Source organism: Pedobacter cryoconitis, assembly GCF_014207135.1.
Taxonomy (GTDB): domain Bacteria; phylum Bacteroidota; class Bacteroidia; order Sphingobacteriales; family Sphingobacteriaceae; genus Pedobacter; species Pedobacter cryoconitis_D.
The window spans coordinates 288,358-372,917 of sequence record NZ_JACHCC010000008.1; the positions used below are offsets into that span (position 1 = coordinate 288,358).

The 84,560-nt window shown below is 38.9% G+C and carries 66 protein-coding genes and 1 tRNA gene (1 of these 67 running past the window's edge); 22 read left to right on the forward strand and 45 right to left on the reverse strand.

Annotated features, from left to right (window positions below; translation table 11 throughout):
* Nucleotides 1-312 carry the 3' portion of a DEAD/DEAH box helicase gene (locus tag HDF25_RS16470; protein ID WP_184626691.1) on the forward strand. It extends 837 nt beyond the left edge of the window, so 312 of the gene's 1,149 nt are visible here — the last part of the coding sequence; its start codon lies beyond the left edge, outside the window; it ends in the stop codon at nt 310-312.
* A gap of 4 nt (nt 313-316) precedes the next feature.
* On the opposite strand, the gene HDF25_RS16475 is transcribed toward HDF25_RS16470, so the two are convergent.
* On the reverse strand, nt 317-1,528 hold the full coding sequence (locus HDF25_RS16475; RefSeq protein WP_184626693.1) for an FN3 domain-containing metallophosphoesterase family protein: 1,212 nt from the start codon (nt 1,526-1,528) through the stop codon (nt 317-319).
* A gap of 292 nt (nt 1,529-1,820) precedes the next feature.
* On the reverse strand, nt 1,821-2,297 hold the full coding sequence (locus HDF25_RS16480) for an SRPBCC domain-containing protein (RefSeq protein ID WP_184626695.1): 477 nt from the start codon (nt 2,295-2,297) through the stop codon (nt 1,821-1,823).
* A gap of 139 nt (nt 2,298-2,436) precedes the next feature.
* Here HDF25_RS16480 and HDF25_RS16485 point away from each other — a divergent pair, with 139 nt between their 5' ends.
* Complete coding sequence (locus tag HDF25_RS16485) at nt 2,437-3,423, forward strand: GlxA family transcriptional regulator (RefSeq protein ID WP_184626697.1); 987 nt, start codon at nt 2,437-2,439, stop codon at nt 3,421-3,423.
* Here the strand turns inward: HDF25_RS16485 and HDF25_RS16490 are convergent.
* Nucleotides 3,412-3,993 (reverse strand): uracil-DNA glycosylase family protein, encoded by a 582-nt coding sequence (locus HDF25_RS16490; RefSeq protein WP_184626699.1) that lies wholly within the window; start codon nt 3,991-3,993, stop codon nt 3,412-3,414. The genes HDF25_RS16485 and HDF25_RS16490 overlap by 12 nt on opposite strands.
* Nucleotides 3,994-4,052: 59 nt before the next feature.
* Between HDF25_RS16490 and HDF25_RS16495 the strand changes: the two genes are divergently transcribed.
* Nucleotides 4,053-5,966 (forward strand): ATP-dependent RecD-like DNA helicase, encoded by a 1,914-nt coding sequence (locus HDF25_RS16495; RefSeq protein WP_184626701.1) that lies wholly within the window; start codon nt 4,053-4,055, stop codon nt 5,964-5,966.
* Between the two features lie 58 nt (nt 5,967-6,024).
* On the forward strand, nt 6,025-8,094 hold the full coding sequence (locus tag HDF25_RS16500; protein ID WP_260409389.1) for a M13 family metallopeptidase: 2,070 nt from the start codon (nt 6,025-6,027) through the stop codon (nt 8,092-8,094).
* Nucleotides 8,095-8,156: 62 nt separating this feature from the next.
* Here HDF25_RS16500 and HDF25_RS16505 read toward each other — a convergent pair whose 3' ends face one another.
* Nucleotides 8,157-11,180, reverse strand: a complete 3,024-nt coding sequence (locus tag HDF25_RS16505) for a DUF2723 domain-containing protein (RefSeq protein ID WP_184626703.1) — start codon at nt 11,178-11,180, stop codon at nt 8,157-8,159.
* A gap of 289 nt (nt 11,181-11,469) precedes the next feature.
* On the opposite strand from HDF25_RS16505, the gene HDF25_RS16510 reads away from it, so the two are divergent.
* The 4 genes from HDF25_RS16510 to HDF25_RS16525 all read left to right on the forward strand — a co-directional run bounded on the left by HDF25_RS16510 (nt 11,470) and on the right by HDF25_RS16525 (nt 15,282).
* Nucleotides 11,470-12,267 (forward strand): hypothetical protein, encoded by a 798-nt coding sequence (locus tag HDF25_RS16510; RefSeq protein WP_184626705.1) that lies wholly within the window; start codon nt 11,470-11,472, stop codon nt 12,265-12,267.
* Between the two features lie 43 nt (nt 12,268-12,310).
* A complete protein-coding gene (locus HDF25_RS16515; protein WP_184626707.1) occupies nt 12,311-13,051 on the forward strand; it encodes a PspA/IM30 family protein in 741 nt (246 codons plus the stop codon).
* Nucleotides 13,041-13,796, forward strand: coding sequence for a hypothetical protein (locus tag HDF25_RS16520; RefSeq protein WP_184626709.1), 756 nt, complete (start codon nt 13,041-13,043; stop codon nt 13,794-13,796). Before HDF25_RS16515 ends, HDF25_RS16520 begins: the two co-directional genes overlap by 11 nt.
* Nucleotides 13,797-13,908: 112 nt before the next feature.
* The gene (locus HDF25_RS16525) at nt 13,909-15,282 is read left to right on the forward strand and encodes a serine hydrolase (protein WP_184626711.1); all 1,374 of its coding nucleotides are present in this window, start codon (nt 13,909-13,911) and stop codon (nt 15,280-15,282) included.
* Nucleotides 15,283-15,302: 20 nt separating this feature from the next.
* On the opposite strand, the gene HDF25_RS16530 is transcribed toward HDF25_RS16525, so the two are convergent.
* Nucleotides 15,303-15,662, reverse strand: a complete 360-nt coding sequence (locus HDF25_RS16530; RefSeq protein WP_184626713.1) for an iron chaperone — start codon at nt 15,660-15,662, stop codon at nt 15,303-15,305.
* 60 nt (nt 15,663-15,722) lie between these two features.
* Here HDF25_RS16530 and HDF25_RS16535 point away from each other — a divergent pair, with 60 nt between their 5' ends.
* Complete coding sequence (locus tag HDF25_RS16535) at nt 15,723-16,190, forward strand: rhodanese-like domain-containing protein (RefSeq protein WP_221450929.1); 468 nt, start codon at nt 15,723-15,725, stop codon at nt 16,188-16,190.
* A 24-nt stretch (nt 16,191-16,214) separates the two neighbouring features.
* Here HDF25_RS16535 and HDF25_RS16540 read toward each other — a convergent pair whose 3' ends face one another.
* A complete protein-coding gene (locus tag HDF25_RS16540) occupies nt 16,215-17,549 on the reverse strand; it encodes a sulfatase (RefSeq protein WP_184626714.1) in 1,335 nt (444 codons plus the stop codon).
* 204 nt (nt 17,550-17,753) lie between these two features.
* Here HDF25_RS16540 and HDF25_RS16545 point away from each other — a divergent pair, with 204 nt between their 5' ends.
* The 5 genes from HDF25_RS16545 (at nt 17,754) to HDF25_RS16565 (ending at nt 23,445) form a co-directional block, all read left to right on the forward strand.
* On the forward strand, nt 17,754-20,144 hold the full coding sequence (locus HDF25_RS16545; protein ID WP_184626716.1) for an ABC transporter permease: 2,391 nt from the start codon (nt 17,754-17,756) through the stop codon (nt 20,142-20,144).
* Between the two features lie 110 nt (nt 20,145-20,254).
* The gene (locus tag HDF25_RS16550; RefSeq protein ID WP_221450930.1) at nt 20,255-20,737 is read left to right on the forward strand and encodes a PaaI family thioesterase; all 483 of its coding nucleotides are present in this window, start codon (nt 20,255-20,257) and stop codon (nt 20,735-20,737) included.
* A 2-nt stretch (nt 20,738-20,739) separates the two neighbouring features.
* The gene (locus tag HDF25_RS16555; protein ID WP_184626718.1) at nt 20,740-21,480 is read left to right on the forward strand and encodes an SDR family oxidoreductase; all 741 of its coding nucleotides are present in this window, start codon (nt 20,740-20,742) and stop codon (nt 21,478-21,480) included.
* 334 nt (nt 21,481-21,814) lie between these two features.
* A tRNA-Lys gene (locus HDF25_RS16560) sits at nt 21,815-21,887 on the forward strand.
* Between the two features lie 247 nt (nt 21,888-22,134).
* The gene (locus tag HDF25_RS16565) at nt 22,135-23,445 is read left to right on the forward strand and encodes a site-specific integrase (protein ID WP_184626720.1); all 1,311 of its coding nucleotides are present in this window, start codon (nt 22,135-22,137) and stop codon (nt 23,443-23,445) included.
* 238 nt (nt 23,446-23,683) lie between these two features.
* Here the strand turns inward: HDF25_RS16565 and HDF25_RS16570 are convergent, their stop codons facing one another.
* Both HDF25_RS16570 and HDF25_RS16575 read right to left on the reverse strand, forming a co-directional pair.
* Nucleotides 23,684-24,919 (reverse strand): glycosyltransferase family A protein, encoded by a 1,236-nt coding sequence (locus HDF25_RS16570; RefSeq protein WP_184626722.1) that lies wholly within the window; start codon nt 24,917-24,919, stop codon nt 23,684-23,686.
* 28 nt (nt 24,920-24,947) lie between these two features.
* Entirely contained in the window at nt 24,948-26,198 is a 1,251-nt protein-coding gene (locus HDF25_RS16575; RefSeq protein WP_184626724.1) for a hypothetical protein, read from the reverse strand.
* Nucleotides 26,199-26,574: 376 nt separating this feature from the next.
* On the opposite strand from HDF25_RS16575, the gene HDF25_RS16580 reads away from it, so the two are divergent.
* Entirely contained in the window at nt 26,575-27,174 is a 600-nt protein-coding gene (locus HDF25_RS16580; RefSeq protein WP_221450931.1) for a hypothetical protein, read from the forward strand.
* Between the two features lie 84 nt (nt 27,175-27,258).
* Here HDF25_RS16580 and HDF25_RS16585 read toward each other — a convergent pair whose 3' ends face one another.
* The 5 genes from HDF25_RS16585 to HDF25_RS16605 form a co-directional block, all read right to left on the reverse strand.
* Nucleotides 27,259-27,858 carry a helix-turn-helix domain-containing protein gene (locus tag HDF25_RS16585; protein ID WP_184626728.1) on the reverse strand — a complete coding sequence of 200 codons (600 nt, stop codon included), beginning with the start codon at nt 27,856-27,858 and terminating at the stop codon, nt 27,259-27,261.
* A 567-nt stretch (nt 27,859-28,425) separates the two neighbouring features.
* Nucleotides 28,426-28,734, reverse strand: coding sequence for a helix-turn-helix domain-containing protein (locus HDF25_RS16590; protein WP_184626730.1), 309 nt, complete (start codon nt 28,732-28,734; stop codon nt 28,426-28,428).
* Nucleotides 28,735-28,798: 64 nt separating this feature from the next.
* A complete protein-coding gene (locus tag HDF25_RS16595; RefSeq protein ID WP_184626732.1) occupies nt 28,799-29,923 on the reverse strand; it encodes a hypothetical protein in 1,125 nt (374 codons plus the stop codon).
* Between the two features lie 107 nt (nt 29,924-30,030).
* Nucleotides 30,031-30,657 (reverse strand): hypothetical protein, encoded by a 627-nt coding sequence (locus HDF25_RS16600; RefSeq protein WP_184626734.1) that lies wholly within the window; start codon nt 30,655-30,657, stop codon nt 30,031-30,033.
* A gap of 1 nt (nt 30,658) precedes the next feature.
* Complete coding sequence (locus HDF25_RS16605; RefSeq protein WP_184626736.1) at nt 30,659-31,717, reverse strand: DUF262 domain-containing protein; 1,059 nt, start codon at nt 31,715-31,717, stop codon at nt 30,659-30,661.
* A gap of 833 nt (nt 31,718-32,550) precedes the next feature.
* Here HDF25_RS16605 and HDF25_RS16610 point away from each other — a divergent pair.
* The 5 genes from HDF25_RS16610 to HDF25_RS16630 all read left to right on the forward strand — a co-directional run bounded on the left by HDF25_RS16610 (nt 32,551) and on the right by HDF25_RS16630 (nt 36,607).
* The gene (locus tag HDF25_RS16610) at nt 32,551-32,994 is read left to right on the forward strand and encodes a hypothetical protein (RefSeq protein WP_184626738.1); all 444 of its coding nucleotides are present in this window, start codon (nt 32,551-32,553) and stop codon (nt 32,992-32,994) included.
* 348 nt (nt 32,995-33,342) lie between these two features.
* Entirely contained in the window at nt 33,343-34,293 is a 951-nt protein-coding gene (locus tag HDF25_RS16615; RefSeq protein WP_184626740.1) for a hypothetical protein, read from the forward strand.
* Between the two features lie 541 nt (nt 34,294-34,834).
* Complete coding sequence (locus tag HDF25_RS16620; RefSeq protein ID WP_184626742.1) at nt 34,835-35,281, forward strand: hypothetical protein; 447 nt, start codon at nt 34,835-34,837, stop codon at nt 35,279-35,281.
* A gap of 39 nt (nt 35,282-35,320) precedes the next feature.
* Nucleotides 35,321-36,067, forward strand: a complete 747-nt coding sequence (locus HDF25_RS16625; protein WP_184626744.1) for a Cthe_2314 family HEPN domain-containing protein — start codon at nt 35,321-35,323, stop codon at nt 36,065-36,067.
* A 327-nt stretch (nt 36,068-36,394) separates the two neighbouring features.
* Nucleotides 36,395-36,607 (forward strand): hypothetical protein, encoded by a 213-nt coding sequence (locus tag HDF25_RS16630; RefSeq protein ID WP_184626746.1) that lies wholly within the window; start codon nt 36,395-36,397, stop codon nt 36,605-36,607.
* On the opposite strand, the gene HDF25_RS16635 is transcribed toward HDF25_RS16630, so the two are convergent.
* The 13 genes from HDF25_RS16635 to HDF25_RS16695 all read right to left on the reverse strand — a co-directional run bounded on the left by HDF25_RS16635 (nt 36,604) and on the right by HDF25_RS16695 (nt 60,381).
* Nucleotides 36,604-38,028 (reverse strand): GDSL-type esterase/lipase family protein, encoded by a 1,425-nt coding sequence (locus tag HDF25_RS16635; RefSeq protein ID WP_184626748.1) that lies wholly within the window; start codon nt 38,026-38,028, stop codon nt 36,604-36,606. The genes HDF25_RS16630 and HDF25_RS16635 overlap by 4 nt on opposite strands.
* An 11-nt stretch (nt 38,029-38,039) precedes the next feature.
* The gene (locus HDF25_RS16640; RefSeq protein WP_184626750.1) at nt 38,040-39,572 is read right to left on the reverse strand and encodes a DUF4955 domain-containing protein; all 1,533 of its coding nucleotides are present in this window, start codon (nt 39,570-39,572) and stop codon (nt 38,040-38,042) included.
* A gap of 20 nt (nt 39,573-39,592) precedes the next feature.
* Nucleotides 39,593-40,921, reverse strand: a complete 1,329-nt coding sequence (locus tag HDF25_RS16645; RefSeq protein ID WP_260409390.1) for a polysaccharide lyase 6 family protein — start codon at nt 40,919-40,921, stop codon at nt 39,593-39,595.
* Between the two features lie 5 nt (nt 40,922-40,926).
* Nucleotides 40,927-42,366 (reverse strand): alpha-L-fucosidase, encoded by a 1,440-nt coding sequence (locus HDF25_RS16650; RefSeq protein ID WP_184626754.1) that lies wholly within the window; start codon nt 42,364-42,366, stop codon nt 40,927-40,929.
* Between the two features lie 98 nt (nt 42,367-42,464).
* Nucleotides 42,465-43,250: a heparin lyase I family protein gene (locus tag HDF25_RS16655; RefSeq protein WP_184626756.1), complete on the reverse strand. Its 786-nt coding sequence runs from the start codon at nt 43,248-43,250 to the stop codon at nt 42,465-42,467.
* A 63-nt stretch (nt 43,251-43,313) separates the two neighbouring features.
* Entirely contained in the window at nt 43,314-44,498 is a 1,185-nt protein-coding gene (locus HDF25_RS16660) for a glycoside hydrolase family 88 protein (protein ID WP_184626758.1), read from the reverse strand.
* 91 nt (nt 44,499-44,589) lie between these two features.
* Nucleotides 44,590-45,774, reverse strand: a complete 1,185-nt coding sequence (locus tag HDF25_RS16665) for an alginate lyase family protein (RefSeq protein ID WP_184626760.1) — start codon at nt 45,772-45,774, stop codon at nt 44,590-44,592.
* A complete protein-coding gene (locus HDF25_RS16670) occupies nt 45,774-47,918 on the reverse strand; it encodes a TIM-barrel domain-containing protein (RefSeq protein WP_184626762.1) in 2,145 nt (714 codons plus the stop codon). Before HDF25_RS16670 ends, HDF25_RS16665 begins: the two co-directional genes overlap by 1 nt.
* A gap of 75 nt (nt 47,919-47,993) precedes the next feature.
* Nucleotides 47,994-50,453, reverse strand: coding sequence for a glycoside hydrolase family 2 protein (locus tag HDF25_RS16675; RefSeq protein WP_184626764.1), 2,460 nt, complete (start codon nt 50,451-50,453; stop codon nt 47,994-47,996).
* A 5-nt stretch (nt 50,454-50,458) separates the two neighbouring features.
* A complete protein-coding gene (locus tag HDF25_RS16680) occupies nt 50,459-51,208 on the reverse strand; it encodes a hypothetical protein (RefSeq protein ID WP_184626766.1) in 750 nt (249 codons plus the stop codon).
* Between the two features lie 11 nt (nt 51,209-51,219).
* A complete protein-coding gene (locus HDF25_RS16685; RefSeq protein WP_260409391.1) occupies nt 51,220-52,770 on the reverse strand; it encodes a RagB/SusD family nutrient uptake outer membrane protein in 1,551 nt (516 codons plus the stop codon).
* Nucleotides 52,771-52,774: 4 nt separating this feature from the next.
* Nucleotides 52,775-55,924 carry a SusC/RagA family TonB-linked outer membrane protein gene (locus tag HDF25_RS16690; protein WP_184626768.1) on the reverse strand — a complete coding sequence of 1,050 codons (3,150 nt, stop codon included), beginning with the start codon at nt 55,922-55,924 and terminating at the stop codon, nt 52,775-52,777.
* 386 nt (nt 55,925-56,310) lie between these two features.
* Nucleotides 56,311-60,381 (reverse strand): hybrid sensor histidine kinase/response regulator transcription factor, encoded by a 4,071-nt coding sequence (locus HDF25_RS16695; RefSeq protein WP_184626770.1) that lies wholly within the window; start codon nt 60,379-60,381, stop codon nt 56,311-56,313.
* Nucleotides 60,382-60,494: 113 nt separating this feature from the next.
* Between HDF25_RS16695 and HDF25_RS16700 the strand changes: the two genes are divergently transcribed.
* Nucleotides 60,495-60,674, forward strand: coding sequence for a hypothetical protein (locus HDF25_RS16700; protein WP_184626772.1), 180 nt, complete (start codon nt 60,495-60,497; stop codon nt 60,672-60,674).
* A 552-nt stretch (nt 60,675-61,226) separates the two neighbouring features.
* Here the strand turns inward: HDF25_RS16700 and HDF25_RS16705 are convergent.
* The 3 genes from HDF25_RS16705 to HDF25_RS16715 all read right to left on the reverse strand — a co-directional run bounded on the left by HDF25_RS16705 (nt 61,227) and on the right by HDF25_RS16715 (nt 64,317).
* Nucleotides 61,227-61,964 (reverse strand): hypothetical protein, encoded by a 738-nt coding sequence (locus HDF25_RS16705; protein WP_184626774.1) that lies wholly within the window; start codon nt 61,962-61,964, stop codon nt 61,227-61,229.
* Between the two features lie 25 nt (nt 61,965-61,989).
* Nucleotides 61,990-63,492 (reverse strand): hypothetical protein, encoded by a 1,503-nt coding sequence (locus HDF25_RS16710; RefSeq protein WP_184626776.1) that lies wholly within the window; start codon nt 63,490-63,492, stop codon nt 61,990-61,992.
* 177 nt (nt 63,493-63,669) lie between these two features.
* Complete coding sequence (locus HDF25_RS16715) at nt 63,670-64,317, reverse strand: DUF6266 family protein (RefSeq protein ID WP_184626778.1); 648 nt, start codon at nt 64,315-64,317, stop codon at nt 63,670-63,672.
* 811 nt (nt 64,318-65,128) lie between these two features.
* Here HDF25_RS16715 and HDF25_RS16720 point away from each other — a divergent pair.
* A complete protein-coding gene (locus tag HDF25_RS16720; protein WP_184626780.1) occupies nt 65,129-67,708 on the forward strand; it encodes a TonB-dependent receptor in 2,580 nt (859 codons plus the stop codon).
* 87 nt (nt 67,709-67,795) lie between these two features.
* Here the strand turns inward: HDF25_RS16720 and HDF25_RS16725 are convergent, their stop codons facing one another.
* The 16 genes from HDF25_RS16725 to HDF25_RS16800 form a co-directional block, all read right to left on the reverse strand.
* The gene (locus HDF25_RS16725; RefSeq protein WP_184626782.1) at nt 67,796-68,203 is read right to left on the reverse strand and encodes a VOC family protein; all 408 of its coding nucleotides are present in this window, start codon (nt 68,201-68,203) and stop codon (nt 67,796-67,798) included.
* Nucleotides 68,204-68,242: 39 nt separating this feature from the next.
* Nucleotides 68,243-68,977, reverse strand: a complete 735-nt coding sequence (locus HDF25_RS16730) for a helix-turn-helix transcriptional regulator (RefSeq protein ID WP_184626784.1) — start codon at nt 68,975-68,977, stop codon at nt 68,243-68,245.
* Between the two features lie 84 nt (nt 68,978-69,061).
* A complete protein-coding gene (locus HDF25_RS16735) occupies nt 69,062-69,466 on the reverse strand; it encodes a hypothetical protein (RefSeq protein WP_184626786.1) in 405 nt (134 codons plus the stop codon).
* A gap of 88 nt (nt 69,467-69,554) precedes the next feature.
* Nucleotides 69,555-70,358, reverse strand: a complete 804-nt coding sequence (locus HDF25_RS16740) for a helix-turn-helix domain-containing protein (RefSeq protein WP_184626788.1) — start codon at nt 70,356-70,358, stop codon at nt 69,555-69,557.
* A 19-nt stretch (nt 70,359-70,377) separates the two neighbouring features.
* A complete protein-coding gene (locus tag HDF25_RS16745; RefSeq protein ID WP_221450932.1) occupies nt 70,378-70,782 on the reverse strand; it encodes a GlcG/HbpS family heme-binding protein in 405 nt (134 codons plus the stop codon).
* Between the two features lie 5 nt (nt 70,783-70,787).
* Nucleotides 70,788-71,579: an SDR family oxidoreductase gene (locus HDF25_RS16750; RefSeq protein ID WP_184626790.1), complete on the reverse strand. Its 792-nt coding sequence runs from the start codon at nt 71,577-71,579 to the stop codon at nt 70,788-70,790.
* Nucleotides 71,580-71,745: 166 nt separating this feature from the next.
* A complete protein-coding gene (locus HDF25_RS16755; RefSeq protein ID WP_184626792.1) occupies nt 71,746-72,771 on the reverse strand; it encodes a terpene synthase family protein in 1,026 nt (341 codons plus the stop codon).
* 7 nt (nt 72,772-72,778) lie between these two features.
* Entirely contained in the window at nt 72,779-73,807 is a 1,029-nt protein-coding gene (locus HDF25_RS16760) for a terpene synthase family protein (protein WP_184626794.1), read from the reverse strand.
* Nucleotides 73,808-73,849: 42 nt separating this feature from the next.
* The gene (locus HDF25_RS16765; protein WP_184626796.1) at nt 73,850-74,836 is read right to left on the reverse strand and encodes a terpene synthase family protein; all 987 of its coding nucleotides are present in this window, start codon (nt 74,834-74,836) and stop codon (nt 73,850-73,852) included.
* 17 nt (nt 74,837-74,853) lie between these two features.
* The gene (locus tag HDF25_RS16770; protein WP_184626798.1) at nt 74,854-76,032 is read right to left on the reverse strand and encodes a 1-deoxy-D-xylulose-5-phosphate reductoisomerase; all 1,179 of its coding nucleotides are present in this window, start codon (nt 76,030-76,032) and stop codon (nt 74,854-74,856) included.
* A 30-nt stretch (nt 76,033-76,062) separates the two neighbouring features.
* Nucleotides 76,063-77,295 carry a 4-hydroxy-3-methylbut-2-enyl diphosphate reductase gene (locus HDF25_RS16775; RefSeq protein WP_184626800.1) on the reverse strand — a complete coding sequence of 411 codons (1,233 nt, stop codon included), beginning with the start codon at nt 77,293-77,295 and terminating at the stop codon, nt 76,063-76,065.
* Nucleotides 77,282-79,228, reverse strand: a complete 1,947-nt coding sequence (gene dxs / locus HDF25_RS16780; RefSeq protein ID WP_184626802.1) for a 1-deoxy-D-xylulose-5-phosphate synthase — start codon at nt 79,226-79,228, stop codon at nt 77,282-77,284. The genes HDF25_RS16775 and dxs overlap by 14 nt, the downstream gene beginning before the upstream one ends.
* 48 nt (nt 79,229-79,276) lie before the next feature.
* Nucleotides 79,277-81,217 carry a (E)-4-hydroxy-3-methylbut-2-enyl-diphosphate synthase gene (gene ispG, locus HDF25_RS16785; RefSeq protein WP_260409392.1) on the reverse strand — a complete coding sequence of 647 codons (1,941 nt, stop codon included), beginning with the start codon at nt 81,215-81,217 and terminating at the stop codon, nt 79,277-79,279.
* A 17-nt stretch (nt 81,218-81,234) separates the two neighbouring features.
* Nucleotides 81,235-82,206: a polyprenyl synthetase family protein gene (locus HDF25_RS16790; protein ID WP_184626804.1), complete on the reverse strand. Its 972-nt coding sequence runs from the start codon at nt 82,204-82,206 to the stop codon at nt 81,235-81,237.
* Between the two features lie 474 nt (nt 82,207-82,680).
* Nucleotides 82,681-83,028, reverse strand: a complete 348-nt coding sequence (locus tag HDF25_RS16795; RefSeq protein WP_184626806.1) for a hypothetical protein — start codon at nt 83,026-83,028, stop codon at nt 82,681-82,683.
* A 67-nt stretch (nt 83,029-83,095) separates the two neighbouring features.
* Entirely contained in the window at nt 83,096-84,445 is a 1,350-nt protein-coding gene (locus tag HDF25_RS16800) for a hypothetical protein (protein WP_184626808.1), read from the reverse strand.
* Between the last annotated feature and the right edge of the window lie 115 nt (nt 84,446-84,560).

Sequence of the window (84,560 nt, forward strand, 5' to 3'; positions counted from 1 at the left end):
CAGGGAGCCAGAACTGAAATGCTCAGTCATTTTAAATCGGGTAAACTCAGGATATTAGTTGCCACAGACCTGATGGCAAGAGGAATAGATATCAATGATCTTCCTTTTGTTATTAACTACGAATTGCCCCGCTCTCCTAAAGATTATATCCACCGCATTGGCAGAACGGGTCGTGCCGGAACTATGGGAGATGCTATTTCTTTAGTCAGCCAGAACGAGCTGCATCATTTTGAAGTAATTCAAAAGAAAATGGGTAAAAAAGTTGACCTGATTGACAGCGAAAATATTAATATATCCATCAAGTCAACCTGATAATTTATTTTGCGGAGACTCTATACTGGCCTACTTCCTTACCGGAATCATCCAGCATACTCACCAGCATCTGCCTTTTATTTGCCGTTACTCTGGTCAGGGTTCTGGTCCCCTCTAAAGGTCCTCCGCCAATAATAATCGGATAATTATTTAGTTTTTTATCAGGAGCATGAACTTTATACTGATGGGTATGACCACTTAAGACCAGGTCTACCCTTCCTCTGTTCATAATCGGTTCAAATAATTCTGTACAATGTACCGCTCCATGGGCATCCCCCGAATATCGGGGCGGTATATGCATCAGTACAACCCGGAACGGGGCATTTTTAAACTCTTTGTGGGTGATTTCCTGTTCAAGCCACATTGCCTGTTCCTCAAGGTAACGGTCAAAATCTACTATTCCGGCATATACCGGGTGCGAATCCTCTTTATCTTCTCCCGTATCCAGGATTACAAAACGAACAGGCCCCAATGTAAATGCGGCATAACCGACATGGTCAAAATAAGCAGCAAAATCGCGGGCGAATTTCCCTCTGGTTTCATGATTGCCACGGACATATACGAAAGGTGTAGTTCTTGCAAAGTAGTCAACACATGGCTGTATCATATGATCTACGATCTGTTTTTCATCCGTTTGATAATCAAAAACATCACCATTAAAGAATATAAAATCGCGCTTATTACCTTTATCCAGATCCAAAAGATGAGCAATAGATTTTGGGCGGTCATGAATGTCATTCAGCATCACAAAAGAGATCTCATTTTTAGCCGTATCGGTATTCAGGAAACTTTCTGTAGATCCGGTAACCGTTTCCCCGTAAGTAAGTTTATAAGGCTGAAAACTCCTGATCTCCTTAGATACTATTCTGTAGTGATAAATAACTCCAGGCTTCAGACCTGTAAGCTTAACACAATTCAGACGGGAAGCTGGCTTCAGCCCCAAATCACTTTTCCCATAGGCTTTTTTTTCGAGGCTGTCTGGTGACTCCCCATATTCCACCCAGCTGGCACTGTCTTTACTCGTAATCCATAAAATGGAGATCCCATTGCCAAAATTTGTTTGTAGATAAGGCCCGGTGATAATCTTAAATTCCTCGTCCGATTTATTGACAGGATTGGAAATAGCATTTTGGGGGTTCAGTAATGCAAGTCCTCCAAGAACAAGTCCGCCTTTTAGAAAAGTTCTTCTGTTTTCCTTTAATAAATCTTCCTTCATTTAGTTTAAATCATTTACCTAACGATTTTAAGGATAAATACTAATGATTACAAACTATTTCTTACGCAAACGTTTGCCCAAAATATTTTCAGGGAGCCTGATAATCTCTTGCTGATCGGGTACTGTTCGGGTTGTGGTGCAGTTGTAGTCGTGACTGAACCAGCGTCAAAATACTCCTAGTCCATCGCAAGTCCATATTTTTCGATTAATTACATGGACCTGCTATAGACCAGGAATATGCAGAAGACGGATATATCCAGAAGCTGAGTCGATTCTGACCTGAACAATATCCCTAGACAATCTGATCACCAGCTTTTATTTCATGTTCTTTGGGATTAGGCTGCCCTTTACCTGTGGTAATCAAACTATACAAACTGTTATTGATGTAACCACCCCATGCATTTGAACAGACATCGTAACATTCAAATCCGGGCAGCAAACCCAGGTGGGTAAATCGCATTTGCGTTTTGTCACCCTGTTTAGAGATTTCAAAACTAATTTTTGTACCCGTCCATTCGTTATTGTCCTGAGTAAAATTAAAATAGTTATTCAGGACAAGCCAAACGACCTTTTTAGCAGGAATAACTTCTATTAATTTCATTCTGCAATTGTGTACATCTTTATAATGATAAGTAAACTCATCATTCAATTTTTCTGTGCCGCCTTCAATTTCTTCCGACCACCATCCGCGGACATTATTGACAGCGCTAAATACTTCAACGGGAGATTGGTCTACCAGAAGAACAATGTTGAAATTTTGATTATTCATGGCTTTATTGTTTTATTGATTTACTATCCAAACATAGCCGGATTTACGGAGATATCAGCCTGACAGAAATGACAATTAAATTGGGTGATATTGCCAGGTGAATAATATCTTTATAATCAGTTTTAATCAAAATATGCTTATGCGTTTAGCAGTACTTAATTTTGAACACGCAGTACCAACCTGTGTAACCGGACCAGCTGAAATATGGAGTGCATTAGATTATGTACAGCCGCTACTGACAGGCACCTCCTTAAAAGACAGTATTGAAATAGATTATATCAGAGAATATAAGAAAAAAATATGGCGTAAAGCACTGAATACTGGTAAAGAAGAACAACTTGCCACTGAAAACACTTATGATCTGATCATCATTCCGGCTATGCGTTCAGCAAAAATTGACCATGTGATCAGTCATGAACGGATGCTGGTTAAATGGCTGAAGCAACAGCATCAAACAAATGCCAATTTAGCCAGTATCTGTATCGGAGCCTTTTTACTTGCCGAGACAGGATTACTTGAAGGTAAAAAAGTGACTACGAACATCAGGTTTGCAGATCAGTTCAGACAAAAATATCCAAAAGTAGAAGTCCAGGACGACAAAATCATTGTCGATCAGGGGAACATTTATACTTGCGGAGGCGCTTTCATCTTCACAACATTTATGATTTATCTGATTGAGAAGTTCTTTGGACATGAAAAAGCTATCACAGTTGCAAAAGTACTGATGATCAATACCCACCAGCAGCCTCAGCATACCTTCTCTGTATTTCAGCTTCAGCGGAATCATACTGATGAAAAAATTATGGAAGCGCAGATTTTCATCGAAAACAATTATCAACAAGCTCTTTCGACCGAGAAATTAGCTGAAAAACACTATATGAGTGCCCGGAATTTTATCCGTCGTTTCGAGAAGGCGACCAGTAATACTCCGCTCGAATATCTGCAGCGTGTGCGGATAGAGGCGGCAAAAAAATCGCTTGAAAACAGTCATGACAGTATTGAGCAGATAGCCCTCAAATGTGGTTATGAAGATATTGGGTTTTTCAGGAAAATTTTCAAAAGACATGTGGCTCTCAATCCGAAGGAATACCAGAAAAAATATGGGAATATAGGATTAATGAACTGATCTCATTATATCTTCTGTTATTTCTCTCAAAAAAGGAACCAGCTCTGATTCAAACCACGGATTCTTCATCTGCCAGATCCTGTTTCGCGGAGACGGATGGACCAGAGGTAAAAATGAAGGAAGATATTCATCAAAATGATGGACTCTTTCTGTCAGCGACCTGTTCACCTTATCTTTCAGATAATAGTTTTGGGCATACTGCCCGATTAATAAAGTCAGTCTGATCCCTGGCATAGCATTCCATAAAGCCTGATGCCATAATGGAGCACATTCAGGGCGCGGCGGAAGATCTCCTGAATTACCTTTCCCCGGATAACAAAATCCCATAGGAACCAGTGCAAATAACTGATCATCATAGAACTGCTCTTTACTGACCCCAAGCCATCTTCTTAACTCATTTCCGCTTTGATCGTTCCAGGGAATTCCACTATCCTGTACCTTTTGTCCCGGAGCCTGTCCAATGACCAGAATTTTCGAGTTAACACTCGCCTGTACAATTGGTTTAGGGGCATTAGGTAAATAATCCCTGCATACTGTACAAGCTCTGATATCCTTTAAAAGTTCGTCCATAAATAGCCTTAGATTACAATATAGGCACAATTAAAGAAAAATTCAGTTAAATTTGGTGAATGATTAACAGTGTGCCTTCTAATTCAATTTCCGACAAAATTCTATCATTTATTGAGTATTCCAATCAGAATATTTTTCTTACCGGAAAGGCAGGAACAGGAAAAACTACCCTGCTTAAAAGGATAAAAGAAGAAAGCACAAAAAAGATGGTTGTAGTAGCTCCTACTGGTGTTGCTGCGATGAATGCAAAAGGCACAACCATCAACTCATTTTTTCAACTGCCTTCAGGTTCCTTTTTCCCTGGGGAAATTAGTCTTGAAGATCTGCAATCAGGCATTATGTCCATTCAGTCTATGGTAGATGACCTGAGTTACAGCAGAGAAAAAACAACATTGTTCAACGAATTGGAATTACTGATCATTGACGAAATATCTATGGTCCGCTGTGATTTAATGGATATGATCGACGCCATCCTGCGTTCGGTAAGAAAGAACAATATGCCTTTTGGAGGTGTGCAATTACTGCTTATTGGTGATCTTTATCAATTACCACCAGTAACCAAAAGAGAAGAATGGGCATTCTTAAGCAGAGCTTATGCCTCTCCTTATTTTTTTGAAGGGCATGTTATCCGCAGAGATCCGGTTTTACAGATAGAACTCACCACGATATACCGTCAGACAGAACCAGAATTTGTCAATATCCTGAACAGCATCCGGAATAACCAGATCAACGAGAAAGATCTTGCTTTATTAAACCAAAGATTTGATCCTGATTTTATGGCTTCGGACGAATTGAATCCTATTATTATCACTTCGCATAATGCAGAAGCCAATGCAATCAATAAGGCAAAACTGGATGAAATTCCGGGTGAAGAATATACGTTTACCGCTGAGACCAGCGGAGAATTCAGAGATGCAGGCTTACAGGCTGAGCAAACTCTGAAATTAAAAGCAGGTGCCCAGATCATGTTTATTAAGAATGATAGTGGTGATAACAGAAAATTCTACAATGGAAAAATTGGAAAAATAAAATCTATCAAAGAAGATGAAATCTATATCTCTTTTCCGGATGAAGATGACCTGTTGTTAGAGAAATCATCGTGGCAGTCCTTTGAATACAAAACAGACACAGAAAAGGTTATTGTGCAGCAGCAGGTAGGTGAATTTTCTCAATATCCAATCAAACTTGCCTGGGCAGTAACTATCCACAAAAGCCAGGGGTTAACATTTGATAAAGCCATTATAGATGCCGGCAAATCATTTATAGCAGGCCAGGTATATGTAGCCTTAAGCCGGGTAAGGACTTTAAATGGATTAGTCCTGAAATCAAAAATTAATACGGAAAGTCTGAGATCCAATACAGAGGTTATCAATTATATGAAACCGGCTAAAGAAGAAGAATTGGATAATGTGCTGGTGAAGGGTCAGGAGAAATTCATTCTCCAGCTGGTTCTTAACCATTTTTCATTTAATCATCTGTTGACTGAACTGGAGAATGTCAGTTCAAGACCAGAGATCGTCAGATCAAATATTCCTGAATATACAGTGCTGTTTACACAGCTCAGAAAATCAATTAAAGAACTAATCACTTTAGCGGACCGCTTCCAGCTTCAGGTCATCAACCTGCAAAAGCAAACTGATTTTAATGATCAGCCGGCCTTACAGACAAGAATAGAATCGGCAGTAGCCTATTTTACCAAAGAAATCAATATGCTGGTTTTAAACCCGGTCAATAAAAATATCAGGATTAAACCGAAAAATAAGATCCAGCAGGAATTACAGCATCTTTTCCAGAAATACAGGCCAATGGTTGAGCATAGGATTTCGCTGTTGCAAAAGGCTGCAACCTTATTGGCTGAACCCATCAAAGCTGAAAATTACACCTCATGGATCCGCGAACATAATACACAGGTTAATGCTAAACCGAAAACTTCCTCAGGAAATCAGAATTCGACTACCTTACAGCTGTTCTGATCCTAAAATTTACTAAAAAAATTATCATCTTTAAATCTAAAAAAAAACATCTTGTACAATGAAGAAATGCACAAAGATTGAATTGCTAACCTATTGTAGCCTGGGATTAATGCTCGGTACTACTCTGACTTCCTGTAATCATCAGAACTCAGAGGCCTCTTATGCAGCGAATGATCCGATTATCAAAAATATCGATAGCACTGTAAGTCCAGGTCAGGACTTCTTTAAATATGCCAATGGTGCATGGATTAAGAAAAACCCGATTCCCGCAGCCTATTCAAGCTGGGGCATAGGGAATCTTGTACAGGAAGAAATACGTGAAAAACTTAAAAAGATAAATGAGGATGCATTGAAAGAAAATGCAGCCAAAGGGACTAATAGTCAAAAAATTGCCGATTTCTATTTCAGTGGAATGGACACGGTGGGTATAGAAAAAAGAGGGATAAATGATCTGAAAACAGAACTTAACTTAATCCAGCAGATTAAAGATGTGAACGGTGTTCTGGATGTTTCAGCCCATCTGACTACCATTGGTATTGAAAATTTCATTGGATTATCTATCGGACAGGATGAGAAAAACAGTGAAATGATGATGCTTCATCTTTCACAGAGTGGTCTGAGTTTACCTAATCGCGATTATTATTTTAATACTGATACCCGTACCAAAACCATCAGAAATGATTATGCTCAGAAACACCTGCCAGCTGTCCTGAAACTTTCTGGACTGACAGAACAGGAAGCATCGGGGGCTGCAAAAAAGGTATTTGCAATTGAAACAGCCCTGGCGACCAGTTCCCGTAAACTGGAAGACCTCCGTGATCCTTATCATAACTATAATAAAATGTCAATAGGTCAGCTTAACCAGTTAACACCTGGTATAAACTGGACTGATATTTTTCAGAAGCTTAAAATTAAAAAAGCTGACAGCGTAATCGTAGGTCAGCCCGAATATTATCAGGCGCTGAATAAAGCGCTTAAAACTTTCTCTATCGATGATTGGAAAGCTTACTTACGCTGGAACCTGGTATCTTCCACTTCTCCTTATCTGAACAAAGACCTGGATAAAGAAAGATTCAGATTCTACGGAACAGTTATAGCTGGTAAAACAGCGCAGCTACCAAGATGGAAAAGAGTGCTGGATACAGAAAATGCATTAATGGGTGAAGTCCTGGGGCAGTTATTTGTAAAAGCTTATTTCCCTGAAAAGTCAAAGAAACGTTATTCGGATATGGTTACAGCAATAAGAACCAGTTATAAAGAGCATATCGAAAAACTGGACTGGATGAGTTCGGCAACTAAGCAAAAAGCAATAGACAAATTAGATAAGATCAACCCTAAAGTAGGTTTCCCGGATAAATGGAAAGATTTTTCCACTTTAAATATCGACAGAAGCTCTTATGTCATGAATGTAATCCGGGCCCAGGCATGGTGGTATCAGCGTGAGGTTAATAAATTAGGCAAACCTGTTGACCGTTCGGAATGGGATATGACACCTCAGACGTATAATGCTTATTATAATCCTTCCAATAATGAGATTGTATTACCCGCAGCTATATTCAGCATACCAGGTGTAAAAGATGAAGAGGTTGACGACGCTGTAGTTTATGGTTACGGTGCGGCATCAACTATTGGCCACGAAATCACCCACGGTTTTGATGATCAGGGTCGCCAGTTTGATGCTAAAGGAAATCTGAAAGCATGGTGGACACCTCTGGATTCAGCTAAATTTACTGCCAAAGCTCAAATGCTGGTTAATCAGTTCAATAGCTATAAAGTACTGGATAGCATGCATGTCAATGGAAAAGCAACTTTAGGAGAAAACATCGCAGATTTGGGTGGCATTGTCCTGGGGTTGGATGCTTTCAAAAAAACAGCTCAGTACAAGGAAAATAAGAAGATAAATGGTTTAACGCCTTTACAAAGGTACTTCTTAGGCTATTCTTTAGGCTGGTTAGGACATCAGAGAGATCAGCAACTGGCCAGCCAGATATTGACTGATGTTCATGCACCAGCATTTTTAAGGGTAAATGGCCCATTTGCCGATGTTCCTGAATTCTATGAAGCCTTTAAAGTAAAAAAGGGAGATGCGATGTGGATCGACCCTTCAAAAAGAGTAAAAATCTGGTAAAACAGGCCTTTATTTAACAAAAAAACTCCCTGCTTCAAATCAGCAGGGAGTTTTTTTATATCCTATTTTCCTGCACTCATCACAGGCTTAAATTTCCTCATATAATCATCCAGCTGTGCTTTTACTTTATTGGAAATCGCAGTTTGCTGACTATCCTTAGTAAACTGAGCTATATCATTTAAAACCTCCATACTGATCTGAACATTACGTAAATCTAAATCAGTGTTATTTTCAGTAAGCAAACGGTAATTATAGTCCAGCTGATCCACAACATAATTATCTATAGTAGTGACCAACCTGTTTCCTAAAGCATAGTCATGCAGTCTGAATGCCAGCTGAGCAAGGAACAACTTATGTCCTGCGACATCAATATAGGGCATTATATCAGGCATTTCCTGATCGTATTTATGAAGTACTTTCAATGCCAGGTCACTACGCCCCTGCTGAATAAGACCTTGTGCCAGATCAATAAAAGTCGAAGTCATCAACGGATAAAACATTGATGTAGATTCATGATCCAGATAACGTGCATGCTTAAAATTGCCGAATTTGAATTTATTCATGATGTTATTATACATCACCATTGTATTAGTTTTACTCAGCTGATTGCGGATTGTTGTATCCTTCTCTAAAGGGATCAGATGGTAGGTGAAACCTTCCTTATATAAATAAGACTGTAAACCCATCAGGTTATCCTCCCCTGCAGTAGTTGTAAAGCAAATAGGTCGTTTCCAGTGATTGTGTGCCAGTATATCAATCATTGCCAGTTTCTCTTTGGTAATGTAATTTGCCGGAAATACCCATTCCATACTTTTGACGAGTTTACCTTTCTGATCTGCCGGAACCACACCATTTTTCACTACTTCATCTGGATTGATAGTGAGTTTAAAATTCTTGGTCGGCAGATAGTTCCCATATTCTCCATTCTGATATTGTACCTGGAACTGTTTATCATCAGATGTGATAAAATCAAATATATCTTTTACCTCTACCGCTCCTGCAACCTGCTGGTCATTGTAATAAATCACATCTCTTACTCCTTCTTTATACTTATCATAAGGCATGGTGATCGGCAATGGTTCTGACTGGTTCATTTTCTTCTGCATCTGACGTATATACCAGTCCCCTGAAAAAAGGCTCAGGTTAACAATACGTACATCAGGTCTTATCCCTTCTACTTCCTGGTCATACCACAACGAATAAGTATCATTATCTCCGTAGGTAAATAAAATAGCATTAGGCGGGCAGGAAATCAAATAATTATAAGCCATATCATGTGCAGTCCACTTGGTTGAACGGTCATGATCTTTCCATTCTTTTGAAGCCATCAAAACCGGAGCAAGAAAAAGACAAATCACAGTCGAACCAATAGCAGCAGTTTTAGCATTAATAAATCTCCGGAAAAACTCTGCAATCGCAATTACACTCAGTCCTATCCAAATGGCAAAAGCATAAAAGGACCCCACATAAGAGTAATCCCGCTCCCTTGGCTGTACCGAAGGCTGGTTCACATACAGCACAATGGCCAGTCCGGTGAAAAAGAAAAGCAGCAGAACAACCAATGCATCTTTCCTTTTACGGTTAAAATGATAAACCAAGCCGATTAAACCCAGGATTAAAGGCAATGCATATAAAGGTGTATAGGTTGTACTATCAATTACCGATTTCGGCAGATGTCTGCTTCCATCAAAAACACCACTTGTCCAGTTACCGTCAACACTGTTGGTCTTTGTCTGTCCGTCTACATCATTATAACGACCTGCAAAATTCCAGAAAAAATAACGCCAGTACATCTGGTACATTTGCCAGCTAAACATCCACTTCATATTATCCGTGAAATTTGGGGCCTGTCCATCAGGAATCCGTAACCAGTCTTTATAAAACTGGACATCCTGAGGACTGGTACTATACATGCGGGGTAAAATGGTATTGTGATCATAGATCGCTTCTACATTGTGTCCAGCGTTTTCATATGATGTTTTTCCCTTACGATAAATAATACTTGTTTCTTTCTGGTCCGTAACTTTCGCATCATAATAAGGCCCGGTCAACAATGGATTTTCTCCATATTGTATCCGGTTCAGATAACCATAAAGCGTAAAAGCGTTGTCAGGATGCGAGTTATTCAGATGAGGATCGGCAGTAGCCCTGATAGGGATATAAGCAAAAGATCCATAACCAAAATAGATGAAAGCAGTACACAAAAGAGCTAAATTAAGCACACGTTTCTGATGACGGATACTGTAGATGATCCCCCAAACCAATGCACCAACAATTAGCAGGATAAAGAAAATCGCACCTGTACCAAAACCCAGTCCCAGTGAGTTTACAAAAAACAGGTCGAAATAAGCAGCAAATTTCACGGTATAACCTCTGATACCATATTGGACAATACCTAATATCGCCACTCCTGCCAGGAAAGCCCAGATACCATTTTTCACCGTGATATTTTTACTTCTGCGGAAGAAATAAACCATGGCTATAGCCGGGATGGTCAATAGATTAAGTAAATGGATACCAATGGATAAGCCCATTACATAAGCGATAAACACCAGCCATTTATCAGATCTGGGTTCGTCTGCATGTGCATCCCATTTTAATATAGCCCAGAATACAATAGCTGTACACATGGATGATAAAGCAAATACAATCGTTTCAACAGCCGAGAACCAAAACGTATCTGTAAAGGTAAAGGCCAGCGCACCGACCAAACCAGCACCCATAATCAGGAAAAGGTTTGACTGGGTCACCACTTCATCCCGTTTATTGAGTAACAGTTTTTTAGCCAGGGCAGTTATCGTCCAGAACATAAACATAATTGTTGCTCCACTGGCGATGGCAGATCCCATGTTCATAAAGTAGGCAACTTTCGTATCATCACCTAACGAGAGTAAAGAGAACATTTTCCCCAGCATAGCAAATACCGGATATCCGGGCTGATGGGCGATCTGTAAACGATAGGCGCAGGAGATAAACTCACCGCAATCCCAGAAACTCACGGATGGTTCCAGGGTTAAAATGTAGGTTACAGATGCTACGACAAAACATAGCCAGCCTAGAAGATTATTGATTTTTTTGTACTGCATTTAAAATATGTGCTTAATACTATAACGAATATCAACTTTTTTAGAGTCTCCTGAAAAACAGAGGTTTCAAAAAATGTCGATTTAACATTAATTAACTTATTTATCAGGTATAAATATATAGACTATAATCAATCAAGCATCTTTATTTCCAGCTTTATGAGGTAAAATTAAGACTACAAATTTCTTTTCGTCAAATTGTAACAATAGCTTTTATGAAATATCTAATTCCCAAAATTCTGCTATAGGTAATATACAAATCAATATCTTTACATAAGCATACAAAACACAAATGAAAAATATAGCCATCGCAATAGGCTTTGCCATTGTTCTCGCAGGTTGCAGCCAGAATCCGCAACAAAATAATGTAAGTATCTCAAGTAACGCCCCGGCTGGTTTTGATGTTAACAAACTGGGAGAGATTGTCAAAACCAGTACAAATCCTCAGGTTCTTGAAAAAGCAATTAACGACCCTAAAAACCAGATTAACAATCTCGACCTGGATAAGGATGGTAAAATTGATTTTTTGAAGGTTAACGAAACCGGTAAAAATGAGTTACAGATCATTGACGATTTCAGCAGTAATCAATCGATGACGGTAGCCACGATCAAGGTTAATCCAACCAATAACAATTCTTCGGCTGATCTTAACATTCAGAGTAATCCAGATTATGCGGGCAGTAACTACATGTACCACTCGCATTTCTCATTCACTGATTTCCTGTTAATGAGTTACCTGATGCGTCCGCATAGCTACTATATGCCTATGTACCGCTATGGTAGTTACCCGTCTTATTATTCGCGTACCAGTGTAGCTACAAATTACAGACCTACAACCAGTTCGGCAGTAAGCTCTACCCGTAGCAGCAGAAGCAGCCTGAGTTCAGGTTCGAGCTCTCAGCGTTCATTCAAAACACGTGACAACGCTCAGCCTGTACGCAGCGGAGGTTTTGGAAACAGCAGTTCTTCTTCACGCAGTTCGAACTCCAGTTCATCGGGAAGCTCAAGTTTTGGTTCATCATCAAGAAGTTCAGGTTCATCCCACAGAAGTTTCGGCGGCGGTCGTTCAAGTTTCGGAAGACGCAGATAACAAAAGATTTAAAAACACATTAAAAATTCAATTATTAACAGCTATGAGCATATTTGACAGATTATTCAGAATAGGAAAAGCGGAAGCAAATGCCGCAGTAGATAAATTAGAAGATCCAGCTAAAATGGCGGATCAGATATTACGTGAACTCCGCGAAAACTATCAGCAGGCTATCCAGGGTGAAGCTGAAATTAAAGCATTAGCTCTTTCTCATCGTGCAAGTGAATTACAGGCGCGTAATAAAGCTGATGAATGGGAGAATAAAACCAATGGTTTACTGGATCGTATTGAAAGTAAACAACTGGATGAAGTTCAGGGAAATGACCTTGCTGCCAAGGCTGCACAGGCACATGCTGACGCTTTAAAAGAGGCTGAGCAATATAGTGCAATGGCTGAGAAAGAAGAAAGTGCTGTGAATGTCATGGATTTGAAAATCAAACAGATTAAAGATCAGATAGCCCAGACTGAAGAGCGCTCTAAAATGATACAGTCACGTGCAAAAACTGCCGAAGTATCAGAAAAAATCAATAAGACCTTATCAAATGTTGATACTGATGGTTTATTACAGACACTGAACCGTATGGACGAAAAAGCTTCGGCTCAGGAATTCCGTGCTGCTGCCTATGCGCAGATTCAGGATTCGACTTTGTCAACTGAGCAGGAAATTGATAAAGCTTTAAACGCTGGTGGTTCAACTTCAGCTTTAGATGCTATCAAAGCCAAGAGACAGTTACAGCAGGGATCAGCACCTAAATTATTAAATAAAGAGAACGATGCTAACTGAGGACGATAAAAAGACCTATAAAGCCATTATCTTACTGAATGAACTGATCAATGGTGATCACAAATTTCAGACAGTTGCCAATGGCGATGATAAAATATTAGAGCCGTTATTTATCGAGTTGATGTCGAAAGGCTATGTTCAGACTGCAGGTCTGAACTACGATGTTGCCCCTAAGGGTAAAGAAGTATTCGACAATTTCATGCTTCGTTACACTGAATATCTAAAGGTATACGATGTATATTCATTTGTCGATCTGGAAAAAGGTGAATTTGCTTTCTCCCGGTATTTTGATTTTGACAGTGATGCTGCCTGGGATAATTTTAAGAACGACCAGCGTTTTGACGATATGCGCATTGCCGTAGCACAGTTCAAAAAACTGAATCCGGCTGATATCGTGTTTATGAGCTTTATCAACGAGAACAGATTTGACACAAGCTCTACAGGATGGCAGATGGATCTGGTATCCAGCAATACCTGGACTGAAATCGAGTCTATCGTAAGTACTGCTATTCAAACAACAGAAGTACAGGAAGATGCCATGGTTGACATGATCAAACAAGGTACCGAACTGATGATCAGCCTGATGGAGGAAGAAGCCAGACAAAGAAAAGAAGACGAGCAAAACAACAACGGCAATGATAATGGTCAGCAGACGACTGTTTACGAAACTGTTGAACATTACGAACCTTACTATGATCCGTGGTATGTATCCCCGATCTGGATGGTACCTCTGTTTTTGTGGTAAAATATCAATCATTAATCAAAGCCCTGGCCTTCAAAGCCGGGGCTTTTTGTTATTTCATTGCAACAATTCGCTTTTGCCAGAGTCTATTAGGAATATAAAATAACTCAGGTATATGAAAACCATATTATTATTTATCCTTGCTGCCAGTCTAAATTTCAATTACGTTAACGCTCAAACCAATCATCAGGCAGAGATTGACACACTGATGCGCAGGGCCAGTCAAAATGGATTGTTTAATGGCAATATTCTGGTTGCTGAAAACAACAAGGTAATTTACAAAGCGGCAATAGGTTTTGCCGATGCTTCGGGTAAGATTCCTTTAACCGATCGTTATCGTTTCCAGATTGGCTCTATTGCTAAAGAGTTTAATGCCGTTGGCATCATGATGTTAAAAGAACAGGGAAAGCTGAAACTGGAAGATCCGGTCTCCAAATACCTTCCCGAGCTTCCCTCCTGGGCAAATAAAGTCAAAATCATCAATATACTACAATACACCAGTGGATTACCGGATATAAAATGGGATAGCGTCAACAATGATGCGGATAACTTCGCTATCCTTAAAAAACTGCAAAAGCTTAATTTTGAACCAGGTACCGGTTATTTTTACAACAACAATAATGTATTCCTGCAAAGAAGGATCATCGAAAAGATTACCGGCTCATCTTTTAAAGAATTTGTCGAACAAAAATTATTGAAACCTTGCGGGATGAAAACCGCTATTATCGATCCTACAGAAGATGATAAGCTGGTTGCCAGAGGTTATAATGATGATCATCAGCAGGATAAGATGTTGATTCCGATAACAGGCTGGACAGCTGTTACGCTGGATGATTTCTACAAATGGGCCAAAGCTATTACAGAATTTAAATTCATCAACCCTACTTCTACTAAAGAACTGCTGGAAGCATATGCTAATGGGCAATCCGGCTTAGGTGGTGGCACTATGGAAGGTAATCAGGTCACTTACCATAAACACGATGGATCTAACTGGAATTATCAGGCGCTTCTGGTCAGCACAGTAACAAAAGGCCGTACGGTCATTTTAATGACCAATAATAAACAGAATAACGTATATGCTATAAACACATCGATACAGGCTATTCTGGATGGGAAACCTTATTCGCAAATTAAAAAATCTCTGATCAATGCGCTTCCTTCTCCCCCGACTTCAATGGATGGAACCCAGATCCTGGCATTTTATGAGAAAATGAAAAGAGAACATGAAGAGCTCTATAGTTTTGACGAATCTACATTGAACGAAATTGGCTATCTGTTGATGGGCAAGAAAAAGATAGCAGATGCAATTCTTGTGTTCGAATACAACACGGAGCTTTTTCCAGCTTCAGGAAATGTATTTGATAGTCTTGGCGAAGCTTATTACACTCAGGGAAACAAAGAAAAAGCCTTATTAAATTATAAGAAATCTATTTCGCTTAACCCTGATAATGGGGCTGCAAAGAGAATCATTGCTGAACTGGAAAAGTAACAACAGATTTTGTAAGCATATTACTTTTTCTCCTTTTGCAGGTTCTCAATAACCCTGAATTCTACCATTCTCTTAATTAGTGTTAAAGGCAATGGTTTATTAATTGGAAACTGAACTGAGCCTTTAGCACTTTTATAAATTGATAATTCATCTTTAAACTTTGCGATCGCTGAGGGTAATGGATAGAAACCGATATGATGTTCATATGCGCTAAAATAAACAAGCATCCCCTTGAATTTAAACGCCGGCATACCGTAACTGATTATCTCAGTTGCCTGTGGAGCTGCTTCGAGGATAACCTGTCTCATTTGCTTTAGCAATTTCTGTGCTTCTTCCGGAAAACTGAAAATATACGCATCAATGTCAATAGGATTTTTCATAGTACTATATTTCTATCTTTACCTCTATTAAAGTTAAATTAAATCAATCAATACCTCAACATGAAAAATATTCTTTATAAACTTACCTGTATATTGATCTTCCTGATAGCAGGGATCAGCAGCTCTCATGCCCAGATCGTAACTTCTTATGGATTACAGAGTAATCCCTGGGAAAACAATCAGCTGATCAGACCTGCTGTCCTGGCCAAAATGATCAGTACTAACCAGAAAATGCACATCTATAATATTGGTGTTGTTCAGGATATTAAAGGAGCTGTACATCTGGGTGCTGCAAGTGAGAAAGAAAATCTGGAAAAGTTGAGAAAATTGCTGAAAGGGCTTCCAAAAAATGAAACCATTATAGTGTATTGCGGATGTTGTCCAATGGGTAAATGTCCCAATATCAGACCTGCTTTTCAACTTCTGAAAGATCAGAAGTTTACCAACGCATTCTTATTGGAATTGCCGGTTAATTTAAAAACTGACTGGATTAGCAAAGGATATCCGTTAAACACAGAAACATTGTAAAAACCTAATATCCAGGTAAATCGATTAGTTTTCTGTTTTACCTGGATATTTATCAAATAATAATTTCAGTTCACGTGCTATTACAGGGTTATCAGCGATTACGTTTGTTCTTTCACCCGGATCATAAGACAAATTGAACAACTCAGTTTCTTTTCCTTTGACCTCTCTGTATTTCCAGTTGTCTTTACGGACAGCTTCACAGATTCCATCATTGACAATATAAATTTCACGGTGCGCCTGATGTTTTAATCCTTTTTGCGTTAAAATATCCGCAATCGACTGACCGTCCAGTGTACGCCCTTCAGGTAAAGGAGCATTGGCCCATTTTGCCAGTGTAGGTAATACATCCAGGTTACTGATCATATTAGTAACTGTAGCGCCCGCAGGTGTATGATTTTTCCAGTAGACAATAAAAGGCTCGCGAACCCCTCCTTCATAACTCTCTGCCTTACTTCCTCTGAAGACACCAGCAGTACCGGCATGCCAACGTTTGGTGGCACCGTCCCCGGCCATACGGTCTGGATAATTGATCCAGGGCCCGTTATCACTCGAAAAAATAAAGATGGTATTATCAGCCAACCCCTGTTTTTCTACAGCTTTCCAGACTTCAGCCAGGCTGGCATCCAGTTGCTCTACAACATCTCCGAGTGGTCCGCCTTCGGATCGTCCTTTATTTTCTGCTGATGAAGCAAAAGCTATCGGCAAATGCGGCATATTATGTGCCAGGTAGAGGAAAAAAGGTTTGTCTTTTTTTTGGGCATTAATATATCTTACCGCTTCGTTCTTATATAGTTCGGTCAATGATGAATCCGCAGGCCTGATCACCTCTGGTTTGCCATTTCTGAATATTTTCAAAGTAGTATCAGTTTTTACATAAGGCGCCCGGTAATCGTGACTATATAACATTCCGTAATAGGAATCAAATCCTTGTGCCATAGGATTATTGTATGCCATATGATCACCAAGATGCCATTTGCCTATCATTGCAGTTTTATAGCCTACCTTTTTAAGCATTTCAGCAATGGTGACTTCCTGATCGGGTAAACCTAATGTTGACCCCGGCCCTATTACCCCACCCAAATTCATTCTGGTTGCATACCTTCCGGTTAATAAGGAAGCACGCGACGGAGTACAGGCTGGACTTGAAACCACATAATTTGTAGCACGAACGCCCTTCTGGGCCATCTGATCCAAAAAAGGTGTCATAATCACCGGATTACCATAGCAACTCAGATCAGAATACCCCATGTCATCCGCCAGAACTATGATAATATTTGGCCGCTGCTGCGCATGAGTCTGTGCCGCTAAAAATAAGGATGTGAGAATGAAAATTCGCTGAAAACAGTGTTTGATGATCATGTATTGAATAATATATTCCAATATATAAAAATTAACAGGAAGCATGTGGTATCACTATGATTTTATTCCTGTTATTCCGTACATTTCCGATCAGTAGATGTTCATCAATGAACACTTTATAAAAATTATCATTGATAAATTGACTCCTGCTATATATTTCACTTTGGCATATCATTGGTGGACGGTACATCTAAAAAACAATACATGTTCAAACTAAACCTAAAAATCGCCTGGCGCAACCTCTGCAAAAACAAAGGTTATACATTGATTAATATCATGGGACTTTCGATTGCAATGGCAAGTTGTATTCTACTTTTTATCTTCATCAATTATCAGCTTAGCTTTGACAAAGGTTATAAGAACGAAGACCGGATCTATAGGTTTGTTACGAACTGGAAATACAATAGTTATGTTGATTTTAATCAGGGCGTCCCGATACCGTTAGTCGCTGCCGCAAGAGCTGAGTTTTCCGGGTTAGAAAAAGTTTCGGCTATTGCCTCTGATCAGGGAATTATCCAGATCAAAGATCAGAACGGAAAAGACAGGATAAAAACTTCAGAGCAGGTATTTTACATTGAACCTGATTTTTTCGGGATTTTCAATATCGGCTGGCTTCGGGGCGACCCTCGAAAGGCTTTAACAGATCCAAATACGGTAGCTTTATCTGAGGCTACAGCAAAAAAATTCTTTGGTACCGTTGAGAATGCCATGGGAAAAACTATTCTTTATGGTCACCAGATTCCACTGAAAGTTACTGGTGTATTTAAAGATACTCCTGAGAACAGCAGCTTCCCTTTAAAAATTGTGATTAGTTATCAAAGCTACTGGGGGAAAAACATTAAGTCCTGGGATTCTGTCGGTTCACAATTTGAATGTTATGCCTTGTTTAAAGAAGGCACCGACCTTTCCTCATTACACGAGCCTTTAAAAAGGTTCAACAAAAAATACTATGAGGATAAAAAAATTGAGGGCAATCAAACCAATTCCTTTCAATCTTTAAAAGACATCCATTTCAGTGAACATTATGGCAATTTCGCTAACAAGTTTATAGCCAAAAGTGAACTTTATGGGCTAGCAGTCATTGGCTTATTTTTAATAATTACAGCTTGCATAAACTTTATAAATCTGACTACAGCACAATCCATTAATCGTTCTAAAGAAGTAGGCTTACGTAAAGTAATGGGAAGTAAACGTAAACAACTTGCTATACAATTCTTAACTGAGACATTCGCCATAACTTTTGCAGCACTGTTAATTGCTTGTATCCTCGCTGAATTAGCTATTCCTCAGTTGCAAAACCTGTTTAAAGAACAAATTTCATTTAGTCTATTTGCACAACCCATAATCTTTGTATTTCTCGCCGGACTTGTAATCGTAGTAAGTCTGCTCGCTGGTTTATATCCGGCCTTAATTATATCGGGATTTAACCCGGCACTGGCTATAAAAAATAAAATAACAGTCAATACAGGAAATCTGGGTTTGCGTAAAATGCTGGTTATATTGCAATTTACCATAACCAGCATACTCCTTATTGGAACTGTGGTTATTCTCCAACAGATGAATTACGTAAAGCAAAAACCATTGGGTTTTACAACCAAAGCCATTGTTATGGTGAATGTCCCCACAGACAGTATCAGCAAAACCAAATTCAATATTTTTAAACAAAGAGCTTTACAAATAAGTGGTGTAGAAATGTTAAGTTACTGCCAGCGGCCTCCCCTGTCCAATGATATTAGTTCAAGCCATTTTTCATATAATGGTCAAAAGAATAAAGATTTTGAGATCAGACTTTCAGTAGCCGACTCAACGTATTTTAAATTATTTGGTTTGAAGCTAATCGCCGGAAAATCATACCTGGAAAGCGATAATATCAATGGCTATGTAGTTAATGAAACCTTTCTGAAGAAAATGAATATAACTAATCCTCAGGAGGTAATTGGCAAAATACTAGCTGAAAACAACCACAGGATTCCAATCATTGGAGTTGTTAAAGACTTTAACGATCGCTCACTGAAAGAAAAGATATCACCCATGGCCCTTTATGCCCAAAAATTTGCATATAACACCACAGCCATCAAGCTTGATAAGAACCAAATTATGCCCACTATGCAAAAAATAGAAGCACTTTGGAACACTACTTTTCGTGATAATATCTATGAAGCCAAATTTGTAAATGATGATATTAACAGATATTATGAAAGTGAGCAGGTAATGGGGGGTTTGTTCCGGATTTTTGCCGGAGTAATTATTTTCATCTCTTTTATAGGCTTATTTGGATTGATATCTTTTGTAGCCACGCAACGCACCAAAGAAGTAGCGATCAGGAAAGTATTAGGTGCGTCAACACTTGAACTGGTCAAAATGCTTAATGGAACTTTCTTACTTATGGTTTTCACAGCCAATATAATTGCATGGCCACTGGCTTATATCTTTGTTTCTAAATGGCTGGCCGGCTTTGCTTACCGAGTCGATTTAAGTATATGGCCTTTTGTATCAGCTTTTCTGATCTCTATGACAATTACCCTGATTACTGTAAGTATCCGGTCTTACAAAGCATCTGTTGCGAATACAATTGATGCATTAAAGTATGAATAACTCAGACGTACCATTCCTGGATTAACCGAATATTGTAAAATTCGGATATAGGCAACCCACATATAATACTGATTGGTATATTTACTTATTAATATACCAATCAGTATTATATGAAAACAGTAACAGATAAAATCCGGCAGGGCCTGATCAGTCAGCTCGGACAAACAGTAACCTCCTCGCCTTCCGCTTTTATGCTATGGCTGGCACCAGTAGTGCGTGAGATAGATCATGGCGCTATGACTTTTGAATACGTGGTCAGAAAAGAGATGACTAACCCTATAGGGACATTACATGGCGGGGTAACTGCTGCAATTATGGATGATATGATTGGTGCTACCATTATCAGTCTTGGCAGGGAGCATTTTTATACGACTGTAAATAATGTCATAGACTATTTTTCAACAGCAAAATGCGGAGATCTCATTACTGGTAAAACCAAAGTTATCAAAGCCGGACAACAAATTATCAATGTACAATTTGAATTATGGAACCTTGGGAAAGAAAGACTTCTTGCCAGGGGTTATTCCAATGCGCTAAAAACTGACCATAAAATAATTGATCCAGAAACAGCAAATCACAACCCAAATAAATAATCATGAAAACAACAAATAGAACAGTCCTGATAACTGGCGGAGGCTCGGGCATAGGTTTTGAAATTGCCAAATTACTCCTGGAAGCAGGTAACGAGGTGATTATTACCGGGAGAACCGAATCAAGACTAAAAGAAGCTGCTGAAAAGCTCAAAGGGGTTCATCTGTTCACCAGTGATATTACTAATGAAAATGATGTCAATGAATTGGTGAATTATCTAAGTAAAAACCACCCAAAACTTGATTTACTGATTAATAATGCAGGCAAAGCCTATGCCTATGAACTCTCAGCAACAGCAGATATTTTCGAAAAAGCAAAAGCAGAGACTCAAACCAATTATCTGTCGGTCATCAATCTAACGGAAAAACTATTGCCACTACTTAATGAACAACCTGAGGCAGCTATCGTCAACGTCACTTCGATCGTAGCATTTGCAGCGTCAAGTAAAATGAGTACATATGCAGCAAGTAAAGCCGCGCTTCATTCATTTACGCAATCATTACGTTATACATTGGCAAAAAATACCGGGATCAAGGTTTTTGAGTTGATGCCTCCATTGGTGGATACTGAATTTTCAAAAGAGATAGGTGGTCATAATGGAATCCCTCCAGGGCAGGTCGCAGAAGAATTGATAGCTGGATTGAATGATGATAATTATGAGATCCATGTCGGCGGAACAGCAGACTTTTATAAGTTATCCCTCTCCTCTCCTCAAGAAGCATTTAAGCTGTTTAACCAGGATTAGTATTTTTAGAAATAAAAGCTGTTTCTGTTCATCGCAGAAACGGCTTTTTTGCATCTACATTTTTGAAATTATCTTCTCTCATTAGACTCTATATTAACTTTTATATAGGATTTTTACCTGCAACATTATGATAGTACATGTGAAAACATTAGGAAATATGACCATATTCCTGTTACAACACCATTCTGGATATAAAAAACGAAAATTTATTATCCCTAGAATTCAATACGTTAGCAGAATAATACAAAATATTCTTACTTAAGATCGCATTTAACGCATAAAATCAATTAATAATGATACTTTTGCACCTCTTCGAAACGAAAGAAAAGAAGAAGATTCCGTAGCTCAGCTGGTAGAGCATTACACTTTTAATGTAGTGGTCCTGGGTTCGAATCCCAGCGGGATCACAAACAACAGTATCAAAAAGAACTAGAACCCTGCAAATCAAACGATTGCAGGTTTTTTTGTTTACCGGAAAACCCCAAAATATACATTAAATCACATAAATAAAGTGAGTGATTCGGTGAGTAATTTTAGGGAGTATAAAACTCACCGAATTAAATATAACTTTCTTATTTACAGATAGTTAAATCATTGTACGACTTGATACGTTTAGACTGCAAGGCTAACTTTGTTAACCTTAAATCAGTTATTATGAAAACGAGTTTCAGTTTGCTTTTCTACCTGAAAAAGCCAAAGAATTACATTAAAGGTGCTGTTCCTGTCTATTTAAGAATCACCGTTGACGGAAAACGCGCAGAACTTGCTACCAGCAGGGACTGCGAACCTGAACTATGGAACACCAAGGCGGGACACATGACAGGTACTAAGGGAGATACCAAAACCTTTAATACTTATCTGGACAAGATGAAAGCCGGGGTTACCACCTCCCACACCTTACTTTGCGGGGAAGATGTAGAAATTACCTCCGAGGCAATTAAAAGCAAATACCTTGGTAAAGCAGAAAAAACCCATACCATCTGCGAGGCGATCAAAATCCATAACAAAAACATGAAGGAATTGGTGGAAAAAGATGATTATGCCGAAGGAACACTAAAAAGATTTGAGATATTAGAAAGACATGTCAAAGATTACCTGTTATATAAATACCAGAAAAGTGACCTTAACATCAGGCATATAGACCATGAGTTTATAGATGGCTTTGATTTCTATCTCCATACCTCCAAGGACAACGGGGCGAATACAGCAAGTAAGCACCTTAAAAATCTTGGAAAAATTGTGCGTATCTGCATGAAAAATAAATGGATCAGTAGCGATCCTTTCTTTGGCTACAAGCTGAAATCAAAACTTGTCCAACGGGAATACCTGACTAAAGATGAACTGCAAAGGATTGCCGATAAAAATTTCACTACAGTAAGATTGTCACAAGTAAGGGACTTTTTCCTGTTCAGTTGTTATACGGGGCTATCATATTCGGACGTGCAAAAGCTAAAATTATCAGATATTCGTATAGGGAATGACGGTGAAAGATGGTTATTCAGCTATAGAAAAAAGACTGGCACAAGAGTGGCCGTTCCTCTGTTACCACTTGCTGGAGATATTCTGGACAGATATAAAGATCATCCATTCTGTATTAATCAAAACAAGGCTTTACCAATTTCCACCAACCAGAAAATGAACGAATACCTGACAGAAATTGCTGTCCTTTCAGACGTTGTCAAAACATTAGGCAACCGGATTGCAAAACGCACCTTTGCTACAACTGTAACTCTGTTAAACGGGGTACCGATTGAAAGCGTTTCCAAGATGATGGGACATACCAATATTCGTACAACACAACTCTACGCCAAAATGCTAGATGAAAAAGTAGGTAAAGATATGGCACCCTTAAGGGCAATGTTTGCTACAAGCATTGAAGTGGATATAAAAGCAATGGAAGCAAAAATAACAGCGACATTGCCAGATTTGAACTTATCGTTGGCGCAATACAATCAAGCAATCTAACCAACCGATAGCGAACACGCCCAAAGAACAATCTTTGGGCGTGTTTTCGTCCTGCAAGGGTTAACGTTCGGGTTCGCACCGCCCAAACTCAGAGGCGAAAAAATCGACGGCTACTACTCCGTAAATGCTAAAAGCGGGAATAGCTACGGCCTTTGAGCGTAGGGATTCCGCAGGCCGCACCGTGCGGGGGAGTTTTTACAATGGTTCTGCTTGAATAACCAAAAACTATAATCCACTATTAAAGTTTCTTTACCTCAAATACCAGTTTCGAGCCTTCGTACTTTAAACTTGAATTTTCAAGTTTTAAAGCTCCGTTCTTTATTAGCTCAAAATCATAACTCCATGTATATCCTAATTTTTTCCTTATAGTTGATCCAATCATGGTCTCAGGAGAAGTCGTAAGAGAACCGGGATGCCTTTTTCGGATATATAAGAACTCATTTATATTCTTTATACTTTTCAAAGTAAAAAAACTGTTCAGCAAAAACTTGGTGTCATTTCCAAAAATTCTTTCTTCTGATAGTCTCCCGCACTCATAGAATGCCTTTCTTGTAATTGCAGAAGTTGGATGAAGTAGTGAATGCCAAGGGCCTGAGTTTAATGCAGATGTTACATCTAAAGGAAACCGAACTGATTGAACAGTTCTATTATAATAATCAAGTCTGAGTTCGTGAGAGCCACATAACTGGCAATCATGGTTTCTCATATAATCCGATATTCTTTCAAATCGATCTGAACAAGGCATATCATCTGAGTCTTGAAAAAAGATAAGTTTATTGTCACTCAAATCAATCAACCTATTTCTGATTACGTATGGCCCAACCGGATTAGGCTTGAAATTATAAAAAGAAACGTCAGTATAGTCATTTTTGAGTTGAAATAGGTCTTTTGTTAATCCTTGATCAATACCGACAAATATTTCTGCCTCACCTGTACGCGGTAAAAAGGAGAGTGCATTTCTCAAATATTGATTATCTCCCCTATGCGGAATAATTACGTCATAATCACTTATGGATATAACACTATTAACCTCAAAAGGGATTTGCCTGATTAAAATCCCCTTATAATCTGAATTGTCTTTAGATATTTTATCTAATAGCTGGAAGAGCAAATCCGTAGATAAATGGTTAGTTTTATTCAAAGAACCCACCAACTTTTTGAAATACTGGAATTTACAACTGAAAGAATATACAAGTTCATCTTCACTAGCCGTATAAAGCGGAGGGTCTTTCCTTGATGTAAGTACAACAAAGCTTGTTTGATTCTGGTCGTAAATCAATTCAATTGAGGCAATCAAATTTTCAATATTTGGGATTAAATACGATTGATCGCTATCAAATTTCAAAAACAACAGATAATCATAATCCTCAGCGTCCAATTCAAGACTTAGAATATTCTTTGGACAATATCTACTCCGATTATTCTTTTTCCAAAGAATAACATTGTAATAGCCATAGTTAGCAATTGATCCCATGATAATTGTCGCATTTGTTTATAGGTAATTAAATGATCACATAAGCTGTACTTTTCAACCTTCTGACTGCATGATAACAGCTAATTTGTTTTCTCCTGTCACTGTTCAATTGTTCGACTAATTGATGTTGATCTTGAGTAAAAAGCTCATGCTCAGACCATACCCTGAGTTGATGATTTTGGAAGAACAGTTCACTAACCTTTAGAAAGTATTCATCCTTGATGATAACATAATACTTATCAGCAAAATCGACTAGCAAAAAGTGTTTTATTAAGCTAATAATAAGCTTATTGGTATCTTCACCCAAGTATATAATAATAGAAACAGGATTGTCTTTTGTTTTATTCTTAATAAGGTCAATGTGTTCATTTTTCAATATCGACCTGTAAAATAAAAAGGCCTCATAAAATGGATAATTTGCTAATAGACTGCTATCAATCGCATCTATATAAACCCCGAATTTTTGATTAAAATAATTATTTAACCAGGCGCAGATTATTGATCCATAATGATGGTCATCAACATAACCCGTTGTTTGGAATCCGGCGCGGTACTCTGGATGAAATCCTGTAAAATTGGCCTCAATAACAAAATATCTATCCTCGCTGGTTAGTGCAATATCCCATGCGATCATCGTTCCTTGTAAAATCACATCAGGCAATTTTCGCAAAACCTCGTTTACAAATTTCTCTACCCCAGTACGTTTGTCTGATGGTATTTGCCCTTGCATGACATAAACAAGACCGGGAATAATATCTTTAGAAAATGTATGTACCCTAAATTCACATTGAAGGTCTAGTTTCTTTTGAAGCATATAGCTTTCATATTCAACATTAGGTTCATTGTGGAGTTTTGAAATAGAATCAAATTCTGCTGTTTTATCCCAGTTTTTATTAGAGAAGGAGGCGTCACCTAAAGTTGCTTTAAGAAAGAACCCGTTAGCAAATAACTCTTTGATTTGCCAAACCCCATGAGGTTGATTTAGTAGCTTGGAGAAACTAAGTGTTTTGGGCATACAGTCAGGAAAATAATAATTTAGGATTTGGTACTGCCTAAATTTGTTTTCCAATCTCCATTTAAACACATGATGTTCATTGATATTTAATTTATGCAGTATAGATCTGACGATAAATGCCCCGTAATTTCCTGATAAATTTGACAATAAACTTGAATTAGCCTTTAGTTCAAAAGTTCCGGTTTCAGAGTTTCTTTTCACCTCTGGTAAGTCACACCTTTCAATTTCATAAATCATATTTCGTAAGTCATCTGGTGCTATCATCGTACTTGATCTGGTAGATAAATTTACGGACAATAGAATATAGAATTGGAGACATTAGTCCCAATGTTCTGATCACCAAATTTCATATATATGATTGATTTTGTCGTTTTAATGCCTTATTTAATTCTAGTAGTTTAGATCAATACATTGTGTCATTTTAAAGCAATGTTGGTGCGTCTCATTATATCCTAGAATCCGTTATTTTCATTATAAATCAATTTAATATAAATCACATTTAGGATTGGGACTAATGGCTTCGTTTAGAAAAAAATAACAATATAACTTTGATATACAATCACTTAATAATTTAAAAAATGACATAAGATAAAGATTCTCCTGAGTCAAATCAGGATAAGGAATTGCTTAACCTGAATAAATGATGCATAACCTAATCAAAATTGTTATGAAAAAGAAACTGATGAATACAGAAAAAGCTAAGACACATCTAATTTTATTTGGGTCAATTACTGATCCCGGAGGCGGTGGAGGTGGTGGTGATCCAGGTGGTGGTGGTGGTAGTGGCGGAGGAGGCGGTAGTGGCGGTGGCAATTGTGCCCAAGAAGCTCAGTCCCTTATAAACGGAACTTCTATCACTAATACTTTATTGTCAAGTGATATATATAATATAGATGCAACAAATAGGACTATACTTTATACGTGGATTGTTATAAATGGGCCATTAGGTGTGTGGCGATATGAAAGTCGTGATTTAGGAACACAGCAAAAAGTTGGTGGTGCATGGCAATGGGTTTCTATAGTTCACCAATCTGTTACTCTTGCGGGTTATACAACAGGATTTACTTTGACTTATACAGACGTTCTGCCTCCAAATGGCGTCGTAGTTGGTCCTACAACGGCTTATATGGAATTAAACTTTAGTTTGAGATTGACTTTTAATTGTATAGGAAATCCATATGATGTACCTATCTATTCTCCGGGAGAAGGAATTGCAAGGAAAACATTTATTGCAAGTTAATTAAATATAAAAATGACTAAAATGAGAACAGATCTGTTCTCATTTTAGTCATTGCATTTAGTAAATAAAATCCCAGCATAAATTTCATCTTAGAAACCCAAAAGCAGGTTGGTAGAATACTTTTTTTCTATAGTAACATCTAATACAATTGATTAGAATCATCACTCCATTTATCACATAAAATACAGGTATAATCATAATTATTTCCACTCTCCCATTACTATGTTCACTAAGATTTGGAAGTGGGATTGACATGTTTAACATCACACTAATTAAAACAAGTGCATATAACAAGAATACAACTAAACACCACGTAATTTGAAAATTCACAAGACGTTTTCCAGTTTCGTTAATATTTCTAATCTTGTCTTTCTTTAACATCCAGATAGCAAGCGGAACGATAATTCCTAACAAAGGAAATACAATAAAACACAATGCTGATATATTTAGAAACACTAAAAATTCCTTGTCATCCTGTTCAGCCCAGTCTATCAATTCATCTGGGACAACGTTTAGCGCATTTGCTATTCTTTTCAATGTATCACCCCTTGGTTCAGTTTCACCAGCTTCGATTCTCTGGACGGTTCTTAGGTTAATATTAGCAGTCTCAGCCAATTGCTCCTGACTAAAACCTTTACGGCTACGCAACTCCTTAATTTTTTGAGCCATCTCTGTATTTTTCATAACTGTAACTATTTGGTAATATAAAGATATGCTAAGACTCCATTTTTCTTTACGACTTGTTTACGGCATAATTACGGCATATCTGTCTGATCCTATTTAAAAGGATAAAATCAACTAAATTACTTGCTTAAAATATAATTTTAACTTTAATCTTTTGGCTTCGTTATTAGGTTTGGTTTATTTATTGATAAAGGCATACTGTGAAGTATCCTGTTTATTGCGTTGAATAGGCTTTCAGTACTCCAAAGTATCCCCGGAGGATACTTGAACCCCCTGTATCGATAGCACAGGGTAAGCAAGTAGGGCAACTGCCCAACTTCCGCTTGCTCAGCCCCGAAAAGGGGACTGACTGCATAAACCGCCTTTCTACCGTCTTTAAACTGTCTATTTGATATACCCACAAGCCTATTAACTGGTAATGTTAATTGCTGTGTTCGTAGTTTTTGTCACACATAAACTCCCTGTAATCCGTTCATAGATATATTGTTTACCAGCTATATCGTTATGCAGATATATGGCCTACCATCTATCTAGTTATACAGCTATATGGTTATGTAGCTATGCAGCCTATTCTTGCGGGGGGCTTTTTCCAATGGGGCTATGTTTACCATTAGCGACCCATTCGAGTAATTTGTTCCGGGAAAACAGCAATTTGCCTGCTGTTTTGGAAAAAGGAATTTTGTTCTGTCTGACCAGACCATAAAGCGTTGGTCTTCTGTAGTTGATTAGCTTGGCTGCTTGTCTGGCATTCAGTAATTGATCTGTACCGGATGCTTTAATGTCACATTCACCGATAACATTTCTAACCGATGTTTCCATGATGGCGGAAAGTTCTTCCTTAGACAGGGCGGTAAATAAGATTTTTTCTTTGTCCATAATATTCGTTTTATGGGTACAAAGAAATAGCACAAAAACAGATAAAACCGTAATGACATTAATGTCATATTTTATGTTTTTTAAGGATGCTTAGCATTTCTTCGATATACGGGTTAACACTTAAGCTCTTTGTGAGAACCTCCATGCCTTTGCGGGCTTCTTTTGAAATGACACCTTTGATACTTTCGGGTGTTGAGCCAGAAAATACCGGAAAATGGTGTATTAAACTTGTAGCGTATTCTACCAGCTTTACATTTCGGTTATGTTCGTCGTTGAGGCGGAAAGTAGCGTACATAAGGGCATTCAATACCGTACGCATATCTCCTTTAGGGGTGCGTTCTTTAAAAGGTTTCTTTCCGGACTTAAATACTTCTGGGAATGCACCGGAACTAAAAGCTGAACCTAAGAACCCTTTTACCTGCTCCGCACTGAAAACGGCATCTTTTGTACCGTCCTTAGTTTTGATTGGAGCGGTAAGCACCCTCCATATTGCGCCGATTTCATCAAGATTGCACATCAGCTCAATCCGGGGTTGCATTATTAAAGATTGAGTATTGACGGTTTGTAATTGTTCCTCTTTGTTTTCCGATTTTGAAATATCCAGTATTTTATAATAACTTTCAAAATGTAGACGTAATCCCGGACTTCCACCGGGTAGACTGCTTTTTAAATTATTGATTTCGACAAAGCCCCGGTATAAGTTCGCCTGTAAATAGCCCAGATTATACAACAGACCTTTATCCAGGTCGCCATCAAAAAATAGAAAATTAAGGCAGAACAAACAAAATGTTTCCAAATATTGCGTTTTCTGGTCTAGTGTCAGGGTTTGATAAGATAAACCTACATTCCTTTCAAACTCAATAATCCCGTCATTAAAACCACTTAAAAAGCTTTTTAGTAGGATTTCCTTTTTCTCACCATCCCATCCCGGATAATCAATGATGTAATTTTCAGTGGTACTTTTTTCATCACTGGTTAAAAAATCATAAAGATCTACTTCACTAATAAAATAGGCTCTACCGTCTTTTTTAAACTCTTTAAATGGGAAATAACCAAGTCTATCAATAAGATCGAAACGGCTGGCATTTCTGCCTAAATACCCGTCTTTCTTTTTTATAAACGGAACCTTCATTTCATCATATATATGACCGGAATAAGGGCTGAAGTTTTTGAGGTGATGAAAAAACATAGGTGTAAGATTTATTGATCATTAACTAAAATAACAAATCATTTCATTATACACGTTAATTACAATAGGATTTGGAAACTTTCCCGAATAAAAGATACTTTGTTGTCTTATCCATTTGCTATTTCTTGGGCTGCAATATCCAATAGGTCTAAGTACCTAGTTAATACATTTTGAGCTACAGGTACACTCCTAGGATCGGTTGAAAACAATAATTGATAAGCAGTATAACCCAAACTAGGAGGTCCAATAATCCTAGTTGCAAGCCCATCAAGTTTTGATGTTGTAGTAGACGAAACATGAGCTGCTGAATTTCTTATTGTTTTCATATCCATCAAATCCACATTGATTGAACCTAATGCAGAATCAAAAACATACCCTTGGTGAAAATAAATCTTACTGATTTTTCTAATAGTTTCAGGATTTGACCAATCCATATGTTTTTGGTTCCCAATAATAATTTGATGTGCATGGCTAATGTCAATAGGACTTACCCATTTCGCTGGTCTCCTTAGTAAAATTGATTCTTCATTTACTAAATAATCAACAAAACTTTTTTCAACAAAAGTTTCCCACGCTATAAACATTTTTAAGAATGCAGATTCACTAATAAACACCCTTAAATTTGGCGCAATTTTATAACTACCGCTTGCGTATTTCTGATGTGCAAATGAAATGTGATTATTTAATTCATTTATAGTGGCTCTAAAATCTATCAAGTTTTGATTTAATGCCATACTAAATTGAATTTATTAAGTTTACAATAAATTCGGTTCTTCTAATTCTCACTGTTGTATCAGTAGTAGCTCGCCTGCTGTCATTTAAAAACTGAATTTCTTCTGGTGGCAGTTGGGTAATAGTTTTTAATTCAAAAATTTTATTTAAGTCTATGAGTTTTAATTTGATGCGTTCGTATTTTCCTTCTTTCATTTCAGGACTTACAACTTGAAAATCTTTTAGTTTGAACAGGGTATGATAAAAGCTGGTAAATAATGTGTAGAACAAATGGATTCGTTTAAATTCCGTATTCTTTAAGCCTTCACTAAAAATTTTCTTAATTAAGCTTATTGTATTATCAAATTCTTCCTCAATTTTATTCACATCATAATCAAAATTTTTCTCGTATTTACTATAGAACGATTTTATCTGCTTTTTTGATTGAATACCCTCAATAATTGCAATTACTAAGTCAGCCACAAGAGTGGTATCTTCCATTCTTAGTATTTTTTGATTGGTTAATAATTTATTCTCAGTCCAGAACTCATTAAATTTATGCGCGATTTTGTCAACAATCATTTTAAATTCACTAAAATGATTTGCATGAATTTTTTCTTGTTCATTTAAAACGACAGCATAAGAATTAAGTCTACTGAATATATCTAAAATTTCCTTATCTGGTAGGTTAACTAATAAATCAACTGCTAAATCATAGTTTAAGATTTGAGATTGTATTTCTGGATCAATGTTATTAAGTTGGCTAAAGTAATAGCCACCATACTTTTCATTATGCTTTTTATTAATAAAAAAACCATCATTTAAAAATGAAATTATAGTTCTAAGTCTCTGTTGTCCATCAACTACCTCTCTAACTGATTGTCTTGTTTCGACATTTAAGGTCTGCCTAATAAAAAACTTCGGTATTGGTTTACCACGTATAATTGTATCCATCAAATAGGATTTCGCATCATCTGTCCAAACTGATTTGCGCTGAAATTTTGGAGATAATTGAAGTTGTTTTTTATCGTTCCATTCCAGAAAGTCATTTATACTATAAGTTCTACTATCGAAGTTCTTCATTTTTATTAAGATTTTTACCCTTATTTTTTACGCAAAAAACATTGCGTAAACGTTTATCAATTCAAAAGTTCATATTTGGCAGTTAGATTTTTCTGCTCTAATACTAGAATATGCTATGCCTCTAACTAAGTATTAAGATAAAGAGCATACTTATTGATTGCCTGTGAAAGATAACTTAAAAGGGCTATAAGTCTATTATTTATTTGAAATTATTTTGAGTTAAACTTCAAAAGCATTAAAAAAAACAAGTAGAATAAGTCTATCATTTCTCCTTAAATATGATTATATTTGAGTATAGCAATTGCAGTTAAAAACGTACAAAATAAATTGTGAGCGATTCGGTGAGTCGAATTTAAAAACCGTTCTAAACACTATTTAAACGCCGATATTTGAACTAGGTTCGAATCCCCCCAGCGGGATCACAGAGAAATAGTATCAAAACTACGTAAAAGCTTGCAAATCAAATGATCGCAAGCTTTTTTGTTTACCGGAAAACCCCAAACCATCTAATTAATCACAATAAAAAGGTGAGCAATTAGGTGAGTAAAATTTGGGTGGGTAGTGGTAAATCACGATTATGTAGAGGATTTATTAGATACACAGATATTAGTCAATGAAATTGGCAAATCTTTATTATTTTTTTATGAAAAAACTGAAAAAAAAGGCAGTAATGAACTTTTTAAGATTGAAGCTTATTTAAGGAAAAAGTTGATTCTAACGAATTTTCCGAATATATAACGGAAGTTCTTCCTAAAGATTTTAGTCCAAGATTATTTCTACATAAAAAAAAAGTTATTTTAATCGCAAAGAATTCCAATGATAAAATTAGGCTATTGGAAAAAATCTCTAAAGTAGGCTCGAATCAAAATCACCAGCTTATCATTGGAGATTCAAATGCCATGAGTAATATGATTATACATTATTACTGGTCTTTAAAGCGGTATAACGTTTTATGTGCAAAAATAGGATTTGAGTTTCTTTGTGAGTTAAAGGGGCAAGATTTCGGACAGCATAAAAGATTTGATACATTCAAAAAAGACATATTAACTGGAAAAAATTTTGATAAAATTATTACTCCTTATGTGGATGGCAAAGGTTATCAAGTCAAGCGATTGACTGCTCCAGGTTGGATAAGCTATGTAAATTACGGAAAAGATATATCCGGATTTCCTGTATTATCAAGCCAAAGACCTAATTGCCACAAAATATTTATTTACTCAGTAAATGGATATTTATTATTTAACGTATGCCTTTTTGAAGAGAGCCTTGTCAGCTAATTATAGCTAAAAATTGTGACTTACAAGAGATTTTCTATATTGAGTATGATTTTGAAGAGAATGAACTTAGATTCTATCAATTGATAAAAAATCGAGTGAAATTTTCTAAACCTGAGGAATATAAGAACGTGATCTCAGAGATAAATCAAGACCAAGATTTGCGAATGATAACATTTTATGATCTTAATTTCCCATCGTTATTCAAAAATTAATGATAAATAAACATATCTAAATGGGTGCCCTGACTCAACGAGTTTGATTATCAGATAGTTTAAATAGATGTAAGCATATTTATTTAATAATAATCTTTTAACTTTACGTAAACCTCTTAAAACCAAATATCTAAAAATGGCTCAAAAAATCTATTTGTCTACATATAAATTGAGTGTCTTCGAAGAAAGAACTGAAGTATTGCTGAGTAAATTTAATGCAAATGAAGATTTTTTTGATTTCTTCAATTTATTCATGGAAGATATTTACACAAATGTAAAAAAAACACATTCATATCAAGATCAGACTGTACTTCATCTCACTCTTGACGAACCTGTAACTGCCGACAAAGATAAAAGGATATTTTATGGATATCTTTCGAGCGGTGTGGGTGGGGATAAATATAAAGTGAGAACAGAAGGTGAAAGAGCCACTACCTTTGAATCTAATCCGGAGAAACATATTACTTTTAGGAACCTATTCTTCTATCTTCAGTTACCAAGGGATAAGAATTACGGTTATCTTATTATCCAAAAAAAGCGTGATTTAGGAGCAAAGGGACTGATTCAAAAAGCTTTAAATCAATTTTTAAAAGATAAGGCCTATCTTAAATTCTCAGCTACAATAAATAATCTTTTGAATGGTAGAGTATTTGACCGAATGATGAGTGAAGGAAGTTTGAAAAATATTGATTTTATCAAAAAAACTATACCAAGTACTATCGATGAATTGTATTCTAAGGGATTAAAAAAAGAAAGAGGCACTTTAACGACTTCAGTAAGTGCCCCTTCTTTAGGGAAATATTGGAAAGACCTTGTCAAGGAACTGTATCGTAGAGATTATAAAAAAGAAAGTCTTATTGAATTAGAAGGAATAGACAGCTTGGATGAAGTTGAGTTTGAACTGGAATTAAATGGAAAGAAGAAAACCTTTCATGTTTTTGCTAAAAGTCGTACTCAACCTGACGTAGAAATTTCTAACGATTTGGAACTTGTTGACGGGGAACCAACGATAGCATCGTTAGTGAATGTGTCAGAAAGTTTAATAACAGATATGCTAACCTTAAAGCCAAATGTTTCATCGAATTAATTTTTACAATATCATTAATGATCATCTTATCACATTAAGAAGAATCGATACTCCGGCAAAAAAAATCTCTACCGGAGATTTTCTATTATTTTTTCTGTTCCCATTACTGATCAGCATCACCCTCTCATATTTTAAAATCAAAGTCGATAATCATATTGCGGAATTAATAACAGCCGTCTCAATCATAGGAGGATTTTTATTTAATCTGCTTGCAATTATTTATGGACTGATGGATAAATTAATAAAAGATACCCAAAACCAATTGCCGAAATCAGAATCAGGTACATTAAAAAAGATTTTCATCAAGGAAGTTCATATTAATATCTCTTTTAATATTTTGATATCGTTGTTTCTTCTAATATGTTTATTGGCCTATTCATACCTTCCTAAAAATTACTGCGCTCAATGGATGATGATTTTTAATTACGTATTAACTGCTTTAATCTATTTTTTACTAATTATTTTTTTTCTAACTATGTTAATGATTCTTAATCGGATTTATATCCTTCTCAAAAAAACAGATATTCCAACTTAATCTAATATGAAAGCTAAAAATCCATTATGGCAAAAAATGATTGATACATGGTGCACTACAGAAGGCATGTATGGATTAACCTTTCCCTATATTATTGGAGCAGAACGTAGATTTGCAAATAGAATTAATTTTGATATCAAGCAATTACTCGATGAGGCAAGCAATGCTGATCAAATATACATTATTAGTTACTGTGTAGATTTAGAAGAGTATATACTTGGTCTACACAAACCAGAATATTCTCCTGTTAAGATGCTTAAAAACTTCGGTTCCTTAGTCATAAATAACGAAAAATTGGAAAAATCACAAGAGATCCAAAGCCTTCTAAGTTTCCTGAACGACATGTATGAGAATAATATAAATAAAAAGTTAGTTTCTAAAAATTACAATACCAAAGAATGGTCTGATTTCGATATTAATGACATTAAAGAAATAGAAAAAGCAAATATTTAATGCCATGTATTTAATGACTCACAAAATCATATTATGTAAATGGATATTCAATCATACCTAGATCATACAGATCAGTTATTTGAAGTTTATAAAAAACTCAAGTTAGTCTCGATTGACGATTATTACGAAGAAACAAGTTCTCGATGGAACGACAAAAATTTCATATCATATTTTACAGATGTTACTAGATCAAAGAATACATTAAATTCATTTGATACCTCAGATTTTAAGATGTATGATGATTTTGTAATGCTATCAGGCGATATAAAATTCTGTGCTGGAATGCTACATTATTTATTTCCATATACAACTAAAGAACCGAAGGATTTTACTTCATCCATAATAGACCGTAGATATATAATGCATGTAAGCTTTGGATATCAAAGCATATATCAGTTTTGGGATAGAATAGGTGATTTTCTGTGGATTTACTTCTTCACTGGTATCGAAGCTAAAAAAGTCTACACGGGAGGTGTTTTAAAGAATTTACCAGAAATCTATAAAAATTGTGAGCCATATCTTCAATTAAAGAAGAGTTATGAATCTTTTAATTATACCTTTAGAATGAGGCATGATATTGTACATAATTGTAGCATGGGAACGGAACTCTTCTGGGAAAGAAATAAATACTACACTAATGAAAAGAAATTAAATAAATTACTTTCTAAAGTCCAGGGGTACAGGGATAAGATTACAAAGAGTCTACCTCAATGTATCGAAGCTCTTTTTTGTGCATTAGAACTTATTCAACAGCTACCTAATAAGACAATTGAAATCAATACGTAACAACAAAACGGTTGATGTATTTTATTCAATATTACCAATGTGATTAGGATTTAATACTTTTTTCTCATATTTTTAATTGTAGCAATTGCAGCTAAAACGTATCAAAATAAATGGTGAGCGATTCGGTGAGTCGAATTTAAAAACCTCCATAAATACTATTTAAACGCTGATATTTGAACTAGGTTCGAATCCCAGCGGGATCACAAGATTTTAGATCAAAACGTATAAACCCCTACAAACTATCGTTTGTAGGGGTTTTGCTTTTCAAAGGATGTCAAAATCCTCTATCCTGCAGCCGTAGATGCCATTGTGACCTCTGTAGTCGTGATGGCTATCGATCAAAAATTTGCCGGCTACGTGACCATTGCAAATGAAATAAAAGCAGATGCTAAACAAGCCATTACCGACCTGCATGCTCTGAACATTAAAACCATGATGTTGAGTGGCGATAAACAAAGTGTAGTCAACAAAGATGGCAGCATTACCTACCATCCTGATGAACAAGGAAATACCATTCCTGATTTTAGTCACCGGAATTAGTATCCTGTAGCTTTCAAAATAAAGTCAACAATAGATTGCGGATTGGGAAGACTATGTGGATGATGTTTGCCTTCTGGCTTATGGATCAACTGAATATTTCCACCCGCAGCCTTTATTTTCTCTACAAAAGGAAGGCTGTTTTCTGCCATCGGAACCACTTCATCAAGATCTCCACAAACGTGCAACATCGGATACTTACCCTTCACTATGGCCGCAATCTGATCTATCGGGCTGCCTTTAAAGCCCACAGCTTCTGACTCCTCCTGAAAACCATAATCTTTTAAAAATAATGCCCAGTTCTCTTTGCTTCCAGGCCCCTTACCTTTTCCACCGGGCCAGCTTTTAAGGTCTAATACCGGATTATCGGCGTACACACAGGCCACCTTTTCAGGATTAGCTGCCGCCCAATTGTACACATACACCCCACCTCTGCTCATTCCTTCCATAACCGCCTTTTGCGCGAAACCCATCTTCCTTAAATAAGCGTAAAAATCATTCCAGATTGCAATGGATTCCTGATTTCCAAACAACTCCGCAACATCGCAATAAACGACATGAAAACCGCGTTCCAGCAAAGCAATATCCGTTTGTGGCTCATGGCCATAAAATCTTGCCCTCCAAATCCAGGGCATTCCCTTTGCCACCAGCTTTGGCCTTACAATTTTAGCCTTACGACCCTTAAAAAGAAAACTCAGTTCCTCATAGCCAAAAAATGAATTCTTTTTGACCTCCATTTTGAGCTGCCCCGAAAAGTCTTTTCCCGCTTTTGTTGGCTGAAGGATAAAGGCTTTTAAACGCTCCGCAATAAAGCAGTCTCCAAGGGCATTGGGATGAATCTTATCCGCCAGTAAAGCCTCCTTATCCGAAAACAAGGAATAAAGATCAATCAGCTCCAAATCTTCTTCATAAGCAATTTTTTGTACCGAAGGCATCAGGCTATCCCTGAGATAAGTCCCGGAAATCCCAAATTGCGTATCAGAAAATGCTTTAACAGGAAGCAGTAAAACCACCCTTGGCCTTGACGTTAATCCCCGAAAAATATGGATCATCTCTTTATAGTCCTTTACAAAATTGACCATTTGCGCCCTATTGATCTGCTTGCTGTCATTCGTCCCCAGCTTGATAAAAACCAGATTCGGACTGGAGTTCAACACTTGTTGGTACTCCGGCGTTTTCCAATAAGGCTTATTCCCATTTTTAAGCATGGTCGCACCGCTTACACCAAAATTCAAGACCTCATAAGCGGGACCAAGTAAGGCCTGCAATTGCGCAGGATAAGATTCCTTTGCAGGGTCTTTCAAACCAGAACCAAAAGTAATGCTGTTTCCTACACATACAACACGGGTTTTCGACTGTGCATCCCCCTCATTCCCAAGCCCTAGAAACAAACATATAAAGAGCAGCTTAAAGAAAATATTCATGTAAATCAGTTTTATTTGGTCTGTGCGATGTTGGTTCCTTTCTGCCTCAACTCCAGCTGTGCCTCAAATAAAGATAATGGCAACACGCGTTTTCCCTGCGACTCATTGACACCTGCCTTTTCAAAAGTCACCGCCCTATCCGAAGTAAAGCCAACTAAAATAGGCGCAGCAATCGTATAATTCCTTCTCCTGCTCATATCCCAGAAATTGTAATGCTGATCTTTCACCGATTCATGCTGAAAATTCCACAGCACCAATTCCTTACCGTGATGCGGATGCCCCCCTTCAGGGCCACCAAGATTATAGAAAACTCCACCTTTAATGTCATCGTAAAGCGTTGCATAAGGCTGTCCCGAATGAATGTCAAAGTTCTGATCCTGCCCTAAACTACATTTCGTGATGACCGTTCCCACCGCACTATAGCCTGTTCCTGCACCATGATGATGCGCCCCATTGAAAGAACAATTTCTGATCAACACCCCATATCCGGTACGTGCATGTATGGACGCATGCCCCTTTTTGCCTCTAAAATGCGTGTTTTCGATGGTGATGCGATACCCGGAACGGATAAAAACCCCCTCATTGAGATCATGAAACTCACAATTCCTGATCCAGCTATCCTTGAGGTATTCCATTCCAACCGCCTCATAGGCATAATCATGAATCTGATTCTTATGATGGATGAATTCCTCAGGGTAATTTTTCCAGTTGCTGGAGAACAAAATATCCTCCACACCACATTCAGAGATAGAATTATAATTTTCTATATCCCAGCTGCCACTCTTCACCATTTGAATATCCAAGTGAATCGGATTCTTAAAAGTCACCTGATTTCCTTCAATCTTTTCGATGGTATGAATCTCATAAATCTGCATTCCTCCAGGATTGCCAAACAACCTTGTCCATTGTGGTTTTAAGTCGAGGGGCGCAAAATACAACTTCGTAAATTCTTCCGTCCGGTGTCGGATCACCACATCCTGACCCACCTTTAACTTTTTCACATCCTGAACCATCAGGGCATAGGTTTCCCTTCCTGCACCGGCCACAATAGTGGTTAATTTTTTCTGTCCTCCGGCTGCCGGTTGAAACAAGAACTGGCGACCATGAATCCGCATATTCGCCTGATAAATTTCAGTTCCTCCCGCAGTACTACCAGCACCTTTCAATACGATACCGCTTTTACTAATCCTAATCTGTTTCGTCGAATCATTATCCGCGGCAATCAGGTACTTGCCCCGGGAGAACTGTACAATTCCACCTCCAGGGTTGGCTTCCGCTGCATCCACCGCTTTCTGAATAGCATCATCATCATAACCCTCATCATTGGGAATCGCCCCGTAATCATCCACCTTAAATACTTTCTTGCCCGACAAATCAGGCAGGTTCTTTTCAGACCAGTGGTATCCGGCATAAGAGAAATCCGGAAGGACAGGCGTTTTTCCCTGCTTTTTTGCCTGCACAAAGTCCGTCCACAAGGGCGCGACATTCTGTGCTTTACTGGCGATAGCCATACATAGTAAAGGAATAAGGATAGTTCTTTTCATAAGGATACAAGATATAACAATTAAAAAAGAGGAAAATAAGTGTTCATTTTAGACCAGGAAGGGCCAATCTTTTCCTGCTCCCAGAATGGTTTAAATGCCGCCTGCCCAGGTTTTAGGTACAAACCATTCCCCATTTTATTCAGCAGCTGACTTTCCAACGCAAAGCCTTTCATTTGCGCAGCATGGTAGGATTTACTGAAAATCTCATTCCCTTCAAAGTTTATAGACACCTTTTCATCATACCATTTCAAGGGAGACACATCGCTCACCATGATGTTCTTCGCAAAAACAGTATTTAATGCAGGAAGGTATCTCTGAGGATTATAACCCGCAGCAATCGCGAAAGGTTCTGTACAATTGACGATCAGGTTGTCTGTAATCACCGCATTTTTCACCTGCCAATGACTCGTTAAAATAGGATTAGGTAATCCAGCCATGACAGAAATAGCCGCGCTAACACTCTTTCCGGTTAAATCCTGAAAGTAATTGTCATGCACACGATGACCTTCTCCAATGATCCTTACCCCACCTGTTCCAGGCTTTCCGTTGCCCAGAAAGAAGTTCCCATAGACTTCGGAATGATTGCCATGTCTCAGCGTAAGCGTCGCCTTACACTCATAAAAAAGGTTGTTACGGATGGTATTCTTCCCTGATTTATTGGAAAGCGCTTCCAGTTCGCCATTACAATGTTCAAAAATATTCTGCTCCACAGTGGTAAAAGAATCATACATCGACCAGGTACTGGTACCGATCCTGATGGTCTCTCCCCCATTCCTGCCCAGCTCCGGGCGTGGGCCAAAATAATTATGGTCAATCTGATGGTAATTCGGTTTTTCCGAAAGCCACACAACCATCGTTACCCCCTGATGGCGCTTACCTTTGAAAAAGCAATGGTCTACACGGTGATGGCTTCCCCTTAAGGAAACCCATCGGTAATCCACCTTTTCATCCGCGTTGTTGTAATCCACAACAGCGGTATTCGTTAGCCTGCACCAGGAAGATTGTTCCGAGAAGCCGATAACATCACCGGCAGTCAAAAAGCCATTGGCAAAGGACAATCCGTCAACCACCAACCAGGAACCATCGATCTGCAGACTGGAACTTCCATTCAACACTACTTTTCCTGGATGTAGGGTAGTTAAAACAATGGGACGCGCTTTGGTCCCATTGCCTTTAAAAACAATTTGCTGATCCTTCCATTCGCCTTCCTCAAGAAGGATCCTGTCGCCGGGAGCTAAGGTTAAAGCGTCCAGTTCTTTTGCAGAACGGATGTGATAATCTTTTGCCTCGGCGCCGGAGGCTATGATAAAAAATAGCGCAACACTGAAAAATATAACTTTATAACTCATCAACATTAATCTAATGCACCGGTTTTCATTTCTTTCTTAGGGAGATCAGCACGCTGATGGTCGATCCTTCCTTCAAATTCCACACGAATCACAGCCGCCACCGCATCAGGTGCTATTTCAGGAACACGGATCAACAGATCTCCACCTTTTGTCTCAGTACTGATTTTGCCCTTGCCCTTCGCTAAAAGTGATGCCGATAACACCTTATTCTTTACCCCAGGGATCAACAACTGCCCATCTTTAGGCCAGTTGAACACTGAAAAATAAAGCACAGTGCCTTTTTCACCTTCTTTCTTCGTGCAACGGCCCCAATCCAATGGTGCCAATGGGCTGGATTTCGTTCCATAAATCGCTTCACTATTCACTTTCATCCACTTTCCAATATCACTTAACCGTTGAACACTTTCCTCAGGAAAAGTACCATCAGGCTTAGGACCTACATTCAACAGGTAATTTCCACCTTTTGAAGCAATGTCCGACAAATTGCGGATCAGTGTTTCACTGGATTTCCATTTATGGTCGGAAGTACGGAATCCCCAGGTACCATTCATTGTCATACAAGTTTCCCAATCCATGCCATCCAGTTCTGCCTGATTTGGAATCTTTTGCTCCGGAGTTTTAGTGTCTCCAGGGAAATTAGGTCTTTTCAAACGGTCGTTGGTAATGATATGTGGTTGTATTTTTAGCACATCCTGAAGTTTTAAAGCCGCTTCATCGGTCATATTTGTTGGGGTATCCCACCAAAGTACAGCGATGTCACCATAGTTCGTCAACAGTTCTTTTACCTGTGGAACAGCTACCTCATCAATATACTGATCAAAAGTTTTGGTCTGCTGTGCAGGATCCCAATGTCCTTTATTTGCAAGGGTATAAGCGTCAATCTTTGTAGAATCAGGATTTGCCCATCCCTCTCTCATTTCTTTTCTCGCTGCCGAACCTCCTGGATTGTTCCAATCCTGCGCCTGAGAATAATAGAAACCCAGCTTAATGCCGTATTTCTTACAAGCCTCGGCCAGTGGCTTCAATAGGTCTTTACCATAAGGTGTAGCATCAGTGATGTCCCATTTACTGGCTTTAGAATTGAACAAGGCGAAACCATCATGATGTTTAGCGGTGATAATCAGGTACTTCATACCTGCATCTTTCGCCATTCTCACCCAGGCATCCGGATCATACTTCACCGGATTAAAGCTTTTTGCCATTTCCTGATACTCCGAAACCGGAATCTTAGATCTGTTCATGATCCATTCTGCGCCACCACGGCGTTGCTCCTGTCCCTTATATACTCCGGCAAACTGCGCGTAAACTCCCCAGTGGATAAACATGCCAAATTTGGCTTCTCTCCACCAGGCCATCCGCTCATCTTTAGAGAGGGTACGCTGACCATGAGCCAGCTGGATAAAAAAAGAAAATGCTATAAGTAGCAATAAAGATATTTTACGCATAACGGTTTTGAATATTTGGTTTGGTCTCCTAATGTAGGGCATATTTGTCATCTCTTCAATTAGCTTCTGTTTCAGCAACATTATCCTGAAAACGCAACTTATTGCGCAGCATCAGCATAAGTTGTACCGATCCTGATCTTTTTCACGTAATGCGTAACCGCAGCGGTATCACCGCCATAAACACCCCATTTAGGATCACAGTCAGCTACATCCAGCGTTCTGCAAGTCAGCCTTTGTGTACCATTGGCGAGCGTTTGTTTCACGCCATTGTACCAGAATTCAATAAAGCCGACACTCGCATCACGCGAAACTTTCATGCGGATCACAAAGCTCATCCAGGTATTCACCGGTAAGTTGATCGACCATGGCACCGTGGCTACATGATTATCGTCAAAATGTTGAAGCTCCAGTTTGCCGCTTTTCGTCCTCAGCATTAAAGGGTGGTTTTGAAGAGCGCCATCCGTAGGATAAGATTTCCATTGAAAAATCGCTTCTGTTTTTAAATCTGAGGGAATCAGCAATTTACTCGTCCAGCCGATATAGATCTCATCTCCTTCTACGGCCTGGTAGTTCTGCGCCCCATGTCCCTCCGTTCTATGGCTGTTTAAAGGCTTTAGAAACTTCCAGGTCAACACGCCCGTTTCATCCGTCAACGTGCTTACCGCTCCCGTGCCTTCGATATTGATGTTTTTCCAGACTTTGGCCGAGCCATTGCTGGCATCTCCGTTAAACAGCACAGAACTAGTCTGAACATCTCCGGACGTACTTTCCAGGGTCTTTGCATGAAGGGGGTTCTCCTCCACCTTTTCTGCTCCTTTTTTACAGTTAGACAATAACACAGTCCCACTCATCAGCACCACAAGCATCATTTGATTCTTTTTCATAAAGTTTATTTATAGGGTTAAGTATTTGGTTAATTCTTGTTAGTGCCTACCGCGAAAAGAAGCTTATTTCAGCTGATTCACTCTGTGTAGGGCTTCCATATAGTAATAATCCGCATAAGAAAGTGGTACATCCACTTCAGAATTGGAAGGTTTAGAACCCGTGCTGCCGATCAGGATAAATCCACCATTTGTACCTACAGGAGCCGTGTATTTGTTGGCCATGCTATTCATCATCAGGTTTGCTTTTTCCAGGTATACTTTCTTTTGATCACTATACTCACTCAATTCATACAGAGCAGAAGCAATCACAGCTGCCGCAGAAACATCACGGGGTTCATTAGGAATATTTGGCGCATTGAAGTCCCAGTAAGGAACCAGATCCTTTGGCATATTTGGATGATTCAGGATAAAAGCAGCAATGTTTTCCGCCTGCCTTAAATAAACCGGATCTTTAGTGAAACGGTAACACATTGTATAACCATACAAAGCCCATCCCTGTCCTCTCGACCAGGCCGACTCATGGCTATATCCCTGATGTGTATTCTTTTTCAAAACTACTCCGGTTTGAGGATCGTAGTCAATCACATGGTAAGAACTGTAATCCGGGCGAAAATGGTTCTTCATAGTCGTATTGGCATGGCTCACCGCAATCCTATAATAGGTAGAATCCCCGCCTAATTTTGTCGCTTCGAACAGTAATTCCAGGTTCATCATATTGTCGATAATCACTGGGTTTACCCATTTATCCCGACTGTGATCCCAGGATAAAATCACCCCTGTTTTAGGGTTAAAGCGTGTCGCCAGCTTCTTTGCTGATTCCAAAATGACCTCTTTATAATGGGCATCTTTTAGTATCCGGTATCCTGTACCAATGCTACAATACACCTTGAATCCCATATCATGAGTCGTGCCATTCAGTTTTTCCTTTTCAATAGGTGCAGAGAACTTTTTAGCCTCCTTCATCCATTCCTGCTGATGGTTGTATTCATATAAAAACCAAAGCACTCCCGGAAAGAAACCACTCGTCCAATCCTTTGAAGCCACCAGCCTCAGTTTTCCATTTTCTGTAGTTCTGGGCGAAACCAATGCCGGATTTCCGGAATGGTGCTTCGCTTCATCAACCTGCTTCAACATGTATTCCGTTTGTTCGGCAGCAAGCTTAAATACCTTTTTAACATTCGGCTTTTGGGCAGAAGTGCTGGTATGCAGCAGTGAAAGAGCTAATACAGTAAAAAAGTATCTTTTCATAATTCTAATATTTTATAGACAATAATTTTTTTGCCACCTGACTAAAACTATAACCAGTGGTCAGGGCCAACGAGAGCAATATAAAAGCCGGCTAATTGAGCCAGATCAATGGATTGCGAACCGGCAAGTTCCTAATCACCTCTTCTACTGTTGGCTCATGATCCAGTTTCTGCCAGGTTTGCAACCATTCTTTCTGCTGAAAAGCATCAGCAGCAAAAATTAAGAAAGGTTGTGCGACCGGCCAATTCTCCCAATGCATCACATCAGGCTTTAAAGGCCATTTACTTTTATCTTTTACAAAGGGGTAGAAATACGTCACTCCTTTTTTAATGGATTTTCCATCGGTAGTTTCGTAAGTCCAAAGGTTATCAGAAGGAGTAGAAAGAATCTGACAAAGGGTAGTCATTGCATCCAGGTTAAATACAGAATAACCATAAGGTTTGGTACGTGACAACTCCCTTGGGAAACTACCATCAGCGGCCATCTGGTTCGGTAAGAGTACTTTTTTATAGCGATCCTTAGCGAAATCCAGCAGTTGCTGATTTCTGGTAAGTTTGGCAAATGAAGCCAGCTGCATGGTGAAGCAGGTACCATGGTTGTTTTCCGCTTTCATCTCATCTTTACCATAAGAATGTGTCATGAGCCAGTTCAGGTATTCCGAAAACCAATCCTTCACGCCATTAACCAATTCTTTATTCAGTACTTTCTGCATCACAAGGACACCCTGAGCAACTTCCATCAGCTGAATCGTGTCGATGATTCCAATACCACGGCCGGTGAATCTGCCCTTGATGGCTTGCGCAAATTGCAGGCTAGGATTCATCTTAGTTCCCTGACTGATAAACCAGGCTTTCAAATGAACAGAGGCTTGTTTTGCATATTGCTCTTCACCGGTCAGGCGATAAGCGGAGGCCAATGCACCAATAATTTTACTAAACCGGATCATCGCCAAACGATGTGCAACAAAGTTTTCAGGATTCGTCATCCCATCACGCTGAATATAAGGCCCATCCGGATTTTTAGGATCTGGCCACCAATAGTCCCCTTCAGAGAAAAAATCATGAAGACCACCGGCAGATCTCGATGAACTTTCTGCAGTAACCGTTACCGGCTTTTGTTGCATGGCCCATTTTGCTGCTACCAGCACTGTCTTTCTTAAAGTCAGTTCCGCTTGTTTTTTGATCTCATCTTTTACCGGATTTTCCTTAGCATGGCCAACAAAGCCAACCAATAGCAATATCCCTGTAAAAACCTTCAGAATTATTTTCTTCATCATTATAGATTTGTCATTGCTTTAAAACTGATCTTATTGAGGGTATTCGGTTTCCCTTTTTGGGCTGCTGATATGGAGGTTTTCAATTTCCCGTCTTTTGTACGCTCCACTTTAATATCACGGAAGCTAAAGGCGCCCTTTTCATAATTAAAAGTCTCGCCATCATCATCATAAAGCTGGTAAGTACCCGGTTTATGACCGTAATACCTGATCTCCAGGTCAATTTTATCTCCAGATTTAGGTGCGTGCATCAATGCAGGACCCATTGGGACAATCCCCCCATCTTTCACATATACCGGAATACGGTCTAATCCGGGAGTCACGGTGATGACCGTTCCATCTCCGGCAAACTCGCCAGTATAGAAGTCAAACCATTTTCCCTTTGGAAGAATCACCGTACGTGTCGGTTTCCCCGCAAACATTGGGGCAACCAGTAAATACTCACCCGCCATATATTGATCTTTCACTTCCTTGCCCAGCGCCTCCACATAAGGATTTTCTTCCAGATTAGTGGTTTTCAATTCTTTCTCTACGCCAGAAGCAAAACCGGCTTCCAGGTTCATCGCCCGAAACGGCGGAATGCCCTGAAAATGATATTTAGCGAACTCACTATACCAGTATGGCATCATCTGCATACGCAATAGCGCCATGTCTTTCACTTGTTTTTCTACTTCCGGATAAGACCAAGGTTTTGTTCCGGTAGACCAGGCATTGATCATCGCCATTGGTGAAAACACGACCGACTGCATTCTGCGCAACCACTCTTCAGCAGTTTTAGAAGCCCTGGCTTCTGGCGTCCACAGCACTCCAGTGAAACCACTGTTGATTAAGGCAGTGATAAAATCTTCATGGTTGTAATAATCGTTATAGATCACATAAGGGAAAGAAGTCCCGCCACCATTAGAGCCACGCACCAAACCGTAAGTACGCTGGTTCTTTTCATGGAACATATCCATACTGTATCGTTGCATCAACAGACCGTAAGTCTGCCTCAATTGCTCTGCACTGTGTCCCGAAGGGAAAGTAGTGACATCAGGCCATAAATAATGGTCATAACCATCCACTTCATCAAACTTATAGCCACTGATGCCAATATCAACCTGACTTTTTTTCAATTGACCAAAGAGGATCTTTTGGGCTTCCGGCATGGTCAGGTCTGGCACTGCGCCTAACCATACGGTATGGTCGCCGGTAAAAGGCTTAATCGCTTTAAAGATTGGTGACTCCGGAGAAACATAAGGATTGGTCCACAGGTTCAGGCGGATTCCTTTTTTAAGCATATCGGCCACGAATCCGGAAGGATCCGGATACCTGCTTTTATCCCATTCAAAAGAACAAGGATAAGCTTTGCTTTGCCATCCCGGTTCCAGACCAATATAATCCAGTGGGAATCCTTTATCTTCAAACGCTTTCGTTTCTTTCTCTACATCTGCAGCGGTATAAAGGGTTTTTACCCTTTGCGTAAAGCCCAGGCCCCAGCGGGGAGGCAAAGGGCCGCCACCATTGAATAAGTTGTAACGGCTTACCGCATTTAAGGAAGTTGGGCCTGCAAAAACGTAAAACTCTACCCCTTCTGCTGGAACAAGCACTTCTACCGCATCCGAGTAAGGACGGGAAGACCAGGTTTTATCGGTATTCCGGTCTTTAGCTACCGGTGCATTTTCACTATCTCTTCTTACTGCGGACCCTGCAAATATTTTCAGGTAACGGGCAGAATTGATGAATACCCCATAGCCTTCAGAAGACACATAAAAAGGAGTTGGCGCATGGGTACGGCCATTGTCTTTACCACCAAAATGATCGGCATGCAGTTCCAAAATCTTTCCGCGTTGGTGTACTGTTTGAAAGTTCAAACCAAAGCCATACAACTGCTCCTTCTGCTTCAGCGGAAAGCGAAGGTAAGTTTTACCATCCCTCAGCTGCGCAACTACTTCCCGTTGCGGCATCGGGAAAACTGCATCCCCCAATTTGTTCAGCCCTTCCAGATAAGGCTTCGCAGCCGAAGCCGTTAATAAATTATAATTTTCAGGTCTGCCAACGGTTCCCTTCCAAATTCCAGGAGCCACCGGCTCCCATTTAATTTCCTGCGCATTCAAATACATGTAGGTCAATAAGAATGCAGTGTAAATAACCAGTTTTTTAAACATCACGATTTAATTTTTAACGGCTACTAACCGATATGGACAAGGCTCCTAACAACAAATACAGGTTAACTTTCATTTTCAATTTTTTATTTCGACAAATACAGATTCCAATCCATCAGCTTTCACACTCGCAACACTCTTTCCTTTATTGATATTGATACTGATCTCAGCGCAACCATTTCCGAGCTGTACTTTTCGGGATCCACGGGCAGTGCCCATGTCATCGATCAAAGTGCCATCACCTGTCAAACCAAAGCTGACGTAGTTTGTGGCATCCAAACACAAGATATTATTCTTGTCCAGTACTTTCACACGAATCAAAGCGACCCCGTCTTTTTCAGACACTTTTTCTAAAACCATTCTAGCCGGTTTATCCCATTTCGCCGTCTGATAGCCCTGGGTAATCTCATCTGTATACACCTGACCGTCTTTCTTACCTACAGCTTTGATGGTATTCTGACCCTCATTAAAAGTCGACATCCACCTTAATCCGGCAGCAGGAAAGTCCTGACTGTTTCTCTTTTTCTTACCCAGACTTTTTCCATTCAGGAAGAGTTCAACCTCATCGAGATTGGCATATACCTTAATCATTTTTCGTTCTGTGGCCCCTCCCCATCTTGTCGGCCATGAATGCCCATAGATGTGAATCATCGGTGCTTTCGTCCAGTACGACTGGAACACATAATAAGCTTCCTTTTTGGTAAAATCACGTTCGATTACTCCCTTCTGATTCATATAAGGAACCGGATTGTCCGGACGGACAGGCGTAGAAAAATCTTTAAATGGCCAGTAAGCAGCACCTGTTAACCAGGGCATATTCTCCTGTTCTTTCAAATGCCAGTCGATCAGGTTAACCATATAACTTTCACTCCAATCACCGTCTTTAGAAACTCTGGCACTACCGCCAAATAAGGAAGCATCACCGGCACGCTCGTCTGCACCAATACCAGTTTTTACCAGGCTCAATGCATTGTCCGGATTTTCAGAATGACGACCGGCATGACTATCTCCACCCCATTCTACATGAAGGAAATGGTCTACCTTATCAAATTCCTGCTTCGATACTTCCGCATATTCCGTGTAAATTCCACGGTACCATCCTGCCCAGATCGAAGGAGAATAGACATCTACAATATCCTTACAAAAATCACATCTTCGGATTGCTGTTTTTCTGGAAGGATCCAGGCAGTGAGAAAGGTCGTTCAGCTCTTTCATAAATTCTCTGATCTTATGCTGATCAAATTCTGAAAAATCTCCAGGCCAATCATTTTCATTGCCTATTCCCCAGATGATAATTGAAGGGTGGTTGTAATGCTGTTCAACCATATTCGTCAGCATACGACGTGCCTGATTTTTATAAAGATCACCTCCTAAACCACCTCTGCACCACGGAATTTCTTCCCATACCAGAATCCCAAGGCTGTCACAAAGCTCCAGGACAATTCTGGATTGCTGATAATGACCAAGTCTGATAAAGTTAACTCCCATATTTTTCATCAGGATCATCTCCTCACGAATCTGATCCTCTGTCATTGCTGCAGCTACCCCCGCATGGTCTTCATGGCGGTGTGTTCCGCGTAGCAAAAGCCTTTTACCATCGAGCATAAAAGGACCTTTCTTCACAAATTCAAAGTTTCTGAATCCTATTTTCTCCTGATGAACAGCGGTATTTCCTTTAGAAATGATACTGGTTTCAACGGTATATAGGTTTGGATTTTCTACAGACCATAGCTTAGGGTTTTTCAAAGAAGTTTCCCAAAGCTCTTTTTGACCATGAAAAGCCTTCAATTCTTTCTGCCAGCTACTGACCACCTTTCCCTGAGGATCTTTCAGCTGTATTTTTACCAATACGGTATCTACGCCATCAGGGTTTAATAAACGGCTGCTGATTTTTAATTGTCCCAATACCCCTTTTACATCTACACTGGCGCTTGCAAAAACTTTCTCTGCCGACACCTGTGGCACATAACTCAGATTAAGGTAACGGTATAAACCGCCATACACATTAAAATCTGAAAGGTCCGAAGGGATCATTTCAAGATCCCGGGAGTTGTCGCAACGGATTTCTACCGGGATCTTTCCTTTAAACTGTTTTTCAAATAAAGGATTTTTACGGAAAGCTGCTACCGCATCGGTAATGTCAGCCGTCCATTCATCATAGCCGCCAACATGCTCGGCTACTTTAACATCATAGATATAAACTTTAGTTTTCTGACCGGCTCCTTCAAAATGCAGCAGCGTCCGTCCATCTTTATACGGATTACTAATCGTCAGCTGCGTACGGTACCACCCTGGTCCCTGATAATAGTTCAGGTCGGGATCTACGGCATCCTTAGCATTGAAACAATGCGGAAGAACAACCTTATCCCATACCGGTACACTTTCCGGGTTTCCGGCTTTCACCGGTCTGATAGCTTCATAAATACCACCAAGATCCCCCTTCAGGAATTCCCAGTTTTGGGTTAAACGCTGATGCCGCTGTGCGAATACATTATTAAAAAGGATCGTGCAAAAAATGGCTAGAATCAGTCTTCTCATAAATTTTATTGTTGTCGGTAAGGATAAATCGTGGCGCCATATACATGTACAATGGCATTTGTTGCCACATAACCGCCGGATCTGTTTTTAGTTTTGTTATTAATCTCAATCGGAGCAAGGTCATCATTGTTCAAAATTCTCAAACTCATTTTTCCCTCCTGATCGAATCCTTTGCCATCATTATAAGTACCAAGCATAGATTTTTTAGAAGCCAGGCTTAACGGAGGCAACAAGGTTTGGGCATCCACAGCCGTGAGGCGGATGTTATTGAAATTATAGCTTCCCAGTAACATCAGGTATAGGAAATAATTCTTCACGTCTTCTTTAGGGTAGTCCTCCCATTTAAGGGCAGGGCGAGTACTCAAAATCTCTTCAGTACCTGGCTTAAACGTAACAATAGGAAAATCGAACCACATGCCTGCAGTCACTTTTTTAGCTTTGGAATCCCAAACCCTTACCGCGTCATTGTGCAGAAAGATGAAGGTCATCCCCTGCTTTTCATAAGCAGCAAGGTCGATCTCTGCATATTCCAATCCTTTTCTCATCCATTTAAAAACCGTGTCGTTGAGGTTTATTGGACTTTCATAGGAACGATTCTCTAAAAACTGTCTTGCCGTTATGTTAATATTAGGATCCAGCGTTTTATGTTCATAATCGTATTTCTTTTGTATGTCCATATCGAACAATGTGCATCCCGATAATGGCAGGAGCAATACGAAGGCGTACCTTTTCAGTATTAATATGATCTTATTCATTCTCTATTCTTTTAATCTGTGTAACCAGGGTTTTGGATTAATTTCTTATTTGAGTTCAATACATTTCTATGTATAGGCCAGTAAACTTTCGTTTCAGGATTCAAAAATCCTGGTGCTTCAAGATTTCCTGCAGCAGCTTGTCTTCTTTTCAGAATAGGATCCATGACCTGTTTCACATGATTGGTACGAACCAGATCAAACCATCTTTTTCCTTCTCCAAAAAGTTCGAGTTGTCTTTCATTGAGAATGGTATTTTCCATCGCTATTTGGTTAGACACCAAAACATCATTAGGCAGGTATTCAGGCACTACAGCACGTTTACGTACATAATTCAGGTATTTAAGGGCATTCGTCAAATCACCGGTCGCATTCAGGGCCTCTGCGTACAGCAGATAAATGTCACCCAGACGGTACATAGTCAGAAATACCGGTAAAGTTTGGTTGGCAGCTGGCCATGGCTCAGCAGCTACGGCATTGGATGCAGTTGGATACCATTTAATGAAACGATCCCTATTCGGTTTTGGTTGTGCTAAAAACACATCCGCCGTTTGCCTTGGTCTAATGTCTGCAGACCTTGTTACCAGCGTTTGTGGCTGGAACCAGGTTGCCCAAATGCCTTCATCTATAACAATTTGTTTATTATTAGCAGTCCAGGAGGTTTGCATACAGGCACAACCATTTTTCAGGTAATCCCAATGGATGCTCCATATCGATTCCATGCTACTTGCCGGTGCGGTAAACAAAGTTTTCCAGGAAGCAGAAGGCTGTAAATTGGCCTCACTCGCTCCGGCATATACTGCGCCGGAAGGTGATTTTGCTGCAAATAGCAATTTGATCCATTTGATTGCATTTACATAATCTTTCTTCCACATGTATACATCAGCCATGGTCGCACAAATGGCTGCTTCCCCAAGATTATAGACAATGGGTCTATCGCCTTTTTTTACCAGCGCATAGGCTTTCTCCAAATCCGGAATGATCACTTCATTGATGACTTTATCTTTTGCTGCCCTTGGTTCTTCTGAAGGTTGGTCCAGAGTAACAAAAGGCTCCAGTCTGATGGGGGCATCTCCCCAAACCCTAACCAGGTAAAAATAACTCACTGCACGCATGGCATAAGCCTGAGAAAGATAGCTGTCTACCGTTTCCTGGGTCAGCAAATTATCCAGACTTGCCGCCCGGGGAATATATTTGATGTTGTTATTGGCCCTGCCAATTACCGCATATAAGCCGCTCCAATCCGAAAATTGATTGGTAGGCGTCAAACCATTCAACACTACCTCATCGATAAAATCTTTGGTATAGGTGATAAATCTATCGAAGCTATCAGAACGGTATTCTCCCCAATAAAGGTATTTTTCCGTGTACTGATCCTTACCTACCATTTCCTGCTGAAATCCGGAATACATTCCGGCCATTGCCGACTCGGCATCAAATCTGTTTTTATAAAATTCCGTTAATGGAACCTGGTTGAAAGGTCGTTCATCTAAAAACTTTTTGCAACCGCCCAGTAATAACGCTCCGCCTAATGCAGACATAGCGATTAATTTTTTCATCATCATCTTATTAGAAATTAATGTTCACACCAAAACCAATCTCTCTTCTTCTTGGATATTTACCCACGTCATCACCCGGCGTTAAAGGATTGTCTGAGCTAAATTCCGGATCATAACCGCGGTAATTGGTCCAGGTAAACAGATTGGTACCATACACATAAGTGGTTACTCCTCTCAGGTAAATGCGTTTTGTCCAGTTTTCATTTAGTCGGTACGACAAACGGGCGCTGGATAACCTAAAGAAAGAAGCGTCTTCTACATAAAGACTGTTTTGATTGGTTTTAAGGTTTCCACGGTTATTTTTCTCGATATAATAAGGGTATTTTGCAATGTCACCAGGCTTTCTCCAGGAGTTATAAACGATCTCAGGAGATCCAGCACCTGTATTGGAAGGGTTATTCTGACTTTGCAAAAGGGTATTGTACACTTCTCCACCAAAAGAGCCATTGAATAAAAACGAGAAGGCGAAGTTTTTATAGCGCACACTGTTCATCACGCCCAGATAATAATCCGGAGTAGCATTACCTAATATCTGACGATCTGCGTCATCAATTACCCCATCAGCTCTTACCTCTTCCCATTCTGTATCTCCACCTTTCAGTTTACCGTCTGGTGCTCGTTTGCTCAACACATTACCCGTGTACAACTGCCCATTCAAGGTATATACGGCTTTTCCATCCACAATTTTCGGTGCACCATTCTCCAATACTACCGTCAGCTTTTGCCATTTTTCATTATAAGCATTAGATTCATTCCACTGGTAAACGCCCAGGTTTTTCCATCCATAGAAATTACCAATTTTGCCACCTTCTTCGACATACCATTTATTGCCCGCAAATACAGGAATACCACCGGCCAGTTTCTTCACTTTTCCTCGTTCAAAGGTGATATTACCGGTTACATTCCATTCAAAATCCTTCAATACCAATGGTGTCGCATTCACAACAAACTCCAAACCTCTGGATTGTATGGTTCCTAAATTCACCTGCACCTTACTGTAACCAGTCTCTTTGGCCAGTTCTCTTGGGTAAAGCAGGTTAGAAGTTTCTTTTACATAGTAATCTGCGGTCAGCCCTAATCTTCCTTTAAAGAAGCTCAGGTCCAAACCAATGTTGTTCTGCGTAGTCGTTTCCCATTTAATAAAAGGGTTACCGAAAGTAGAGATTGGGCTTGCCCCACCAATACCATTATAGTTACCCGAAAAACCGTATTTGGTGTAAGACTCGAAATCACCAATTTTATCATTTCCTAACTGACCGAAACTGTACCGTAGTTTCGCATCTTCCAGATAGGGTTTCGCAAATGCCATAAATTTCTCATCAGAGAAACGCCATGCGGCAGATGCAGAGAAGAAGTCACCCCAACGATTTTCAGGCCCGAATCTGGAAGATCCATCCCTACGGTAGGTACCTTGTAAAATGTATCGCCCTTTATAATTGTAGCCAATACGACTAAATATAGAAAGCGTAGAATTTGCAGTACCATCGGTATAACTTTTTGCTGCAGTCAGGTAATCCGGAAGCGTCACAAAGATCTCCTCATTTGCACTGTTTAAATATTCCGTATGGAAACGGTCAAACTTCCTTCTATCGGCACTAAAACCTAACAAACCAGAAAAAGTATGGTCGGTCTTCACGATTTTGTTATAGTTTAGGTAAGCCTGATATTCCCAGCTAAAAGTTTTGGTCATCTCATTTCTTCCCGCATTCTGATCTTTTTTATCTGAAATGAACCGCGGCGAAAAATACGTGTTCTGGTAATTGTCCAGCTTAGCATTAAACAAAGTGGTGAACTTAAAATCCTTAGTAAAAGAATAATCGATCTGATTGTTAAACTGTGCGGAATAAGTTTCATCCTCATCACGCTCAAATAAAGCCTGCGCAATCGGATTCCTTTTTGAGGCGATATAACTTGTTAAACTGCCGTCAGGGTAGTAAAGCAACGAATATGCGGGTCGGTCAATCACTACCTTTATCGTATTGCCCACCGGAATTGCATTTCCTTTTGACCAGGTAAAAGACATGTTGTTCGAATATTTGAACTTCGGAGAAATCTGGTAGCCAATGTTAATCCTGGACTGCAAGCGTTTTGCCCAGCTGTTGATGATAATTGATTTATCATCCAGGTAGTTTAAGCTGGTATAATAATTCAATCCTTTTTGCGCACCGCTGATCCCAAGTTTAATTTCTTTCTTTTGTGCCAGGTTACCCAATAATAAATCCTGTAAGTCATTATCCGCATTGAAGCTCGGGTTCAGGGAATCGGTAGCATTAGTCCTACCTTGAATCTCTCTGAATATACGTACTTCAGCAGAGTTACTCACTGGAATACTATGAGCCAAACGTCCAAATACATGGTTATAAGTCAGGTCGACGGAAGGTTTTCCTTCCTGACCTCTTTTAGTGGTAATTAAAATTACCCCATTTGCTGCACGGGAACCATAAATGGAAGCCGATGCGGCATCTTTCAGCACCTCTACATTGGCTATATCGCCAGGATTGATGTTTGCACCATCAGGGCTGATCACCCCATCCACTATATATAAAGGACCGTTTCCACCATTTAACGTAGAAGTACCACGAATTTGAATGGAGCCCGTTGCACCTGGTGCCCCGCCACCGTCATTCACGATTAAAACCCCTGCTGCCTGACCTTGCAAAGCATCAAAAAGGTTAATTGGCTGACGCTCTTTAATGACTTTCTCATTGATAGAAGAACTGGCACCAGTGAGGTCTTTCTTTTTAGCTACCCCACCATATCCGGTCACTACGATCTCATCCAGGTCACTAAAATTCTCTTTCAGACTAATATTAATGATGGTCTTTTTCCCAACGATGGTTTCTTCCGAAACATAACCGATATAACTGAATACTAATACGCTTAACTCTCCCGTTACACTGATAGTATATGCCCCGTCACCATTCGTTGAGGTACCTTTTACGGTACCTTTTACGGTACCTTTTACTTTGATGCCCACACCCGGAAGTGGAACTCCTTTATCATCCTTCACCACGCCTTTTATTTTGATATCTTTCTGTGCAAATGCTGCGGGGGAAATTAACATCCCGAGCGCCAACAGAACGATTACACCTACCTGCCTGATTGTACATACATTCCATTTGCTGGACAAATAGAGGCTCATAGTATAAAATTGCTTCATACTTTAGTTTTAAAAATGAATAAATGTTTTGAATTGATCTTTAGCTGATTAAACCTGGATTCCGGTCATCTTCAGGTCAGGTAGTAGTAGCCATTAATCCCTTGTGGCCAGGTGTGGTGTTCATTTTCATGTTTTGGTTCGTTTAAGTTTAAATTTGGTTTGGTAGGGTAAGGGAAGATTTTTTTACAACTAAATTGGCTGAGCAGGAGCCATGGATACTTTTAGTAATTGGGCTTTCATAATCGAAAAATCATAGCATACTCGTTCATAAGGTGAATTGGTCTAACAGTTGAATTATATTTGGTTAGGCCAATGTAGCGTTGAAACGCTGCCTGGAGGGGGGTAAATCTTAAAAATAAAGGGAGAAATTCTTAAATGGCCAACAATTATTCTTGCAAAGCGTAATCCGACGGTGTTCTTCCAAACTGTTTTACGAACTCTTTGCTGAAATATTTGGGATCACTAAAACCTACGTTATAAGCAATCTCATAAACGGTATATACATTTTGACAAAGCAGCTGAGCGGCTCTCTTCAAACGCACAGACTTGATGAAATTATTTACGGTAAGGCCGGTCAGCACTTTAATCTTTTTATAAAGAATGGGAGTACTCATTCCTAAATCCGAGGCCAGGGTATTTACATTAAAATCAAGACTGGTAAAATTACTTTCAATGAGGTCCATCACCTTATTCAAGAATTCTTCGTCAGAAGATTCTATTACAATATTGGAAGGCTGCAAGGTAATCTGCTGACTAAACTTCCTTCTCATATTTGCTTGAAGCATGAGCAGGTTAGAAATTGTCAGTTGCAGACTGCTGATGCTGAAAGGTTTGGTCAGGTAGGCCTCTGCTCCTGTTTTCAAACCATTCACTTCATGAATATTTCCGGTACGGGCGGTGAGGAGAATCACAGGAATATGACTGGTTCGAATATCTGTCTTTAACGTACGACAGAGTTCCAGTCCATCCATTACCGGCATCATAACATCGCTGACAATCAGGTCCGGTATTTTTTCGAAGGCCAGCGCCAATCCTAATACCCCATTGTCTGCCTCCAGAATTTGATAAAATGGCTTTAAAGATTGTACAATAAACTCCCGGACTTCAGGATTGTCTTCGACAATCAATAAGGTCACCTGTTCATCAGTAACTTTTTGTTCTGATGCTGGCACCAACATCACCAGCTCTTCCATATCGGTAGCCGGTTCATAATGTGCCGGATTTTCACTGTTCAAAAATTCAACCATCAATTCTTCTTTTGAAAAATGGGAACGTCCCAGCATCAATCTCAAACAAAAACAGGTATTCATGTCTGCCAGATGCATGTCTTTTTTCTCCGATAAGAACAATCCTCCGTGATGGAGCTGCGCAATCTTTCTGGAAAGGGCAAGACCAATTCCAGTTCCACTATTTCTGGAAAGGGGGTCTTTTACCTGGTAGAAATTGGTAAAAAGCTTATCCCTGCTTTCTTCAGGAATACTTTTTCCATTGTCGCAGACACGCAATTCAACAAAGCCATCGCTGGTTTTAAATACTGACAGGCGAATGACCCCCTGATCCGGCGTACACTTAAAGGCATTCGATAGCAGGTTGTACAACACTTTTTCCAGCTGTTCATTGTCGAAGTAAACCTCAATATGTTCTTCCTCCGACAAAAATTCATATTTGAGCTGCTGCCTGATGGCCAGGTCCTGAAAAGAAAGAAAGATCTCTTTAGCAAAGCTGACAATATTTCCAGGTGCAATGTTGAGCCCCAATTTACCAGACTCCGCTTTTCTAAAATCCAGTAATTCATTCACCAGTCTGGTCAGTCGTCCTGCATTTCTACGTACCAGGAGGAGTTTCCTGTTCAGTACCGGAGATTCCCTGGTCTCCTCAATCAGACTTTCCAAAGGCCCTTCGATTAAAGTTAGGGGGGTTCTGATTTCATGGGAGACATTGGTAAAAAAGTCCAGTTTCATTTGATACACTTCATGTTCTCTTTTCAGGAGTGCCCGAATCCAGAGGAATCTGGAGAACAGGAACAGCAGGCCAAGGAAGCAGGACAGGTAAATCAAATAGGCCCACCAGGTTTTCCAGAAAGGCGGGTTCACATGGATGATCAGCCTGGTCGGCTCTGGATTCCATACCCCATCATTGTTGGATCCACGGATCAATAAAGTATAAGTTCCAGAAGGAAGGTTGGTAAAGGTTGCCGAAGGACTGTTCACATAATTCCAATCTTTCTCAAATCCTTCCAGCTTATAGGCATACCTGTTCTTTTCCGGTTTAATATAGTTGAGTATGGCAAAATCTACCGTAAAAATATTCTGATGGTAAGAAAAGGTCAGTGCTTTGGTGAGGCCGATATTTTCAGTTAACAATTCCGTCTCATCGCCAATGGCAACCGGCTTATTAAAGAGTTTCAATCGTGTAAACACCACTTTAGGCACCCGGTTATTGTCCTTAATCTGATCCGGAAAGAAACTCAGCAGCCCATTGAATCCACCAAAGAAAAACTCTCCCCTGCTGTCTTTAAAGAAAGAGTTATAATTGAACACATTGCCGGGAAGGCCATCTCTAACAGTATAGGTCTTGAATTTTTCACGATCAAACTTGGACAAGCCATTATCAGTACTGATCCAAAGGTTGCCTTTATCATCTTCCAACATGCCCAATACCACATTGCTAGGCAAGCCATCATCCTTCGTAAATGCACGAATAGTTTTTCGCACGGGCATATACCGGATCAGACCAGACTCATAACCACCCAGCCAGATATAACCTCTGGAATCTTCCTGAATAAAATTGATGTCATCGAGCAGCATCCGTTCATCATTGGTCTTAAAGCGCTTTACCTGAGTAGTGTTCGGCTCCAGGATATAGGTTCCAGAGCCACAAGCCATCCAGACATTGCCTTTTGAATCCTGGAACAAGGTACGCACCACCTTTAAATCATGTTCTGGATGACGACCGTAAAAATGAGAGAAATTATCTGATCCTTCATTATATAGGTGAATACCACTGGCACGAGTACCAATCCAGAACCGCCCTTGCCGGTCATGAAGTAAAGCCACAATGCGGTTAGAGTTTAAGGCAGCTGGATCTGCCGGATTGGGCTTATAATGACGAAAGGTTTTGGTCTCCGGTAGATACAAATCCAGCCCACCTTCGTAAGTACCCACCCATACTTTTCCATTGCGGTCAATGGAAACTGCTTTGACCAGTGTTGAACTTAAGGAAGCAGGGTTCTCAGGGTCATGCCTGAAGCTGCTGAACTTACCCGAAGTACGGTCATAATAATTCAGCCCTTCCGCTTCCGTTCCAATCCATAAGTTGTGTTTGGTATCCTCCACAATAGAGCTCACCACATTACTGCTTAGCCCATTTTTCCCGATTTTAGATTTGTATCCCCGGAATGGTGTGGAGTTGACATGGTATACATTTACCCCACCATAATAGGTACCCACCCAGATCGAGCCGGCTGCATCCTGCATCAGATCGTAAATAGAATTCTGATTCAGGCTGGAAGGATCATCAGGAAGATGGTTTAACACTTTTATCGCGAAAGTCTCCAAATCGATGATATTGATCCCGTTTATAGTGGACACCCATAATTTACCTGCTTTAGTCTGCAGCATCTTTCGGATCACATTACTGCTGATGGTATTCGGCTGTCCCTTTTTATATCGAAAATGCCTGAAGGATCCGGTTGACCTATCCAACAGCTCCAGTCCGCCACTATGTGTACCGATCCATAAATTGTGTTTATGATCTTCCAAAATGGAGCTAATATCATTATCGCTTAAGCTCTCCGGACGATTGCGTTCATGAACGTAAGACTTATATATATATTGTCCATTTTTCAGCTCCATACTGGTCAGCCCCTGAAGGGTACCCACCCATAGCACATTATTATGGTCCTGAAAAATGGTTTTGATCAGGTGGTATGTCTGACCTTTATCCGGAACAGGCCTGGTCATGAAGCGCTCAAACTTATCGGCTGCAACCAATTTATTCAAACCACTATCTGTGCCTACCCAAATGAAACCCTGATGGTCTTCATAAATACTCCTGATGATGTTATTGCTGAGGCTGTACTTTTTATCCGGATGGTATTGGAAGCGCTTAAAAGAATTGGTTTTCGGCAGGTATAAGTTTAGCCCTTTCTGTGTCCCTACCCATACATTGCCCTTGCTATCGGTAAGCAGGGCATTGATGTTCATACTGCTGGTTAAAGAAGACTTATCATTTTTATGGTATTTATAAATTTCGAAATTCTGGGTGTTGAATTTGTTGAGGCCATCTTTGGTTCCAAACCACATGAAGCCCAGACTATCCTGCGTAATGGACAATACACTGCTTTGCGACAATCCGTCTTCTACGGTCAGGTGATTGAAACTAATCTCTTTGTGTTGCGCAAACGCTCCTATAAAGGAAAACATCAGCCCCAGAAAGAATAGTTTAAAGTGGTTCATTTTGGTATAGGCATACAATATACTGAAAATTACTACAGGCTATTGTGTTATCTGGTCAGGGGTAAATGTATATAATTTACCAGAATTTCTCCTATTTTCAGCGGTATTAATACATGAGGTACCCTGATCAGGCTTTATTGGTTCAACCAGTTTTTGAAGGCATCAGCCCGTTCTTCACTGACCACTACTTCCAGTCCTTCCAGTGGAGCAGGTTCCAATACAATTCTAACCCTGTTCTCGACAGCTTATACATGGTTGTATTTGCAAACAACATAGATTGTGTAAACCTTTAAAAGAATCTTTTGTAATCTACCTTGATATTATTAATAACTAATTGTTTAGAAATAGCTTATATTTTACTTTATTTCCTCTATAAAAACTTTGTCTTTCATATTGAACGCGATTATAAATCACCATTTTTATGTAAGTTTATATCATAGCATTTGCAGCTAAAATATACTAAAAAAAAGGTGCGTTATTCGGGAAGTCGAATTCCAAAACCATCCTTATACCATTTAAACGTTGATTTTTGCACTGGGTTCGAATCCAAGCGGGATCACAGCTAAGATTATCAAAATGTATAAAACCCTGTAAACTTAATGTTAGCAGGGTTTTTGTTTTTTTAGTGCCTTTGTTGAACAAACAGAGACTTTTTCCGTAAATGCAAAGTGAAAATCTCATAGGATTTTCGATAATGCGCGTGGGGGAAATAACTGATTCGTGTAAAATGAGCGATTTGGTGTGTTATGCAAATATTTTCTGTCGCTCCAACTTCAATAGGACTAAAAATGGGGATAGTAATAAAAATGCCTCGGCCGAAAGGATAAATGGACTTCAAACAATCTCTAATTATTAATATAATTCCTAATCCTTCTTGACATCACTTTTCCAGTTATGCCACTAATTACTATATCTTCAATTTTATCCGGAGCCTTTAACCAGCTAACTTGCCAAACTGGAGATTGATTATCAGAAACTGCCCTCTTAATTGAAGTCAAATATCCAGGATTTTGTGGTATAGGCCCTTTTTTTAATGGAATTTTTTCTTGTTCTAAAAACTGAACAAGTTGTTCAAAGGTAAATTTGAAAGGTGTATCATAATCGATGGTTGAAGTTAATTTCCCTTCTGGATTAAAGCTGTACCAGATTCCCTTTTTAAAAGTTCCATATAATACATTAAACTCCAACCCTTTACTTTTTACATTTCCATTCTGATGATAAATCTTTATTAAATTAAAGTACGCATTGCTGATTCGCTGCTCCAACCTATACTCTCCATAATTGTCACCAGAGAACCTGATATTGTCGCCATTTTCTGCCTGAAACTGGTAATCGTAAACCTCTATCTCAATCGCCTTTCTATCAGGCAGTATTTTAGTACCATGGCTTTTATTGGCTTTTGCCTTCAACTCGTTTAAATCAAGTTTTTCGAAATCACCGGAGACCTTTGGTAGCTGCATATTTTTAGAATTTATAGTAGTATTTGGTTGATGTTTTTGACCACTGCAAGATAATGTCGTTCCAGCTAAAAGAATAGCAACAAATAAAGTTTTAATCTGGAACTGTCTGCTTATTTTCTTCATGACGGTTAATTATAATAATCTCCTGTTATTCATTTTCTGCCGCGGCATGTGCAACTTTCCATTGCCAATGCCATAAATTAGTTCGTTGTATATTAACCTGATGACTATAATCCATTACATTATCTGTTTTCTGAATCTTGAACGTGAATTTTGCTTTTGGCGCAGCCTCTACATTGACAAACGTATGAGGTAGATCGAGGGAATGTAGAAACTCATGAGCTGCCGTTTCATCATTTTTTGTAGGGAAAAGAACAACGTTATCTCCTGATGAATATCCATTCAACCCCTGCACAGTATTAGTAGTATCAACATATCCACCACCATCATTGAGATAAAATGCTTTAAAATACCCATTATATCTAGAAGGAAGAAGACTGCTCAGAAATACTTCCATCGACTGAAAATTACTGGGTCGATGTGAATTTCTTGTAACCGGAGCAGTCGAATAATCATCTGCATAATAGGATGCAATTTGTCCGCTATTTATATATTTACTATCAAAATCAGGAAGCGAACTCACATCCAGCATATCAGTTGCAACCTCTGGATTAACTAATGCCTGATTCAAAAATTTTCTAAAAAGATCTTCCTGGCCTGTAGTAGCGATATAAGCATTAGAAATGCTCGTTTTAACAGCAACAAGTACAATTTTTTTCTTTTTTCTTTGAACGTTCGCCCAAACTTTTAATCTTCCAGCAACAGCACTCGTTTTTGTTCCATTAGCAGCAGTTTTAATACTACGTATCGTTATCACCTGATCAACTGCGAATTCTTTCTTACACTCAATAGTTACTGCATCATTTAACCTCTTAATTCCTCTCCCTCTTGCAATCACTTGTTTTGGTGTAATTACAAAATTTGGATTATCATCAAACTCCAATGAATCCGCATCTTCTTCAATATCCACAATCAAACTTAAAACTGCCTGTGTATTAGAATAAGTAGTTGGACGTTCAGGAGTACCAATCATTTTAGGAAATAAGCTCAACCATGAAACAAAGTATTCTTCTTTAATAGGATTGTTATTGGCATCTTTAACTTCCACACCAGAACTATCCTTCTTATTTCGCCATGGAACTGTGTGCTTATCATACTCAGATTTTAAGGTCAAAAATGGACCGGAATTTAATACACTTTCACCATTATTTACACTAAAATCCGGACCAGCAGAATTAATATCCCTGTAGATATTTGCCGGAGTATGAGGTGTTCTGCTATAATATTTCCCTATAATTGTTTCATACTTTACATCACCAACCATACTTGGACTTATATCTGCCAGCCTTAACCAATCAAAACCATAACCATCACCTTTCCAACCAACTTTGGGCCTAAAATGAACAATTATTTTAGCATCTATTTGCTTTGAAGGTATAACTGGCTCTCCAAAAACGACTCCATCATTTGAATTCTCAACAATTTTCCCTGCGGCATTTGTGTTAATTATCTCCGCAAAAATAGTATAATCGTTCTTTGACACCTCATTAAAAACACCATTCGATATTTTTATAATATTTCCTTTACTCATAGCTGAGCGGCTAATGCTGTAATATTGCTTCTTTTAAAAACCATGTATATTAGTTATGAGTACGTTTATAAATAGACCTATCAGCAAAAAGTTTGCCACATTTAACTGAAAAAAAATAATTTATAGTAAATAAATTAAGTTATTTCCATAAAAGAAGAGCAAAAAAATTGTGCTGCACTAATCTGTTTGCCAGGTAATCTGGCCCGTATAAATACTGTTTGAAATACTTTTGTGATTTTCCGAAATGAAAGAAATATAGGTCTCGGCAATTAAAGGGGCTCTGGTTTTGGGCATCTGTAAGTAACCAAACCCCTCAGCCCTTTTAGCCGCATTAAGTTGATGTATAGCGACTCGTTTTTCAGGTAGATAGACCAATAGCATCGCCTGGTCACTAGCCTTTATTCCATGAGCCGTAAATTTGGAGTCCCAGCTGAATAAAAGGCTATCATCTGTTGCTTTTACCCTGGTCATCGGGGTTAACGGCATTTTACCCTTGCTCAATAAAACTTTGGTAAAATCAATATGTTGTAAAGGATATGTGCCGGTAATTGCATTTAACCTTGTATATGAAGCAGCTACATCATAATAACTTTTAGAAACCTGCTTTGCCGCCAACTCAAATCCAATTTTAATAAACTCTCTGACAGATTTCAGAAAAGCTGAAGTTACTGCTGTTGCCTGCCAACTGGATAATACTGGTACAGTGGGCTTATCTGTACGTATACCGATTGTTCTTTTTACAGTTTTCCCATACAATCTGTAAGTTACAGTATTGCCGATTTTACCTGTAAATCCTTCATCTGAACCTTTTCTTAATATTGCCATAATCGTAATTTTTAGATAAACTACCTTTATTTTCTATTCAAGATAGTAAATTATTCTTAATATACAATTACAACCAAGTTTGGTTTCTAAACTCTATTCTAGCAGGTTTGAACTGGGTTTGAAGCAGGTTTGAAGTAGGTTTAGGTGGTTCAAACCTGCTTCAAACCTAGTTTAACCCTTCATCAACATAGAAGAGAAACCGACTAGAACTACAACTTGTTGTCACGTCGTATAATAGCTATACAAGTTTGAAATTAATTGTACCAGGGTTATACGTTCTAAATTGATCATTGTAAATGAGCTATAAAAGAGCTGATTCAGGTAATTTTAATTCTCTTTTCTTCCCTCTTTTTTTTTAATGTTCCATCAAAAAATCTTAACGCTTCCCTCTATCAAGATACATTGGGAACTCTCCCCCTCTATTTTGCACCTTTTTAAATAAAAACTACAAAATCTATAGATTTTATATTTTTAGTAAAAAAGAATACTATATTTGCCTGACCAAAAGGACAATTTAGAATCTAATGAGAACAGACTTACATTTTATAAAAATGAAAAAACACAAATCTAAAGAAGGGACTAGCTTTCTATTAGACAGTCACTGTTGTTGTTGATTCTGTTCAGTAGTAATACCTGAGCAGGACTAAAATATCTGCAAACCCATAGTACACGTTGAATCTCACCAGATGACGAAATTATTCATATGGCTTTGCTTTGCAACCTAACCCTCTTCCAATAATCTTCAAAAACCAACGCCTAATGCCAGTTATCTGGCCAGCGTATAACCATCAAACCATTTAAACCCAATACGATGAAGAAACATTTACTCATTATCCTTTCATTTATATTCACGGCAAATTACGTTTTTGCCCAAAGTGCAATAACAGGCGTTATAAAAAGTAGTAATGGTACTACAATACCGCATGCGACAGTAACGATCAGAGGTACTAAAATTTCTGCAATTGCAGATGTTGATGGCAAATTCAGTATCGATTCAAAACAAGATCTTCCATTTTACCTGCGGGTCAGCTCAGTTGGCTACAAATCTCAGGATTTTCAGATTTTGAAACTTCAAAATACACCTTTCGAATTGGTTCTGATCGAGAGTGAACTCTTAGATGAGATCGTTGTAACTTCAAGAAGACGTTCGGAAGTGTTGCAGGATGTCCCTATTGCAATCACTGTAATTGGTGGCCAGGCCGCTGAAAATGCAGGAGCTTTTAATGTTAACCGCTTAAAAGAGCTGGTTCCTTCTGTACAACTGTATGCTTCGAATGCCAGAAATACCACACTTAATATCAGAGGTCTGGGTTCAACATTTGGTTTAACCAATGATGGTATTGATCCTGGAGTAGGTTTTTATGTAGACGGGGTATATCAGGCCCGCCCTGCCGCCACTTCTACAGATTTTCTTGACATTGAACAAATAGAAATCCTTCGCGGCCCGCAAGGAACATTATTCGGCAAGAATACTACTGCCGGTGCTTTTAATATCACTACAGCAAAACCAACTCAAACTCCAAGTGGAAAAGTTGAACTGAGTTTTGGAAACTATAACTTTATGCAAGCAAAAACATCGGTTTCGGGTGCTGTTGCAAAAAATCTTTCAGCAAGATTATCTATCTCCGGAACTCAACGCGATGGTACAATCCTAAATACTAAAGAAGAACGCAAATATAGTGGCCAAAACAACCTTGGTTTTAAAGGTCAGTTATATTACACGCCATCAGATAGATTACAGATATTATTAAGTGGCGATGTAAGTATCCAGCATCCTGCGGGTTATCCGCTTGTTATTGCAGGCGTTACAAAAACAGAAAGAAGTGCTTTCCGTCAGTACGCAAAAATTATTTCTGATCTAGGATATCAGCAACCTGTAATAGATCCTGCATCCAGAACAATTAATACCAATACGCCCTGGAAGCATGACCAGTCAATTGGTGGTATATCCGTAAATGTTGATTATAAGATAGGTAAGGGAACGCTTACTTCGACTACGGCCTGGAGATTCTGGAACTGGGACCCAACAAACGACAGAGATTTCTCTGAAGTGGCAGCACTGACCAAATCCCAGGGAAACTCCCGCCACGATCAGTATTCACAAGAACTCAGATACGCTGGTAACCTATCTGAAAAAGTAAGTGGCGTAGTTGGGTTATTTGCACTTGGCCAGAATTTGAAAGGATTAGACCAAACCGAAGAGGTTGGTAAAGATCAGTGGAGATTTGTGCAAACTAGTAATACCGGTACTCAGGCATTATATTCCACTCCGGGCTTGTTAGATGGTTACGGTATCAAAACCAATTCGACCATTAAATCATTAAGTGCTGCCGTATTTGCACAGGTTGACTGGGAGTTTCTGAATCACTTTCACATTCTACCTGGTTTAAGATATACTTATGATAAAAAAGATGTCAATTATGACAGGACAACTTATGGAGGTCTGCAAACTACTAATGCAGATTTACTTGCTCTTAAATCTGCAGTTTATAATAACCAGAGTTTCAGTACCAATGTAGACAACAATAATTTGTCTGGTAATATCACACTGTCATACCGCCCTGGTGCAAGCTTAAACGCTTATGGAACATTCTCAACTGCTTATAAACCAGTAGGTGTCAATGTGGGTGGTTTGCCAACGACTGCTAATGGACAAGCCGACTTGTCCCTGGCCGTAGTGAAACCAGAATATGTTCAACATTATGAATTAGGTGTTAAAACCAAACCAATTAAAGGTGCAATAGTAAATGTCAGTGCATTTACTACAGATATTAAAGATTACCAAACGAATGTACAATCACCACAACTAGGTGTAAACAGAGGTTATCTTGCAAATGCAGAAAAAGTTAACGTGAAAGGTCTGGAAATTGATGGAAATTATCAATTGGGAAGGTTCTTAACTTTAAATGCTGCCCTGGCCTATCTTGACGGAAAATATGTAAAATTCACAAATGCACCGTTACCATTAGAAGAAACCGGACATACAGAACTTGTAAATGGTGTAGCTACACAGGTGGCATTTAAAGATGCTTCAGGAGGCAGGTTACCAGGTATATCTAAATGGAATGTTTCAGGTGGTGCAGAGTTCAGTAATCCTGGAAAGCTAACTACTTTAATAGGTAGATATTTTATAGCTGCAGATGCCAGCTACCGTTCAGAATATTCTTCAAACCCAACGCCTTCAAATGTGTTAAATGTTGAAGGTTACGCGTTGCTGAATGCCAGATTAGGATTTAAGTCGGATAAGTTCTCTGTATTTTTCTGGGCCAGAAATATCGCCAATAAAAATTATTACGAACAATTACAAGCTGCAGCGGGTAACTCTGGTTTATACGCAGGTGTACTTGGTGATCCAAGAACTTATGGAATTACACTCCGCTATAACTTTTAGTATCATTTGATTAATATAAAAAGAGCCATCTCATAAAATTAGATGGCTCTTTTTATATTTTAAAAAAACAGTTCTGTTATTGTATGCTTAGCTATTCTTAAACTTTAAGATTGCCTCTGGAGTAACGGGTGTAAAGAGGTTCACCAGATTACCATCTGGATCTCTTAATAATAAAGATTTATTTCCCCAGGGCATTGTTGTTGGTTCCTGCACAATACAGTCCTTCAAGAAAGCTGATAACTTTTCGAAACGCTGCTGCACATCATCAACCATAAATTCAATAATGACACTACGGTTGTGTGCAGGCTGCGCTACACTATTACCGCCAAAAAACTGCAAGGTTTGCGTACTTCCAATAGCCAGGGTTGCTGTTTTGGTCTTTATCTCTGCAAAATCGGGAGTGTATCTGATCGCGGTTAACCCTGTTACCTGTTCATAAAAATTGATGAGTTCCTCTACCTTGGAGGTAATAATCCGGATGGACATTAAATTCATAGCCTATTAATTTGATTGTGCTACGAAGGTATCGGGTGGTTATGACAACTGTTTGTCAGGGCTTATAAAGTTTTTTTCTTTTTCTTGCAGATATTCCTGAAGGCTGAGCTGATGTGGCGGGAACTTAAGATCAGTTGGATAAACGGTTATGATCCTATCTAACCGAAACATCCTGAAATCATTTCTCAATCTGCAAAAGGCAATCAGCGTCCAATGTTGTTGCAGACTGTAATAGAAGGCAAAGGGCTCAATGAATCTTTCTATACTTTCATTTTTACCTTCTGCCTGATAAGTAATCCGCAGCACAGTAAAGCTGGTCAGTGCATTTTGAATTGAGGATAATGAGTTGCTGGTAGACTGCTTAAGGCTGGCTGGACTAACCGCGACACGCTTAGAAAGTAGTTCAACTTTATCCTTTGCTGTGTAGCTCAGCACAGCTTTCACTTTATCCACGGCATCTTTATAGCAAGTGATCAATGAACTATCTTTGTTCAGGTTGATCAATTGTCCGGCTGTGATCAATGCATTAGCCTCCTGTTCGGTAAACATAACCGGCGGAATTTTATATCCTTCTGCCAGTGAGTAGCCTTTTCCTTCAAGACTGGCTATGGGAACGCCAATCTGTTCTAAGACCTTTATATCACGGTAGATAGTCCGCACGCTCACAGCAAATTTCTCTGCCAGACCTGTCGAATTCACGATCTTTTTGGTCTGCAACTGTAATAAGATTGCACTTAGGCGGGTAAGCCTTTTTATGTCGGTATTGTTGCTCATTGCTTAATTATCCATCATCAAATATACGAAAGCAATAGGTTTTACAGGATTCAGTCAGTTAGGATAATCAAACTGATCGTTGTACTATTTTACTGGATTTCCTGCTGCATCAAATAAAAGATCCTTACCATTTACTTCTGCTTCATAACGAATGGTATCATCGGATTTAGTGATTTTTGCCGATTCAGCTATCTTTACTCCTCTTAGTTTTGAAAGTACAGCTACAGGTAATTCGGTAGATTTGATTGCCACTTCAGTTTCTATAAGAACACCATTAGCCGTATAAACCTCCGAAGTCTTTTTTCCATTCAGCTTAAAACCTGCTTCGTAGTTATTTTTCTCCATTTCCCAGCTGGCTTTGGTTGCAGGATGCAGTTTGGTGAAGGCAGTTTTCACCGCAACAGGTACTTTTCCAGCAGTTAATTTCTGAGCTTGTGAGCCACTAACAATACCTACAGTCAACATTAAAATTCCAATTATCTTTTTCATAGTCTTAAATTTTACTTAAAACTAAAATCCAATCATGTGAAAATTCTGAAGCTAATTGGGCGTCTGTTCAATTGTTTTCTGTTGAAGATTACACTTCCGATGTGGTTAAGCCAAATTTTTGCTTAAATGAAAAATAAAAATGCGACAAATTTTCAAATCCCAAATCCAAATAAAAATCGGCAGGTTTCTGCTGCTTATGTTTAATTAAATAATGAGCTTCATCAAGACGCTTTTCCCGCAACCATTGCTTGGGCGTAGTGCCAAATACTTTGGTAAAATCCCGTTTAAATCCTGAGAGGCTACGTCCCGTGAGCCTGGCAAATGATTCGACCGAAACATTGAACATATAGTTTTGGTTCATAAATTCTTCCAGATCCATTTTATAAGGTTCAGAAAAATCGAAGAGTATATTTTTAAAATCAGGGTTGCTTTGTAAAATCAATTCAATCGCTTCCCTGATTTTTAAATCTGCCAATCGGGGTGTCGCCTCTTTTTTCTTATTGATATACGGAGCCAATGAAATGAAATAATTCTGCAGAAAATCATTAGGCTCAAAAAATAATTTTTGTTTGCCTTCGTAGCGTTTTTCCACTATAATTTTATTTTCAAGTGCATATTGCCGCAAGGCCTCCTTATCGAGCGTAATGGAAAGAAATTGGTATTTCCCCAATTTGGAAGGATACTTAATCGTCCGGACCAATTGATTTTTTCTAACCAATACAATCGCATTTTCAGGAATGATGGTATTGCCAGCTGCATGAAATGCGTGCGTTTCACCTGATAGTTGAAATCCTAAAATATGTTCGGGAATAAACTCTTCATATCCCCTGTGCATTTCAAAAGCACAGGAATACACCAACCTGTCAAAAATTATTTCACGATGTCCTTCCATACTATAAATATCTTAAATTTTAAGAGAGTATAACGGCTCCTGCACTTGCTATTTCTTTATCCTGCCCTGGTGCTCCACCCGATGAAGCGATGGCTCCAATGATATCACCCTCTTTATTTTTAACAACAACACCGCCTGCAATCGTTAGTAATCCGTCGTTTGAATTCAGCATTCCATATCCGTGTAAATCAGCACCGGAAACTATAGTCCCCATCACTTCACTATCTATGCCGAACATTACAGCTGTTTTTGCTTTTTTCACAGCAAAGTCAATGACACCATAAACACTGTCTAATCTTGCAAAAGTGACTAAATGCCCGCCTGTATCTACAACTGCAATACTTACAGGAATGTTTAATTCTTTTGCCTTTTCTATTGCTGCGTCCAATGCTTTGGCTGCTTCCTTATAAGTTATGTTCATCATCTATTTTAGCTTTTTGCCGTCCAGGCTGCTGCCTGTAATTGCTTTACAAAATCTTCCGTTTCTTTTGGATGTACATTCCTAAAGTTGGAATTATCATCTAATACCACATTTACGATAGTATCTGCCATTGATTGTGGATCTAACTGGTTTGCCAATGCTTCGGCCGTACCATCAAAAACAGAGGAAGGCGTAAAATTGGTTTCAGGATTGTACCAACGAGAGATTGTATCAACGCCACGATCGTTAAATCCGGTGCCAAATACCCCAGGATTACAAGTTGCAATCTTGATGTTAAATGGAGCCAGTTCCGTTTTCAGACCTTCTGCAATTGACCCCATTGCATGTTTCGACGCACAATAAGCAGCAACATAGGGAACCGTCCACAATTCACCCATAGAAGTAGTAAATACAATTTTACCCGCTTTTTTCTGAGCTATAAATTTTTTGATGAAACCTTGTGCAAGTTCAAGCGCACCGAACACATTCACTTCAAACATTGAACGGATCAAATCTAACGGCTGCTCAGCAATTGGGCCGCCTTCCATAATACCTGCATTACTGATTAAAATATCGATGTCGTATTTTTGATGGATATAAGCAATATCACGAGAGTTCGTAACATCCAGTTTGTCAACAATAAGTTCTATTCCCTGCTCCTTTGCTTCTCGTATTAAGTCGCTCATTTGCGGATAGATTTGTGCGGTAGCAATTACCTTATGTCCTTTTTTTGCCAATTCAAATGCAACGATTTTCCCAAAACCACTTGCAGCTCCTGTAATTAAAATTGTCTTGCTCATTTTTTATCGTTTAAAATTTTATACACCAAAGTTGATCTAAATAACTATATATATCATTGCTGTGAAGTTCAATTTTGTATTGTCGTAAGGTTCAGAATACATAAAGCCCTGCAAATATTAATTCGCAGGGCTTTTGCTTTTTAGAAAGACTGACCAAACAGATGTATTACTCTGTAAAAATGCTATGTTCAATAACAATTCCGTCTCCTTCCCTCCCATATTTCGGCACAATAAACCCTTGGGTTTCATAACGGTTAGTCCCTGAATTGTAATACCAGTTTGCACATCCGCTAATCTGTAATTTAATGTGATATACATGATCATAAGCTTCCTTTTGATAAGGACTAAAATCTGGTAGTGAGGCATGAAGATCGTCCAGTTCTTTCGCATATTCATCATGAATTCTCATACCTTCAGCACAGGCTTCCTGGTAAGAAAGCTTATACTGGTTCCTTAGAATGAACACAATATTCAAGCATTCAGCTTCTATTTCCAATTCTTTTTTCAGTGAAGCAAAATCATTTTGGATGACAATTAACAATCCCAATAGCTCTCTGCAGCGCTGAATAACCGGGTGGTTATATATATGTACGGGTAATGCGAAGTTAGTAGCCGCATCTATCAAATCCCCAAACGGCCACATTCCTATAGAATACTGTCTGAAAGTAAAATAATGAGCAAGTAATGGATAAGTTCTCACTTTACCCTGTTTAAATGGTATTTCTTCCATCATTCCATATATCATAAACTCATAAAAATTGAGAGAAACACGTTCTATATAGAATTGAGGCATTCCGTTTACGATCCATTCTTTTCTTGCCTCTGCCATCTGCCGGAGTATGCCAATTTCATCCGGACGCGGATCATCACCAAGCATCACCTCGTAAACCCTGTCTGCTATAGTCTTTAATTCCTTTGCAGGCGTAACCCCAAAGTAATCATCAAAAAGCGTAATATAGAGCATCAGCCGTGCGCAGGGACGCATAAGATCTATGTTATCACAAGTTGGGTTCATAAAAGTTGCTACTTGTGAAAGTTTCTGCTTTTTACACCTTTTTATTCCTTCCTGAGAAATAAAAGTATAGTCATTATCATACCAGCCAATTTCTTCTATATCAAAACTGGTGGCTATCGGGCTCTGAACGGTAGGCCATGGATAATAACATTTTGGAACTATTAATTCTTGTTTCATATGTTTCTTAGTTTTCTTGACGAATGTGTTTTATTTCAAAATCCAGTTTTTTTTCACCTTGTATGCCATATTTTGGGGTAGCAAAACCTTCAGGCGTATAACGCTTTGTCCCTGATTTGTAATACCATTCATTAAGGCAGGTAACCATTAGTTTGGTATGGTATACATAATTTTCTGCTTCTTTTTGATAATCGCCGAAGTTGGGCAGGCATTGGGAAATCTCCTCCAGTTCAACAACGAAGTCATCGTGAATCTTCATTGCCCTAGCAAGTGCTTCTTCAAAAGAAAGATGATGTGTATGGTGAAGTAAAAGTATAATGTTAAAATTTTCATTTTCAGTTGCCATTTCTTTCCTGATAGATGCAAAATCGTTTTGTATACCTATAAGAATGGACTGGAGGAACAATACCCGTTGAATTGCCGGATGTTTGTGAATATGTTCTGGGAGTGCATATCCGATTGCCGGATCAATCATATCAACATAGGCTAGTTGACCTATTGAACGACTCCTTATTAATAGGTAGCGGGATAGTGTAGGATAGGTTTGCGTAAGTTTAAAATGGGTTTCTTCCATAATTCCATAAGTGACAAATTCCCAAAAGCTATTTGCCATTCTTTCAATCCAAAATTGAGGCATACCATTAGTAACCCATTCCTTCCTGGCCTGTTCCATTTGTCTGAACATTCCTATTTCGTTTGGACCGACACTATCACCTGTCATTACCTCAAAAGCACGGTCCCTTAGCACCCTAACTTCTTCGAGCGGCATAATTTCCACATAATCATCAAAGTAGGTTTCGTACAATAAAAACCTGCATACCGGCCTGAGCAGATCTGCATTGGTTGTTGTAGGTCCCATGTAAGGCGAAACTTTTACTATATTCTGATTGATATATCTTTTCACGCTCTCAGGTCCCATAAAGGCGTAATCTTCTTTTATCCATTGCTTTTCTTCTTCATCGAATGTAAACATCAATGGGCTTGGAATATATGTCCAGGGATACTTAGGAATTGGGACATCGATCGTTTGTTTCATAATTAAAACATGTTAGAGTTTGTGAGTTTGATATTCCAATAGTTAACTAATTTGTCTTACGCATTCAGCCGATGGAAATCCATTCAGGGAATTATACCGCTCCATTTTAGCTGATACATTCTTCCAGCCGCTTAAGGTCATACTGATATAATGAACCCGGTTAACAACGGTATCCTGCCAGCTGCCAAAATCTGGCAAGGATTTTTGAAGCTGAATAAATTCTTCCAATGCTTCATTATGGATGCGCAGATCTTCCAGGCAGGCATCTTCCAATGAAATATTCTGATTATGCTGGATCACTTTTACTACGTTGTAATAGATACTGTCAGTCGCTTCATCCTTAATAACAGACTGTACTTCATTATAATAGACCATCATCCTGCTCGCCAGTGCTCTGAGGCGCTGCATCACAGGATGATTATGTATTTCATCCGGTAAAGACAATTTAGTTTCCACATCTGCCAGTTCTAAAAATGGAAAGAGACATAATGAATCCTCACGGATAGCAATACACTCTTCAATACTGGGGAATGATTTTTTACTTTTATAGATTAACTCTTGCTCTAAACCGTTAAAATACTTTACCAAAGCACCAATAAAGCGTTGTAGAGATTCGACAGAGATAAATTGCAGAAGTTCTGCTCTTAAAGAAGCCAGTAAACCACCTAATGGAATCCTGGATTCTTCGGCAGTCAAATCTCCTCTGAGTACTGCTATCGAACGTTCATGTACGACACGAACTTCCTCTGGCGTTCCTTCTTCATATTTATCATCATTATAGAGCGTCCATAACATGAACCGGCAAATGGGTTTCAGTTGTTCAGGGCTAGCCGTAGGAAACCACTGAGAAGCAATATGAGCAGTTTTTGTCTTTTTGTATTTCTGCCTGGTGCCGGGGTCATCCACATACAGCCAAAGATACTCCCCGTCTATCCATTGATTGTCCGTAATCTCCTGTAAGACATCAGCCGAAGGATTCTTCAACATCGGGAATGGATAATGAAATTGCGATAGAATGTTAGTGTTCATTATATAATTCTTTTAGTTTACAAACTCAAAGCAGGACTCTTTTTAATCAATGATGAGGCTACCTGTCTGGCCTCAACGTCACATGCGATATAATCATCCAGAGATAAGACTTCTATGAATGGCAGTCTTGAAATAGTACTTTCAATGATGTCACTCATTTGAAGAAATCCAACTTCCTGGTTCAAGAAGGCATTTACTGCTATTTCATTGGCTGCATTTAAAATGCAGGGGATATTTCCGCCTCTATACAAAGCCACTTTAGCGAGTGAAAAATTCCTGAATGTTTCACCGTCAATCTTTTCAAAACTTAAATCACAGGAGTTTTCAAAATCGAAACGGGGAGAATATCCGGTTATCCTTTGCGGATAAGACAAAGCATATTGAATAGGTAACCTCATATCCGGTATTCCCATTTGTGCTTTGATACAGCCATCTTCAAACTGTACCATACTGTGGATAATGCTTTGTGGATGTATCACCGCTTCAATCTGATCAGGCAGTACATCAAAAAGCCATTTTGCTTCTATCATTTCCAGCCCTTTGTTCATTAATGAAGCTGAATCAATAGTCACTTTTGCCCCCATCGACCAGTTTGGATGTCGCAATGCGTCACTTACGCTGATCTTTTCCAGATCACCTGTTTTCTTACCCCTGAATGGTCCACCAGAAGCTGTAAGAATTAACTTTTCAACTTTATTTAACTGTTCACCTTCCAGACATTGAAAAATGGCCGAATGTTCGGAATCTACAGGTAGTATAACAGCACCACTGATACGTGCTGTTCTGGTGATCAATTCTCCGGCAACGACTAAGGTCTCTTTATTAGCTAATCCAATTTTTTTACCCAGTTCAACAGCTTTTAAAGTCGGTTTTAAACCGGCATATCCAACAATAGCTGCAATCATGATGTCGTATATATCCATTTCAGCGGCCTCTTCAAAGGCCAGTAAACCAGCGATGACAGCTGTTTCAGTAACAAATAATGCCTCTTTTACCTGATTGTATTTTTCTTCCTTACCAATCACAACAAAATCTGGCTTAAACTCTTCTGCCTGCCGGATCAGTAAGCCAGCATTGTCATAAGCAGTAAGGATAGTAACCTTAAACTTATCAGGGTGCTGCCTGATCACATCCAGTGTCTGGACTCCAATAGACCCTGTTGATCCAAAAATCGCAACTCTTATTAAATCTGGCATAACGTATTTAATTAGGGTGAATAACTCCTGTTAATTATCATGAATAGCACGCGCTGCCTGTAAAGCATCAAGCGGTAAATTATAGAATGAAAGCAGTTTCAGAATTATATTTTCAATCAAAATATCCGGGCAGGAAGCACCGCTGGTCAAATGAATCACCACTGGGTCTTTAGCCGGCAGATAAGAAAAAGTAGTCTTTAACTGCCGGGCATGAATATCCCAGTGCTGAATCTCCGTACCAGAGATCATACTTTGAGCTGATGAGATGAAGTAAGTGGGTAATTTTACGTCACATAATTCAACCAGATGTGAGGTATTAGAACTATTGTAACCACCTACTACAATAGCCAGGTCCGCTTCGGTAGATAACATGGTAATGACAGCACTTTGATTATCATTGGTTGCATAGCAGAGTGTATCTTTCATATTTGCAAAATGGTCAGATACATTACCTTCATTAAGACTGTATTTTTCCCGTATTGTTTGCAGTAGAAAATCTGCAATCTCCTGCGTATCACTGGCTAGTAGCGTAGTTTGATTAACCACGCCAATCCTGGTTAAATCCTGCCCCACATCAAAGCCCTCAGAATGCCTGCCTTTAAATACCTCTGTAAAATCAGCGGCCTGCCTTCTGTTCATGATAAAATCAGCGAGCAATATAGCTTCTTCCATATCCTTGATAACTACAGAAGGAGCTACATTTTTGCTATGTGAAAAGGTTGCCCTGGTTTCTTCATGATCAGGTTTACCATGGACAATTACAGTGTAATCATTACTGGCAATCTGAGAGACTCTGGTCCACACTTTTTCTACAAAAGGGCATTTACTTTTATAATAAATCTGTTTGATGCCCTTATTTTTTAAAATAGCCTCCATTTCAATGGTGGTTCCAAAAGCAGGAATAATAATCACATCTTCCTCTATAATCTCATCCCACGGAATAAGCTGATTACCAGAAGTATCCATAATAAACCTAACTCCATTTTCATGTAAAGCAGCATTAACGTGCGAATTATGAATGATTTCACTTAACAAAAAGATCCTTTTACCAGGGTTCTCTTCAATAGCTGTATAAGCAATTTCGATTGCATTCTCTACGCCATAGCAGAAACCAAAATGACGCGCCAGGTTAATCCTGACCTTGCCAAAATCAAGTACCGATGGCATGAAATCTCTTTTCAAACGATCTTTCTCCTGCCTTTCCTTTTTGATAGAAGTGATAAACCCACTTTTGTAAATTCCCGGTATCTTAAAAACTTTCATGATTCCAGAGTTTTGTGGTTAAAACCTTTTCTCCAAGGGCCTCTCTTACAGCGGCTATTATTCCCTGTTTATCATAGGCGCATTCCATATATAACTCATCAACTTTGCCATGTTCAACAATGCAGTCGGGTACGCCAAGGATTTGTATAGATGCCTGATATTTATGTTCGGCCATAAACTCTGCGATAGCGCTCCCCAGACCTCCGATCCTGCAACCATCTTCTACTGTAATGACATGAGCATATTTATTAAAAATATGATGGAGTAATTTTTTATCTAATGGCTTCACGAACCTCATATCAAAGAGTCCTGGATTAATCCCTTCTTTTTCCAACTGACTGCAAGCATCACTGGCAAAATTTCCCGGATGTCCGAATGTAAGGATGGCAATATCAGTCCCTTCCCTGATAGTCCTGCCAGTTCCAATTTCAATCTCTTTAACTGGTGTTCTCCAATTCGGCATCACCCCCTGTCCTCTGGGATACCGGATAATAAAAGGCTGTTCTATCCGGTCAAGCTGAGCGGTATACATTAAATTTCTTAATTCAGATTCGTTCATCGGAGAGCTAATAATCACATCAGGCAGACAACGTGAATAAGCGATATCATAAATACCATGATGTGTCGCCCCATCTTCTCCAACTAAACCTCCCCTGTCTAAGCAAAAGATAACCGGTAATTTTTGCAGAACTACATCATGAATTAACTGATCATATCCTCTCTGCATAAAAGAAGAATAGATATTGCAAAAGACTTTTAAACCTTGTGTCGCCAATCCGGCTGATAAAGTAACGGCATGCTGTTCACAAATACCCACATCAAAAGTGCGCTCAGGCATCTTCTCCATCATCAATTTTAATGAGGAACCAGATAACATTGCCGGTGTTATTCCTACTATTTTATCATTTAATTCAGCCAGTTCAATAATGCTATGGCCAAAAACATCCTGATATTTAGGTGGCTGAGGCTCTGCAGATGGTTTTTTATGGATTTTACCTGTTACTTTATCAAAAAGCCCCGGGAAATGCCATAGTGTTTTTTCTTCTTCAGCAGGCAGGAACCCTTTTCCTTTTGTCGTCACAACGTGTAGCAGTTTCGGTCCGGGAATATGTTTTAGATCTTTCAGCATATCCGCCAGTTTCAACACATCGTGACCGTCAACCGGCCCGAAATACCTCATATTTAATGCCTCAAAGAAATTAGCATGCTCAGCCAATGCACTTTTCAGACCTGCTTTTGCATGATTTAAAATATCTTTAGAAATTTCACCAACTACGGGTATTTTATCCAAGGTATGTCCAACCTTTTGCCTTATTTTATTATACGTTTTAGAAAGTGTCAGATGTGTCAGATATTCCTTTAATGCGCCTACATTAGGGTCAATAGACATACAATTATCATTTAGGATCACTATCAAATTAGTATTTGAAATGCCTGCATGATTCAACGCCTCAAAGGCCAGTCCGGCAGTCATAGCGCCATCTCCTATTACCGCAATATGTTGTTTATCATGCTGACCTTTATGTTTAGCAGCTAGTGCCATCCCTAATGCGGCCGAAATAGACGTAGAAGAGTGTCCGGTTCCAAAAGTGTCATATTCACTTTCGGTCCGGCGTGGAAAGCCACTCAGCCCTTTATATTTTCTGTTCGTATGAAAACTGGATTTCCTGCCTGTTAGTATTTTATGTCCATAAGCCTGATGGCCAACATCCCATACGAGCTGATCATATGGAGTATTCATTACATAATGTAACGCTGCTGTTAATTCAACTACTCCCAGGCTGGCTCCAAAATGGCCCCCATTCAGACTTACTGTATCTACAATAAATGCTCTCAGTTCTTCACATAACTGTGGAAGCTGGGTTAAATTTATTTTCCGCAAATCGGCAGGGAAATTTATCTGGTCTAACAGTGGGAATTCAATATTTTTCATAGTAAAAGCGGTTAGTGAGAGAATGTAGACGGTATAGCAGGATACAGCTCAGGGAGGATCTGCCCACATACCGAACTCTTTAATAAGGCCAACAAGCGTATCAACAGCAACCTCACTATTTACATTTCTTCTGATGACCTCTTTTCCCTTATACAATGATATTTTACCAGGCCCACTGCCGACATACCCAAAATCAGCATCCGCCATTTCACCCGGCCCATTTACGATACACCCCATGATGGCAATTTTTAGTCCTTTGAGATGGCTGGTTGCCATCCTGACCTTTTCTGTTGTGGTTTGCAGATCAAATAATGTACGGCCACAAGACGGACAGGAGATATATTCTGTCCCAGAAATTCTGCTTCGGGTAACCTGTAAAATACCAAAAGTTATATTGTTTAGTATTGCAGGTAAATTATCAAACTGATCAGCTTCTGTTGGAGGGATCATCCAGATCCCATCTTTCCATCCATTTAAAATTATACTACCTGCATAAGCAGCATAACCCACTATTAAATCATCAGTACTACGATCATCCGGATAACACTGAAAAATACACGGAATCCTTTGTTTACTTACTTCCAGATAATTTATCTTCGTCAGACAAGTTCTGGCGTTGATACTTTCATCCGCATGGATAACTAATACAATATTTTTTTTCTGCAATACACCGACCTCGGTTATAAATGAATTAACCTCCTGATGGTTGATCAGAATCAGGTTCATTCTATCCGAAATCTTCATACTGGATTTATATTCAGCTAAAGTAAAAAGTGGGAAGTACTGCGCCTGATCAGGAAATTTTTCCCATTTACCGGCAGGAATGATAATCCCCATCATCCCGGGAGGAGAGAAAGTTAGCTGGTCATTTACAAAAATATAATCCGCAGCAGCATTGCCGATAGTCCATTTATCAGTAGGCTCGTCATATAAATATCCAACAGCCGCAAGGGTATCCCGACCAATGTTATTTATCCCTGAAAAATCGGCAACCACTGCTGGTGGAGCATCGCCCCCGATATTAAAAATCTTAGCTGTCTTGACCCTGTCACTCCTAAAACCAGGATATAAATAAGTAGTGTCAGTTATTAATCTCTTTCCTGAAGTATATCTGTTCACAATACTGCGACAAACAGGGAGCTCTAATTCAGGAGGCTCTGTAAGCGAGACCCTTATCGTATCTCCTATACCATTTTCGAGTAAAGTACCTATTCCAATTGCTGATTTAATACGTCCTTGTTCACTATCTCCAGCTTCAGTAACCCCGAGGTGCAGCGGATAACAGTTCTTTAATTCTTTCTGCATGTTTTGGACAAGCAAATAATAAGCATCGATCATCACCAGTGGATTACTGGACTTCATGCTTAATACAATATTATAAAAATTGAGATCCTCGGCTATTCGTAAAAATTCCATTGCACTCTCAACCATGCCAATGGGTGAATCTCCATATCTGCTCATGATTCTGTCACTCAAAGAGCCATGGTTGGTACCAATCCGAAGAGCCGTACCATATTCTTTACAGATTTTTACCAGAGGTACAAACCTATTGCGGATCCGCTCCAATTCATACTGATAAGTATCATCGTTATAGTCAATTGTTTCAAATTTCTTTTTATCAGCGTAATTTCCTGGATTGATTCTTACCTTTTCTACAATTCTGGCAGCGGCTTCTGCCGCATTTGGGGTAAAATGAATATCTGCCACTAAGGGCACAAAACATCCGCTTTTATGTAAATTCCGTTGAATGTTTAACAGATTCTCTGCATCATGAAGACCAGGAGCTGTGATCCGGACTAAATCGGCTCCTGCATCGGCACATTGAATAACCTGGTTAACAGTTGCAACAGTATCCATCGTGTCGGTGGTAGTCATGGTTTGTAATCTGATAGGGAAAGCACTTCCAATCATTAAACTACCAGCTTTAACCACTACTGTTGCCAATCTGTCTGACATACCAATAGCTAAATCCTCAATATTAGACTCCATATGATTTACAGCTGATTTTATGATTCACGAACGAGTAAAGAATTAGCTAATTCACTTAGCTTTTCCTTTTTATAGACTGGAATATCTATTCTATCGAGACTTTTAAAAGCAATTTCAGTATAGTGAAATATAGCATCACTTGCCCATTGATCGACATTTAGAGCCTTGTAAAGACCAATAACTGCCTCAATTCTATCTTCACCTTCTCTGGCCATTGCTTCTTTTAGATAAGTTTTCTGAAGCGGATCTGCCAATTCAAAAGCTTTTAACAGAAGTGCTGTCTTCTTATTTTCAAGAATATCGAGCCCGATCTGTTTTCCGGTTTTGGAAACATGCCCAAAAGCATCCAGAAAATCGTCCTGTATCTGAAAGGCGATTCCTATATTTTCTCCAAATTCATAGATATCATTTTGCTGCTGTGCATCTGCCCCACCAATAAGGGCTCCAATCCTGGCAGAAGTACCTAATAACACGGATGTTTTAAAAGTGATCATCTTGATATATTCTGCATAGCTTAGAGTATCTATATCCCGGTCTTCAAAATCAATATCCATCTGTTGCCCTTCACATATTTTACAAGCCATATCAGAAAATAAGTTCATTGCCTGCCCGCGATGGTCAATCGCTATTTTATTAAGTTGTATATAAGCATGAATTAATAAGCTATCTCCAGCTAATATTGCTGTATTCTCGCCGTATTTAATATGTAAAGTCGGTCTTCCCCTACGTAGCATTGAATGATCCATGATATCATCATGGATCAATGAGAAGTTGTGAAATAACTCAACCGCATTAGCCACTTTATAAGAATCACCCTGGATTTCGCTAAAAAGCTCATTTCCCATCAGACACAAAACAGGTCTTATTTTCTTACCTGGATTGTTCATAAAATAGTTAATTGATCCGTACAATTTTTGCGGATGTAGCGGGAATTCTATCAGATCAGCTTGATCCTGATAGCGTTCATAGATTTCTGTGAATGAGAACATATGCTTGACATTAGGTATACAGTGATCATCTTTTTATTTTAACTACAATTGCCACACTAATTAGAATATTTCTTAATTGTAATGGCAATGAATTAATAACTAAAAATTATATCAAATATAACAAGCTGTGTAACAGCGACATTCATTCATTTCATTCCTTATCACGCTATTCAAGCAAATCAAGCTTAATCAATAAAAAAACAAAATGTTACCACAAGTTAAATACAATCTTTATTGTTAATTAATTTACAATAAACAGTCGCATTCAATTTATTCACAAGAGATTAGAACCCGACCACAACATCGACAGCCGGGTATTTCATGGTGTATTAATGCAGTTTCATAAAAAATACAGAGGATCAGTTTCAATTGATATTGTTAGTCATTTAAAGGTCTGAGGTGCTCTGAAAGGCATCTCAATACATTTATGCTGGAGCAGTTACTAAAAATAAGTATGTCTGTTATTTTTATTGGTTAGTGGGGCTTGGCAATCCCATCATCTTCAATACGATCCAGATTCTTAGAAGTATTATTGTATTTATAAAACTGAAATGTTTTATCATCGTTGCTGCAAGCCACAACAGCTTCATTACTGTCACTGCCGCTTTTCTTAATGAAAAAGCTTGAATATTGGATGTGATTCTCCTCCAGGGCCAATTTCACCCATTTTCCCATTGATTCGCCATCATTGTGCCATTCGGTTTGGAAATATCTACTAATTTTTTCTGCATTGCTATCGGGCCGGTTGAAGTACCGGATTACTTTAAATGTGCCGATAACCACAAATGCGCTAATGGAAATAATTCTTAAAGTTTGGTTCATTTTTGAGTGCGTTTTTAGATATGAACAAAATACTAAAATAATGTAGTCCACCACCTATAAGATAGTATTAAAAGTTTTTGTTAAAAATTTTTAATTTAAAAGTGCTTGTATCAACTTTAACGGCATTCATTTGTTTATTCAGCTCCCTTACTGCTTTTCTAAAAATGGCTTCGTCCATTCCGGCATCAGTTCTGGCTGCCAGATACAACTTGTAGCTAGATGGCCTCAATTTGGCATTGGCCAGCATCATATTCATTCCCGGGAATGCTTTGGATATGGCTTTCCCCAGAGAATGGGTATCATACAAAGGAATGCCAGTACTTACATCAAATGCCACATTAGCCCCTGTATCCTTCAAATTGGTCTTATCTTGTGGAGAAGAAGATGGGATCAGTAATGTAGGGTCGTATGCCCTAAAATATAAGTATGTCTTAGTACTATCGTAACTATTGAGCGCACTTTTTGACAACTTTCCCATACTCTTTCCCTTACCAATAACATATAGATCCAATTTAGCTGAATCTGGATGTTCAATAAACGCTTCCAGACTCTTATTCGCAGTTACATAATCAAAGGCACTAATACCTGTACGATTATCCATGTCCAGATCTGGCAAAAGGGTCAGGCTGGCACTAGTGTCATTGCTGTACAGAAAATAAGGCCCCGATTGACGAGCTAGCTTTCCTAAAACAAGTTTTGCTTCAGCTGATCTATGTTGAAATATTTTTTCTGAATTTTTTGCCATTTCAGGCCCATTAAAGTCTCCTGATCTAAACCAGTCTGTACCGCAGGTACGGACTAAAGCTAAGACTGCAAATGCCAAACCTATCGGTATTGCCCATTTGGACATATTGTTTTTCTTTTTAACCCCCTCTAATTGTTCAGTCAAAGAAGTCAAATTTTGGTCTTCAGATACGGAATCAATATTGGATGTCTTTTCTTCCAATTCAAGGCCCGCTGGTTTTGCTGATGAGTTTTTGGCTTCTTTATTTTTAATCTGTTGTTCCAGGGCTTCTATGAAAGCTAAAAAAGTAGTCACATCTTCTTTGTTATTAAATACATTGCTCTGGTAATTGAGTATCCAGGTTACTTTTTGGCCATTATTTAATTTTAATTGTATACAGGGTTTCGGGTACATCATTGGGGATGATATTCTAAGAATATCATCGTAGTTTATATCTCCAAAATAGCTTGATTCAAAATAAGTATCCTTAATACAGATTATATCTTCAGCTTTCCCTTTTAGAATGGCTAAAACAATACCTAGTACCATTGGTCCCATTATAACGAGCAGGAATATCACTACACCTACATTAGCACCCATTAAAGGAATAAAAGGGAAAGGCAGAAGCATCAGGCTCAGATAACGCATAGCCTTGACATTCTGAAATTTAAAACTGTAAAACTTCTCAACCATTTTTTTATCTATAAGAGATTTGGAATTGCAACAATAAAATGGACATTGGGTTAAGCTGCAATATTTTGTTTATTTAAGTTTTGACCAAATTCCTCCGGGGACATGTAGCCCAATG

What these genes read in the sequence shown, in the direction of transcription:
- HDF25_RS16795 (WP_184626806.1), bottom strand. Translation starts at nt 83,028, where the DNA reads ATGAACCAAACTTTAAGAATTATTTCCATTAGCGCATTTGTGGTTATC.
- HDF25_RS16640 (WP_184626750.1), bottom strand. Translation starts at nt 39,572, where the DNA reads ATGAAAAGAACTATCCTTATTCCTTTACTATGTATGGCTATCGCCAGT.
- HDF25_RS16800 (WP_184626808.1), bottom strand. Translation starts at nt 84,445, where the DNA reads ATGGTTGAGAAGTTTTACAGTTTTAAATTTCAGAATGTCAAGGCTATG.
- HDF25_RS16755 (WP_184626792.1), bottom strand. Translation starts at nt 72,771, where the DNA reads ATGAAACAAGAATTAATAGTTCCAAAATGTTATTATCCATGGCCTACC.
- HDF25_RS16510 (WP_184626705.1), top strand. Translation starts at nt 11,470, where the DNA reads ATGAAAAATATAGCCATCGCAATAGGCTTTGCCATTGTTCTCGCAGGT.
- HDF25_RS16535 (WP_221450929.1), top strand. Translation starts at nt 15,723, where the DNA reads ATGAAAAATATTCTTTATAAACTTACCTGTATATTGATCTTCCTGATA.
- HDF25_RS16490 (WP_184626699.1), bottom strand. Translation starts at nt 3,993, where the DNA reads ATGGACGAACTTTTAAAGGATATCAGAGCTTGTACAGTATGCAGGGAT.
- HDF25_RS16715 (WP_184626778.1), bottom strand. Translation starts at nt 64,317, where the DNA reads ATGGCAATATTAAGAAAAGGTTCAGATGAAGGATTTACAGGTAAAATC.
- HDF25_RS16675 (WP_184626764.1), bottom strand. Translation starts at nt 50,453, where the DNA reads ATGAGAAGACTGATTCTAGCCATTTTTTGCACGATCCTTTTTAATAAT.
- HDF25_RS16520 (WP_184626709.1), top strand. Translation starts at nt 13,041, where the DNA reads ATGCTAACTGAGGACGATAAAAAGACCTATAAAGCCATTATCTTACTG.
- HDF25_RS16680 (WP_184626766.1), bottom strand. Translation starts at nt 51,208, where the DNA reads ATGAATAAGATCATATTAATACTGAAAAGGTACGCCTTCGTATTGCTC.
- HDF25_RS16745 (WP_221450932.1), bottom strand. Translation starts at nt 70,782, where the DNA reads ATGATGAACATAACTTATAAGGAAGCAGCCAAAGCATTGGACGCAGCA.
- HDF25_RS16480 (WP_184626695.1), bottom strand. Translation starts at nt 2,297, where the DNA reads ATGAATAATCAAAATTTCAACATTGTTCTTCTGGTAGACCAATCTCCC.
- HDF25_RS16630 (WP_184626746.1), top strand. Translation starts at nt 36,395, where the DNA reads ATGGCTATCGATCAAAAATTTGCCGGCTACGTGACCATTGCAAATGAA.
- HDF25_RS16605 (WP_184626736.1), bottom strand. Translation starts at nt 31,717, where the DNA reads ATGAAGAACTTCGATAGTAGAACTTATAGTATAAATGACTTTCTGGAA.
- HDF25_RS16620 (WP_184626742.1), top strand. Translation starts at nt 34,835, where the DNA reads ATGAAAGCTAAAAATCCATTATGGCAAAAAATGATTGATACATGGTGC.
- HDF25_RS16580 (WP_221450931.1), top strand. Translation starts at nt 26,575, where the DNA reads ATGATGCATAACCTAATCAAAATTGTTATGAAAAAGAAACTGATGAAT.
- HDF25_RS16600 (WP_184626734.1), bottom strand. Translation starts at nt 30,657, where the DNA reads ATGGCATTAAATCAAAACTTGATAGATTTTAGAGCCACTATAAATGAA.
- HDF25_RS16550 (WP_221450930.1), top strand. Translation starts at nt 20,255, where the DNA reads ATGAAAACAGTAACAGATAAAATCCGGCAGGGCCTGATCAGTCAGCTC.
- HDF25_RS16540 (WP_184626714.1), bottom strand. Translation starts at nt 17,549, where the DNA reads ATGATCATCAAACACTGTTTTCAGCGAATTTTCATTCTCACATCCTTA.
- HDF25_RS16655 (WP_184626756.1), bottom strand. Translation starts at nt 43,250, where the DNA reads ATGAAAAAGAATCAAATGATGCTTGTGGTGCTGATGAGTGGGACTGTG.
- HDF25_RS16475 (WP_184626693.1), bottom strand. Translation starts at nt 1,528, where the DNA reads ATGAAGGAAGATTTATTAAAGGAAAACAGAAGAACTTTTCTAAAAGGC.
- HDF25_RS16685 (WP_260409391.1), bottom strand. Translation starts at nt 52,770, where the DNA reads ATGATGATGAAAAAATTAATCGCTATGTCTGCATTAGGCGGAGCGTTA.
- HDF25_RS16770 (WP_184626798.1), bottom strand. Translation starts at nt 76,032, where the DNA reads ATGCCAGATTTAATAAGAGTTGCGATTTTTGGATCAACAGGGTCTATT.
- HDF25_RS16485 (WP_184626697.1), top strand. Translation starts at nt 2,437, where the DNA reads ATGCGTTTAGCAGTACTTAATTTTGAACACGCAGTACCAACCTGTGTA.
- HDF25_RS16525 (WP_184626711.1), top strand. Translation starts at nt 13,909, where the DNA reads ATGAAAACCATATTATTATTTATCCTTGCTGCCAGTCTAAATTTCAAT.
- HDF25_RS16575 (WP_184626724.1), bottom strand. Translation starts at nt 26,198, where the DNA reads ATGATAGCACCAGATGACTTACGAAATATGATTTATGAAATTGAAAGG.
- HDF25_RS16590 (WP_184626730.1), bottom strand. Translation starts at nt 28,734, where the DNA reads ATGGACAAAGAAAAAATCTTATTTACCGCCCTGTCTAAGGAAGAACTT.
- HDF25_RS16710 (WP_184626776.1), bottom strand. Translation starts at nt 63,492, where the DNA reads ATGAGTAAAGGAAATATTATAAAAATATCGAATGGTGTTTTTAATGAG.
- HDF25_RS16725 (WP_184626782.1), bottom strand. Translation starts at nt 68,203, where the DNA reads ATGAATTTAATGTCCATCCGGATTATTACCTCCAAGGTAGAGGAACTC.
- HDF25_RS16660 (WP_184626758.1), bottom strand. Translation starts at nt 44,498, where the DNA reads ATGAAAAGATACTTTTTTACTGTATTAGCTCTTTCACTGCTGCATACC.
- HDF25_RS16555 (WP_184626718.1), top strand. Translation starts at nt 20,740, where the DNA reads ATGAAAACAACAAATAGAACAGTCCTGATAACTGGCGGAGGCTCGGGC.
- HDF25_RS16530 (WP_184626713.1), bottom strand. Translation starts at nt 15,662, where the DNA reads ATGAAAAATCCTATTGACATTGATGCGTATATTTTCAGTTTTCCGGAA.
- HDF25_RS16570 (WP_184626722.1), bottom strand. Translation starts at nt 24,919, where the DNA reads ATGGGATCAATTGCTAACTATGGCTATTACAATGTTATTCTTTGGAAA.
- HDF25_RS16665 (WP_184626760.1), bottom strand. Translation starts at nt 45,774, where the DNA reads ATGATGAAGAAAATAATTCTGAAGGTTTTTACAGGGATATTGCTATTG.
- HDF25_RS16500 (WP_260409389.1), top strand. Translation starts at nt 6,025, where the DNA reads ATGAAGAAATGCACAAAGATTGAATTGCTAACCTATTGTAGCCTGGGA.
- HDF25_RS16760 (WP_184626794.1), bottom strand. Translation starts at nt 73,807, where the DNA reads ATGAAACAAACGATCGATGTCCCAATTCCTAAGTATCCCTGGACATAT.
- HDF25_RS16690 (WP_184626768.1), bottom strand. Translation starts at nt 55,924, where the DNA reads ATGAAGCAATTTTATACTATGAGCCTCTATTTGTCCAGCAAATGGAAT.
- HDF25_RS16625 (WP_184626744.1), top strand. Translation starts at nt 35,321, where the DNA reads ATGGATATTCAATCATACCTAGATCATACAGATCAGTTATTTGAAGTT.
- HDF25_RS16670 (WP_184626762.1), bottom strand. Translation starts at nt 47,918, where the DNA reads ATGTTTAAAAAACTGGTTATTTACACTGCATTCTTATTGACCTACATG.
- HDF25_RS16565 (WP_184626720.1), top strand. Translation starts at nt 22,135, where the DNA reads ATGAAAACGAGTTTCAGTTTGCTTTTCTACCTGAAAAAGCCAAAGAAT.
- ispG (WP_260409392.1), bottom strand. Translation starts at nt 81,217, where the DNA reads ATGGAGTCTAATATTGAGGATTTAGCTATTGGTATGTCAGACAGATTG.
- HDF25_RS16505 (WP_184626703.1), bottom strand. Translation starts at nt 11,180, where the DNA reads ATGCAGTACAAAAAAATCAATAATCTTCTAGGCTGGCTATGTTTTGTC.
- HDF25_RS16705 (WP_184626774.1), bottom strand. Translation starts at nt 61,964, where the DNA reads ATGAAGAAAATAAGCAGACAGTTCCAGATTAAAACTTTATTTGTTGCT.
- HDF25_RS16645 (WP_260409390.1), bottom strand. Translation starts at nt 40,921, where the DNA reads ATGAGTTATAAAGTTATATTTTTCAGTGTTGCGCTATTTTTTATCATA.
- HDF25_RS16735 (WP_184626786.1), bottom strand. Translation starts at nt 69,466, where the DNA reads ATGAAAAAGATAATTGGAATTTTAATGTTGACTGTAGGTATTGTTAGT.
- HDF25_RS16635 (WP_184626748.1), bottom strand. Translation starts at nt 38,028, where the DNA reads ATGAATATTTTCTTTAAGCTGCTCTTTATATGTTTGTTTCTAGGGCTT.
- HDF25_RS16730 (WP_184626784.1), bottom strand. Translation starts at nt 68,977, where the DNA reads ATGAGCAACAATACCGACATAAAAAGGCTTACCCGCCTAAGTGCAATC.
- HDF25_RS16695 (WP_184626770.1), bottom strand. Translation starts at nt 60,381, where the DNA reads ATGAACCACTTTAAACTATTCTTTCTGGGGCTGATGTTTTCCTTTATA.
- HDF25_RS16595 (WP_184626732.1), bottom strand. Translation starts at nt 29,923, where the DNA reads ATGTTTTTTCATCACCTCAAAAACTTCAGCCCTTATTCCGGTCATATA.
- HDF25_RS16750 (WP_184626790.1), bottom strand. Translation starts at nt 71,579, where the DNA reads ATGAGCAAGACAATTTTAATTACAGGAGCTGCAAGTGGTTTTGGGAAA.
- HDF25_RS16700 (WP_184626772.1), top strand. Translation starts at nt 60,495, where the DNA reads ATGAGGTACCCTGATCAGGCTTTATTGGTTCAACCAGTTTTTGAAGGC.
- HDF25_RS16790 (WP_184626804.1), bottom strand. Translation starts at nt 82,206, where the DNA reads ATGTTCTCATTCACAGAAATCTATGAACGCTATCAGGATCAAGCTGAT.
- HDF25_RS16515 (WP_184626707.1), top strand. Translation starts at nt 12,311, where the DNA reads ATGAGCATATTTGACAGATTATTCAGAATAGGAAAAGCGGAAGCAAAT.
- HDF25_RS16765 (WP_184626796.1), bottom strand. Translation starts at nt 74,836, where the DNA reads ATGAACACTAACATTCTATCGCAATTTCATTATCCATTCCCGATGTTG.
- HDF25_RS16545 (WP_184626716.1), top strand. Translation starts at nt 17,754, where the DNA reads ATGTTCAAACTAAACCTAAAAATCGCCTGGCGCAACCTCTGCAAAAAC.
- HDF25_RS16585 (WP_184626728.1), bottom strand. Translation starts at nt 27,858, where the DNA reads ATGAAAAATACAGAGATGGCTCAAAAAATTAAGGAGTTGCGTAGCCGT.
- HDF25_RS16720 (WP_184626780.1), top strand. Translation starts at nt 65,129, where the DNA reads ATGAAGAAACATTTACTCATTATCCTTTCATTTATATTCACGGCAAAT.
- HDF25_RS16775 (WP_184626800.1), bottom strand. Translation starts at nt 77,295, where the DNA reads ATGAAAGTTTTTAAGATACCGGGAATTTACAAAAGTGGGTTTATCACT.
- HDF25_RS16740 (WP_184626788.1), bottom strand. Translation starts at nt 70,358, where the DNA reads ATGGAAGGACATCGTGAAATAATTTTTGACAGGTTGGTGTATTCCTGT.
- HDF25_RS16650 (WP_184626754.1), bottom strand. Translation starts at nt 42,366, where the DNA reads ATGCGTAAAATATCTTTATTGCTACTTATAGCATTTTCTTTTTTTATC.
- dxs (WP_184626802.1), bottom strand. Translation starts at nt 79,228, where the DNA reads ATGAAAAATATTGAATTCCCACTGTTAGACCAGATAAATTTCCCTGCC.
- HDF25_RS16495 (WP_184626701.1), top strand. Translation starts at nt 4,053, where the DNA reads ATGATTAACAGTGTGCCTTCTAATTCAATTTCCGACAAAATTCTATCA.
- HDF25_RS16615 (WP_184626740.1), top strand. Translation starts at nt 33,343, where the DNA reads ATGGCTCAAAAAATCTATTTGTCTACATATAAATTGAGTGTCTTCGAA.